The sequence below is a fragment of the Rhodococcus sp. 14-2470-1b genome, from assembly GCF_002259415.1.
Lineage (GTDB): Bacteria > Actinomycetota > Actinomycetes > Mycobacteriales > Mycobacteriaceae > Rhodococcoides.
Genome location: NZ_NPFY01000006.1, coordinates 169,680 through 282,666, shown reverse-complemented (window position 1 = coordinate 282,666; position 112,987 = coordinate 169,680). Strand labels below are relative to the sequence as shown.

Genomic DNA, 112,987 nt, shown 5'->3' with positions numbered 1-112,987 from the left:
TTGAACCGCGGTTACTCGGTCGATTACGCGGCGTCCGCGCCGTGGGGGTTGCTCGGTGCCAAGACGTTGTCCTACGCGACCAACATGGCAGCACTACGGCACGCGGCGCGTCTCGGAGCCGACGACGTCATCTTCACCAGCAGCGAAGGACGAGTACTGGAAGGTCCGCGTTCCACCGTGGTGCTCGCACGCGGTAAGACTCTCGTCACACCCCCGGTGGAGCAGGGGATCCTCGCGGGAACGACGGTCGACGCCCTGTTCCAGGTGGCGTCGAGCAAGGGGTACACCTGCGAGCGCGCGAACGTCTACCCTGCCGATCTGATTGCGGCAGATGGTGTTTGGTTGATTTCGAGCATCACCCTCGCGGCCCGCGTGACGACGCTCAACGACGTCGAACTTCCGGTACCGGCCATCGCCGAGGACGTGCGTTCCATGGTCGATCTGGCGGTCGAATCGATCGGAGACTCCGCCGCCGACGCTTGAGCTACTACTACGCGTAGTAGTACTCTCGAACTCGCTGGGGCACGCCCGTAAGCAGCGGTATCTTCCCCGCGGGCCGAGAGTTCGGAGTAGCCATGGACGCCTTGGACGTCTCGAGGTGGCAGTTCGGAATCACCACCGTCTACCACTTCATCCTGGTGCCGCTCACGATCGGTCTTGCACCGATCATCGCGGCGATGCAGACCATGTGGGTCATCACCGGGAAGGACTCCTGGTACCGCCTCACCAAGTTCTTCGGCAAGCTCTTCCTCATCAACTTCGCCCTCGGCGTCGCCACCGGAATCGTGCAGGAGTTCCAATTCGGAATGAACTGGAGCGAGTACTCGCGGTTCGTCGGCGACGTCTTCGGGGCACCCCTCGCGCTCGAAGGGCTGGTCGCATTCTTCCTGGAATCGACGTTCCTCGGCCTGTGGATCTTCGGCTGGAACCGACTGCCGAAACTCGTTCACCTGGCCACCATCTGGCTCGTCGCGATCGGCGTGAACGCATCGGCCTACTTCATCATCGCTGCCAACTCCTGGATGCAGCATCCCGTCGGCGCACGCTTCAACCCCGAGACCGGTCGTGCCGAACTGACGAGCATCTGGGAGTTGATGACCAACAGCACCGCACTCGCGGCATTCCCGCACGCTGTCGCAGGCGCGTTCCTGACGGCTGCGACCTTCGTGGCAGGCATCTCGGGCTGGTGGATGGTGCGCGAGGCGCGCGGTAAGTCGAAGGGCGAGGGACGAAGCGAGAACTCGCGCAGCATGTTCCGTCCTGCGGCTCGGCTGTCCTTCGTCGTCATGATCGTCGCGGGCGGCGCACTCGCGATCACCGGAGACATCCAGGGCAAGCTGATGTTCGAGCAGCAACCCATGAAGATGGCGTCGGCAGAATCGTTGTGCGATACGGAGACCGGTGCATCGTTCTCGCTGCTGACCGTCGGAACCCACAACAACTGCGAGTCGGTGAAACACCTGATCTCGATCCCCGGCCTGACGTCGTTCCTCGCCGAGAACGATTTCGGCGCAACGGTCCAGGGGGTCAACCAGCTGCAGGAACAGTACGAGCAGCAGTTCGGACCCGGTAACTACAAGCCCAACCTGTTCGTCACCTACTGGGCATTCCGAATGATGATCGGCCTCGCCGCCGGATCGGCACTGCTTGCCCTCGCCGGCCTGTGGGTCACTCGCGGCGGAAGGGTACCGGACCAGAAATGGTTCTCGTGGCTCAGCCTCGCCGCGATTCCGACGCCGTTCCTCGCCAACAGCGCCGGTTGGATCTTCACCGAGATGGGACGCCAACCGTGGGTGGTGGCACCGAATCTGAACGGAATCGACCAGATTCGGCTGACCGTGGACCAAGGCGTGTCCGACCACCCGGTGGGTCTGGTCGTCGCCTCGCTCGTGACCTTCACGCTGCTCTACGCCGCCCTCGGATGTGTCTGGTTCTTCCTGATCAGGCGCTACGTGATCGAAGGGCCGCTCGAACACGACGAACACCCCCACGAGGACGTCGATTCCGAACAACTCTCGTTCGCGTACTAGAGGAAGACGACCATGGGACTCCAAGAATTCTGGTTCATCGCGATAGCGGTCCTGTTCACCGGATACTTCGTCCTCGAAGGCTTCGACTTCGGCGTCGGAATGCTCATGCCTCTCCTTGGCCGTCACGCCGATGCAGAGGTGGGGGAGAAGAGGCGCAGGGCTGTCCTCAACACCATCGGGCCGGTCTGGGACGGTAACGAGGTATGGCTCATCACGGCAGGCGGGGCGTTGTTCGCGGCCTTCCCGGAGTGGTACGCCACGCTCTTCGCCGGCTTCTACCTCCCGTTGCTGCTGATTCTCGTCGCGTTGATCCTGCGGATCTGCGCCATCGAGTACCGCGGCAAGATCGACGATCCGGTGTGGCGTCGGCGGTGCGACCTGGGTATCGGTATCGGATCGTGGGTGCCCGCAGTGTTGTGGGGAGTGGCGTTCGCCAATATCGTCGGCGGGGTGGCGATCGACGAGAACAAGAAGGTCACAGCCGGGCTTCTCGACCTGCTCGGTCCGTACGCGCTGCTCGGCGGCGCGACGATGGCACTGGTCTTCGCGCTCCACGGAGCAGTCTTCATTGCGCTCAAGACCTCCGGCGACGTCCACGAGGATGCCGTGAAAATTGCTGTGCGGCTGTCGATCCCAGCTCTCATCGTCGGCGGCGGATTCGCCCTGTGGACCCAACTCGCCCACGGCACGACGTGGACGTGGATTTTCGTCGGCGTCGCCGCGGCATCGTTGATCGCGGTGGTCGTACTGACTGCCAAGGTCCGCGAAGGGTGGGCGTTCGTGTTCACCACGGTGGCCGTCATCGCCGTCGTCGTGCTGCTGTTCGGGTCACTGTTCCCCAACGTCATGCCGTCGACGACGGATCCCGCCTTCAGTCTCACCGTCGAGAACGCGTCGTCGAGTCCGTACACGCTGAAGGTGATGACCTGGGCAGCAGCGTTCATGGCGCCCGTCGTGATCGGCTACCAGGCCTGGACGTACTGGGTGTTCCGCAAGCGCATTTCCACCGCTCACATTCCTGATTCGATCGGATTGTCGCTCGGTCGTTCCAAGTGAGTACGACTGCCACGGCCGGCCGCGGACCGGTTGACCCACGGCTGTGGCGCTACTCGAGATCCGCACGTCGGTACCTCGTCCTCATCGTCGTACTCGCCCTGATCGACACCGCGGCCGTCGTCGTGTCCGCGGTGATGCTCGGCACCGTCCTCGCGGGCGTCATCACCTCCTACGCCCGCGAGATGTCCGACTGGGCAGCGCAGCTGTGGATTCTTCTGGGCGCCATCGTCGTTCGCACCCTCGCGGCGTGGTTGCAAGCGCGGTACGGCCACCGTGCCGCGTCACGAGTCGTGGAGGAGATCGAGAACGAAGTCCTCGATGCGGCGTCGCACATGGATCCCCGGGACCTGGACTCCGAGCGCGAGTCGATCGCGATCGTGGTGACGCGTGCACTCGGCGGCCTCGCGCCGTACCTGACCGGATACGTGCCGTCGCTCGTGCTGGCCGCGACACTCACTCCCATCACGCTCGTGGTCATCCTCACCGAGGATCTCACGTCGGCTCTGATCATCTTCTTCACTCTCCCGCTGATCCCGATCTTCATGATCCTGATCGGATTGCTGACCAAGGGGCGAGCGGAGAAGACGCTCGAATCGATGACGAGATTGTCCGCGCAACTGCTCGATCTCGTCGCCGGCCTTCCGACGCTGCGCGCACTGGGCCGCGAGCGTGGCCCGGCGGCGAGAGTCCAAGCGCTCGGCGACGCGCACCGCCGAGCGACGATGCGGGCGCTCAAGATCGCGTTCCTGTCCTCGATGGTGTTGGAATTGCTTGCGACGCTGTGTGTTGCCCTCGTCGCCGTCAGTATCGGACTGCGACTCGTGTTCGGCGACATGGCGTTGGAGGCAGGCATCATCGCACTCGTACTCGCACCGGAGGTGTACGTGCCGTTGCGTCGCGTCGGAGCCCAGTTCCATGCCGCGGAAGACGGAGTTGCCGCCGCCGACAAAGCATTCGCGATCCTGGACCGACGTGCTCCGACCGCGCCCGGAACGGCCGTCGTCGACGCCGCGGGAACCGGAATCAGATTCGAATCGGTGTCCGCGAGGAGCGGAGCGTCCCGAGAACGCGAATCCAGGGGAACCCGGGCACCATGCCAACTGTCGGCCGACATCGCACCCGGACTCGTCACCGTGCTCGCCGGACCCAACGGTGCGGGCAAATCGACGGCGCTGAACATCCTGCTCGGGCTCACCGAGCCGTGCGAGGGCCGAGTGCTCGTCGGCGACCTGGACGCCCGCAGCCTCGACCTCCGATCGTGGTGGGATCAGATCGCCTGGCTGCCGCAGCGGCCGGTACTGGTACCGGGAACCTTGCGGGAGAACCTCGAATTCACCGGCAGCACCACCGATGTGCTGGGCGACACCGCTGCCGCACTCGGATTCGACCGAGTCCTCGCCGAGCTACCCGACGGCTGGGAGACGAAAGTCGGCACGGGCGGCGTCGGCCTGTCGCTCGGCCAACTTCAGAGACTTGCCCTGACCCGGGTCTTGTCCTCCGACAAACCCGTCCTGCTGCTCGACGAACCGACCGCGCATCTCGACGACGCAGCCGAGGCGCTCGTACTCGCGGCCCTTCGCGAGATCGCCGATCGAGGGAAGACCGTGATAGTCGTCGGGCACCGACCGTCGGTTCTGGCGTGGGCCGACGTCGTGGTGAACGTGAGGGCCGAGTAGATGTACACCGATCTCCGACGAGCACTCGCACTGTTCGAACTCCGCCCCGCGAGAGTCGCGACGAGCGTGGCCGCGGGCGTCGCGACGCTGGGCAGCGCTCTGACGCTCGCCGCCGTCTCCGCCTGGCTGATCACGCGTGCATGGCAGATGCCGCCGGTGCTCGACCTGACCGTCGCCGTCGTCGCCGTGCGAGCCCTCGGCATCTCCCGTGGCGTCTTCCGCTACCTCGAGCGCCTCGCCACGCACGACACCGCTCTGCGCGGAATGACTTCGGCACGCACCGGGCTGTACGAGCGGCTCGCCGACGGCAATGCTCGCGCAACTCTGGACCTGCGCCGCGGTGACCTGATGGCACGGGTAGGCGCCGACATCGACGCCATCGGCGACGTCGTCGTTCGCGCCCTCGTTCCGATCTGCGTGTCCGCGATACTGATGATCAGCGCAACCGTGCTGATTGCACTGATCTCACCGAGCGCAGCGCTGATCCTGTTTCTCGCACTGCTGCTCGCCGGCGTCGTCGCACCGATTCTCGCCGCACGCGCAGCCCTGATCACCGAAACCGAAGGCGTCGCCGCACGAACCGAATTCATGGACATCGCGGTACGCGCTCTCGACCACGCACCGGAACTGAGAGTCGCCGGAAAACTGACACGAACCCTCGCCGACGCCTCCGCAGCCAACCGGTCCGCGGTGACCGCCCGCGACCGCGCATCGATGCCCACCGCCGTCGCCGACGCGGCTCTTCCACTGTCCATCGGCGCATCCGTGCTCGGATCGTTGCTCGTCGGAATCTCGCTGTACGGCAGCACCGAGAGCGCGCTGACGCCCATGGCACTGGCCATCATCGTGCTGGTTCCACTGGCGGCATTCGAAGCGACATCGGTCCTGCCGGCCGCTGCGGTGACTCTGACGCGCGCGCGTCTGTCCGCGTCGCGCATCACGGCGCTGTTGGACGACGCCGACGCGCCCGAGCCTCGACGGGTGGGCACAGGCGCGGCGCTTCCGGGGCCGCACGACGCCGCCAGAATCGCCGTCGTCGGGCCGAGCGGCGTGGGCAAGACGACGCTGCTCATGGAACTGGCAGGGCTCGTCCCGTCGGACAGTGAACTGGGGGATGCAGAACTGCCGGGCGCGCGGTTCTTCGCGGAGGACGCCCACGTGTTCGAGACGTCGGTACTCGAGAATCTTCGGGTCGTCCGAGGCGACGTCGACGCCGACCAGGCACGAGCGGTGCTGACGAAGGTCGGCTTGGGGGATTGGCTGGACCAGCTCCCGGACGGCGTCGACACCACTCTCGTTGCCGGTGCTGCCTCACTGTCCGGCGGTCAGCGCCGACGGCTCCTGCTGGCGCGCGCTCTGCTGTCCGACGCGCCCGTGTTGCTGCTCGACGAGCCGACCGAACATCTCGACGACGTGTCCGGGTCCGATCTGATCCGGCGGTTGCTCGATCGCGACGGCGGCCTCGTCGACGAGGACAAAACGGTTGTTCTCGTCACGCACCAGCTGCCGCCGGACACCCGTGCGGACCAGGTCGTGGACCTCGGGCGTTCGCTGTCGGCCGAACTCGAGAAAAACCCTTTGCGAGCCTCCAAATCCGGGCGTACGTTGTCGAGTACACGAGAGAGGAGGTGGTCTGAAGTTGAAGAACTCTAGGACGCGTGAGGTGCCTGCCAGCTAGCCGCTACCGCTGACGGATTCTTCTACCGCGCGAGCGGCGAGCGAATCCACGGCAGCTACCCGGCCCCCGAGCCCTCGGTCCGTCCGACCGAGACCTGCATCAGCGCAGGTATGGCTCGGGGGCCGTTCGCATGCTCACAGTTGGTGGGGCTGGATCAGCCGATGTACTGGATCAGCCGATGTAGCGAGAAAGCCGGGCGGAGAGCCGCGGAGCGAGTTCGCCGTCGGCTCCGATGCGTTCCTCGACGTAGGCGAGGTCCGCGCCTTCGACAATGCCGTACAGGCGCTTCGCGCCGCCGACGAGCGCCCCGGACGTCGACCGGATGACGACGTCGGTGGCGAGCTCCCACGACGACTGATTGAGTGCGTGGCCGTAGTACAGCTCGACGACGCCGGTGCTGTGAGTCAGAAGCAGTTCGATGACCTCTTCGTTCTCGGTGCCCTTCTCTCCGTCGCCGCCACTGACCCGCCAGAAGCCCGTCTCGCGGAGATCGGGGTGCGCGTAGTTGCCGTCGGAGTCCAGACGCCAGGAACGAGATTCCCAACCCAGATACGCGCCACCGTCGTGGGACACGACGATCTGCTGACCGAAGGCGTACTCCTCGCCCGATTCCGGGTCACGGCCCTCGCCCTCGCCGCGCCACACACCGACGAGCGGCAGCAGTGCGAGCAGCGCGGGATTCAGATCCGGCCCCAGCCGCAGATTCGCCGTGTCCTCGGGATGCGGCAGATCCGGCAGCGTGGGGATGTTGCGCGTCGACGAGGACGCGAATTTCTCGGCTGCCTCGGCAATGGCCTCGTTGGCAGACCGGGTTTCGTCCGATTCGTCGGCGGCGCGATCACTCACGATTCGTCGGTGACCAGGCGGTAGACGACATAGAGCGAGAACGCGATGATGGCGACTGCAGCGACGGCGAGCAGTACCTCGAAGAAGATGACCACGTCGCCGAGTTTAACCCCAGCCAGGTCCACGACCGAACCGCGCCCCGACATTCGCGTCAACGCAATAGTGGCTTCTCACTGACGATCGCCGTCGGAAATGGTCCGATTCACTTCCCGTCTCTACAGATCGCGTTCTGCACGGTACGTTTCTTCCGGCGTCGGGTCGGGGGAGTATCGAGACCCGGCGCTGACGGCTGTCGAAAACGTTTCGAAGTTTTGGGGAAGGACCCGTACATGCAGCGCCGATCACGTGCTGGCTCTTGGCTGTTCACGACCGCGACAATTGCAACGGTCCTGCTGTTGGTGGTTCCCACCGCAGCCTCGGCTGCACCGGACAGCGGCTCTGTGGACAGCGGCTCTGTGGAGGACAGTGGCTCTGCGGACAGTGGTTCGTCCTCCGGATCGTCGGACGAGCCGAACATCGACCCCAACAACTACGCCCAGGATTGCCCGGACGTACTGATGCTCGCAGTGTCCGGCGCGACGGACTCCGACGCAGACCGTGACCCCCTGAACGAGGAGCCGCGGTCCCCGGCGTCGAACTGGGTGGGAAATGTCACACTTCCCGTCGGGCAGGCGAGCGCGAACAGTCCCGGCTCCGTCGGTTGGCTCTACGTCCCGTACCCGTCGACCTACGGCGTCGGCGTGCTCTCGGACGTCGACACCTACCAACAGTCCGTCGCAGAAGGCGTCGCCTCCACCAACCGACTGCTCGACCAGTACAAGACCACATGCGGCGACGACACCAAGTTCGTTCTGCTCGGCTACAGCGTCGGCGGTGAAGTCATCGAACGTGTCTCCATGGAGCTCGGTCATCGTGATCCGGCCGCGCTGGTCACCGGAGACGACATCGCAGGGGTCGTCATGATCGGTGCGCCGTACCGACCGGCGGGTGTGCCGAACTTCGACGAGCCCGGCCCGACCGACGGTGGCTTCCAGTCGCAGACCGCCAAGGACTACGGAACGCTGAACGACAAGGTGACGTGGTCGTGCCGACCGTACGATCTGGCCTGCGACGCGCCGGACAACATCGTCGCGCTGCAGTTGGCCCTCGGCATTCTGGGACAGATGCGGCTGACGATTCTCAACCCGCTGCAGACCGTCGCCGATTTCGCGCGGGCCGTGAGCTCCATCGCCACCCGCGCCATCGTGGACATCGCCACCAACAAGGATTGGCTCGAGTCCGACGAGACGCTGCTCGAAGTTCTGCTCAAGGTGTCCGATCAGCTCTACGAGGTCGACGAACAGAAGGCGTGGGAGCAGTTGACTCCCGACCAGCTTCTCGCCGATCTCAACTGGGCTCTCGGCCCCGGTGCGGACAAGGTGCGCGAGAAGCTCCGCCAGGAGGGTGAGGGCCTCGTGGAGAACAACAAGGGCATCGTCGACGTCGTCGTCGGGCCGTACATCTTCATCGGATTCCTCCAGCACCTCCTGTACTGGAACAACAACCCGGGCGACGGCCGCGAATGGGAGAGCGAGAAGATCGTCGCCTGGGTGACCGATCTGGCGCAGACCGAACGCGAACGCAAGAACACCGACGACGCACCCCCAGCGCCGGATGCCGAGCCTCTCCCCGAGGCTGCGCGTGAGCCGAATCCGCAGACGTTGCCTACCCCGGGCACCGTCACGCGCGACAGCGATCTGGGCGCGTTCCTGGAGTCGCTGAACGTGGTTCCCCCCGGAGTCTTCTCGCCGCAGTACAGCGTCGTGCCGGATCCGACGACCGAGCCGAAGACCGAGATCGTCCCCGAGACGACGCAAGGCTGACACCGCACGGAAAAGAACCCCCGCACCGATCGGTGCGGGGGTTCTTTCGGCCTACGGGAGAGATCAGACTCCGACGGTCACGTTCGCCGAATGGATGCCTGCGCCCTCCGGCGCGATGTCGGCCTGGCCGTTGCCCGACGCCGACAGTGCGCGCAGCGTCCAGTTGCCGGGAGCTGCGAAGAAACGGAAGTCTCCGGTGCCCGACGCGACAACCTCGGCGGTGAACTCACCGGTGCCGTCGAGCAGGCGCACGAACGCACCGCCCACAGGCTCCCCGTCGCCTCCGAGGACACGACCGGTGATGACGGTTTCCTTCTCGACGTCGACGCCTGCCGGAATGGCCTGGCCCTGAACGGGTGCAGCACACATGATCAGTGAACCTCCAACTCGATGGGTGCTCCGACGAGGGAGCCGTACTCTACCCAGCTGCCGTCGTAGTTCTTGACGTCCGACTTGCCGAGAAGTTCCTTCAGCACGAACCAGGTGTGGCTCGAACGCTCGCCGATGCGGCAGTAGGCGATGGTGGCCTTGCCGTCGTCGTAGCCCTTTTCCTTGTAGAGCGCCTCGAGGGCGTCGTCGTCCTTGAAGGTGCCGTCCTCGTTGGCGGTGGTGCTCCACGGGATGTTGATGGCACCGGGGACGTGGCCCCGCTGCTGCGCCTGCTCCTGCGGGAGGTGTGCGGGGGCGAGGATCTTGCCGGAGAACTCGTCGGGCGAACGCACGTCGACGAGGTTCTTGTTGCCGATCGCGTCGATGACCTCGTCGCGGAACGCGCGGATCGACAGGTCGGGAGCCTCGGCGCGGTACTGCGTCGCCTCACGGGTGACGACGTCCTTCGACAGCGGGCGGCCGTCGAGTTCCCACTTCTTGCGGCCACCGTCGATGAGCTTGACGTCCTTGTGGCCGTACAGCTTGAAGTACCAGTAGGCGTAAGCAGCGAACCAGTTGTTGTTGCCGCCGTAGAGGACGACGGTGTCGTCGTTGGAGATGCCCTTCGACGAGAGCAGATCCGAGAACTGCTCCTGGTTCAGGAAGTCGCGACGAACCGCATCCTGGAGGTCCTTGCGCCAGTCGAGCTTCACTGCGCCTTCGATGTGACCGCCGTCGTAGGCGCTTGCGTCTTCGTCGACCTCGACGAAAACGGTCTTCGGGGCGTTCAGGTTCTGCTCGGCCCAGTCGGCAGAGACCAGGACGTCGGAGCGAGCCATGGGTTTCCTTTCGATCTTGTGCGTTACTTCGGTCGGTGGAGGGGTCGAGCGATCAAGCGCGTGCGGATTGTGTCCGCAGTCGCGCTACGAGGGGATAGATCTGGCAGCCCAGGCAGAATGCGAAGGCTGCGTTCAGGAAGGCCGCGAACAGCGCGAAGCCGGTCGCGATCGTCCCGACGAGGGGAGTGCTGAGTGCGAAGCCGAGCACACCGATTGCAGCGAACAGAAAGCCGACGAGCTGGGCGAACTTCAGCGGTGCGACGGGTTCACGTTCGGTGGTCGGTCCGAGTCGCGGCGCGATGAAGTGTGCGAAAAGCGACCCGTACGGGCTCTTCCTCGGCCCGCGTGCCGCGCCGATCGCGAACACGACGGCCTGAACCGCCAGGATCACCGCAGCAACGGTGCTCTGGAAGGTGGAGAGAATCAGAACGAGTACGAGAACTGCCGTGGTGATCCACGCTGCGAAGCGTGGCCCCCGGACGTCGACCTGGTCGACCACGGGCGAGGAAGCTGTGGACGGGGGAGATTCTGGGGACGGGGGAGATTCTGGGGACGATGGAGATTCTGTGGACAACGGTGCTCCTGCGTGCTGGGCTGATGACAGAAAACTGCATGGGCGCGGCGAACACGAAGGATTCGCCGACGATCTCGAACCGGATGGATGCGCGGCCACGAGGCCGGCGGTGAGATCAGTGGCAGCGACAGCAACAACCGCCCAGTCGGCACAGATCGACCGTGCGGCGACTGGTGAGCATCAGCTCGTGGGCGGTGAACACACCGAGCATCCTACCGGACGTCGCGGACCAGCAGAACTACAGGTTCTCGAGGGCCGAACGGAGGGCGTCGGCCTTCGGAACCCCGGAAATCCTGGCTCGTTCCACCAGGTCGGCGTCGAGCACGAACGTCGTCGGCAGAGACAGGACGCCCATTTCCTTCGCGAGGACCGGGTGAGCGTCGATGTCGACCTCGAGCTCCTGGGGTCCGTTCTGTGCCGTTGCTCCGTCGGTCGACCCGTCGATCACCTGGCCCACGACCCGGCGGACGGCAGCACACGGGCCGCACCACTCCGCCGAGAAGTGCAGAACCGTCGACGTACCCGGAACGGCTCCGGCGTCGAGAAGCAGGGTTCGGCGACCGGCCGAACCTTCCGAGTCGGTGACGCGCACCGTGCCGGACCGAGACCGGAGAACCAGTCCGACAATCGTGGCGACGACGAGTGTCACCACGAGAATTGTGATTCCGGTCATGGCTTCTCGATCTGCTCGAGATCGATGGTCACGTCCTTCGCATTGCCCTCGATCACGATCTGCGAACCCTCCGCGTAGACATCGGTCGGGAGAATCCCGAACGGCAGCGTCTGCCGGTCGATGGTCTTGGTGAAGAGCCCGAGCACCGCAGGCTTCGCGAAGTCCGGAATGCTGAAATCGGCGTTCCCCTCCGGGCCGAAGTAGAAGTCGCTCGCAACGATGTCGACACTGTCACCGTCGAGGATGAGGTCCGCTTGGACGGCGACCTTGGTCTCGACCGGGCCGACGGGGACCGTGCCGGTCAGGACGACGCCGCCGTTCGTGGTCATACCGGAGCCGCCGGACCCGCCCGTGCCGTCGGACTTGTCCGCGGGGGGAGCGGAAACCTGCAGGTCGACGATACCGAGGAACCGTCCGAGGTCGGTTGCCTCGATGCGCACTCGGCCGTCGAGTTCGTCGACGGGCACTGCTCCCACCGACCCGTCGACGAGGTCGGAGAGGGGTACCGCGACGCCGCGGAGGTTGGCCTCGATGGTCGTCGAGTCCACGTAGTCGGTCGGTACGTCCTGAGCGCGGATCTCCACGTTCTGATACTTGCCGTCGGCGGCCTGGGTCAGGAACGGGAATCCGTGGACGATCACCTGCGGGTCGGAGGTCAGATCTCCGCCGTCGCGAATTGCGCGTGAGACGCGGTACTCGGAGTACGCGGCCGCTCCGAAGTCCACGACGACGGCAAGTGCCAGCAGGCTCACGAGTCCGATGATCAGTTTGCGCATGACGCCCATTGTGACCGATGCCCGCCGGGGCTTTCGGGGACGGCGGCACGCGACAGGTGTCGGACGGGTTAGTCTTGTTGCCTGAACAAGGACTCGACCTCGGCGAAGGAGTCTTTGAGTGACAGCGGTAAGAATGGAGGCTGAATGGAGCTCTTGCTTCTGACCTCCGATCCGAACCCGGAGGCCGTACTGCCGTCTCTGGCATTGTTGGCCCACCACGTGCGGCCCGCTCCGACCGAGGTCTCCTCGCTGCTCGAGGCCGGTTCCGCGGACATCGCGCTGGTGGATGCCCGTACCGACCTGGCAGCGGCGCGCGGACTGTGCCGGTTGCTCGGCAGCACGGGCTCCGCGATTCCGGTCGTCGCAGTCCTCACCGAAGGCGGCCTCGTCGCGGTCAACTCCGAGTGGGGTCTCGACGACATCCTGCTTCCCGGCACCGGCCCCGCGGAGATCGACGCGCGGTTGCGGCTCCTCGTGGGTAGGTCGGGCGGCGTCGCGAGTCCCGAGGCATCGGGCAAGATCACACTGGGTGAGCTCGTCATCGACGAAGGCACCTACACGGCCCGGTTGCGCGGTCGGCCGCTGGACCTCACCTACAAGGAATTCGAGCTCCTCAAGTACCTGGCCCAGCATGCGGGACGCGTCTTCACCCGTGCCCAGCTGCTCCAGGAAGTGTGGGGGTACGACTTCTTCGGTGGCACCAGAACCGTCGACGTCCACGTCCGGCGCCTGCGGGCCAAGCTGGGAAGCGAGTACGAGTCGCTCATCGGCACCGTCCGCAACGTCGGGTACAAGGCCGTGCGACCCAGCCGTAGCTCCAAGGGAGGTCCGGCGACCCCCGACGGCGACGACGACAACGATTCGGACAGCGTCGAGTTCAGTTCCCTGGGCGGCGCGACAAACGGAAGTACGAACTGACCGACGATGACTCTCTCGATCGATATCGCTCGCATCGATTCCGCGGAGATGGCGCCAGACGTCGTCGACGAGATCCGGGCGATCGCCGCACGCGCAACCGAGGTCGACGGCACGGCGCCGCTGTCCGAGCAGGCACTGAAATCCGTCGGATCCGGTGACGACACGACTCATCTGATCGCGACGGGCGGTTCACGCGTCGTCGGGTACGCGGGCACCGCTGCCGGATCGCCCACGATGACCGAGATCGTCGTGGATCCGGAGTTCCGCACTCGCGGAATCGGAACACGTTTGATCGACCGATCCTTCGCCGACGGTGGGGCCGGGGCCCGGATCTGGGCGCACGGAAACATCGATGCCGCACGGGCACTGGCGTCGACGCTCGGGTTGTCGGTCGCTCGCGAGTTGCTTCAGCTCAGGCGTCCGCTCGCCGAGCCTGCGTTGCCGGATGTCATTGTGCCGGACAATGTTTCGCTTCGGACCTACCGAGGGCATCAGGACGACGCGGAACTGCTTCGCGTGAACAACGCGGCGTTCTCCTGGCACCCCGAGCAAGGTGGATGGACCGAGAAGGACATCGCCGAACGGCGTGACGAGGCGTGGTTCGATCCTGCCGGGGTGTTTCTCGCGTTCGAAGAAGGAACCGATACCCTCCTCGGATTTCATTGGACCAAGGTCCACCCGGCCGAGGCCGGGGAGAACGAGATCGGCGAGGTCTACGTCGTCGGTATCGACCCCGAGGCGCAAGGTCGGGGGCTCGGCCGAGTGTTGACGCTCGCTGGGTTGCACTACCTGCGCGGCAGGGACCTGCAGGACGTGCTTCTGTACGTCGAATCGGACAATGCAGCAGCCGTGCACACGTACGAACGACTGGGTTTCACGCGTTTTCATACCGACGTCGCCTACTCGCGTCCGTAGAACCGGACATACAGCCCACTCTGTTCATCTTCCGTTAACCAACCCGGGGGTAGCCGTCCACCGGCGGCCCTTACCTTTTCCAGCGGGCGGCGCCGACGCCGCCCGGTGCGAGGGTCGACAAACGGGCCGGCACCTTGATCCTCGTGACACGCACGATCCCGGTGCTGACACGAGACACGGCACAAGATTCCCCGGAGGAAACAGGTGAAGCTCAAGCGCAGCGCGTCTCTCGTAGGCGCAGTGGCGATCGGCGCCATGCTGCTGACCGCATGTGGCAGTGACGCGAACGTCGAATCTGCTGCGGGCACGGACTCGGCAGCAACGTGTGAGGGCAAGACCCCTCTGACCGGTGAAGGATCGTCCGCTCAGCAGAACGCGATGTCGAACTTCACGTCCATCTACTCCGGTGTCTGCGCCGGGCAGGCTGTCGAGTACACGACCAGTGGTTCCGGCAACGGCCGTACCCAGTTCGTCGCCGGCCTCGTCGACTTCGCCGGCTCCGACTCGACCATCAAGGACGAGCAGGCAGCCGCAGCGGCCGAGCGTTGCCAGGGCAACCCGGCATGGAACCTCCCGCTGGTCTTCGGCCCCATCGCCGTTGCCTACAACGTCGACGGCGTCGACAACCTCGTCGTCAGCCCCGACGTAGCCGCACGCATCTTCACCGGCCAGATCACCACCTGGAACGATCCGGCGATCGCTGCACTGAACGAGGGTGCAACCCTGCCGTCCACTCCGATCACCCCGATCTACCGCTCCGATTCCTCGGGCACCAGCGACAACTTCCAGCGCTTCCTCTCCGCAGCTGCACCCGAGGCATGGACCCTCGATCACAGCTCGGATTGGGCCGGTGGCGTCGGTGAAGGTGCCAACGGATCCTCGGGCGTCGCTCAGGCCGTCGCCGCTACCCCCGGTTCCATCACCTACGTCGAGAAGGGCTTCGCGGACCAGGAAAGCCTCGGCACCGCAGCTGTCGACTTCGGCAACGGACCCGTCGAGCTGTCCAGCGAGACCGCAGGCGCAGCAATCGACACCGCCGAGTTCTCCGGTGAAGGCAACGACCTCGCGATCGACATCGACGCCCTCTATGCGTCGAACGCAGCGGACAGCTACCCGCTGGTTCTCGCCACGTACGAAATCGTCTGCTCCGCCGGCTACGACGCCGACACCTCCGCAGCAGTCAAGTCGTTCCTGCTGAGCGCAGCGAACGAAGGCCAGCAGGGCCTCGAGGAAGCCGGCTACGTCCCGCTGCCCGAGTCCTTCAAGGAGCGCCTCGAGACCGCGATCAACGCGATCGCCTGATTCAATTGAGACGAGACCCCGCTTCGGGCGCCGCGAGCAACAGCCGCGGCGCCCGGGTGGGACTCCCGTCTCTCTAAGCCATCAAACGAGAGACGTGAGCGGTATGAGCGACACCCACTCGATCACCGGCGAACCATCTGCGGCGAGCATTTCCGCGGGCGGCGTGCCGCGGAACACGGAAGAACCCAAGCAATTGCCCGACAAAAAAGCCAAGGGCGGCACCGTCACGCGCCCAGGTGACCGGATCTTCTCCACCCTCGCCACGGGCTCGGGTGTCTTCGTCATCGTTCTCATCGCAGCCATCGGCGTGTTTCTGCTGTGGCGCGCGATCCCGTCGTTGCAGAACAACACGGTCAACTTCCTGACCTACAACGGTCAGTGGAACACCTCGGACACCTCTGCGATGGTCTTCGGTATTCGCGACCTGTTCCTGGTGACCGCGACTGTGTCGATCTTCGCGCTGATCCTGGCCATGCCCGTGGCTCTGGGGATCGCAATCTATCTCACCAACTACGCGCCGAAGAAGGTCGCCGGGCCGCTCGGCTACGTCATCGACCTGCTCGCCGCGGTTCCCTCGATCGTGTTCGGCCTCTGGGGCCTCTACGTGCTCGCTCCCGCCATCAGCCCGTTCGCGGAATGGCTGAACGAGAACCTGAGCTGGTTCCCACTGTTCTCCACCGGCTCGGTGTCCATCGCGGGCGGCGGCACCATCTTCACCGGCGGCATCGTGCTGGCAGTGATGATCCTGCCGATCATCGCCGCGGTGACCCGCGAGGTGTTCGTACAGACCCCGCGCGGACAGATCGAGGCTGCACTCGCCCTCGGCGCCACCCGCTGGGAAGTCGTTCGCACCACAGTCATCCCGTTCGGCAAGTCCGGCTTCGTGTCCGGCTCCATGCTCGGCCTCGGCCGCGCCCTCGGTGAGACCATCGCCCTGTACATCATCATCCGCAGCGTCCAGTCGAGCTTCGGATGGACGTTGTTCGACGGTGGCAGCACCTTCGCGACCAAGATTGCCCTTGCCGCAGGCGAGTTCAACAATCAGCTGCAGGCAGGCGCCTACATCGCCGCAGGCCTCGTGCTCTTCGTGCTCACCTTCGTGGTCAACGCAGGCGCTCGCGCCGCGATCGCAGGAAAGAAGGACTAGGCCATGACCGCAACCATGGATCGCCCGGTCAAGGAACCCACGTTCAAGGGCGTCAGTGCGCGTCGGAAGTTCTCCAACGGCGCTGCCACCGTCCTCGTCAGCCTGGCGGTCCTCGTCGCGCTCGTACCGCTGGTCTGGGTTTTGTACACGGTGATCTCGCGCGGGCTCTCCGCCGTTGTCGCGCCGGCGTGGTGGCAGAACTCCCAGGCGGGCATCACCCAGTTCATCGCAGGTGGCGGTGCGTATCACGCCATCGTCGGAACGCTGACGCAAGGCTTGTTCTGTGCCTTGATCTCCATCCCCATCGGTGTCTTCGTCGCGATCTACCTCGTCGAGTACGGCGTCGGAACTCGGTTGGCTCGCCTGACCACCTTCATGGTCGACATCCTCACCGGTGTCCCGTCCATCGTCGCCGCCCTGTTCATCTACGCACTGTGGATCGCCACGTTCGGCTTCGAACGGTCCGGCCTTGCTGTGTCGTTCGCCCTCGTCCTGCTGATGATTCCCGTCATCGTGCGGTCGTCCGAGGAGATGCTCCGCATCGTTCCGCAGGACCTGCGTGAGGCGTCCTACGCACTCGGTGTCCCCAAGTGGAAGACCATCGCCAAGATCGTCGTCCCGACGGCACTGTCCGGCATCGTCACCGGCATCATGCTCGCCCTGGCCCGCGTCATGGGAGAGACCGCACCGGTGCTGATCCTCGTGGGATCCGCCACGGCGATCAACTTCAACCTGTTCTCCGGGCCGCAGACGTCACTGCCGCTCATGATGGTCGACCTGCAGAAAGCAGGAACCGGCGCGCTCACCTCCGAGCGCATGTGGGGAGCAGCCTTGACGCTGATCCTGATCATTGCCCTGCTCAACATCGGCGCAAAGCTGGTCTCGAAGTTCTTCTCGCCGAAGAACGTCTGACCGTCGCACGCCCACCCCGAAACTTCAGGAGCCGACCATGGCAAAACGTCTCGACCTCAAAGACGTGAACATCTACTACGGCAAATTCCACGCCGTGCAGAACGTCACCCTCGCAGTCCCGCCGCGCGGCGTCACCGCCTTCATCGGTCCGTCCGGCTGCGGTAAGTCGACAGTCCTCCGCTCGCTCAACCGCATGCACGAGGTCACCCCCGGCGCACGCGTCGAGGGCTCCGTTCTGCTCGACGGCGAGGACATCTACGGCGCAGGCGTCGACCCCGTCGGTGTGCGACGCACCATCGGCATGGTCTTCCAGCGTCCCAACCCGTTCCCGACGATGTCCATCCGCGACAACGTCGTCGCCGGCCTCAAACTGCAGGGCGGCAAGAGCAAGAAGGAGCTCGACGAAATCGCCGAGCGTTCCCTCAAGGGAGCGAACCTCTGGAACGAGGTCAAGGATCGGCTCGACAAGCCGGGCGGCGGACTCTCCGGCGGCCAGCAGCAGCGACTGTGCATTGCCCGCGCCATCGCCGTCCAGCCCGACGTGCTGCTGATGGACGAGCCCTGCTCGGCCCTCGACCCGATCTCCACCCTCGCCATCGAGGACCTCATCGGTGAGCTCAAGAAAGACTTCACCATCGTCATCGTGACGCACAACATGCAGCAGGCCGCACGCGTCAGCGACCAGACCGGATTCTTCAACCTCGAAGCCACCGGTAAGCCCGGCCAGCTCATCGAAATCGACGACACCGAGAAGATCTTCTCCAACCCGACCCAGAAAGCCACCGAGGACTACATCTCCGGACGCTTCGGATAACCCGCACCACGACGAAACCCCCGACTGCCTTGGGTAGTCGGGGGTTTTCTCGTTGCGCGTGGACGTCGGAAGCGAGTTCGACCGGGGTGTGTGGAGCGAATGTGCCGTGCGGTCACTCAGACTGACCAGACAGCACATTCGCTCCTGAGGTAGACAGAAGAACGATCAGGAGTTGCTGAGCTTGGGAGCGTTCAGGTCGACAGGCAGTTCACCGGTCACCAGGAAGATCACGCGGCGCCCGACCTCGACGGCGTGGTCGGCGAAGCGCTCGTAGAACCGGCCGAGGAGCGTCACGTCGACGGCTGCGGCCACGCCGTGCTGCCATTCGCGGTCCATGAGGACGGTGAAGAGGTGGCGGTGGAGATCATCCATGGCCTCGTCTTCTTCACGCAGCTTGGCGGCGCGTTCCGGGTCGCGGGTTTCGAGCACCTCGCGGGCGGATGCGCCGAGCTGAACTGCGATACGTCCCATTTCGGCGAAGTAGCCGTTGACTTCTTCGGGAAGGGCGTGGGCGGGGTGGCGTCGACGCGTGATCTTGGCGACGTGCAGGGCGAGGGCGCCCATGCGGTCGATGTCGGCGACGATCTGGATTCCGGAGACCACCGAACGCAGATCACCGGCGACCGGTGCCTGCAGAGCGAGCAGGGAGAACGCTTTTTCCTCGCATACCGCGCTGAGGTCGGTGATCTTGTCGTGATCGGAGATGACTTGTTCGGCGAGAACGAGGTCGGCTTGGAGGAGGGATTGGGTGGCCTTGTCCATGGCGGAGCCGGCCAGGGTGGCCATCTCGCCGAGGGTATCGGCCAAATCGTTCATCTGTTCGTTGTAGGCGACGCGCATAAGGCGCAAGTTTAGTGCGTCACACAGATCCATTCATGGTCCACCGGGTGAACGGGGCATGAATGGATTCGCGCTATGCGCAGGTGTCGTCGGCAGCGTTGGTGAAAGCGAGGTTCTCGGGCAGCGCCGGAGCTTCGGTGCTGCCCTCGACCTGGGTGGCTTCGATCGGCTGTCCGAAGACGGTCGGCGCGGTGGTGTAGCCGGGGTAGTCGGCGCCGAGGACGACCTCGACTACACTGTCCAGCCCAGCGGACTGTTCGATGACGGCACCGGGAATGGCGGAGGCAACGGTAGCTGCCTCCGATTCCTGACCGGGCGAGAAACGTACGACGGTCTGCGCGGCGGATCCGACGAAGTTGCCGACGTCGAGGATCTGGAAGCCGTACGACGCGAGCTCGCTCGACGCAGTGGCTGCCATACCGGCGGTGTCCGATGCATTGGAGACCTGCACGGAGACGGTTGCCGGGTCGACAGCGAGTGTGGGGACCGTCGGCTCCGCGGGGGATTCGGGAGCGGGCGTCGGTTCGACGCGCTCCTCGCCGGGGAGGGGGAGGTCGTCGATGATCGCTCGGAAGAGGGCTGCGATGGCGCTGTCGACGGGGATTTCGTTGCCCCACTCGTTGGTGCCGTCCGTCGGGAGCGTGAGGAACGTGACGGCGCCTGCGTCGACGTTCTGCAGCGAACGGCCGAGTGTGATGAGGTCCTGGGTCTTGACGTTCTCGACGAAGGTGTCGCGGGTGAACGCGCTGACGAAGCCGTTGAGCTTGCCGGGATCGAGAAGCACCTGGTTGGAGAGCGCGGACCTCAGCAGTGACGACAGGAATCGCTGCTGGCGTTTGATACGCCCGTAGTCGCCGTTGCCCTCGGTGTCGACGTGCCGCGCACGGACGTAGTTCAGCGCAGTCCTGCCGTCGATCCTCTGTTCTCCGACATTGGGGAGGACGGTGCCCAGCTCGTAGTCGACGAGTGGTTGTGCCGTGCACACGTCGACTCCACCGATTTCGTCGACCATCGACTCGAAGCCGGCGAAGTCCATACCGACGAAGTGGCCGATTCTCAGGCCCGAGATCTTCTGAATTGTCTTCACGAGGCACTTCGGACCGCCGAGTGCATAGGTGGCGTTGAGCTTGTCTCCGTCGGCAGCCGGGTACATCTCACCGGTGTAGCTGTTGGTGTCGTTGTCGAACGCTTCGCATTCGGGGCGTTCGACGTCGAGGTCACGAGGAAAGGACACGGCGACGACGCGGCTTCGGTCGGCCGGGATGTTGACCAGCATCACGGTGTCCGATCGGGCGCCCTCGGCGTCGTCGACGGTTCCTGCACCGATCTCGCCGCTGGCACCGGCCCTGGTGTCGGTTCCCACGATCAGGTAGGTCTCGTCGCCGTACTGCCCGTCGGCGTCGACGACGTCGGTGGAGTTCGGGTCCAGCGCGGCAACTTGTGCGAATCCGCGGTCGGTGCTGCGGAGATAGCCCCAGACGACACCGGTCAGTGCCACGGACAGAATGGCGATGATCGAGACCACGCCTCGAGCCATGTTCTGCATGCGCTTGCGGCGGCGCACCTTGCTCATCGCGAGACGGGTCAGCGCGGGGCGAGACTCGGCGGGTACACCGACTGCTTCCGGGAGCGCGGTCACCGGGGGAGGCGTGCTGTCGGTGATCGGATCGATCTTCTCGGTAGGGGCCTCGACGTCGGGCTCTCGCCGAGCGCGTTCTCCGGTCGACGCCCTCGGTTCTCGCGGGGCCGGTCGCTCGTCCTCGGAACCGCGATCCATGAGTTCGGCAACGGACACGGCATCCGGCTTGGAAGGTGGCTTCTTACCGAATCTCTTCAGCAGACCGCCGTTCGATTCCTGCTCCTGCTCCTGCTCCGGCTCACGCTCGGGTTCCGGAGGCCTCGGCGCGGCGGAAGGCCGAACGGACTCGGAGTCGGGGTTGTGGATCCGCGAGATCGGTCGTTCCCACGGCGCGCGACCGTCGGACATGGAAGAGCCCGAATCTCGATCGTCACCCACGGATTCGAACCTGACCTTCCTCGAACACATCTTCTCGCCGTCGATCGGGCGATCCCAGCAATGATACTGAGGAATCCGATGTGGTCCACTTCAGTACGCCCGGATGGGCGTCGGCACAGGTCAGCCGCCGGAATGCATGAGGTCTGCGCCCGCCGGGACCGAGATGTCCTCCGGATCGTCGAGCCATCCTTCCGGCAGCGACACCGCACCGGGAGAGCCTTGGCGGCCACGAGGACCTTCGGCGTCCTTCGGGAAAGGAACCGACGGGTCCAGTTGTCCCAGTAGGTCGTCGAGCTCGGGAAGAGTCTTGACCAACGCCATGGACACCCGCAGGTCCGAGCCGGCGGGGAAGCCGCGTAGGTACCAGGCGACGTGCTTGCGGAGCTCGCGCAGGCCCCTGTCCTCGCCGTGGTGTTCCGCCAGGAGCTCGGCGTGCCGCCTGATGACGACGGCCACCTCGCCCAGCGTCGGGGCAGTGGGTTCCTCGAGCCCGGCGAACCGGGCGCTGAGCTCGGCGAAGAGCCACGGCCTGCCGAGGCACCCGCGACCGACGACCACACCGTCACAACCGGTTTCGGCCATCATTCGGACCGCGTCCGACGCCGAGAAGATGTCGCCGTTGCCGAGGACGGGCACGTCGGTGACGTGTTCCTTCAGACGTGCGATCTGCGTCCAGTCGGCGGTGCCGGAGTACCGCTGTGACGCCGTCCGCGCATGCAGTGCGACGGCGGCGGCGCCTTCGGCAGCTGCGATTCGTCCGGCGTCGAGGTGGGTGTGGTGCTCCTCGTCGATGCCGACGCGGAACTTGACCGTCACCGGAACGTCGGTTCCCTCCGTTGCTTTCACGGCTGCGGCGACGATCCGTCCGAACAGGTTGCGCTTGTACGGCAGTGCCGCGCCGCCACCTTTTCTGGTGACCTTGGGGACCGGGCAGCCGAAGTTCATGTCGATGTGGTCGGCGAGGTTCTCGTCGACGATCATTTTCGCGGCCGCGTACGTCGTGTCCGGGTCGACGGTGTAGAGCTGGAGTGACCTGGGCGTCTCGGTCGGTCCGAACGTGGTCATGTGCATCGTGGCGGGCTGGCGTTCGACGAGTGCGCGCGCCGTCACCATCTCGCAGACGTACAGACCCGAGGTGCTGCCTGCGCGCTCGAGTTCCTGCTCGCGGCACAGGGTGCGGAATGCCACGTTGGTCACACCGGCCATCGGTGCCAGTACCACCGGGCTCCGGAGTTCGAGTGAACCGATCCGCAATGTCATGGGTGAAGCCTCGTTCGTGTTCTTTCGGAGATGGTCTGTCGGCTGGGAGCAAAGCCTGCAGTGCTGCCCGTGGGATTCACGATCGAAGCCCTACACCGCGGTCGAGGTGTAGGGCTTCGATCGCTGGTCTGTAGATCAGGAAGCTCGAGATCAGGAAGCTTGCTTCTCTGCCTTCTTCGCCTCGCGGGCGAGCGAGCGGTCACGCATTTCCTCGAACTTGGTCGCCTGCTTCTCGAGGTCCTCGAGAAACGCGGCCAGTTCTTCGCGCTTGTTCTCGCCGCGTCCGGTGAAGTCGTCGCGCTCGAAGATGCGCCACTTACGGAGCACCGGCCACACGACGTCCTCGAGGTGCTGACGCAGGTCGTAGATGCCGTGCTTGGCCATCAACACACCGTTGCGACGGAAGTTGGGCATTCCCGCGCCGGGCATCTGGAAGTTCATGACGATGTCCGACAGTGCGTCGAGTGTCTGATCCGGTGCGATGTCGAGTGCCGCAGCGCTGATGTTGCGGTAGAAGATCATGTGCAGGTTCTCGTCGGCTGCGATGCGCTGGAGCATGCGGTCGGCAATGGGGTCGTCGCACACCTTGCCGGTGTTGCGGTGCGACACGCGGGTCGCGAGTTCCTGGAACGTCACGTACGAGACGGAATGAAGAAGACCCGTCTGCGAGCCCGCGGGTGAAGCGAACCCGTTGGTCATGTGAATCATGCGAGCCTCTTCGAGAGCCACGGGATCGACCCCGCGGGTGACGACCAGGTAGTCGCGCATGACGATGCCGTGGCGGTTCTCTTCTGCGGTCCACCGACCGACCCAGGTTCCCCAGGCGCCGTCCTGCGAGAAGTTCTCGGCGATCTCGCGGTGGTACGACGGCAGGTTGTCCTCCGTGAGGAGGTTCGTGATCATCGCGGCCTTGGCGACCTCGGACAGCTTGCTCTGTTCCGGGTCGTAGTCGATGCCGCCGAGTTCGGCGAAGTTGCGGCCTTCGTCCCACGGTACGTAGTCGTGGGGATGCCACTCCTTCGCCATGGACATGTGCCGGTTGACGTTGTCTTCCGCAACCGGAACGAGCTCCTGGAGCAGCTCCAGCTGTGTCAGATCCCTCGCCATTACATAGCCTCCATACATTGCGGACAACGGTCTCGAGCTTACGGCACCGTAACCACGCTGTGAACTCCGCTGAGTTCGTTGGGCGCAGCACGTCACCGGCTGATTTGTCGGAGAATCCCCCAAGGACTGAGTTCGTTCCCCGAAGTCGAACCGTTACCGAGTGTACGACCGTGCACCTCGGAAGTGTGCGTACTCGTAGCTGGGAGTGTGCTGCCGATCCCTCGGCGGCCCGACGTGAGGGGCCGCTCGGCCCAGTGGCGGGAGGGGCCGCTAGGCCCAGTGCCGGGGAGAGGTGGTGAAGTGCCCCCAGTAGGACTCGAACCTACGACCTGCGGATTAAAAGTCCGTAGCTCTACCAACTGAGCTATAGGGGCGCGGATCGAAAGTGTAGTGGGTCCACCCTGGCGCTCCGCCACGCCCCCTGGCGCGCCCCCGAAAAGAACACCGGGAGGGTTCGGTCACCGACCGAAACTGCTGCATCCCTCCGGGGCGGGTATTCCGGCGAGCCTGTCGTCGATCCACTGATGGGAGCCGGGGAGCCCGGAGACGGCGACGACGAGGTGTTCGCCGACGTACTCCTCCAGCCGAACCTGAGCGCCGCCCGCACACCACTCGTCGAACAGGGTTTCGGCGCCTTGTCTGGGGATCCAGAATTCGTGCTGGCCCTGATAGATGAAAACCGGAGCCGACGGTGTGAGGTCTCCACCCATGCGGGTCTGCCGGATGATGTCTTCTGCGATGGGCGTTCGGTCGACGTTCGGTACGTCGGAGAGAGCTTGAACAGGGATGGGTGCGACGAGCCCGCCGGGCGCGAGCAGGTACACACACATGTCCTTGGCGATCTGGGCGAGTCGTAGCCCGTTGGCGTTCATCAGTTGGAACATCTCGGGGTATTCACGTGCGACCCCCATCGCGGCCGACAGGAACAGCGTCGATGCGGCGTTGTTGCCGTTCATCGACCCGAGAAGGATGCGGTAGTCGATGGGAGCGCCTCCGAATGCCGTTCCGACGATGTTGACGTCGGGTGCGTACTCCGGTGCGAGTTGGGCCGCCCACCCGGACGCGATGGCTCCGCCGGAATAACCTGTGATGGCGATCGGCGATTCGGCAGGCAGCTCGAGTGATGGCAGATTCACCATGGCGCGGAGGGAATCGAGGACCGCGTGTCCCGCCATGCGTCCGGCGGCGTACGCCTGACGCGGACCCTGATGATCGGTGACGACGACCGCGTAGTTCTTGGCCAGGAAGAGTTGTACCGCAGCAATTTCCGGTGCGATGCCGCGAGGCAGTGTCCATGACGGTGCACATGTCTGGCCGAGCGAGTCGATTGCCATGTTGTAGGCGACGACGGGTCGGGTGCCCGGCCCTGCCCAGGGTGCTGTCGGCACGATGACGGTGGTCGCACCGGCTACCGGCCGGTCCTTGGAATCCGTGGTCCGGAAGAGGATCTGTGTCGATCGGACAGGGGTCAGCAACGGACCGACGGTGACTGCTCTGGTGTTGAGAACCGTTCCAGGGGAGTAACTTTCGAACCCGGCTGGCGGATCGAACCACGGCTCACCCAGTGGTGTCGCCTCGGCCAGTGCGGGGTCCTGGGCCGGATCTACGAAATCCGACACCGGATCGGCGTTCGCCGTCCAGGTGGCGGTGGTCAGCAGCGCGATGCTGAAGGCTGTTGCTGCCGAGCGGCGGAGAATGGTTCGAAGAGTCATGCGTGCACCCGAATTCGTTGTCGTCGTTGACCACGATGTGTTGTGGGTCACAGTAAAGGGGTGTTCGAGTGGGTGAGTGCTTCCGGCGCGGACAGAGGCGAAACCGTTATACGAACCCCTTCTGAGATTCGTACGGCCACAGCGGTATCGGCGTCGAGACATGTTGATGAATCGAACTGGCAACGAATTCCGGGCACTCCGATTGTTTCGACGCGGTCGGTGTGGTCGATCGGTCCAGAATGTCTGTGTCGCAGGGAGTTCGTGACGGCTCCGGCTCTGCCTCTCGCCGGTTGGGCGGGCGTGTTTCGGATGCACGGCCGACGGACGGCTGCGAATCGAGTTCCCCAGAGGAGGCACGTCACTCAGGGGAGGCACGTCACTCAATTGTGGCGGCGGTGTGGTGGAGGTCTCGATTCGGAATGTCCGAAACTGTCGGATTTACACCGTGGGCATATTTGTAAGGCCTTCGACGAAGGCCCGTCGGCACAGCCCGAATTGTGGGGCGCGCGACGAAGAAACGGCTCGAGTGCGCACCCCCTGCAGCGCACTCGAGCCTGCCTGATCGTACCACTCGGATTGTTTGAAGACAGCTCGGAGATTTGTCCGAATTATTGTTTCCACCGTATTTTCCGAGCGAGTGGTCGGTCCTGTGTGCGCTGGTTGACGTACTCTCGACTAGCGGTACTGCCTGCTGATAGATGCAGGTCGCTTGGGTTCGGAGGCACGGAAGCAATGGCACAACAAGAGCGCGCTCGGCGAACCCGAGCTGCGATAGTCGAAGCGGCGGCATCGGAGTTTGCACGCCGCGGGTACGCGGCTGCGTCGGTGAACACCATCCTGGAGGGCTCGAATGCCACCAAGGGTGCGATGTACTTCCACTTCCAGTCCAAGGAAGACCTGGCCCGTGCGGTTCTGACGTCTGCGTTGGACCGGTACGTCGCGATCACGGAGAAGTGGATCGATTCGCCGCTCCATCCCTTCGAGGTGATCCGAGGGATCATCGACGACCTGGCGCTCGGGTTCCAGAACGACGTGATCGTTCGTGCCGAGTTCCGGCTGATAGTCGAGCCCGAGTTCTACGCCGAGATTCAATCCGGTGGAGGGCGTGTATGGGGCCGTGCGGGTGTGCAGCTCGCGCGAAAGGCGCAGGAGATGGGTGACCTCGACCCAGAGTTCGGTCCGGAGAAATTCATCCGAGTTCTGTCTGCGTCACTTGCCGGCCAGCGGTACATGGCCGACCTCGTCTCCGACAGTCGCGATCTGCGCGTGATGTTCGAGGAATCGCTCGAAGTTGTTCTTCACGCGATGGCGTCGCCGGCTTGGCTGGACCGGTGGAAGGCTGAGGGATGGCGCGAAAATGCCGCAGAAACCGAGTCTGACCTGCCGGTTTGAGTTTTCCGCAAAAAGTGTCCTAAGCTATCCCAGCTCCCAACGGAACGCCGTTGAGGGTAGCGGCGGAGCAGTTCGGGACCGGAGAAATTCGGGTCCGGGTCATTCCGTCGGGCCCCCTTCGTCTAGCGGCCTAGGACGCCGCCCTTTCAAGGCGGTAGCGCGGGTTCGAATCCCGTAGGGGGTACGCAGGAAACGATCGGAATTGACAAACCGGTCGGCAGTACAGCAGTCTCTTGCAGGCCGCCGCGGTTCGAAGCAGGTCGAAAGCCTGCTAAGGTCTACGGCGGGAAGTTCCTCCGGGAATGATTCACAGCAAGGCCCTGTGGCGCAGTTGGTTAGCGCGCCGCCCTGTCACGGCGGAGGTCGCGGGTTCGAGTCCCGTCAGGGTCGCAAATCCGACACGAAAGTGTCGGCTTGCGTGTAGTACACGAGATGGCATTGTCACCGGTGCCGCCCGGCCAGGTAGCTCAGTTGGTACGAGCGTCCGCCTGAAAAGCGGAAGGTCGCCGGTTCGATCCCGGCCCTGGCCACCATGAAGTCCACAAGCCCTCTGCCGAGGAATTCGGTCGAGGGCTTGTTTCGTTTCCGGGTTGTGCTGCACGCTTCGCCTCACGGTCACCGCCCTGCCCGAGTCGCCGGACGGTTACGCTTCTCGCTGTGGACGTGATCGACAGCGCACAGCGGGCCTTGGCCGCGGGCGACCTCGACGGTGCTCGGGAACGCCTGTACGAGGCGCTGAGGACGGCACCGGCATCCCAGCCCGTTCTGGAACTGCTCGCGTACACGCACCTGTTGCGGGGTGATCGTGCCTCCGCCGGGGCTGCTTGGTTCCTGACGAACAAAGCCGATGACGACCCGACTGCATCGTCTGCGTTCGAGGCGTTGGCTGCGCGTCACCGTTCTGCTCTCGAGCTGGCGAAGTCGCTGCCTATCAACGCCCCGTCCCGGTACTACCCGGAGCGCGCTCGCGCGCGGCTGGACCGATTGGTCACCGGGATCGCAGCAAGCGGGCAGGAATGGGTGCCGCCCCGGGACACGGTGTACTTCGACGAGGTGGGCGTCGATGTGGACGATTTCGTCGACGACGAGTTCTCGGACGGAAGCGTGACTCGACGGGGCAGGCCTTTGAGGCAGCGTGTGTTGGCGACCCTGGTGATCGTCGCGATCGCGGCAACGTCGGCATCGGTGGTATTGGCCATCGTGTTTTCCTGACACACTGCGTGCGCGGTCGGAGATACTGCAGGCGTAAAGTTTGTTTTCCGACACCATCAGGGACAGAAGGCACGATCATCGATTCCACCCCGCAGGAGACGAATTACCGCGACGCCAACTACGCGGTGAATCTCGCGCAGGCTCGCGTCTTCGCGAGGAGTCTCGCCGAGCACATCGAGAAGTGTTCGGCGGCCATCGAGGTAGCACAGGCCAGATCTTTTCGTGCGCGAGCGGACAAGGCCATGACCCGGGCACGTGAACTAGACAGCGAAGCGGCCACGTTGCGGCGTGAGCTCTACGAGATGTATCGCCAGATCGACAACATGACCGCCCGCTTTCCCGAGCTACGCGGGGACCCCGCTCTGCGTAACTGAGCCCGGCGCCAACACGTGTCCCCAGCGCGTCAGCGCTATCCGGCGTGACTCCGAATCGAGGCTGTCGCGGCCCTCGGCGATCGTGATGACCGTCCGCGCCAACTCGAACAGGCTCACCCGGTTGTCACGTGCGGTGGCGAACAGGTCGTTCACCGCGGCGGTGACGGTCACGCCGCATCGGCCGACGAGCACACCCGTCGCGATATCCACATCCGAGCGCGATGCGGGTCCCCGAGACACCGTTGTTTCGGGATTTCTCTCAGTCATGAACGTTCCTCGTACCTCTCGTGTGCTTCGGTGGTTCCGGAGCCGACATCGTCGGCTCTCGGATCGCTCACTCTGCCATATGGATCCGACTGGAAAGTAGCGAAACAGCTACGAATCGGTGGGCTTGGCTCGAACGTGCATCCGTTCGCCCTGCGGACCGAAAAGACTGAGGATTTCCACCGGGCGATCGTCGACTGCACCGAACCAGTGCGGTACCCGTGTGTCGAACTCGGCGGCTTCGCCGGGCTTCATGACGATGTCGTGTTCACCGAGAACGAGGCGCAATCGACCGTCGAGAACGTACAACCATTCGTACCCCTCGTGGACACGGGGCGACGGCTCGCTGCGCACCGGATCCACGACCAGTTTGTACGCCTGCATCCCGCCCGGCCGACGGGTCAGCGGGTGAATGGTGACGTGCTCGCGGCGCACCGGTGTGCTCTTGATGCGAGGGTCTTCGACGGGTGGCGGGCTGATCAGCTCGTCGAGCGGAATCTGGTGGGCCCGTGCGATCGGTAGAAGCAGCTCGAGGCTCGGTTTACGTGAGCCGGATTCCAGCCGCGACAGCGTGCTGACGGAGATGCCCGTCGTGTCCGCCAGCGCGGACAGTGTGGTTCCGCGTTCGGTGCGCACCTTGCGCAGGCGCGGGCCGACGCCTGCGATGACCGAACCGACATCGTCCTCGGAAGTACTCATGAGGATATTGCAGTTTCGGCAAACGATTTTGTCAAGCGGGTGTCATGGGCAGGCGAGGGCGGCCTGGTCGTAGATCCGTTGTGCCTGCTCTGTCGTCGGAACGGCGTCGCCCTTGGCGGCCTCCACCTCCAACTGCGCAACGATGTCCGACTCGGGCGTACCCCCGGCGATCTCCGTGCACGTACTGGACAGAAGGTTCTCGATCGCAGTGTCGTCTCTGCCCTCGGCCAACCCGCCGAACTGGGCACGGAACGCGACCACGAACGCGTGCACCTTGGCCTCGTCGAACACGCTTCCAGCGCGATCCCGGACACTTGTCGCGATGCTGCTCGCCGAACCGGCGGCGTTCTCGAGCGACCGATCCGCATCGGATCGATCCTCCGTAGTGCACCCCGCGAGAAGCAGTGCACCGATCACGACGGACAGGGCCGCAGTACGTGTTCGCGAAACGATCGTCATGTCGGCGATGCTATCGCGCATCACCGACGTGGCCTTTTCGCCCTCATCGGCCCACGATCGCGCTCATACTCGATCGGTGCCCCCCGATGTCGCACCCAAGACCGTCCGAGTTCGACACTCGCGCGTGCATCGTGACGCGTACGGCAGCACCGCAGCCGAAGCATTCATGATCATCGCGATCGTGACGATTCTCGTCACCCGCCTCTACCTGGAACTGACCGACTACCCGCAGGTGGGCGGCAAGACCCTGCACATCGCACACGCGCTGTACGGTGGCGCGCTGATGATGGTGGCGTTGCTGGTCGGGTGGCTGTTCATCGGGTTCGGGGTCCGAGCGCTCGCCGTCGTACTCGGAGGCGTCGGATTCGGGCTGTTCCTCGACGAGGTGGGCAAGTTCGTCACCAAGGACAACGACTACTTCTACGGGCCGTCGTCGGAGATCATGTACGTCCTCGTCGTCGTCGTCCTCGTGCTGAACCGCATCGTGCGGGATTCCCGACGGCCTTCCCACGAGGAGACTCTGGCCAACGCGGCCTCGATCGCGGCAGAAGGCGTCGCACACGGGTTGCCGGATCATCGCCGCGAATGGGCGTTGCGCATGGTCGACCGCGCTGAGGCGGAGGGCGCCGAGGTCGATACCGTCGCCGGCCTTCGATTGTTGCTGGAAGGAGCACCGGCGACGCGTTCGCGGTTGTACGACGCTCGTATGTTCGCGCCGCGGTTGATCCCGAGATTCTTCAAGAGCCCGCGCCTGGTTCCGGTGGTGGCGTGGGCGATGACGGCTGCGTCGTTCGTGGGGGTGATCTTCGGGGTGGTCGAACTGACGCTCGGTGGACTGGATCTCGACACGCGCGACACGACCATCGATATCGACGAAATGGGAATTGCCGGGGGAATTCTGTTCGCGTCGTCGGCGATCACATTCCTGCTCGCGTTTCCGGCAGTACTCCGGCTTCGCAAGGGCAGATTGTGGCCACTCCGATCACTGCGTATCGCCGCATTGGTGTTCACTCTGCTGAATGCCTTGGTCGATTTTGCGCAAGAGGGATTCACGGCGCTGATCAATGTTGCGATCGGATTGTTCACATTGGCTGTTCTTTCCCACCGAATCTCGGTGCGGACGGCCGAGATCGCCGAGGAAAACGCGTCGCGGGGCGACGTCGTCTCGATGCCGAAGTAGGGCTGTCAGGACGGAAAATCGAGCGTTCGACGGGTTGCGAAGACACGCCGTTCGCCGGAGAAAGGATCGTCGAAGCTGAGCTCTCGCGCCAACAGTGCCAGGGGACAGGAATAGTCGTCGTGGGCGACCTCGTGGAACGTCGGGTAGAAGTTGTCCCCGACGATCGGCACTCCCAGTGAGCTCATGTGCAACCGAAGTTGATGTGTGCGGCCGGTTTTCGGTGTCAACGTGTATCTTGCCCAGCCGTCGCGGACGGCTGCGACCTCGACCCGTGTCTCGGCATTCGGTTCGCCCGGTACCTCCTCGGCGCGAAGAACACCGCGCTCCTTGACCATTCGACTTCTGATCACCAGTGGAACGGCCAGATTCGGGTCGTGGCGAGCGATGGCGTCGTAGATCTTGGTGACGGCACGAGCCGCGAACAGCTCCTGGTACGCGCGCCGCACCTCCGGCCTGGTCGTGAACACGAGAACACCTGCCGTGAGTCGATCCAGGCGATGCGCGGGTGACAGATCCGGCAGGTCGAGCTCCCGACGGAGAACCACCAGCGCGGACCGCGCTACGTAGGCACCGCGGGGTGTCGTCGCCAAGAAGTGCGGTTTGTCCACGACCAGAAGGTTCTCGTCGCGATGCAGAATCTCCATCGGGAACGGCACGACCGGCTCGACGGGTGGGTCTCGGTACAGATAGATATCGGCGCGAGGACGCACCACGGAATCCGGCGAGATGGGATTGCCGCCTGCATCGACGACCTCACCCAGTGCAACCTTCTCGCGGAGCCTCCTCTCGTCCTGCGGAAACCGCGAAATCAGATACTGCAACACGGTGACAGTGCTCGGTTCGTCGGGCATACGAATCCGAGTCGGACCGAGCCCGTCGCGCACGGGTAGGGGAGCACGCGCCATGCACCCACCCTAGTTGCCGGCCGTCAGCAGTCACTCGGCGCGGGCTCGCCACGCAACCGGGCGTCGAGCCAGAGGTAGGCCTCGGGGAGGCCGAGGACGGTCGCGGAGAAGTGCTCGGCCGCAGGATATCCGCGGAACACGACGTCGGCGCCCGATCGGCAGTATCGGTCGACCATGTCGGCGACAGGCTGGTACGGAGCGATGAAGTCGTTGACGCCCTGCCACACGAACAGCGGTGCCGTCGGGACTCCGTCGAAGAAGGTGACACTGTTCTCGCGGAGTACTTGTTGCGCGCTCGGTGTGTCCGCCAGTGATGCGGCGGTGCTCAGGTCACGAGCGCTGTTGAAGGCACCGTCGATCAGGATCGAGCGTCGGCACTCGTTGAACATCTTGTTGCGCAGTGCGATTCCCCGGTCGTTGAGGTTGGGGGTGATGGGGAATCGGCCCGGGTACTCGCGTTCGAGCCCGAGCGCCACCGCCATCGCCATGCCGAAGCCCGGGTGCGGTAGCGGGCTGTACGCCAGGTTCTGGGCGATCTGCGCCAGGTCGGAGGGGATTCCGCCTTCGGCGATTCCGGCGATGTCGAGATCCGGCGCGTACGTCGGCGCGAGCGCAGCAGCGAAGGATGTCGCGAGACCGCCGCCGGAATAGCCCAGTAGGCCGACCGGGGAGTCACGGAGCGGCAGTTGCTCGAACTGCTTCACCGCTCGTACGCCGTCGAGGGTGATCTGGCCGGCCATTCGCGCGGCGCCGTAGGCTGCCGTCGGGCCGAGATAATCCGGCACGGCAACTGCCCAGCCGCGGGCGACCATGCCCAGATACACGGCGGGCGCCTCGATCAATTCATCGGAGAACAATCCGTGCGACGGGGCGCATTTGGTGCCTAGGGCGTTGACGATCGCCTGGTACGACACGAGTGGGGTGCCCGCGCCGCGTCCCTGCGGCATCAGGACGGTCGTCACGGCCGCGATCGGATCGCCTGCGGAGTCGGTGGAGCGGAACTTGACCTGCCACACGTCGGTGCCCGGGTACGCAGACGTCGGGACGCGTCGGCTGTCGAGGACGTCGCCGTTGGCGGCGTCGGCCACGTCGGCGGGTGCGGCGTAGAACGGATCGGGGTCGGCGATCAGGTCGACCGGGTCCGCGGCAGCGGCGGCCGGAAATCCGACCAAGGCGCCGACGGCTGCCAGCACTACGAACAGAGCGGTGATGCGAGAACGCACGGATCTTTCCTTCTTCTCGGGCGGGGCGGCTGATCAGACAGGTACGGGAACGGGTGGAGGACCTGTGACCCGTTTGGGCAAGGCGAGGGCAAGCACCGCCGCACACGCGACGACGGCCGACAGTACGAAGAACACGTGACGCTGAGCGACGATGTACGGCTGTGCGGCAACCCACCCGGTGCTGTCCGGTGGTAGTGCGTCCGACAGCGCCGACAGTTGTTGAAAGAACAGCAGTCCCACGAGGGCGATTCCGACGGCTTGACCGACCTGTTGGACGGTCGGGATCAACCCCGACGCCGACCCGACGGTAGTGTCGTCGGTGCCCGAGACGATCGTCGTCTGCAACGGTGCGACGAAGACACCGATTCCTGCGCCGCCGACGAACAGTGGTGGTGCCAGCAGGGCGAGGCTGCGTGCTGTGTCCTCGTGGTAGGTGAGGGCGGCGAAGCACATCATGGATACACCGAAGAGTACGAAACCGAGCGGGAGCATCCGAGTTCCCAGCCGGGCGAACAAGGTCGGAGACAGAACCGAGAACACTGCGGCACCGACGGCGAACGGCAGTGTGATCACGCCGGTGCGCATCGGTGACAACTCCAGTCCGAACTGCAGACTCAGCGAGACGGTGAAGAAGAAACCGGTGAACGAGCCGAACATCAGAACGGACAGCGCGCAGCCGAGTGCGAACGTACGTTGCCGGAACAGATCCAGCCTCAGCATGGGGTTTCGTCCGGCTCGGCTCCATCGGCGTTCGTGGAGTACGAACAGCGCAAGGACCGCGAGCGAGGCGAGCACTGCCGAGGTGCCTGCGATACTCCATCCGTGCTCGTAGCTGTGGGCCAACGGATAGATCAGAAGGATCAGTCCGAGGGTGGACAGAACAACTCCGAGAACGTCGAGATGCTGAACCCCTGCGGGTTTCTCACGCGACAAGCTCGCGGCCGCGATCACCATCGCGCCCACGCCGAGCGGTGCGTTGACGAGGAACACCGACCGCCAGCCCCAACCGAACATGTCCAACGAGACGAGGATCCCTCCGATCGACGGACCTAGAATCGCCGCGCCGCCCGCGGTGGCACCGTACAGCGCGAACACGACGCTGTGGCGCTCGCGTGGGAACGACGTGGCGATGATCGCGACGGTCTGCGCGGACACCATTCCGCCCGCGATGCCCTGCAGGACTCGCGCGGCGATGAGCAGCGCAGGCGAATCGGCTGCCCCGCACAGAATCGACGCAGCGACGAACACCGACATGCCGGACACGAACACGGTTCTGCGGCCCACGATCCCGCCCAGCCACGCCCCGGTCAGCAGGGTGCACGCGAACGCCAACGTGTAGGAGGACACGATCAGCGATTGCGCGCTCGACCCGGCGGCGATGTCGGTGGCGATGGACGGAAGAGCCACGTTGACGATCGTGACGTCGATCATCAGCATGAACACGGCCAACAGGCACGCGGCGAGCCTGCGCCGTGCCGTGCGCCGTGGGGGTTGCACTGTCCTACGCGGTTTTTCCGGTCATCGCCTGCGCGAACGAGTAGTCGCCGGTGGTCGCGACGGACTGCAGAATCTCACTGATCTTGGCGTTGTACCGCGACACCGAGTCCCGTGCGACGTCGGTGCCCGGGTACATGAAGGTCGTCCCGGTCTCGTCCTCGAATCGGTTGATCCACAGGTACACCTCGTCGGAACTGCCCTGATTTCCGAAGAGGCCACCGTTGACGCTCGAGACGATGTCCGCGCCAGGCAACGTACGGACGTCGACGTAGGAGATCATCGGCGCCGACCAGCCGGGTTGGGTTCGAATCCCCATGTCGGGTGTCACGAGTTCGAGGACGCGGTGGTACGAGACGTCGGACAGCGCCTTTCCTGCGTCGAACGCGCGCTGCGCGACCCCGGCGAGATGGGAGAACGTCTGTGTCCCCGAGACAGGAAATTGAACGGGGATGAGACTGGAGAACCAGCCGATCGCGCCGAACTCGGCGGGCATGCTCCTGGTGCTCTTCGGGGTGAGGCCGAGGTAGGTGTGGTGGCCGGCGAGCTCGTACTCGGTGATCGCTGCCGCAGCGAAAATGCCTCCGATGAACTTCGCTCCGAACCTGGCACAGGCCTCGTCGAACGCCTCGCCCTCGGCCCGGTCGAAGAGGGGGTGCGTGGACACCTCGGATCGTGTGTATCTCTCGAGCGCACCGAGGGGAAGAGCGAAAGACGGTAGGTCTCCGCCATTGGCCTTCACCAGATCGACCCACTGACGCACGTCGGGCGAATCGAGCGACAACCCGGCGGATGCGGTGCGTTCGCGGGCGCAGTACTCGAGGTAACTGCCGAGGCAGGGCTGCACGTCCAGCGTCCCGGCGACCGCATCGGTGTAGAGCGAGCGCAGCTCGAAGAAGGTCAGAGCTTGGGATATGCCGTCGGTGTCGAGATGATCCACCGCTGCGTAGACGGTGAACTCCTCGCCGCGATCGATCACGCCGAACGAGAAGCAGTCCCACGACGTCGGTCCTGGTGTGGTGTTCTGTACGTGAACACGCAGGGCTTCCTCGTCGTCGAATCTGCCGTGTTCCGTCGGTGCGAGTTCGATGTCGTCCGCGGAGGCCTGATGGCGCACGACACCGGTGTCGTCGGTGACGAACCACGTCGAGAACGTGTCGTGTCGTCGGACGAAACCGTTGATCGCGCGATCCATGGACGCCGGGTCCAGTGGTTCGAAGATGTCGAAGGTCACCAGGCACAATCGAGAGAACCGAAAGCCCGAGTCGCGATTTCGGTACGCGGACTTCAGGTACTCCTCCTGGATGTGCGACGCGGGTGTCGAATGCGGCGGCGCCGCGTGCACTCGTGCCCTCGACTCGGGTGTCGCGGTCCATGTCGTCACCAGTCCTGGCTGTGGTTTCCAATCGCCGATGAGACCGAAACTGACCACGTGGACCCCTTTTCCCGACAACAAGGTGTATTCGGATGCGCAGCGCGAAGCGCGCCGACGCGGGATCCATCATGGTCGTGCAGGCAGTGCTTGGCGACGGTTTTCGGCTTGTGAGACGGCCCAAACATGGCCTGCTCCAGCACCTACTTCTCTTAATTCTCGACTGTCGACCCGATCGGTAATGCAGTCCGACATACCATTTCACGAATGCCCCACCGCCCTGCTCTGAAACTGCTTGCCGCCGTCGTGTCGGCGTGCCTGCTGTCCTGCGTTGCCGCTGGAGGTGCGGGAGCAGAACCCGGCGGCGGTGCCGCGATCGTCTCGAACCGGGTGATCGGTGATCGGACAAGCGTCGTGGACGTCTTCTCTCCCTCGATGGGCAGGCCGATTCCGGTCACGGTGTACCGGGCGGCGAACCCCGAAATTCCCGCTCCGACTTTGTATCTGCTCAACGGGGCAGCAGGTGGCGACGGTGGGAGCAGTTGGTTCGACCGCACGGACATCGCCGGGTTCTTCAGCGACGAGCAGGTCAATGTCGTCGCACCCACAGGAGGCGCGGCAAGTTACTACACCGACTGGTACCGCGACGATCCCGTTCTCGGGCGCAACCAGTGGGCGACCTTTCTCACTCGCGAACTGCCCGCGGTGGTCGACACGGAATTTCGCGGTAACGGGATCAACGCGATCGCAGGTATCTCCATGGCGGGAACCTCGGTGTTCCAACTGGCCCTTGCCCATCCGGGTTTCTACACGGCGGCTGCGTCGTACTCGGGATGCGCAATGACATCGGATCCGGTCGGGCGCGCGTATGTCAAGTCCGTGGTCGAAATGCGCGGTCGTGGAAACACTTTCAACATGTGGGGCCCGGACTCGGATCGGGCATGGGTGGACAACGATCCTTACGTGAACGCGGAGAAGCTGCGAGGCACCGAGCTCTACATCTCCAGTGGAAGCGGACTGCCGGGGCCACTCGACACCATCGACGGTCCGGATGTGGCAGGTAGTCCGGGAAAGCTCGTGGAACAGTTGGCCGTCGGAGCGTTGATCGAGTCGGCGACCGACCGGTGTTCGCGCATGATGCGGGCTCGCCTCGATGCTCTGGGGATCCCGGCGACCTACAACTTCCGAGACAACGGCACACATTCGTGGGGGTACTGGGAAGGCGACATGCACGACTCCTGGCCGCTGCTTGCCCGGTCGCTCGGGGTGGCGTAGATGAGCGACGTCGTGCGCAATTCGTGGCGCGAGGCGCTGTGGACCGTCGAAGAATTGACGGACGCGAAACAGGGCAGAACCGTGTCGGTCGTTCTGCCAGCGTTGAACGAGGAGGCGACGGTAGCGGCTGTGGTTCGGTCCATTCGGCCTCTGCTCGGCGGTCTCGTCGACGATCTCCTTGTCCTGGACTCGGGCTCCGTCGACGCGACGGCAACCGAGGCGCGTCGGGCGGGCGCCCGGGTTGTCACCCGTGAGCAGGCGGTACCGCATCTGCAACCCCGACCCGGCAAGGGCGAAGTTCTGTGGCGATCGCTGGCCGCGACCGACGGAGACATCGTGGTGTTCGTCGACTCCGACCTGCTCGACCCGAACCCTCGGTTCGTACCATCGCTTCTGGGACCGCTACTGCTGGACACCGGGGTGCAGTTGGTCAAGGGGTTCTATCGTCGGCCACTCCGAGTCGACGGGATGACCTCGCCGAGCGGCGGTGGGCGAGTGACCGAGATGGTGGCGCGTCCCCTGCTGGCCGCGTTGCTACCGGACCTCGCCGGAGTACTGCAACCGTTGGGTGGCGAGTACGGCGGGACACGCGAGCTCCTCACGTCGATACCGTTCGCCCCCGGATACGGCGTCGAGATCGGAATTCTCATCGACACGTACCGGCGTCTGGGCGTCGACTCGATCGGTCAGGTCGGCCTCGGTGTGCGCGAGCATCGCAACCGGCCGACGTCCGAGCTGGCGGTGATGAGCAGGCAGATAATGGCGACGATGTTCGGACGACTCGGTATTGCGGACTCCGCCGTCGGGTTGACGGCGTTCGGCTCCGAGGGCGACCCGTTCTTCGGCGTGACGAGTGATGTCCTCGGACTCGACCGGCCGCCGATGAACGAGGTGTCCGCGACAGCGGGCGAGAAGATAAGGGCGTCCTGACGCCGGTGCAGAGTTAGGCTCGGTCGGTGAGCGCGCAGCGAGGCTGGACCACGTCGGACATCCCGGATCAGACGGGCAGACGATTCATCGTCACAGGGGCCAACAGCGGGCTGGGGGAGGTGACGGCCCGGGCCCTCGGGGCAGCCGGTGCCGACGTGGTACTCGCCTGCCGCGACACCGGCAAAGGCGACGAAGTCGCACGCAGCATCGGGCCTCGTGCCCATGTGCGCCGGTTGGACCTGGCGGACCTGTCGTCCGTGAGGTCGTTCGCGAACACCGTCGACACAGTCGACGTGTTGATCAACAATGCGGGCGTGATGGCGCTGCCGGAGCGTCGGACGGCCGATGGGTTCGAAATGCAGTTCGGCACCAACCACCTGGGGCATTTCGCTCTGACGGGACTGTTGATCGAGAAGATCACGGACCGCATTGTCACCATGTCGAGTGGCCTGCACCGGATCGGTCGGATACATCTGGACGATCTGAACTACTCGCGCCGGCGGTATCGTCGGTGGCCGGCGTACGGGCAGTCGAAGCTGGCGAACTTGATGTTCGCGCTCGATTTGGACAGACGGTTGAACGCGGCGACGTCGCCGATCAAGTCCGTTGCCGCACATCCCGGGTACGCCACGACGAACCTGCAGGGCCACACGGAGTCCGTGCAGGATGCGTTGTTGTCGGTGGGGAACCGAATCGTGGCTCAGTCCGCAGGGATGGGTGCTCTGCCGGAGTTGTACGCGGCGACATCCCCAGAGGTCACCGGCGGCTTGTACATCGGACCTGGTGGCCGTCAAGAGCTGCGTGGGTATCCGACGATCGTCGCTCCCAGTCGGCCCGCGCGTGACCGGGCGGTGCAGGAGGCGCTGTGGGACAGATCGGAAAGGCTTACCGGCGTGAGCTTTCCATCGCTGGGCGGGCAATGACGCCGTGGGGGGTGACCGGTATCGGGTCGCCCCTCCACGGCGCCTGGACGTCAGATGCTGACGACCATCTTTCCCGTGTTCTCACCGCGGAGCAGCCCGATGAACGCGCGAGGCGCATTCTCGAGACCGTCGACGACGGTTTCGTCCCATTCGACGACGCCGTCGGCGAGCCATCCGGCCATCTTCTCGGAGAACTCTCCGGCGAGGTGGCTGTAGGAGCCGACGATGAATCCCTTCAGCGTCAACTCTTTTCCGATGGCGAGGGCGAGGTTGCGCGGAGCCGGGGTCGGCTCGGTGGCGTTGTACTGAGAGATCGCCCCGCACAGTGCGAATCGGCCGTACTTGTTGGCGGACGCAAGGGCTGCTTCGAGGTGATCGCCGCCGACGTTGTCGAAGTAGACGTCGATTCCGTCCGGTGCGGCCTCCGCGAGCTGCTTCTTCACCGGTCCGTCGTGGTAGTCGAACGCTGCGTCGAAACCGAGCTCCAGCAGCCGCTTCACTTTCGCCGGCGAGCCTGCACTGCCGATCACGCGCGCAGCGCCGAGAGCCTTGGCAATTTGTCCGACGAGTGAACCGACGGCGCCGGCCGCGCCGGAAACGAACACTGTGTCACCTGGCTTGAACTGGGCAACAGCAGTCAGTCCGGAGTATGCGGTCAGACCTGTCATGCCGAGCGCGCCGAGGTACGCCGACGCGTTCGCCCTCGTCAGGTCGACGACACGAGCCGAATCACCGTCGAGAACAGCGAGATCACGCCATCCTTTGCCGTGGGAGACGGCGTCGCCGACCGCGATGTTGTCGTTCTTGGATTCCACGACCTCCCCGACGGCTCCTCCGTCGAGGGGGGCGTCGATCTGAAATGGCGGAACGTAGGACTTGACGTCGTTCATTCGTCCGCGCATGTACGGATCCACCGACATGAAGAGGTTGCGTACCAGGATCTGACCGTCCTCGAGGGCGGGCAGATCGGTGGTCACCGTCCGGAAGTTCTCCGGCGCGGGCTCGCCGTGTGGCCTGGATGCGAGATGAATTTCCTTGGCTTGCATGCGGTATCGCCTCAGTCTTCCGTGACCGTCACGGTCACGTCGATGTTGCCCCGGGTGGCGTTCGAGTACGGGCAGACCTGGTGGGCCTTGTCCGCGAGAGCCTGAGCGTCGTCACGCGCCAGGTTGGGCAGCGTCACCTCGAGCGTCACAGCGAGCTGGAAGCCACCGGCGTCGTTGGGCCCGATGTCGACGCGGGCGCCGACTGCCGAGTCGGTGACGTCGGCCTTGTCCTGGCGAGCGACCATCTGCAGGGCAGAGTGAAAACAAGCGGCGTATCCGGCGGCGAACAACTGCTCGGGGTTGGTGCCGTTGCCGCTTCCTCCCATGGCCTCGGGGATCGCGAGGTCGAGGTCGAGACGGCCGTCGGATGTGCGGGCATGCCCGTTGCGTCCCTCGCCGGTGGCCAGTGCTTCTGCGGTGTAGATCGTCTTCATTCGGATACGCCTTTCGTGTTGTGCAGCGCGTCGGTCAGTGTGATCAACGAGTCGCGGAGGTGTTCGAGGTCCTGCACGGTCATGCCGGTCTTGCCCGCAAGCTCTCTCGGGATGTCGAGGGCATGACGGCGACGGTCCTTGCCTTCTTCGGTGAGATGAATCTCGACTCGACGCTCGTCCGACGCCAAGCGGCGACGTTCGATGAGGCCGAGTCCTTCCAGTCTCTTCAGAAGCGGAGACAGTGTGCCGGTGTCGAGATCCAGTTCTGCGCAGATCTCTCGAACACCGCGTCCGTCCTTTTCCCACAGCACCAGAAGGACGAGGTACTGGGGATATGTCACGCCGAGGCGCTCGAGCATCGGGCGGTACACCGCGGTGGTAGCCCGCGATGCGGAATACAGCGCGAAGCACACCTGACGGTCGAGTGCGAGGTCGTCTGACATGAGAACGAATGTAGTGCACAACTAAGTTGTGCGCAACCTATCGAGACGAACCAATGGGGAACGCGCACGTTCCCCATTCGACTGCTCTACCGGGTCAACGTCTCCGTGAGTCCGTCGAGAACGATCGTCGCCGCGGTCGGACCGGCGTTGAGGTACCATGGATCGTCGTCGACGGTCACGATGTGGCCTTCGGTGGACGCGCTCATCCCGGTCCACAGTGGGTTGGTGGTGTACGTCTGCTGCCGGGAACCCGGGCCGTTGTCCTGGCTGCCGACGAAAACCCAGTCCGCATCGGCCAATTGGATCTCTTCTTCACTGAAATCCTGTGACGTCTTGTCGAACTGCTGGCTTTCCGGGCGTGCAAGACCTGCATCCCAGGCGATATAGCCGGCGAACGACGGCACCCCGAACACTCGGGCGCGGTCGGCGGTGAACCGCACGAACGACACGGTGTCGTCACCGACCTGATCTCCGAGATCCTGTGCACGCGCCACGAAGTCGTCCACGAACGACTGCGCCTGCTCGGTTCGGCCGAGAGCATCTGCGAGCAGCAGGAAATCCTGCTTCCAGTTGACGCCCGTGCCTTCGGTCAACACCGTCGGCGCAATCGCCGACAATGTCTCGTAAATGTCCTCGGAACCAGCCTTGTTCGCGAGAACGAGATCAGGCTCCAGCGCTGCAATGGCCTCCAGGTCGGGGGCCTGCCTGTTCCCGACGTCGACGAGCTGCGCTATCTCCGTGCTGAACTGCGGGAATTCGCGGCCGATGTAGTCCGGAACCAGGGCTGCTCCCTCACCGTAGGCAACGCCGGTGGGAACGACGCCCAGTGTCAGTACCGCGTCGAGTTGGCCGGTGGCGATGACGACGATCCGCTTGGGCTCGGCCGGTATAGCCGTCGACCCGCCGAAATGAACGACGGTGCGGGGGAAGACGCCGTCGTCGACCCCGGGGGAGCCCATCCCGTCGGGAATGCCCGTCGGGCCAGGGGCCTCGGCGGCCGTAGGTGTCGCCAGGGTCGTCGCCGGTGTGGTGCTCGGATCGGCGGGGTTCTCGCTCGACCCGCATGCGGTGACGAGTACTGCGGTGGCGAGAAGGGGCAGGAAGATCGGTGCGCGTTTCACGAGGCCTCTGGGTACGGGATCGACAAGATGAGGTAACGCTATCCTGCATCAGCGCGGTAAACAATATCTGTGTCAGATATAGTTCTGTGGCATGAGCCACCCCGATGACGACGCCGCCCGCGGCCTTCTCGAGGTCGCATTCGGCCTACGCCGCGTTCTTCGGCTCCACCTGGACACCTCCGGTACCGACGAAACGCTGCCGCTCGCACAAGCCGAAGTCGTCCGAACGATCCTGGCGTTCCCGGACAGTCGGATCGGTGACGTCGCCGCCAGACTGCGACTTCGCCCCAACACCGTCAGCACGCTGGTGCGCACACTGGTCGACAAGGGCCTGGTCGACCGGCACCCCGATCCGGCCGACGGCCGAGCCGTCGTGCTCCGGGTGAACGGCGAACGGGCGGCCCGACGCGAACGCCGGGCCGACCGCAGGATCGAGGTACTGTCGGCCGAAATCGCAAAGCTCTCCGCTGCCGAGCGTCGGGCAGTGGAGGACGCCGTGCCGATTCTCGCGAAAGTGAACGATGCGCTTCGCCGCTCACCGGAGGATCGACGCCAGAGCTAGCGAACGGCGCGCGCGGCCTCGACGAGATTGCGCAGCGACGCCTCGACCTCGACGGTTCCGCGTGTCTTCAGCCCGCAATCCGGGTTGACCCACAACCTCTCGGCGGGAACCGAATTCAGTGCCTCTCGCAGGGAATCGGTGATCTCGTCGACGCTCGGGACTCGAGGTGAGTGAATGTCGTAGACCCCGGGCCCCACTCCGAGGTCGAAACCGACAGCGCCCAGATCATCCAAGACTTCCATGTGCGACCGCGCTGCCTCGATGGAGGTGACGTCGGCGTCGAGTGCCACGATGGCGTCGATGACCTCACCGAACTCCGAATAGCAGAGATGCGTGTGGATCTGAGTGGAATCCGCGACACCGGACGTGGAGAGCTTGAACGCCCGCACCGCCCACGCCAGGTAAGTCGCCTTGTCCTTCGCGCGTAGAGGGAGAAGCTCCCGCAGTGCGGGCTCGTCGACCTGCACGATGCGGATACCCGCGGATTGCAGATCCACCGTCTCGTCGCGAATTGCGAGCGCCACCTGATCGGCACTGTCGGCCAACGACTGATCGTCGCGGACGAACGACCAGGCCAGGATCGTGACCGGTCCAGTGAGCATTCCCTTCACCGGCTTATCGGTCAGAGACTGTGCGTACGTGATCCAGTCGACGGTCATCGCACCGTTTCGGCTGACGTCCCCGAACAGAATCGGCGGGCGGACGCACCGCGATCCGTAGGACTGCACCCACCCGTTCGCCGTCGCCGCGAAACCGTTCAGTTGTTCGGCGAAGTACTGCACCATGTCGTTGCGCTCCGGCTCTCCGTGCACCAGAACGTCGAGACCTATGTTCTCTTGCAGCGCAACCACGTCGGCGATCTCCGACTGCATACGACGTACGTACTCGGCGTCGTCGATCTCCCCCCTGCGTACGGCAGCGCGGGCGACGCGAATCCGGGTGGTCTGCGGGTAGGAGCCGATCGTCGTCGTCGGCAAGGACGGCAGGTTCAGCCGCGAGGCCTGGGCCGGGCGTCGCTCGTCGGCCGGGCTGCGATCGACGCAAACACCTGCGGCGAGCCGGGCGCGGATGGCGGCGTCGTGCAGGCGCGGGTCGGTGCGACGACTCGCGAGCGCGGCGCGCGACTCCTGCAATTCGGCTGCGACGGAATCGGTTCCGTCCCTCAACGCACGCGCCAGCACGGTCACCTCGGAGATCTTCTCGGAACCGAAGGCCAACCAGGAGCGAAGTGGGTCCACGATGTCGGTCTCACCGTCGAGCGTGTACGGAACGTGGAGCAGTGAGCAGGAACTCGACACCGCGAGGGCGCCCACGCTACCGAGCAGACTGGCGAGCGTGGCCAGAGCCTTGTCCAGATCGGTACGCCAGATGTTCCTGCCGTCGACGATGCCCGCGACGATGCGCTTGTTCACCAGAGCCGGTACCGAAGCGAGCTGCTCCACGGTGCCCGGTGCGGTCAGATCGATCGACAACCCCTCGATGCCGGTCGATGCGAGCAAGGGAAGCGCGTCGCCCAGATCACCGAAGTACGACGCCAACAGGATCGCCGGCCTGGTCTCCAGTGCACTGAGGAAGTCGTACGCGCGCTTCGCCGAGGAGATCTCGTCCTGCGTCCGGTCCGCGACCAACGCGGGTTCGTCGATCTGAACCCACTCGGCTCCTGCGCCGGCCAGCTGCGTCAACAGGTCTGCGTAGAGCGGCAGAATCTCCTCGAGGCGGTCCAGGAGCGGCGCAGTGCTGTCGACGGCTTTGGAGAGCAGGAGGAACGTCACCGGGCCGACCAGAACCGGTCGTGCCGGAATGCCCAGCGTCCGCGCTTCTTCCAACTCGCCGAGGATCTTCTCGGGGTGCAGGGTGAACGTGGTGTCGGATGAGATCTCGGGCACCAGATAGTGGTAATTGGTGTCGAACCACTTCGTCATTTCCAGAGGCACAACAGATTCGGTGCCGCGAGCGGCCGCGAAGTAGCGATCGAGTTCGCTCTCGATGCCCAGCACGCGCTCGGGAAGCGCCCCCAACATGTCCGCCGTGTCCAGAACCTGGTCGTAGTAACTGAACGTGCCCACCGGAATCGAGTCCAGACCGGCGTTCTTCGACGCCGTCCAGGTGTCCTCACGGAGGCTCTTGGCCACCGATTCCAGTGCGGGAGCGTCGATCGTGCCTGCCCAGTAGGACTCGACTGCGCGCTTGAGCTCGCGTCGCGGTCCGATCCGGGGTGAACCGAGAATCGTGGCGGTGAATTCGAATGTCACTGGCATTTCTCCATGTACGTCACACGTGGGTGGATCACCACCGAGCGCGCGAGACGACCGAGCCCATGTACGTACACCAGCTGCAGGTCGACTCGCCCATTCCACGGGGCGGTGAACCGCTGCGCACGGCGTGCGCAGCACAGTAGGCAGGTATTCGGACTCGCAAGCACGCGGTCCTCGGGTGGAGGCCGCACCTACTGGCCGTCGCTTCCCAGAGAGGCTTCTCCAGTGCATATGACGGCGGTCGTTCCTGCATACCGCTGCGGGACAGTCCCGGATTCTCACCGGGTTCCCTCTTGCGTCGCCGTCCGTGGTCTTCGGGGCTCCTCACGACCGCTGGGCGAACCAACTGCACGCATGAGCATAGTGCCGCGCATGCCCCCGGGGACAGGCGTGCTACCGTCTGTTCCATGCAGCGCACGTATTTCTGGTTTAGCAGGCCGGCCCCGGGTGGGTCAGCCAGCGACGCCATGCGCTGAGACCCCACCCCACGAGCCGGATGCAGACCGGCTCGAAGCGTGCGTGGAGCTCTCCGAGGGCCGGTCTGAGAATCGAAAAGGATTTCTCATGACTACAGCTGTCACCCCTACCGATACGTCGTTGGACGATCAGCGCACCATCAGCATCAGCCCGCTGGTGGCGCCGTCGTTACTACGACGTGAGCACGCCGCCGACGACGCGGTGTCGTCGACGGTTCGTCGCGGCCGCGCCGGTGTGGTCGACATTCTGAACGGCGCGGACGACCGTCTCATCGTGGTGGTCGGGCCGTGCTCGGTGCACGACACCGAGGCTGCGATGGAGTACGCGCGCAAGCTCGCCGAGAAAGCGTCCGAGCTGGGCGATCGGTTGCACATCGTCATGCGCGTCTACTTCGAGAAGCCGCGTACGACGCTGGGCTGGAAGGGTCTGATCAACGATCCGCACCTCGACGGCTCGTTCGACATCAATTCCGGACTGCGCGTGGGGCGTCAGCTGTTGGTCGACATTTCCGCGCTCGGACTGCCCGTCGGGTGTGAATTCCTCGACCCGATCACGCCGCAGTACATCGCGGACCTGGTCAGCTACGGCGCGATCGGAGCCCGGACGGCGGCCAGCCAGGTTCACCGGCAACTGTGCAGTGCGCTGTCGATGCCCGTCGGCATCAAGAACTCGACGGAGGGCGACATCCAGGTCGCGGTCGACGGCACCCGTGCGGCGGCGTCGAGTCACGTCTTCCCCGGCACCGATCTGGACGGCCAGGCCGCGTTGATTCGCACCACCGGCAACCCGGACTGCCACGTCATCCTGCGCGGCGGCACCGACGGACCGAACTACGACGCAGAATCCGTCGCCGATACGGTCGCGCGTCTGCGGAAGTCGTCGCTCCCCGAGCGCGTCGTCATCGACGCCAGCCACGGAAACAGCCGCAAGGACCACAACAAGCAGGTCGACGTGGTCACCGACGTTGCCCGACGCCTCGGCGAGGGTGAGCACGGCATCGTCGGTGTCATGCTCGAGAGCTTCCTCGTCGCGGGCCGTCAGGATCTGACTCTCGGACACAAGGAGGACCTGACCTACGGCCAGTCCATCACCGACGCGTGCCTCGACTGGGACACCACTGCGGCACAACTCGATGTGCTGGCTGCTGCCGTCGAGACTCGTCGCGGCTAGCGGACACCGCGCGGCCGGAACTGCACGCTGATGCGTGGTCCGGTCGCGCGGGTGCTCTTGGGAACGGCGTGCTCCCAGGTGCGCTGACACGAGCCGCCCATGACGATCAGATCGCCATGTCCCAGTGTGAATTTCAGCGATGTTCCGCCTCCACGGGGGCGCAGCATCAGTTGCCTGGTGGCGCCGAGCGAGACGATGGCGACCATCGTGTCCTCGGTGGCGCTGCGGCCGATGTTGTCGCCGTGCCACGCCACACTGTCGGATCCGTCTCTGTAATAACACAATCCGGCTGTCGTGAACGTCTCGCCCAGCTCCGGGCCGTAGTGTGCGTCGAGAGCGGTCTTGGCTTCGTTCAACGACGAGTCCGGCCACGGTTCGGAGTCGGAGTAGAACCGCACCAGGCGAGGTACGTCGACCACACGGTCGTACATCTGACGCCGCTCTGCCCGCCAGTCCACCCCGTCGACGAGACGGTCGAACAAGTCGATCGAACCGACCCACCCCGGCCGCACGTCCACCCATGCGCCGTTCGACAGTGCCCGCCTGCTCACGGTCGATCCGAGGGGGCCGAACTGCTCCTCGTCGTCGGTGAACAGCGAGCCCTGAAGTTCCACGCTCATCGGCACAGCGTAGCGGTATTCGAACGTATGTTCCACCTTATGTGAGTGGGGTGTGCGCTCCATCGGCCTATCGTGTGCACATGGGATACGAATTTCAGGTCACGGTGGACAGTGGGAAGCCTCATGAACAAGCGAAATGGTGGGCCAAGGCCCTGGGATGGATCGTCGAACCCACGGACAGTGCATTCATCGAGGGACTGATCGCGGCGGGTCACGCCAGGCAGGAGGACACCGTGGTGTTCGAGGGCAACCTGGTCTGGAAGATCGGCGCGGCGATCTTCGATCCGGACACTCCCGGAACCCCGCGTGTTCTCTTCCAACTCGTTCCCGAGCCGAAGACGGTCAAGAATCGTCTTCACTTCGACATCAGGGTCGGTGACGAACGCGAGGCCATCGCTCAGAAGCTGGTCGACGCCGGGGCCGCGATCTCGCACCGCGGTCAGGTCGGTCCGAGCACGTGGATCACCATGACCGATCCCGAGGGTAACGAGTTCTGCGTGTCCTGACAGGGGGGTCAGCGGTAGGCGCCGGGGGTTTGCCCTGTCCAGCGTTTGAAGGCACGGCGGAACGCGGAGGGTTCGGAGAAGCCCAGCCTGTTGGAGATGTCGTCCACCGAGTCGCCGCGGCTCAGTCCGGAGACGGCGGCGTCCCGTAGGACCTCCTCACGAATCTGGTTGACGGAGGTACCTTCCTGCCGCAGTAGGCGACGCAGATGGGCGGCGCTGACGGACAACATGTCCGCGATGTCGTCGGTGCCGGGTGCCTGGCCCTGCAGGCCGAGTTCGAGTGCCCGGCGGACTTGTGCGGACGCGGTGCTGTCGTAGTCGCGGGCGGTGAACAGGAGGTTGGGGGATTCGCGGAGGTACTCGGCGAGGGTGTCCTCGGTCTGCACGATGGGTGCCCGCATCGCTGAATTGTCGAATTCCAGAGCGGCTACCTCGGCTCCGAAAGTGACTCTCGTGCCGAACATTCGGTCGTAGAGCTTGCCGGTGGACGGATCGTCGAGGTCGTACGGTAGTTCGACTGAATGCAGTTTGACTCGTCCTCCGATGAGCCAAGCAGCGAAACGGTGTACCAGGACCATCCGAAAATCTGTGAGCAGTCGACCCGCAGCTGCCCGCGCCTGCTCGGGCAGGTGACTGTTGTCGGCAGGGGGGATGGTCAGACGCGTCGTCGAGTCATCGCCCGTGATCAGCATCGGGGGCATTCCGGACAGTACTCGGGTCGTTTCGGACATGCGGTTCAAGGCTGCGGAGAGGTCGGGACAGTGAATCAAGGTCAGGCAGATGACTCGAAAACTGCCGCGCCGCAGCGGCATCGACGCGAGTCCGAACAGTTCGTCACCGGTGACCTGCCATGCAGCCTGGGTGAACAGCGTGACCTGCTCGGCGGTCAGTCGCTTGCTCGGATCGTTCAGCGAGGACCGGTCGATCCCGGCGATCGTTATCGGGTAGGACAGGTCGACGCCGCCGCTCTCGGCGAGGACGACCGCCTTGGCGATGAACTCAGCAGGAATCGTACGGGCACTCATGCGATCACAGCGTGAGGAGCCTGGACGCGGCGTCGGCGAGCACGTCGTCCTTCTTGCAGAATGCGAATCGCACGAGCGTCGTCCAGTTGCTCGGCCCGGAGGCGGGCCTCGGATCGTCGACGAAGGCGCTGACCGGCACGGCCGCGACCCCGATCCTTTCCGGCAAGGTTCGGCAGAACTGCAGCGCGTCGACTCCGCCCACCGACGAGATGTCCGCACACACGAAATAGGTTCCGTCGCTTGCTTTGACGTCGAGCCCGGCGGCGGTGAGTGCGGAGGACAGAACATCTCGTTTTGCCTGCAAGGACGTGCGAAGATTCTCCACCCATGCGTCCTCGTGATTCAAGGCGTGTGCGACGGCCGGCTGGAACGGAGTTCCGCCGACGAAGGTCATGAACTGCTTGGCGGCGCGCACTGCATCGATGAGCTCACGTGGTCCCAGGGCCCAGCCGGTTTTCCAGCCGGTGGCGTTGAACGTCTTTGCGGCGCTGGACACGGTGACCGTGCGCTGGAACATTCCAGGAAGCGACGCGAGCGATGTATGGGTGGATCTCGTCGATCGCCCGGACGAGTCGGGGGAGTCGAAGGTCAGTCGTTCGTAGACCTCGTCGGTGAGGACCAGAAGATCGTGTTCGCAGGCGATTTCGGCGATCCGCGTCAGCTCGGCGTGCGTGAGTACGGTCCCGGTCGGATTGTGCGGTGTGTTGACCACGAGCAGTTTCGTGTTCGGGCCGATCGCGGCGGCCAAGGCGTCGGTGTCGAGAGCGAATCCGGTGCCGTCCGGTACCAACGAGACGGTCTTGCGACGCGCGCCGGCCAGCGCGATGGCAGCTGCATAGGAGTCGTAGTACGGCTCGATGAGCAGAACCTCTTCGCCGGGCTCGACCAGTCCGAGGATGGTGGCTGCGATGCCCTCGGTGGCGCCGACGGTGATCAGCGCTTCGGTTGCCGGGTCGTACTCGACACTCAGACGCCGCTGCCTGTCGGCGACGACGGCCTCGCGCAGAACGGGCAATCCGGGCCCGGGTGAGTACTGGTTGAAGCCGTCGGCGATGGCGCCTCTCGCGGCGTCGAGCATCGACGCGGGTCCGTCGGTGTCGGGGAAACCCTGGCCGAGGTTGACGGCTCCGGTGGACACGGCGAGCGCGGTCATCTCGGCGAAGATGGTGGATCCGAACGGGCGTAGGCGCTCGACGGTTCGGCTCTGATACTCCGCGGACATTCCTGCAGCGTAGCTGGTGTCACATTTCGGGCATCGCGGTCGCCCCGTCATCGGCGCTGTCGGTCGAGGGGTGTGATTCCTACTCGATCGGTAGGATTCCGGTCATGCGATTCGGACTCTTCATTCCTCAAGGCTGGCGACTCGACCTGGTCGGTATCGACCCCGCGGCGCAGTGGGACGTGATGCGGAATCTCGCGTCCGCCGCCGACGCCGGACCGTGGGAATCCTTGTGGGTGTACGACCATTTCCACACCGTTCCCGAGCCGACGGACGAGGCTACGCACGAGGCCTGGACTCTGATGTCCGCGTTCGCGGCGACGACGTCGCGCATCCGTCTGGGGCAGATGTGCACGTCGATGGCGTACCGCAACCCCGCGTATCTGGCGAAAGTTGCGGCGACGGTGGATCTGATCTCGGCCGGCCGCGTCGAGATGGGCATCGGTGCGGGCTGGTACGAGCACGAGTGGCGGGCATACGGATACGGCTTCCCTCCCGCCGGGCAGCGTCTGGGTGCACTCGACGAGGGTGTGCAGATCTTCAAGCAGGCCTGGGAAACCGGAGAAGCGACGCTGGACGGGAAGTACTTCCAGGTCGATGGTGCTCGGGTGTGGCCCAAGCCGGTACAGGACGGCGGTATCCCTCTGTGGATCGCAGGCGGCGGTGAGAAGGTCACGCTGAAGATCGCGGCGAAGTACGCCGACTACACCAACTTCGACGGCACCCCGGAAGGGTTCACGCGTAAGTCGGAATTGCTGAAGGGGCACTGCGACGCCGTCGGCCGCGATTTCGACTCGATCGTGCGCTCGTCCAACTACAACGTCGCGATCGGGACCACGGAAGCAGAAGTGAAGGACAGGCTGGATCAGCTACAGGCGCGTCTGACGCAGTACGTGGGGGCCGAGAAGGCGGATGCGGCGCTCGACGCGTTCCGTGGTCTTCCCGGTGTCGGCACGCCGGAGCAGATCGTCGAGAATTTGACGGCGCTGAAGGAGAAGGGGCTCGCGTACGGCATCTTCTATTTCCCGGAAGCCGCCTACGACCGTTCCGGCATCGAACTGTTCGAGCGCGAGGTAATTCCGGCCCTGTCCTGATCGGCGGTGCGCTACCGCAGTTCGTCGGGCAAGTCGTGCGGATCCACCAGGAGCTGCTGGTTGTCGGATTGACGAACCTTGGGGGACAGGCCGATGTTGGCGACCAGCAGAGCCCATTCCGCTTCGCTGATCGCCGCGGTAGCGCGCTCGATCACCGATGCGTCCGTGGTGCCCCAGGCGATGGGCATCGGGGCGACCATCTGCCAGGTGTCGCTGATCGCGTTCTTGCTGCGATCCGACAGGACCGAGATCGACGGAACCAGTTCCCCTTCGACCAGTTCGTGGCCGGGCAGCGATCGGATGCTGCGTGTGACGAGGGCGTAGTGCGACGCGCCCGCGTCGGGCTTGGCGATGTCGATCAGCGCCAGCAGGGTGACGCCGCGTGCACGCGTCTCCGCGATGACGGCGGGCACCAGCCCTCCTTCGGCGTAGAGGTCCTCGACGGTGCCGACCTTGCGCGGCGCCCAGACGGTCACCCACAAGGACGTCGCCGCCGTGATCAGGAACACCGCGCCCAGAATGTAGGACCACGGATGCGCCAACCAGAAGAACCACGCGGCGGCGGCAATCAACACGACCGCGGTGACGACGGCGGAGACACGGAGCCGCCGGACGTCGCCCATGGTCTCGTTCACCGAGTTGGCGTGGGCAACGTCTACGGGAAAATCGAATCGGCGCACCTGCCCATTATTAGCACGCCTGCAGCTCAGATCGCAGGCCCCAGCATGTCGTCGGCGTCGGTGATGCGATACGCGTATCCCTGCTCGGCGAGGAATCGTTGCCTGTGCGCAGCATATTCGGCGTCGAGGGTGTCTCGGGACACGACGGAGTAGAAATGCGCTTGTCCGCCATCGTGTTTCGGCCGAAGGAGGCGTCCGAGTCGCTGCGCTTCCTCCTGGCGTGATCCGAAGGTTCCCGAAACCTGCACTGCCACGGATGCTTCCGGGAGGTCGATGGAGAAGTTCGCGACCTTGCTGACCACGAGGGTCTGAATCTCGCCCTTGCGGAAGGCGTCGAACAGGATTTCCCGTTCCTTGTTCTTGGTCGACCCCTGAATGACCGGGGCGTTCAAGGCCTCGCCCAATTCGTCGAGCTGATCGAGGTAGGCCCCGATCACCAACGTCGGCGCGTCCTCGTGCTTCGCCAGAATGGATTTCACCACGGCGATCTTGGTGTGCGCCGTCGAGCACAGCTTGTATCGCTCCTCCGGTTCCGACACCGCGTACGCCATGCGCTCGGCGTCGGTCAGCGTGACGCGAACCTCGATGCACTCGGCGGGCGCGATCCACCCCTGCGCCTCGATGTCCTTCCACGGAGCGTCGTATCGCTTGGGGCCGATGAGCGAGAACACGTCGCCCTCGCGGCCGTCCTCACGGACCAGGGTCGCGGTCAGGCCGAGGCGACGACGGGACTGCAGATCGGCCGTCATGCGGAACACCGGCGCCGGAAGCAGGTGGACCTCGTCGTAGATGACCAGACCCCAGTCGCGCGAGTCGAACAGCTCGAGATGCTTGTACTCGCCCTTGGTGCGACGAGTGATGACCTGATAGGTGGCGATGGTCACAGGGCGAATTTCCTTGCGCTCGCCCGAGTACTCACCGATTTCCTCCTCGGTGAGCGAGGTGCGTGCGATCAGTTCGCGCTTCCACTGGCGGCCTGCGACGGTGTTGGTGACGAGGATCAGCGTCGTCGCCTTGGCCTTGGCCATCGCAGCGGCACCGACCATCGTCTTGCCGGCGCCACAGGGGAGAACGACGACGCCCGAGCCACCGGCCCAGAACGAATCCGCGGCCATCTCCTGGTAGTCGCGGAGCGACCAGTGGCCGCCCTCCTGATCCAGATCGATCGGGTGCGCTTCGCCGTCGACGTACCCGGCGAGGTCCTCGGCGGGCCAGCCGATCTTCAGCAGCATCTGCTTGAGATGCCCGCGCTCGCTCGGGTGGACGATGACCGTGTCCTCGTCGACCTTGGCGCCGAGCATCGGCGCGATCTTCTTGTGTCGCATGACCTCGGTGAGGACGGCGCGATCCAGGCTGACGAGCGAGAGTCCGTGGATCGGGCTCTTCACCAGCTGGAGGCGGCCGTACCGAGCCATCGTGTCGACGATGTCCACCAACAACGGCTGCGGCACGGCGTAGCGCGAGTAGTTGACGAGTGCGTCGACGACCTGCTCGGCGTCGTGGCCCGCTGCTCGCGCGTTCCACAGAGCGAGCGGGGTGATGCGATAGGTGTGTACGTGCTCGGGCGCTCGTTCGAGCTCCGCGAACGGAGCGATGGCGCCGCGCGCTTCACCGGCTTGCGGGTGGTCGATTTCCAGCAGCAGAGTCTTGTCGGACTGGACGATCAAAGGCCCATCGGTCACGTGTTCCTCCTACAGAACTCTTCGGCGCAGCGCGCCTGATGCGCATCGAAAATGCGCAACTGTTCCATTGTCCACATAACGTGCCGCCCGCGCATGTGAGCGGAACTGCATTGCCACTCACGTCAGTCGACGAGAGCCACCGAGGTGATGCGATGCAGCGTGAAGCGGCGTACTTCACCGGTGGCGGGGTCGAATGCCTCCAGCAGGCCTCCACCCATCGCCACCGGATCCACGACGCGCCTCGACGCGGTGCCCTGGGCATCGACGTAGCCGATCGTCACGCTTCGCCGCACCTGCAGCGCCGTCTGGAGCAGAGCGAGCGTCGCGGTCCCTGTCGCGCGGGTTCCGTCGGAACGCACGGTGTGACCGCCCGCCCGGGAGGCGCGTTCGCCCGCTCGCAGTTCGGTGACGAGCCGGGCGAGTTGCTCGTCGGTGGGTACGGCCGGGCTGCGGAACTGAGCCCGGGTTCTGCGGACCGGGACGCGCGCACCGCGGCTGCGGAGGTCGACGATGGCGCCGTTGGAATCCTCGCCTGCGGGTGCAAGACCCGCCGCGGTGAGAACGTTCATGACTTCGGCGAGGGGCGCCTGAGAGATGGCAACCGTCGGAGCGAGCGCGCGCAGCGCCAATTGTTCGCTCGCCGGGGAGGCCAGAACCTCGGCCAGCAGAGCCGGATCCTCGCACCTGACGAACGACGACGCGACACCCGCCCGGAGTCGTCCGTGGCGCCGGGCGACGTCGTCGATCAGGTAGCTCAGTCCCTGCGGAACCGGGGTACGGGAGTGCGTGGTGAACAGACTGTGCAGCTCGGCCGCGCTCATGCCCACGTCGAGAGCTCGGCGCAGACTGTCCTCGGTGATCCGGTACATCGTCGCCGCGCCTGCCGACTCGACGTCGGCCACGAGCTCGATCCGATCGTTCAGATCAGGTTCGAGAGGTCCCGGCGCCACCAGAGTGAGGTCGGCCTGGAGGAGGATGTAGTCGATCGGTTTCGGGAGAACCGATCGCATGGCGGCTTCGGCGTCGCCGCCGTGCAACAGCGCTTTGCCCGGTGACGACAGCGCGCCGCGGGCGACGATGCCGAGCGTCGTGGCTTCGTCGATCATCTTCTGCGTCGGGCGCATCGCGAACCTGGCCGCTGCCCGTGGACGTTTCCAGCCGAGTCCACGCGAGACGTCGGTGGGCGTCACCGATCGACCGGCGCCCAGATCGGCCAGGAACTCCAGGATCGTGCGACGGTCGCGCGGGGCTGCAGGCGAGCGAACTTCCTCGGACAGCGCGGCGACGGGTTTGTCGTTGGAATCGCGCATACCGATGAGCCACGGTGCACGCTGTAGATCGAGCCACGCCGACGCCAGGGCGTGCCAGCGCGCTGCAGGCGTTGCCGTCGTCCAGGCGTCGACAGCGGAGGTGGGCGCCCAGTAGTCGTCGCCGGAGTCGTTCGAGGGAAGGGGATCGGGGGTGCCGCTGGAGATCAGTGCTGCGGCCGCAAGGAGTTCGACGAGCAGTCCCACCTGGTTCTCGTCGAGACCCGTCGCTTTGGTGATGCGCTTGAGCTCTCGGATGCCGAGACCGCCGGCCTTCAGCGCCGGGGCGGGTGCGACCGCCAAGGATTCGATGATCGCAGCGCAGTGCCTGATCAGCTCGAGCGATTCGCCCGCCGCAGCAGCGTCGACGTCGGCCGCCGTGTACTTGGTCGTCGCCGGCTTGGGCGGTGTCAGTGAGGTGGGATCGGAGATCGGCTCGCCACGCAGCGCCTGACCCACCTGATGCGGAAGCTCGACCGTCTGTTCGTCCAGCCACGTCAGCAGCCCGGCGCGCAGCAGCTTCTGGACCGGGCGGTCCGGCGGCGTGCCCGGCGCGGCATCGCGGGTTCGACCGACGGGAGAAGACCTCGCGAGAGTTTCGAGGAGGCCACGTTCGCTCGACTCGATACCGGCGAGCGCTTCGGTGACGCGCTCGGGCGTGAGTGAGTCGTCGGCGTCCAGGATGCGGCCGATTCGCCACGGCACGGCGTCCGGTGCCGCGGGAGCCATCCGAAGTGTTCGTGTGCCCCAGACCAGAGCGCGTTCACCCAGCGCCGTCAGCGCCCGATCGACGGCTTTGGCGGTGGCGCGCTTGTCGATCACGTCGTCGAGACGCGCGCGGGACACGGGAAGATCACCCGCACCCTCGATCGAGAGAAGCTCGAGAATCGTCAGCGCGAGTGTGTCGAGAGAGTCGGCGCTGCGAAGAATCGACGCGCGCTGCTCGGCGCGGCCGGCGAGAACACCGATGGTCGACGGGGGTGGCACCGTCAGGTCCGGACGCAGCGTGAGAAAGCCGACGAGTTCGGAATCGGAGCGGGACTCCAGCCACGTGGCGAGGTCCGGTGGCGCTGCTTTATCGGTCATCACGTATCAGATTAGTGACCTGGACTGGTGTATGCCGCAGCGCAGGTGTCAAAATGGGCGCATGGTGAACAAGTCGAAGAAGCCCTATGTCGATCCAGGCTGGCCGGAAACCGCGCGCGGTGACCATGCGGTGACGGAATTGTCGTCCACGCGATCGGGAGGCTTGTCGCCCTACGGCGAGGAGACCGAGTTCCCGCTGCCCGTGGAGGACCTGCCCTACGCGCACCCTGTGACCGTCGTCAACCGCTGACACATCCGATACGAACAGACGAGAAAGGCCCCCGAGACCACGGTCTCGGGGGCCTTTCTCGTACCGGCAGTGTGCCTTACTGAGGCAGGAACGCCTTGTTGGCCTGGTAGAACTCGACCAGCTGTGGGTCGAGCTGAATGCCCTGCGTCGCGTCCTTGATGATCGAGGCGATCTGCGGGTCGTTGGTGAAGGTCTGCACGGCGCTCGTGATGCCGTCGATGACCTCGGCAGAGCCGTCGACCGTCGGGATGGACGTCAGGTCGGGGAGCTTGGGTGCTTCGGGAGCGGACTTCGGCGAGGCGGGAACGCTGCGCTCGGACGGTGCGCTGCTGAGGCCGAGGCTCGAGGAGCAGGAGGGCCATGCGTTCCAGCCCTGCGATGCGAGAACCTTCTCGGCGACTGCGATCTGCTCTTCGCGGCTGGCCTGGTTCGCGGTGGCTGCGTACTGCTGGCCGCCGTGCGAGTTCCAGGTGCTGGGGGAGAACTGCAGACCACCCTGGAAACCGTTGCCGGTGTTGATGCCCCAGTTGCCGCCTGCCTCGCACTGAGCGAGACGGTCCCAATCGGAGTCGGGAGCTGCGGTGGCGGTACCGGTGAAGGCGATGCCCGCGGTGCCCATGATGGCGCCGGTGACGGCGACCTTGGCGACGGTGCGGCCGGTGGTGGTCGGCTTGCGATGACGTCCGCTCATACTTTTCTTCGAATCCTCTCCACAGGCGCCTGCGAGGTCAGCTGTCGGGTTCGGGCTGAGAGGTAGCCCGGCCCGGCGTTCCCGGCAGCGAGACCGCTGCAGGATTGTCGGGCTTCACCCCAAGGAATGTTCCGCGGGAGCGGAGCGTTCCGGTTATCCGAGAGGACGTGTGGGTCCCCCGTCCTCGTCCCCTGGGTGTTCTTGGTGGGGGTCCGTTTCCGCGGGACGAGGTTTGGCGCTGCGGGAACGGATTCGGCCGAAGTTTCTCAGCCGCCACTGACCGTACTGAAGTTCCCGTGGAGTGTCACCATTTGGTAACTGTTGCTTTTTCGAGCCGTCGCGCGGCGTGCTCGTATCCGATTTTCGGTAACGAACGAATCTGCAGCTAGAGGCTTCGGCACCGCGACGACGTCCGTCCGTTGCCCTTCCGTTACCCCACTGTTATGTGATGGAAGTCACACCCATCCGGATTGGGGCGGGAGGGGCTGGAGTGATCAGGCGTCGACGATGTCCTTGCCGAGTGGCATCAGAGAGATCGGAATCATCTTCAGGTTCGCGATCGCGAGCGGAATCCCGATGATGGTGATGGCCATTGCGAAAGCGGTGGCGATGTGTCCGATGGCGAGCCACACACCGGCGACGATCAGCCAGATCACATTGCCGATCACCGATGCGACGCCGGACGTCGGACGTTCGACGACTGTCTTGCCGAACGGCCACAGTGCATAGACGCCGATTCGGAAGGACGCTATTCCGAACGGAATCGTGACGATGAGGATGCAGCAGATGATCCCCGCTGCGAAATAGCCGAGTGCGAGCCACAGCCCGCCGAAGATCAGCCAGATGATGTTCAGTATCGGACGCATGGTCGGTACTCCCGTCTATCGTGCTCGTCGGCCGGAAAACAGTGCGAACACCAGCGCCAGCACGAAGCCGAGCGGTGCGGCGATCATCGCGGTCAGGTACAGCCACAACGGCGGCTCGTTTCCGCCCACCGCCGGAACCAGAAAGATCGCCGCGATGGCAACCAGTCCGGCAACGAAAAGAACGAGTGCTACGCGCAGCAGAGCCGAGCCGGCTCGGGGTCGTCGATCGGTCACACTGCACGACGGTAGTCGCTCGACGGGGAAGAAACCCAGATGCTTGCACCGGCGTAGTCGCGGTAGACTGTCGTATTCGCGTCTCGCCGATCGTGCGGGGCGCGAAATTTTGTGCCAGCAACAACAATCGAGACAAATGGACGGGTGAGCGCAGTGCCTACCGGCAAGGTGAAGTGGTACGACGTCGACAAGGGATTCGGCTTTCTCTCTCAGGAGGAAGGTGAGGACGTCTACGTTCGCTCGTCTGCGCTCCCCGCAGGTGTCGACGGCCTCAAGGCAGGTCAGCGCGTGGAATTCGGCATGGCCGCAGGCCGCCGCGGACCTCAGGCGCTCAGTCTCAAGGTCCTCGAACCGGCTCCGACCGTGCGTCAGAACACACAGGGTCGGCGCGAGCATGTCGAGCGCAAGCACACCCCGGACCAGCTGCACGGAATGGTCGAGGACATGATCACGCTGCTCGAGGCCACCATTCAGCCGGAGCTGCGCAAAGGCAAGTACCCCGACCGCAAGACCGCCCAGAAGATCTCCGAGGTCGTCCGCGCCGTCGCACGTGAGCTCGACAGCTGATCAGTCGGTCTTGGTCGCGATCGACCAGATCGCGTGGCTGATGATCTCCTCCTGCTGAGTGTCGGAGTCGATGACGCCCGACGGGAGTCGAATTTCGACGCCCAGCAACTCCCTGCCCTCGTCGTCGAGGGGCTGGACCGTCATGCCCAGCTTCTCGTCGGGCAGGTAGAGGGTGTCCGACTCGACGGCTCCGTCGCCGTCCGCGTAGACCGCGGCGAGGATCCAGGGCGCCGAGGTGATCTCACCGGGCAACGACAGCTGCAACGGGTGGCCCTCGCGCACCGGAACGGTGGCGCTGGTGCCGTCGGTGTCGCACAGCGGTTCGTTCACTGGGCAGTAGAGGTACGGCTCGACGACGACGGTTCTACCGTCGGCGAATGCGGTGACTGTCGGCCGATGCGACGGTGCATCCTTGACGAGCAGCGCGAGAACCGCGACGAACGCAACTGCGACGACTACGAGGCCGACGGTGCCGATGGCCAGTATCTTCTTGGTCTTCGGTGCGAAATTCACTGTGCTCACGTTCTGTTCGTACTGGTCGCGGCGGACGGATGTCCGACGGCGTCGGGGATTACCTGTTCTGCGTGATCGGGTCGGTTGCCCCCGAATCCGGGGAGCAGCGACTTCCCACGGTAGGTGAGGAAGGTCTGGACCAGGCCGACCGTAAGCACCACCGACACGACGGTGAAACCGAGCCAGAACTCGGTGGGCAGCAGTACGCCCATGGTTCCGCCGAGTACCCAGCAGAGCTGGAGTACGGTCTCGGATCGACCGAATCCGGAGGCGATGGATTCCGGTGGCAGGTCCGACTGCAGTGACGCGTCCAACGAGACCTTGGCCAGTGCGCTCGCCGCGGAGGCGATCAGCGCGGCAAGTGCGGCGGTCAGCAGACTGCCGGTGATCGCCGCGACGATCGCGCCGATGGTGACCGCGGTGGTGCACCGGAGAACGACGATGGCAGGCCTGCCCAGTTTGATCCGTGCGCCTGCCGCGTTGCCGGCGAAGTTGCCGATCGCGGCTGCGGCGCCGACGAGGCCCAACATCGCTGCCTGCCTGATCGGCTCGTGTTCGGTCTGCGCTTTCGCGACGAAAGCCACGTAGAGCGTCAGAAAACCGGTAAGGATTCGAATGGTTCCGTTACCCCAGAGCCCGATGATCACTGCCTTGCCCAAAGGCTGACGCCGCGCTTTCGCAGGCGTAGCCGACGGTGTTTCCTCGGCTCGGCCGCGTCGGATCACTTCCGTCTGGGCGTCGTCGCCGTGGTAGCTCAGGGTTGCGGGGACTTCGCCTTCGGTGACTTCGACCCAGGATGGGATGCGCATGCTGAGGTATGCACCGAACACCGTGATGGCGGCGACGAACCAGAGCGCACCGGGGGAGCCTGCGACGAACGCGATTCCGGCGGCGATTCCGCCCGCGACGATGGTGCCGCCGATGAGGCCGAACACCGTGAGCCGGGAGTTGACCCTGACGAGGTCTATCTCGGGTGGAAGTACGCGCGGCGTCACCGCGGATTTGAGCACTGCGAAGGATTTGCTGAGTACCAACATTCCCAGTGCGGCCGGGTACAGCACCCAACTGTCGAAGTTGAACACCAGCACCACCGCCAGTACCGTCCGCAGACCGAACGAGGTGGCGAGCGCGATGCGACGACCGTGCTGCAACCTGTCCAGCATCGGTCCGATCAGCGGCGCGATGACGGCGAACGGTGCGATCGTGATGACGAGGTAGAGCGCGACCTTCAGCTTGTCCTCGCCGGTTGCGGCGGAGAAGAACAACGTGTTGGCCAGGGCGACGGCAATGGCAGCGTCGGACGCGAAGTTGGCCATGGTCGCGTAGGTCAGCGCCGTCAGGCCGGACTTGTCGGCTCCGTCGGCTTTCGCTGCGCGCTGGAACGTCGCGATGCCCTTGCCCGTCAGTTCTCGGCTGCGCATCGCGGCGACCCGGGTGACCGTCAGCTTTCGGGGGATCGGAGGCGGCTTCGGTCCCTGCGGTTTCTGCGCTTGCGGTTTCTGCGCCTGCGGCTGATCGGCATGAGGCTGGGTATTCGGTGGGTGCAGAGGAGGCAACGGGGTACGCCGGCTCGCGGCGCGGGGGGCCGGCCGGTAATTGTCGAACCCTGGGTGGTCCTCACCCGCGGGGGCGTCGGAATCACGGGGATCGGTCACAGATCAATTCTGCACTGAAAGTCGGATGGGCGAGTACACCGACTCACGTGAACTCCACCTCGTACATCGTCGGCCACAATTTTCCGGTCACGAGGAACCGGTCGGTGCCCGGTATCTGTGCGATGCCGTTGAGGACGTCGGCTCCGGCCCGCTCCTCGTCGGTCATCGCGTCCCACAGCGGCCGGGCGTCGATCGTCGCCGTGACTGCGCCGGTCTGCGGATCGATCCGCGCGATGTCGAACGTCTTCCACACGTTCGCGTACACGGAACCGTCCTCGGCGCACTCGAGCTCGTTGAGGTCGGACAGCGGGTCACCGTCCTGAGTGACGGTGACCTCGCCGGTGACGTCGAACGTCACCGGATCCCGGAACGTCAGCGTCGACGAGCCGTCACTCATGATCAGGCGCGACGAACCGTCCGTCGCTTCGCACAGGCCCCACCCTTCGCCGTCGTAGTCGACGCGGGTGCGTTCGGCGAGAGTCAGCGGGTCGCGGGCGAACGCGACACCGTCCTGCCAGGTGATCTGCCAGGCCGTGCTGTCGGTGACGGTGATGCCTTCACCGAAGTACGAGGAGGACAGGTCGACCTGCCGGAGAATCTCGCCTGTGTCGAGGTCGCTCACGCGAACGTAGGACGTTCCGTTGCGACCCGTGCTCTCGTACAGTTCTCCGTCGGAGATCTCGAGCCCCTGGGTGAACGACGTCCGGTCGTGGGGAAGCGTGCGAACAACGGTGACGGACAGTGCGTCGGCCGGTGTCGCCGACGATTCCGGTTCTGAAAGGGTGCATCCGGTCACCAGTCCCACTGCGGTGAGCAGACCCAGCGCGGCAGCCGCCGTGGTCTTCACCCTGGAACGAAACGGCGCAGGCATCGCCCCATCATGGCAGCCCGAACTGGGCGCATCCGAAGTGATGCGGCAAAATGAATGTGTGAGTTTCACATCGTCTCCTGAGCTCGACCAGATTCGCCCCGTTCTCGCCGACGCCGCGGAGTTGGCTCGTGCGGCGCTGATCGATTCGGCCGAAGGCGGCGTCGGAGAATATCTCGGCGTCACCGCCGAGGATCGCTCGGCGGCCACGCACCGCTTCCGTGCCGAATTGCAGGGCTACCGCGGATGGCAGTGGGCTGTGGTCGTCGCCGCGCCCGAGGACGCCGACGTCGCGACCATCAGCGAAATCGTGCTGCTCCCCGGCCCCGACGCTCTCGTCGCGCCCGCGTGGTTGCCGTGGGACGAGCGGATCCGTCCGGGCGACCTCGGACCGGGTGATCTTCTCCCGCCCCGGCAGCAGGATCCACGTCTGGTGCCCGGGTACGTGGCGACCGGTGACCCCGCTGTCGACGACGTCGCTCTCGAACTCGGGTTGGGCCGTACGCAGGTTCCGAGCCGGGAGGAGCGACTCGACGCGGCCGAACGGTGGCACGACGGTGACTTCGGGCCGGGTAGCGAGATGGCCAAGGCCGCCCCGTCGACCTGCGGTCTGTGCGGATTCTTCCTGCCGATCGCCGGGTCGTTGTCGGCAGCCTTCGGAGTGTGCGGCAACGAGTACTCCGCCGACGGGCGAGTGGTGCACGTCGAGTACGGCTGTGGCGCGCACTCCGACACCGAGCTGCCCACCGGCGCCGGGTCTCCGCAGTTCGACCCGTACGACGACGCGGCTCTCGAGGTCGTCGCCACACCACCCGCACCGGAGGCCGCCACGCCTGATGCCGAGCCGGGGGCCATCACGCCCGAGGCCGAGTCGGAGGCTCTCGTCGACGCCGCCGAGCAGGACGATCGATCGACCGATTGAGCGATCCATTCGACACCGAATCGCTGCGTGCGGCGGTTCTGTCCGCATGGACGTCGTCGCCGACGCGATTGCGGGAGGACTCTGCCACCGAGAGTGATCTGGTGCGCGGTGGTTATCGCGAACGGCTGCTGACCGAGCTGGCGCAGAACGCCGCCGACGCTGCCGCACGCGGCCGGGTGCCCGGTTCGCTCCGCGTGTGGTCGGAAGGGGAGTTCCTGCACGTCGCGAACACCGGCGCTCCGCTCGATCGAAGTGGGGTGCACGCTCTGACCGCGTTGCGGGTGTCCGCGAAAACCGAGGGTGTCGGGCGGTTCGGTGTCGGTTTCACCGCGGTGCGCGCAGTCAGTGACGAGATCGAATTTCGTTCCGCTGCAGGCGGAGTGGTCTTCAGCGCCGATCGGACGGTGCGGGCGCTGGCGGACGCCGGGGTGGTGCCGCCGGCGGCCGGTGTTCCGGTTCTGCGACTGGCGTGGCCGAGTTCGGTCCCGCCCGCCGACGGATTCGACTCCGAAGTCGTGTTGCGGGTGCGAGACGCAGACGAGATCCTCGCCTCGATGCGCGAGGAAGCGGCGTCGCTGTTGCTGGAACTGGAAGCGCTGACGGTCATCGACATAGCCGGCGACCGCCTCGAACGCACCGTCACCGGTGTCGGGAACGGGGTGGAAGTCGTCGACGTGGACGGGGGCCGGTGGTGGCAGTATCGCACCGAGCGTGTGCGGTGGCTGATTCCGACCGTCGACGATCGGCCGGTACCTGATTCCGCGAATGTTCTTCGCGCGCCGACGCGTTCGGACGAGGAGTTGTCGCTACCGGCGATGCCGATCGCCGACGTGGCCATGCAACCCGATCGCCGACGGGTACTCCCCGGTGCCGATGTGGCCGGGCTTGCCGCCGGATACGGCCGGATGCTGGCGGCCCTGCCTTCCTCGGTGCGACCGACGTTCGTCCCGGTGCCCGGGTTCGCGCGCAGTGCCGTCGACGAGGTCCTGCGGGAGTCGATTCTGCGTGAGGCATCCTCAGCTGCATGGCTTCTCGGAGTCGGAGGGGTGGATCTGGTTCCGTCCCGAGCCATGGTTCTGCCCGGGCTCACGGACGAGTTGGCGGAGGTACTGGCCGAGACGTTCCCGGAGTTGGTTGCGCCGTCGATGTCCGGTCCACGACACGCAGCGGCGTTGGCTGCGGTCGACGTTCGTCGCATCGGGTTGGCGCGTCTCGCCGAGATGCTCACCGGTGTGGACCGCGAACCGGCGTGGTGGGGTCGGTTGTACGACGGGCTCGCGGCTCTGGTCGTCGACGGCGTTGCATCGGAAGAGCTTGCTGCACTTCCTGTTCCGCTCGCTGACGGCCGTACGGTGACGGGGCCGCGCACGACGGTACTCGGCGACGGCATCAACAGTGCGATCGGAGTGCACTGGACTCGATTGGTTCACCCCGATGCCGCCCGACCTCTGTTGACGAGGCTGGGCGCGGCACAGTTGTCCGCCGCGGAGATGCTGTCCGATCCTGCGCTGGAAGCTCTTCTGGACGAACTGGACTGGGACGACGGTGATGCCGTCGACGAGCTGACCGACGCCGTACTCACTCTTGCCGTGAACGCCGACGGTCTGCCCGGGTGGCTCGGATCGATTCCGTTGTCCAGTTCCACCGGTGAACTGCGTGCGGCGGACGAATTGTTGCTGCCCGACGCACCGTTGGCGGCCGTCTTGTCCGAGGACTCGCCGTTCGGCACGGTCGATCCCGCCGTCGTACGTTCACACGGACCGGATGCGCTACGCGCAGTGGGCGTCGGCTGGGGATTCGGGGTCGTCACCGACGACCTGCCGACCGAGCCGGATCACGACCTCGACGACGAGGCTGCGTGGTGGGCGTCGCTGGCCGATGACCCGGAGACGCTCGTCGCGGTCCGCGACCTGGATCTCGTGGACTCCGATGCCTGGCCGGAAGCGCTGTCTCAGCTGTTGGCGGACCCGAGAACACGCGCCGCGCTGCAGGATCGGGACGGATACACCGCGTGGTGGTTGCGGCGGCACGCCGTCGTCGACGGCGCGTCTGTCGGAACGTACCGTGCGCCGTCGGACACGACGTTCGACGGACTGCTCGACGTGTTCGAGCATCCGAGTGCGGACGATCTCGCAGCTGCGCTGGCGCCGAACCACTGCGACAGCGCCTGGTTCACCCGGCTGCTGATCGAGCGTCTCGCCGATCCCTCGCGCGCACCGACTCCTGCGGTGATCGCGACAACTCATACAGCGATCGCCGACGCAGTGGCGTCGGGGCGCGTCGAGGAGGACGATCTGGACCTGCCGCCGCAGGTTCGATCGGTGTCGGGTGCACTCGTCGACCCGATCGATGCGATGGTGCTCGATCGACCGTGGCTCGCCGCCGTCGTCGACGCCGACGTCACCGTGTTGTCGACACTGGAGTCCGCGTCCGTGCTGGCTTCGGTGCTCGATGTGCGCCTCGCCTCGGACGTTGTCCACGGTGATGTGCGAGGCGTGGGACGGGTGAGTTCCTTCGATCGCGAGTCGTCGTCGGTGTTGGCCTGCGCGGCACTGGGACTCGACCTGCCCACGGGGCGGGTCGTCGTGCACCACGAGTTGATTGTTCGACTTCGCGGAGCTGTGGCGGGGGAGCGAACCCTCGCCTGGTGGGTGACCGAGGACGGCGTCACTCACATCGCCGACGGCAGGGAGGTCGAAGGTGGACGCTGACGTCCTTCAGTGGATGGTCGAGCATCGCGTGGCCTGGGTGACATCACTGTTCTGGGTGATCACGACACTCGGGAACACGGTGTGGATGTTCGTCTGGTCCATCGCGGGATGCGCAGCATTGCTGACGTCCGGCCGTCGGCCCGACGCGAGCATGGTCGGCGGCGCGATGTTGACGGGTTGGGGCGCAATGAGTCTGGCCAAGCTGCTGTGGGGGCGCGCCAGGCCACCGGTTCCGGAACGACTGGTCGAGATCTCCAGCTTTTCGTTCCCCTCCGGCCACGCGATGATGTCCGCCATCCTCGCGACGGTGACGATCGCCGTCCTGGTGACGTCACGGACGCCGTGGCTGCACAGGCGCAGCCTGCTGGCGCTGCCCGTCGCCGGCACCCTGGCGATCGGGTTCTCCCGGATCTACCTGGGTGCCCATTGGACGACGGACGTGCTGGCGGGCTGGGTGTTCGGAGCCCTGTGGGGATTGCTGTGGATCGTCGTGGTCCGCGCGATCAGCCGCGATCAGCGACCTTGAAAGTCGGACCGCTGCGCGATGACGAGGAGTTCGTCGCGCATCGAGGGGCTACTGACTGCGTGCGCGCGTGCGTAGAGAGCGCGGAGCGAGCGGGTGTGGTTACGGCGGGTACGGAACTGCGAAACGAACTTCATGGCCTTGCTTTCGTGGATCATCCGGTTGCTTGAAACTGACATAACCAATACTCCACGTTAAATCTGTGTAACTCAACCGATTCAGAGGTGAGTTTCCGCACGTCAGAGCGTGTGTAGGGTGACGACGATTACGTGCAGCGCACGACGTGACGTGGGTTATGGAGGTCGAACAGTCAGTTCAAGCCGCGCTGCGCGGTCTTGCTGCCGCGCCTCGATGCCGCGCGTTGGACCAGAAACACCACGTAACCGGTTGCTCCGACACCGATTCCGGCCCAACAGACGGGCAGCGCCGACGACCACCGCTCGCCGACGAGCAGAACGACGACGGTTGCCGCTATCCACAGGGCAAGTCCGGCCGCGAGCACCGGAGCCGGATCGGTCAGCCTGGGGCTGAGCTCGTTCGGTTCCGACTCGGGGTCCACGAAATGTAGGTTACCTCCATGGCCTTCCAGTCCCGGCTCCTGGACAACTACTTCAAGATCACCGAACGTGGATCCACCGTTGGATCCGAAGTGCGCGGCGGCGTCGTCACGTTCGTGGCGATGGCGTACATCGTCGTACTCAACCCGTTGATCCTCGGCAGCTTCTCGGCCGACGACGCAGCGGCCAAGACGGACGTGCTCGGCAACATCCTGCCGGTGTCGCAAGTCGCCGCCGTGACCGCGCTCGTCGCGGGATTCATGTCGATCCTGTTCGGCATCGTCGCCAACTATCCCTTCGGCATCGCAGCCGGACTCGGCATCAACACCCTCCTGGCGGTCACCATCGCACCCCAGGTCACCTGGCCCGAGGCAATGGGCCTGGTGGTGATCGACGGAATCATCATCGTGCTGTTGGCCGTCACCGGATTCCGCACCGCCGTGTTCAACGCGATCCCGTCCGAGCTGAAAGCTGCGATCGCAGCGGGTATCGGAGCATTCATCGCGTTCATCGGTCTGGTCGACTCCGGATTCGTCAGGAGAGTCCCCGACGCCGCCGGTACGACGGTTCCCGTCGGGCTCGGCATCGACGGCTCCATCGCGTCGTGGCCGACGGCCGTGTTCGTCTTCGGACTTCTCCTCATGGGCGTCCTCGTCGCACGCAAGGTGCGCGGTGGTCTGCTCATCGGAATCGTCGTCACCACCGTCGTCGCGGCCATCGTCGAGGCCGTCACCGACGTGGGTCCGTCGCAGGGCGTCGACCCCAAGGGCTGGAACCTCAGCGTTCCGATTCTCCCGGATCAGCTCTTCCAGATCCCCGACCTGTCGTTGGTCGGAGACGTGAACCTGTTCGGCGCCTTCACCCGCATCGGTGTGCTGGCGGCAAGCCTGCTGGTGTTCACCCTCGTGCTCGCTAACTTCTTCGACGCGATGGGGACGATGACCGGCCTGGGCAAGGAGGCCGAACTCGTCGACGAGAAGGGCACACTCCCCGGAATCGGTAAGGCACTCGTCATCGAGGGAACCGGCGCCATCGCAGGCGGCGGTGCGTCGGCGTCGTCGAACACGGTGTTCGTCGAGTCCGCCTCGGGAATCGCTGAGGGCGCACGCACCGGCCTGGCCAACGTGGTCACGGGTGTGCTGTTCCTCGCCGCGATGTTCTTGACGCCGTTGACCGCCATCGTCCCGATCGAAGCAGCGGCCCCCGCCCTTGTCGTGGTCGGCGCATTGATGATCGGACAGGTCAGGGACATCGATTTCACGAAGTTCGAGATCGCCCTTCCCGCGTTCCTGACCATCCTCGTGATGCCGTTCACCTACTCCATCGCGAACGGTATCGGCGTCGGCTTCATCGCCTGGGTGATACTCGCGGTCGGTCGAGGCAAGGCCAAGTCGGTACATCCCCTGCTCTGGGTCGTCGCTCTACTGTTCGTGGCGTATTTCGTGGTCGGACCCATCACGGACGCGGTTACCTGAGCTCATCCTCGCTGCTAGGCGTAGTCTCCTCGCTGTGACGTCGGGAAATAACGTTAAGGACAACCGTGAATTGGCGAGCGACCTGTCGCTTGCCGTCGTGCGATTGACTCGTCATCTGAGGGGGAGACGTGTCGATTCGCAAGTGTCGCTGACTCAGCTGTCGGCCTTGGCCACGCTGAGCCGTGAGGGTGACATGACACCGGGGGCTCTTGCGGCTCGGGAGCGCGTGCAGCCACCGTCGATGACCAGGGTCATCGCGTCACTGGCGGACCTGGGATTGGTGGTGCGCACCGCGCATCCGACCGACGGCCGTCAGGTGATCGTGTCGTTGTCGCCCGCCGGGCACACGCTCATCGCGGACGAGGCAAGTGCTCGTGAGGCGTGGATGACTGCGCAGTTAGCCGGGTTGAACGAGACCCAGCTCGCAACCCTGCGCGATGCCGTGGGGATCATCAGCGCCTTGGTGAGCGAGTCCGAATAGGCAGGGGCCTCGTGAGGGCCGGAGTGGAGCCTGCGGAACGACTCGTTAGGCCAGGAGTGGAGCCTGCGGAACGACTCGTTAGGCCAGGAGTGGAGCCTGCGGAACGACTCGTTAGATAGGTTTAATATCTATAGAGTGCCCGCAGCCTCGCCGATGTTCGCCGCGCTTCGAACGCGCAACTACCGACTGTGGGCGTCGGGGCAGATCGTGTCGCTCGTCGGGACCTGGATGCAACGTGTTGCTCAGGACTGGCTGGTTCTGACGCTGTCCGGTGGCAACGGTTTCGCCGTCGGGATCGTCATGGCGTTGCAGTTCGGTCCGACGTTGCTGCTGTCGGTGTGGGGCGGTGTGCTGGCGGACCGGTACGACAAGCGCAAGCTTCTGATGATCACGCAGGTTTTCGCTGCGGTGTGCGGACTGGTGCTCGGCCTGTTGGACGTGGGCAATGTCGTCGAACTGTGGCACGTCTACGTCATCGCGTTCGTGTTGGGGTGCTCGTCGGCCATCGACGCCCCGGTGCGTCAATCCTTCACCATCGAGATGGTCGGCAAGGAAACGCTGTCCAACGCAATTGCGTTGAACTCCATGACGTTCAACATGGCCCGAATCATCGGGCCTGCCATCTCCGGTGTCCTGATCACGCTTGTCGGAACGGGCTGGGTCTTTCTGATCAATGCAGCGTCCTTCACTGCCGTCTTCGGTGCATTGATCGCGATGCGCGCGAAGGACTTGTTCGCCGTGGAACGTGCCCCGCGCGCGAAAGGACAGGTGCGAGCCGGCTTTTCCTACGTGTGGGGCAGGCCTGATCTGCGAGTGTTGCTGGCGACGGTGTTCGTGGTGTCCACGTTCGGGTTGAATTTCCCGCTGAGTCTCGCGGTGTTGGCGCGTAACTCGTTCGGCAGCGGTGCTGACGCGTACGGGCTGCTGTCGACGACGCTGGCGGTGGGAACATTGCTGGGAGCGACGCTGGCAGCGCGACGATCGACGACGCCTCGGCTCCGGTTGTTCCTCGGGGCGATCATTGCGTTCGGTTTCTTCGAGTTGCTCGTCGGATTGATGCCGAATTACCTGCTCGTTGCGCTGCTGCTGATTCCGACGGGTGCACTGAACCTGACGTTCTCGACGTCGGCGATGAACATTCTGCAGATGTCCGTACCGTCGGACATGCGCGGACGGGTCATGGGTATCTACATGCTCTGTTTCCTCGGGGGTACTCCGATCGGAAGTCCGGTCCTCGGGTGGTTGGCGGACGTACTGGACCCCCGCGCCCCTCTCGTCGTCGGCGGCGTCGTCTCGCTCCTGACCGGCGTGATCGCGGCCGTGTACCTGATGAAGCACAACGGTTTACGGATCGGGGTCAGCTGGGCCGCGCCGGGTCGTCGGCTGCCGTCCCTGGAGGTGACGTCAAATCCAGCCGTGGCGTCGCGCAACGGCTGACGCCTCGTGCCGATTGGCTGCTCCCAGTTTCGCTGCGGCCGAGGACAGGTAGTTGCGTGTGGTTCCCTGGGACAGGTGCGCGCGCGAGGCGATCTCGGCGATGGTCGCGCCGTCGGCTGCGAATTCGAGAACGTCCGCCTCACGCGGGGTCAGTGGTGAATCTCCCGCGCCGATGGCTTCCGCGGCGAGCGATGGGTCGACGTATCGGCCGCCTCCGTGCACGGTCCGCACCACCTCGGCGAGCGTCGCGGCCGACGTCGTCTTCGGTAGGAAGCCGCGAACTCCGGCTTCCAATGCCTTCTTGAGATACCCCGGCCTGCCGTGGCTGGTGACGATGATGGCGGCACAGGTGGGGACGGCGTCGGCGATGAGTCCCGCGGCCTCGATACCGTCGATTCCCCCCATCTGCAGGTCGAGAACAGCGATGTCGGGTGAGTGTTCCTTCGCCGCGGTGACTGCTGCCTCCCCGGAATCGGACTGCGCGACGATGTCGATGTCGTCCTCGAGCGACAGCATCGTCGCGAGGGCGGAACGTATCAGATTCTCGTCGTCGGCCAGGAGTACGCGGATCATGAACCAACCTTAGGAGTGGAGCCTGCATGGGTGGAGGCGCTTGTCGCTGCCGAGGCGAAGGTCGCGGTCAGGGTGAACTCGTCCTCGGTGAGGGTGGTGTCGACGGTTCCGCCGACGGCGGCGAGTCGTTCCCGGAGTCCTGCGAGTCCGGTGCCGTCGGTTGTCCGTTGCTGGTGGGGGACGTTGTTGGTGATGCGGACGGAGTTCTCGGTGACGTCGATGCTGCTGTGGGTGGCGTCGGAGTGGCGGAGGATGTTGGTGGCACCTTCGCGCACGATCCAGGCGGCGGCTTCGCTGAAGTCGGGTGAGACGTCGTCGGGGCTGCCGGTGACGGTCGTGTCGATGCCCGCGGCCCGCAGAAGTGAGCACGCACCGTTCAGTTCGCTCGCGAGGTCGATCGAGCGGTATCCGCGGACCAGTTGTCTGGCCTCGGTCATGGAGTGCTGAGCCAGGTCTCGGACTTCTTCCATCTGCTCGGCGGCGCGCTCGTCGCCGCGCCGGGACAGTGTGGCGGCGAGTTCGCTCTTGACCGCGATTGCGGACAACGCGCGGCCGACGACGTCGTGCAGGTCGCGGGAGAAGCGGAGTCGCTCCTCGGCGACGGACAGCAAGGCTGCCGCTTCACGGGACGAGTCGAGTTCCGTGACGACGGCCAGGAGCCACATGGACAGCTTGACCGTGGCTGCCATACCCACCACGACGACGAACGCGACGACGCCGGCGAGAGGGCCGTAGGGGGAGACGCCGGTTGCGACGCCGACGACCACGCCGATGGCCGCCGACCACCGCAGCGGGATCAGGGCCGTCACCGGGATGGCCACGATCAGTAACGCCCACATCTTGAACGTGGCCGTTCCGGCGATCCCCGCCACCGCGGCGGACACCGCCGTGATGGCGAGGGGCCACCGAATCTCGCCGCTGCGCATTCCGCCGATGATCGGCATTCGGTGCACCGTGATCGCGGTCGCGCCTGCGGTGACGGCGAGAGCGACTCCGGAGACCCACAGTCGCTCGGTCACCGATTCTGCGAGCGCGACCACTCCGAGAAGCACGACGATGCTCACGAACGACTGACGGGTGTAGAGCCGTACTTTGTCGACGTCGGTGGTGTCCCGCCATGTCGTTCGCGGATCGAGGTAGCGCCGCAGTTTCATGTTCACCACCTTTCCAGAGCCTGACCGAGGTCTCTAGGCACGCGGTTCCCAACGGAAGTGTGTCTTGGCGATCACGATCGACCCGACGATCCACGCGGCGATGACCAGAATCGGCTTCAGGGCGGGGGAGAAGGTGTCGGCGAAGGCGAGCGCGGCCGAATCCGGATCGGTGGTTCCGAGCCAGCCCAGGTTGACGACGTCGAGGACGGCCGCCATCGGAGTCAGGTCGATGACCGTGTCCACCGACTCGGGAACGATTCCCCGCAGGAACGACGTTCCGGCCATGGCGACGAGGATGATCGGCAGGCTGGTGATCTGTGCTGCCTCGGCGTTGCGGGTGAACGTCGAGGTGATCAGGGCCAGTGCAGCGAACAGTGCTGCGCCACCGCCGAATCCGACCACGAGGAGAATCGGGTTGACGGGGAGTCCGCCTCCCAGGACCGCGATGACGGCGACGATCACGATGGTCAGGACAATCGTCAGAGCGAACGACGGTACCGCCGGGCCGAGCAGGATCTGGTTGTCCGTCGCTTCACCGGTGCGAAGTCGCTTGAGCACCAGCTCGTCCCGTCTCGTGGCGTACGCCGAGAGCAGGTTGTAGTACACCAGGAACACGAGCAGGAACAGGGAGAAGACCTCGAGTGCGGAGGACACGATCGTGTCGGTCAATCCCGCGTCACTGTTCCGCCCGATGATCAGGACCACCACGGGGAACAGCAGCGGCATGATCATGGCGTTGAACAGCAGTACTCGGTTGCGGACGAGGAGGGTGAACTCCGAGCGCGAGAGAGTGGCCAGGGTGCTCATGCTGCAACTTCCTTACGATCGTCGAATTCGTCTGCGATGGAGAGGAACACGGTCTCGAGCGATGCGGCGCGTGCATCGAGTCCTTCGAGGCGTACTCCGGACTGTCGTGCCCACAGCAGCAGGTCGGTCAACGTGTCCTGCACGGTCTGGGTGGCGATGACGAGACGACCGCCTTCGATGTCGAGCGTCGCACCCGGTAGTTCGGGGAGCGTCACGGGTGGTAGCTCCAGATGGATCTTCGCAGGATGCCCCGAGATGACGTCCGCGACGGTTCCGCTACGGACGACGCGGCCCTTGTGCATGATCGCGAGCCGGTCGCACAGCTGCTCGGCTTCGTCCAGGTAGTGCGTGGTCAGCATGATGGTCACTCCGGACTGCTTGAGTTCCTCGATCAACGTCCATGTGTTGCGGCGACTCTCGGGATCGAGACCCGTCGTCGGTTCGTCGAGGAACAGCACACGCGGCTGTCCGATGATCGCGCAGGCCAGGTCCAATCGTCGTTGCTCGCCACCGGAGAGGAACTTGACCCGGGTGTCCGCACGGTCCGCCAGATCCACTCGGGCGAGGACGTCGCGTGCCGGCAGCGGGTTGCTGCACGTGCCCGCCCACATCTCCAGGCTCTCGAGTGCGGTCAGGTCGGACGGAAGCCCACCCTTCTGGAGCATGATCCCCAGATTCGGGCGCACGTCGCGGCGGTCTCGGACCGGATCCATGTCCATGATGGACACGGTCCCTTCACTGGGGCGCGAAAGTCCCTGGATCACTTCGAGAGTGGACGTCTTACCGGCGCCGTTGGTGCCGAGGAGTCCGAACAGTTCGCCCTCCCGCACCGAGAGGTTCAGGTCGCTGACCGCCTCGAAGGAAGTCTTGCCGGTGCCGTACCGACGGGTCATGCCGTCGACTTCGATGATGCTCATCGCTTGCCCCACTCACGGAGACCGAACGCGAAGCGTGCCGCGAGGAACACGACCGCGACCGCGGCGACGATCCACACGAGCGTGCTGGTTCCCACGAGGGCGATGACAGCGGCCAGGAGGGCAAGGGAGATGACGATGACGACGACTTCGCGCGCCATCGTCGGCGCGGGGCCGAACTCCATCAGGTCGGTGAAGAGGTTTCCTTCGTCTGGTTGTTTCATGAGAACAACTCTCGCCCGATCGGGCCGCGACCAGTAGTGCTGTGCGTCATCGGCTGGCGTGACGATGTCACGGCCGAGCCATGACAAATGTCAGGGGGCGGAGACGAGCTCCACCTGATCTCCACCCGTGGGTCGATACGAATGCACTCGATCGTTCCTAGCGTTGTGGACATGAACATCACCTGGATCGTCCTCATCGCAGCCCTGGTTCTCTACCTACTGTTCCGCCGCATGACGGGTCAGATGATCGAAGCCCGCCGGACATTGGTGCTCCCCGGCATCGTTGCGGTCATCGGCGTCGCGAGTATCGGGTCCGTCGGCATCACCCCGATGGCCGTTGCCTTCGTAGCGTTCGGCGCCGCCGTCGCCGCGGCTCTGGGAGTGCTTCGCGGGTTCACCATCAAGATAGAACCCCGCGACGGCTTCGCCTTCATGCGCTACACGGTCGCGTCGGTGGCCCTGCTGATCGCGTCGGTTGCCGTACGTCTGGTCGCGTCACCGATCGAAGCCTCCATCGACGCGTCGGCAGCAACCGTCGCAGGACACGCGCTGATGCTGTCGCTGGGCGTCGGCTTCCTCGCCGAGGGCCTGGTGGTTCTCTACCGCGCCACGCGTACCGGGCACACCATTGCATGGCAGGCACGCAAGACCGGTGACCACGCGGTGTGGCGGCACGGAGCCGCCCGCGCGGCGTGAGTGACAGACTGAATCGGTGTTGACCCCGTACTTCGCGGCGGTGATCGTCGTCGCCTCGTTCCTCACCCTCCGCCCACTCGGGGTGGAGGGTGAGGGCCTTCTCGTGCTGTGCCTGCTCGTCGTCAACAGCGTCGTCATGTCGGTGCGGACGGCGCCGGAGAAATGGGTGCCGGCACGGGTGGGCAATGGCTTGATCGGTGTCGGAGTCGTCGCCTCCGCGGCCCTGCTTCCGTTCGCGACCGATTCCATCGCCTCGGTGTTCCCGTTCTTCGTCGCGGGCAGTATCGGGTACCGCTTCCGTCCGTCGGTGTCGTTGCCGCTCGCGGCATCGGTGAGCGTCGCGTGTGCGGTGTCGCTCGCGGTCGCCGACGCCTGCGGCATCGACACCTGGCCGCCCATTGCCGGATTGGTCGTCGGCATGCCGGCGCTTCTCGGTTATTCGCGACGTAACCGGGTGGCGGCACTGGAGGCACAGCTTCGTGAACAAGCGCTCGCCGAACGGGCCCGGATCGCTCGCGACATCCACGATGTTCTCGCGCATTCGTTGTCCGGGGTGACCATGCAGCTCGAGGTCGCCGACGCGTTGCTCGACGGCAATCGGATCGAGTCCGCCCGCGAATCGATCAGACGGGCGCAGTCGTTGTCGCGAGAAGGCCTCGTGGAGGCACGTCGCGCGGTACAGGCACTGCGCGACGACGCCCTCCCGCTGGTGCCGACGCTGCGTGATCTCGTCGGCGATCAGGCGAGGTTCGAGGTGCACGGATCACCGCGAGAACCGTCGGTCGAGGGCTCGCAGTTCCTGATTCGTTCCGTTCAAGAGGCGATGACCAACGCGCATCGGCACGCACCTCACGCACCCGTCGACGTCGCACTGACGTTCAACCCGAAGAGCATCGAACTGACCGTCGACAATCAGGCGTCCGAGTTGCCGAGCGCAGTCGTCGGCAGCGGGATGGGTCTGGTCGGGATGCGTGAACGAGCCGCCCTCGTCGGTGGCACGGCGACGGCAGGGCCGACCGATCAGGGGTGGCGCGTACACGTCACACTCGTCGCATGAGCGTGCGCGTGGTGATCGCCGACGACCAGACGTCGGTGCGAGAAGCCCTGGCGACGATGCTCGATCTCGTCGAGGACATTTCCGTCGTCGCGACAGCGTCCGACGGCGAGGGGGCGATCGCGGAGGTGGACCGCGTCGATCCCGACGTCGTCCTGATGGACCTTCGCATGCCGGGGATCGGTGGGGTGGAGGCGACCACGCAGCTGCATCGACGACACCCGGACCTGCCCGTCGTGGTGCTGACGACCTTTGCGGACGACGACTCCATCCTCGGCGCGCTCGGCGCAGGGGCCGTCGGATATCTGACCAAGGATGCCGGACGACACGAAATCGCTGCGGCGCTCCGCGCGGCGGTGGCAGGTCAGTCGGTACTCGACCGTGCGGTGCAGGCGCGCCTGCTGGCCGTCGCCCGACCTGCGGCGCCGACCACCCCTCCCGTGGAGCTGACCCCACGCGAAACCGAGGTGCTCCGTCACATCGCGGAAGGGCTCACCAACCGCGAGATCGCTTCGGCGTTGTTCGTCAGCGAAGCGACCGTCAAGACTCACATCAACAACCTGTTCGCCAAGGCCGGACTGCGGGACCGGGCGCAGGCTGTGCACTACGCCTTCACCAACGGTGTGGTCGGCCGGCCGTAGATTCCTAGAAGGCCCAGCCCATGACCGAGGCGCGGTCGGTGGAGAAGGCCAGGTCCACGGTGTGCAGCGCTTCCGGGTCACGTGCCCACAACCGCGATGCCGCCGCGAACCTGGTGGCGCTGTGGGTGCCGAAATACATCGCCGAGAGGACGTCGAGCTTCATCGTCGCGTCCGGTGCTGCTTCGGTACGCGTCACCGACGCACGTCCTTCGGAGATGGTCACGTCGAAGGTGCCGCCTGCGTTCAGGAACGGATCTTCGACGTCGAGGACGAACTGAGCGTCGACTCCGTAGGTGCGGGCCTCCAACGCAGCCTTGACGTCCATGACCCGGCACCACAATGCGTCGTGGTGGGCGGTGACCTTCGGTAGCCGATTGCTGGTGAGCAGGAACGGTAACGCTTCGTCGGGAGCCTGGTTGACTTCGATGGTGTCGACGAGGTCGACCCCGGCGAGTACCTGCCACAGCTCCGCGTACGCCTGATCGGTGACGGCGATGAATTCCTGGACGACGATCTTGGACTCGGTCGGGCTGCGCCGGTAGGCGACGTAACCGTCGGCGTGCGCGATGAAGAACAATTCGGTGAGTCCGTGCCTCCGGTTCTCGCGGTCCGCGAAGAAGCGCTCCCAGCGAATAGGCGGCTTGGGCTGGGCCCCGGCCGTCCTGCGCTGCCACCGGTGGTAGATGTCCGGGAGGAGGCTCGACGCCTCGGCCGATTCGATGAGGCGAACCCCGGTGACGGGAGGGACGTCCTTGTGGAACTGCGCGAACCGGCGATCGAGTACCACCGAGTGTTCTTCGGTGGCAGGTCCGTAGCCGAACCGGCCGTAGATGGTGGCTTCGCTCGCGGTGAGAAGCGACAGCGGCGCACCCGCCTTCTCGAGCTTCTCGTGTTGCCGGGTGAACATGCGCCGCAGGATTCCGCGCCTACGATGCGTCGGCGCGACCGACACCCACGACACACCCGACGCGTCCACCTGCGTGCCGCCGGGGACCGTCACCGACATCGGAAAGTGCATCGCGACGCCGACGGGCGCATCCCCGTCCCACGCCATCACGACGTGTTCTGAGCTGGTCAGTATCTGTGTTTCCGCCAGGTCCTCGGAATTCTGGTGCTCGCCGAACGCGTGCGCGTCGAGCAGCGCCACGGCATCCCAGTCGTCGTCGGTGGCGGTACGGATCGTGATCGTGTCGTCGGTAGTCATCGCTCCTCAGCTTGGCATAGACGGGGACGCTTTTCATGCGGGTGGGAAGATGGACACGTGGTACACGTAATCGACATCGAAAACTCGGCGGACCCGCGGCTCGACGACTTTCGCGATCTCAACTCGTCCGACCGTCGACCCGATCTGCCCGAGGGTAAAGGCCTGGTGATCGCGGAAGGTGTGCTCGTGGCCGAGCGTCTGCTCACCTCGAGGTTCGCTCCCATCAGCCTTCTCGGTGTCGACCGCCGCCTGAAAGAGCTGGGCGACCGACTCGACGGCGTCGACGTGCCCTTCTATCGGGCGACGGCGGAAGTGATGGCCGAGGCCGTCGGTTTCCACCTGAACCGTGGCGTTCTCGCCGCCGCGCACCGCCCGCCGGACCTGGAGCTCGCGGACGTACTCGACGGCGCCAGAACCGTCGTCGTGTTGGAGGGCGTCAACGATCACGAGAACCTCGGGTCGATGTTTCGCAACGCCGCCGGCCTCGGTGCCGACGCCGTGTTGTTCGGTGCCGCGTGTGCGGACCCGCTCTACCGTCGCGCGGTGCGAGTGTCGATGGGGCACGTTCTTCGGGTGCCGTTCGCCCGTGTTCCGGAGTGGCCCCGGGGTCTGAAGATGCTGAAGGACCGAGGGTTTCAGACGATTTCACTGACGCCCAATCCGTCGGCGATTCCACTGGCGGAGGCAATGACCGGGGAGAAGGTGGCTCTGCTGCTGGGCGCCGAAGGACCAGGACTGACCGAGCACGCGATGCGCGCCACCGACGTCAGGGCGCGGATCCCGATGGCGCCCGGCACCGATTCGCTCAATGTCGCCACGGCCGCCGCAATGGCGTTCTACGAACGTGTTCGGCTGCAGTCGTCGTGACCGACAGGGGCGTGGCACGCGACCGTGACGTGTTGTTCACCGGCATCCCGGTGGCAGTGTTCGTGGCCGTGCTCGTCGGCGCTGCCCTGACGGCGTTCGGACGGGAACTCGCCCACATCAACGTGTTTCTCGCGATCGGAATCAACCTGATAGTCGTCGGCGGTGCGGCTCCGACCGTACTGCGGTGGCGGTCGACGCGGGTCTGGCGTTGGCCGGTGTACGGCGTCTGCGTCGGCGGAGTGCTCAGCTTTGTGGCTCTGGGGATTTCCGTCGCAGCCAACGCATGAACTTGCGGTCGGTCGGTGCGGACACCGGTGCGGGAGCCTCGGCGGCCGGTTCTTCGCCGGGTGTGTAGAGCGCAAAACCGGACGCGGGAATGGGCGTCGGATCGAACTCGTCCCCGCGCGGCGCTCCCGTGTAGCGGAAGCCGAGCCATTCCGCGTTGGCTGCTTCCGCGAATTCCTGCGGATGGAACGGAAGCGATTGTGGGTCCGGCAACACCCCGGGTGGATAGATCAACGGGCGTTCGCCTGCCCAGAACGGTCGCTCCCACACGAGCGGCAGGCCGAGGTCCTCGTAGATGTAGATCGGCGTCGCGCTGAACGAGCGGCGAAGGGTTCCGCGTTCCCAGTAGGCGAACGCGCCCCACGCATTCTCCGGGTCGGTCGCTACGAAATACGTGCGCTCCGAGGCGAGAGGCCGTACCCAGGACTCCGGGATGAGCGACGGCTTGGCGATCGACAGGTTCGTCGAACACACGACGGTGGTGCCCGGGTAACAGCCGACGAAGATCGAGTCGGGTCCGACTCCGGCGGACCGAGGTAGAGGGCTCTGCGTCGTCGCCAGCGCCGTGAGGTCCGGGATCAATCGACCGACGAGAGCCGCGGCGGCAGCATGATCGGACGCCGTCGTCTCGCGTAACAAGGACGCCGGGTCAGGTGCGTCGGTGTACCAGATGGTCGATACTTTGACCCCCACTCCCGGCACCCTTCTCGACTGTCAGCGGTTCATGTCAGCTGTGCCCGCTGCTGCGGACACCCAGCAAAACATCTTCCCACGACGGCATCGCCGGTTTACCCCTCTTGTCCTTTTTCGGTGCCGGAAGTGCATCATGTTTGGGCTCGCTCACAACGACGTCGGCCGGTTCGTCGTCGACAGCGTCGTCGAGTTCACTGTCCGCGGTGGTGCCGTAGTACTCGTCGAACGTCTGCTGCGACTCTTCCTGCGGGGCGACCTCGAGGGCGCGGACCGGCGCGAGACCGCGGAGCTGACGGCCGAAGTCCGGATCGACCAGCTCGGCCGCCGCGTCGTCCAGGGCGGTGATGGTGCCGCCGTGGCCGTCGGGCAGGAACTGCCAGTGAGCTTTGTTGGTGGTGCGGCCTGCCTGCCATTTCAGCTGCGCGACCCACTTGTTGTCCTCGTCGCGCCAGGCGTCCCACGTGGCCTCGTCGAGGTGGTGTCCGCGTGCACGGAACGCCAGTGCGACGACCTCCGCGAGGGTCTGCACCGCGGGTCCGTCGTGACGAAGGGGGTGACCGGATTGCGCCATCGTCGCGGCCTGCGAGCGTTCGAGCAGAACGGGATGGGCGAAGACCTCGACACGGCTCAGTGCCATTCCGGAGTCGCTCGCCACCTGTTCGACGGTGGCACCCGCTCGAATTCGGGCCTGGATCTCCTTGGGGCGTAGCAAACTGTCCATTTCGATCTCAATCTGTCCTAGTCGAGCGATGTCGCCGCGAGAGGCCGCGCGGAGTTTGTCGTCGGCCGGAAGCCGGAATTTGTCGCCGGTTTTGGGATCTGCGCAGATCACGTACTGCCCATCGGGTTCGAGACCGACCACGCGTAGATCCCGCACCTTGACCTCCTCATCGCGCCGACTCGCGATATCGTCCTCGTCGACAGTAATCCACTCGTGACGTCGAGTGCGTCTGCGACACGCACCCGTCGCGTTCTTGTCAAAGACTAGTCATTGCGCTAGTCGGGTACACGGATTCCGTCGCATCGACGTCAATGCGCTTGTCGCGGAGTGTATTTGCGTCGTGGTGCAGGAAGTACGCGCCCAACGCCAATCCGATGCAGAGAGCCGTTGCGTGGCCGAATGCGGTGAACGACGGATCCGCGATCGCGGAGGCTCCGACGAGAGCAAGCCAGCCGCCCGCCCAGAGCACACGCCACGGCCCGCGAAGGTAGCCGATCAGCGATCCCGCAACGGCCGCCGCCGCATAGCTGACGCCGACGTCGACGGCTACTGCGAGTGAATCCTCCAGCCAGTCGGCGTGGATTCCGACGAAGAGGCCGGCTGCGACGAGTACCGTCGCACCGATGTGACCGGCGGCGAAGGCCAGCAGGAACCGCGTGGACCCCGAGATCCACTCGGCGACCGCGAAGAGAAACGCGACGGCACCGAGCCACACCCAGTTCGGTTCACCGTCGGTCAGGAATGCGCTCGCGACGAGCGTGCCGACGTGACCGTCGCCGAGATTGTGCAGGTTGGTGCTGGCGCGAAGAAGAACATGCCATTGTGCGTGCGGGCCGAGGTGCCCGACGAGTATCGCGGCAGTCGCGGCCAGGACCGAGTAGGTGATCGTGACTTTCAGTCGCAGAAGGATCGCCGGCCAACGCACAAGGCGCCCCCTTCGAGATAGTTGCAGATGCCAACTAGTTTAACTCTCGAAGGGAGCGCCCGAGCTGTGAGCTTGCTGCCGACCCGGTGCAGGTCAGCTGAGGGCGGACACGACCCAGTCGATGCTCTTCGTCAGTGCGGTGACGTCGTCCGGCTCGATTGCCGGGAACATGCCGACGCGCAGCTGGTTGCGTCCGAGCTTGCGGTACGGCTCGGTGTCCACGACACCGTTCGCGCGCAGAACCTTCGCGACCTGGGCGGCGTCGACCTTCTCGTCGAAGTCGATGGTGCCGACGACCTGGCTGCGGTGCGCGGGATCCGCCACGAATGGAGTGGCGAACTCGCTCTTCTCGGCCCAGTCGTACAGACGCGAGCTCGAATCCGCAGTGCGCTTGGTCGCCCAGTCGAGGCCACCCTTGTCGTTCAACCATTCGATCTGGTTGGCGAACAGCAGGAGCGTGGCGACCGCCGGGGTGTTGTAGGTCTGGTCCTTGCTGCTGTTGTCGATCGCGATCGGCAGCGACAGGAAGTCCGGAACCCAGCGGCCCGACGCCTGGATCTCGCTGACGCGCTCGAGCGCTGCGGGGCTGAACAGGCCGACCCACAGGCCACCGTCGGCGGCGAAGTTCTTCTGCGGCGCGAAATAGTAGACGTCGGAGTCCGCGACGTTCACGGGGAGCCCGCCTGCGCCACTCGTCGCGTCGATGGCGATGAGCGCGTTCTCGGAACCGGCCGGGCGGCTGACCGGAATGGCCACACCCGTCGACGTCTCGTTGTGCGCCCACCCGATCAGGTCGACGGACGGATCCGACGTCGGTTCCGGAGCACTGCCGGGCTCTGCCTTCACGACGATCGGGTCACCGATGAACGGGTTGTTCTTCGCGACCGAGGCGAACTTGGAGCTGAACTCACCGTTGGTCAGGTGCAGCGACTTCTCGCGGATCAGGCCGAAGGCCGCGGCGTCCCAGAATGCGGTGGTTCCACCGTTACCGAGCACCACCTCGTACCCCTCGGGGAGGTCGAAGAGGTCCTTCAGGCCACTGCGTACGCGTGCGACGACGTCCTTGACCGGCTTCTGGCGGTGGCTCGTACCGAACACGGACGCACCGACATCCACCAGAGACTGCAGCTGCTCGGGGCGAACCTTGGACGGTCCGCAGCCGAAACGTCCGTCGGCGGGCAGAAGATCAGCGGGAATGATCGGCAATTCGGCCATTGAGCAGCGCATCCTAAGCATCGAGGGAACAGGCACATACAGGCTAGTCCAAGTGGGTCGCTCGCAGGTCGCCGGTCTCCACGCGCACGTTGTCCTGGACGCGAGGGTTGCAACCTGCGCATGGGGCTGGAGTCTGCGCGTTCACGGTCCGGTGGAGACCGAATGTGCCGTTCGGTCTCGTGGGGTCCGGCTGCGCGGGTTGCAGTGGGCGCGTGCGCTGCAGTACGCGCAGGCGCTGTAAGGTGCGCGTTCACGGTCCGGTGGAGACCGAATGTGCCGTTCGGTCTGGTGGGGTCCGGCTGCGCGGGTTGCAGTGGGCGCGTGTGCTGCAGTACGCGCAGGCGCTGGAAGGTGCGCGTTCAGGGGTAGGTAATTGTGCGGGGTGCGGGTAGGCCGGCCGCCGTCTCGAATGCGCGTCGCAGCTTCGCCAAGAATTGTTCGGGATGAGCGAGTTCGGCCCATGTGCATCGCACGAACACCCAGCCCAACGATCGAAGTTCGTCTTCGCGCCGTTTCTCTTCGATGACCGCCTCCGCCGGCGTCTGACCTGGCCTGAGGTACTTCGAGTACTTGACATCGCCGTCGAATTCGAGGATGACGCCGATGAGGAAGAGGAAGTCGACCCGACCCAGGAACTTTCCGGTTTCGCTGTACAGCTTCACTTGCAGGTCCGGAAGTTCGATGTTCGACGCGCGGAGCAGAACACGGGTCCTCGATTCGCCGACGCTTTCACTTCGCGCATCGCACGCAGCGAGCGTCCGCCGTGCGCTGACGACGCCCCGGCCGGCAGACCTGGCGAGGGCAGCAGCGATGCCGGTGACGGTGACCGAACCACTGTGCAGTGCCGCATCCCCGACGCACACTCCTGCTTCGAAGGGCAAGGTGCGCAGCAGATCCGCGACGGTGCGGTCCGCGGACGTGACCGGGATGCCGTCGACCACCGTCACATCGTCTTCGGTGAGGGGAGCGGCGTGGACATGACTTTTGCTGGTTTTGCGTCCGCCCGATGTCCGGTTGGTGGTGACGTGAACCTTGGTCAGGTCCGGCGCCCACATCGCAAAACCGTGAACCGCCGCTGCCGATTGATGGCTCACGACCAGCTCGCTTCTGGCGGCGGACAAGTGCGCGCGGACAGCCAACACATGCTGTTCCTCGGGACGCATCGTGACGAGTGCAGCCGTCGGTGCGAAGGCTCCTCGTCTGAGTGACGTGATGGTCCCGGCGGACCTCGCGGACCGGATGTCGTTGTCCGTGGAGCCGGTTCGGATGAGAGCGCTTCGCAGCAGCAACGGGTCGCGTCGGTTGTCCATGCGACCATGCTGACCTGCGAAAGTAGTCAGCGCTAGATGTGGATGACGAACCTGTGGATAACCGAATTTCGTGTATAACCCGGTGTGAGCGAATGTGCCGTTCGGTCACCTGGGCGCGCCTGCGCGGGTTGCAGTGACTGCGCCTGTTGCAGCACGCGCTCCCACTGAAACCCGCGCGTCGAGCGATCGAGTGAGCGACCGACGCTGCGCCGGTGTCAGACGATCTGTCCCCAGCCGTCGACGGATTCGGGTGTGCGTGGTGCGGGGCCGGTGTAGATGGCGGCGGGGCGGACGAGTTTGCCGAGGCGTTTCTGTTCGAGGATGTGGGCGCACCATCCGGCGGTGCGGCCGCAGGTGAACATGGCGGGCATCATCTGCGCGGGTACTTCGGCGAAGTCGAGTATGACCGCGGCCCAGAATTCGACGTTGGTTTCGATGGGACGGTCGGGGCGGCGTTCGCGGAGTTCGGCCAGGGCTGCTTGTTCCAATGCGGCTGCGACTTCGTAGCGCGGGGCGTTCAGTCGCTTGGCGGTTGCGCGCAGGACGCGGGCGCGGGGGTCTTCGGCGCGGTAGACGCGGTGTCCGAAGCCCATGAGCTTTTCCTTGCGGTCGAGGATGCCTTTGACGAGGGCGCGGGCGTCGTCGTTCTTCTCGACTTCTTCGATCATCGGGAGGACGCGGGCGGGTGCGCCGCCGTGCAGTGGGCCGGACATGGCGCCGATGGCTCCGGAGAGTGCGGCGGCGACGTCGGCGCCGGTGGAGGCGATGACGCGGGCGGTGAAGGTGGAGGCGTTGAGGCCGTGTTCGGCGGCGGAGACCCAGTAGGCGTCGATGGCTTCGGTGTGCGCGGGGTCGGGGTCGCCTTTCCAGCGGGTCATGAAGCGTGCGGTGACGGTTTCGCACTGGTCGATCTTCTTCTGCGGTACGGCCGGCTGGTAGATGCCGCGTGCGGATTGTGCGACGTAGGACAGTGCCATGACCGAGGCGCGGGCGAGTTGGTCGCGGGCGGTGGCGTCGTCGATGTCGAGCAGGGGTTGGTAGCCCCAGATGGGGGCGAGCATGGCCAAGCCGGCTTGGACGTCGACGCGGACGTCGCCGGTGTGGATGGGGAGCGGGAACGGCTCGGCCGGTGGGAGTCCTGGTCCGAAGCGGCCGTCGACGAGCAGTGCCCAGACGTTGCCGAAGGTGACGTGTTTGGCGACGAGGTCTTCGATGTCGACGCCGCGGTAGCGCAGTGCGCCGCCGTCCTTGTCGGGCTCGGCGATGTCGGTGGTGAACGCGACGACGCCTTCGAGACCACTGACGAAATCTTCGGGAACCTGTTGTACAGCCATGACCGTAGGACTCTCCTTGTAGCCTCGCGACTCGCGTTCGAGCTTGCCTGGTCAGAACTGTAGCGCCTCGTACTCGGGAGTAACGTGGCGGTTCGTGCACCGAGACACGCAACCACGCGACACTTCACCTCTGGCCGATATGCGGGTCGACTACAAGCAGGACGCCGACGTGGATGCGGAGCGGCTGCTCGGCGGCTGGCTTCCGGTGGCGCAGCAGTGGCTCGCCGACGCTGTCGAGGCGAAGGTCGCCGAGCCCAACGCGATGGTTCTCGCGACCGTCGACACCGACGGTCGGCCGTCGACCAGGACGGTGTTGTGCAAGGGTCTGGACGCCGACGGCGTGGTGTTCTACACCAACTACGGATCCGACAAGGCGACCCAACTCGCTCACAACCCGTACGCCTCGGTGACGTTCCCGTGGATCGGTATCGAGCGGCAGCTCACCTTCCGAGGGGCCGTCCGGAAAGTGTCTGCGGAGGACACTGCGGCATATTTCGCGTCGCGGCCTCGCGGGTCCCAGCTCGGGGCGTGGGCGTCGCAGCAGTCGCGGCCGATCGATTCCCGTGTGGCGCTCGAAGCGGCTCTGGCGGAGGTCGCTCGCAGGTTCGACGGTGTGGACGTGCCGGTTCCGCCCGGTTGGGGTGGGTTTCGGCTGAGTCCGGAGACCGTGGAATTCTGGCAAGGCCGAACCAATCGGTTGCACAACAGAATTCGGTTGACGACGTCGACTCGGCTGGTGGAGCGCCTGCAGCCGTGAATGCTCTTCGCGGTGTCCTGGCCGACACCACTCCGCTGAAGACCCCTGCCTATCGACGCTTGTGGCTCGCCAACATCATCACCGTGATCGGTGCGCAGTTGTCGATCGTCGCTGTGCCGCAACAGGTATTCCAGATCACGCTCAGCTCGGCGTACGTGGGGTTGACGGGCGTGTTCGCGTTGGTTCCGCTGATCGTGTTCGGGCTGTGGGGCGGTGCGCTCGCGGACGTGATGGATCGTCGTACGTTGTTGATGTGCACCACGTTCGGTCTGATCGGTACGTCTGCGCTGTTCTGGCTGCAGGCGTTCCTGAATCTGAACAACGTATGGGTCGTTCTGGTTCTGTTGGCCGTTCAGCAGGCATTCTTCGCCGTCAATCAGCCGACGCGCAGTGCGTTGCTGCCGCGCATCCTTCCTCCCGGTCAACTTCCGGCCGCGAATTCGCTGAACATGACGGTGATGAACTTCGGCGCCATCGCTGGACCGTTGAGCGCCGGAATCCTGATCTACTACATCGGCTTGGAGACGCTGTATCTGATCGACACGGTGTTCCTGTTCGCGACGCTGTGGGCGGTGATCAAGCTCCCCGCGATCCCTCCTTCCACGGCTGGGCAGCGTGCCGGGTTGCGTTCGGTGTTCGACGGTTTCGCCTATCTGGCGACGCAGAAGGTGCTGCTCGCGTCGTTCGTGGTCGACATCATCGCGATGGTGTTCGGTATGCCGCGGGCACTGTTTCCTCAGATTGCGCACGAAAGCTTCGGTGATCCGGCGTCGGGCGGGCCGGTTCTCGGCATGCTGTTCGCGGCGATGTCAGCGGGTGCGGTGGTGGGAGGCGTGTTCTCCGGGTGGCTCCCGCGTGTGAAACGGCAAGGCATGGCTGTGATCGTCGCGATCACGGTGTGGGGTGCGGCGATGATCGGTTTCGGTGTCGCGGTCGGTCTCGCGTCCGACGGTGCGACGACGGTGGCGTTGTGGTTCGCGCTTGCGTTCCTCGCTCTGGGCGGCGGGGCCGACATGATTTCGGCCGCATTCCGATCGACGATGTTGCAGACCGTCGCGACGGACGAAATGCGAGGTCGGCTGCAGGGAGTGTTCATCGTCGTGGTCGCCGGCGGCCCCAGGATCGGTGATGTCCTGCACGGTGCTGCGGCGGCGTCGGTGGGTACCGCGGCCGCGGCGGCGGGAGGCGGAGTGCTCGTCGTGATCGGTGTATCGCTTGCCGCGCTGGCTCTTCCGGCATTCATTCGGTACCGGGTCGGGAGCGTAGCCCGCGGAATGACCGAATAAGCCTGCCAGGTAGTGGACAATGGCAGCCATGGCTGACGCATATTCGATCTCGAGCGGGAAGTACCGGGCGGAGATCGCCGCGGCAGGTGCCGGTCTGAGGCTGCTCGAGTTCGACGGATCGCCGTTGACCGAGACGTGGGAAGCTGGGACGAAACCGCCGCTGTCGGCGGGCCTGGTGCTCGCTCCGTGGCCCAACCGCGTCGCCGACGGTGCATTCACCTTCGGCGGTACGGAACACCAGTTGGAGATCACCGAACCGTCTCGAAACAATGCAAGCCACGGTTTCGTGCGCAGGGTCGACTGGACGCTCGTGGACAGAACGGAGTCACGGGTCGAGCAGTCGGTTGACGTCGGGCAGCACCCGGGGTGGCCGTACAGCGTGGAGGTGTCGGTCGTGCACGAACTGTCGGACAGCGGGCTCACCGTGACCGCATCGGCGACCAACACCGGTGAGTCCGACGCTCCTTACGGCATGGGTTTCCACACGTTCGTGCGCGTCGGCGACGTTCCGCTCGACGACTGCACGTTGGAGTTCTCCGCCGGGACCCGCCTGCAGCTCGACCCCGTACGCAACCTGCCCAACGGTCCGTCGGTGCCGACCGCGGGGTCGGAGTTCGATTTCTCGGCGCCGAGGCTCATGAAGGACGTCTGGCTCGACACCCCGTTCAGCGCCGAAGTGCCCGACGCCGACGGTAGGGCCTGGCACGTTCTCCGAGGGCCGGACGGCAGCGGCACCGGTCTGTGGACGGACCGGGAGTTCGATTGGGTGCAGGTGTTCACGGCCGATCCGGCGCATGATCAGGCGTATCCGGATCGTGGTCGTGCGGTGGCCGTGGAACCGATGACCTGCCCGCCCGACGCGTTCAATTCCGGCGTCGACGTGATCGTGCTGACGCCGGGAGAAACCTGGACCGGCTCTTGGGGAATGGAGTTTCTGACGCGATGACGATTCTGGTGTGCGGCGAGTCCCTCGTCGATCTGGTTCCGGTGCACGAAGGTCCGTTGCTCTCGCCGAAGCTCGGGGGTGGCCCGTTCAACGTCGCGGTGTCGCTCGGTCGTCTGGGCACGAATGTGTCGTTCCTGTCGAGGGTGTCCACGGACGCGTTCGGCGAGCAGATCCTCGGCAGTCTGCACGATGCAGGCGTCGACACCACGTGGGTGCAGCGTGGCGCCGAGCCGACCACGTTGGCGATGACCACCCTCGCCGACGACGGTAGCGCTCAGTACTCGTTCTACGCGGACGGTACGGCCGATCGTCTCGTCGGTGATCCGGGTGAGTTGCCGGACGAGATCACGACGCTGTCCTTCGGCACGCTGTCGCTTCTGTACGAGCCCGGCGCGTCGATGTACGCGGCCCTGCTGCACCGTGCGCACGCGGCGGGGAAGCTGACGATGCTGGACCCCAACATCCGTCCGGCTGCCATCGACAGCACCAGTGGAGACATCACGGCCGACGGTTTTCGTACCCGATTCAAGTCGTGGTTGCCGTCGGTGGACATCTTGAAGGTCAGCGAGGACGACGCGCACTGGTTGGGACTCGGACCCGAGGGGACGACGGTCGACGACTGGCTCGCGGCAGGCGTCGCGGCGGTCGTCATGACGCGGGGAGGCGACGGTATCTCGGTGTTCACCGCGTCGGGCGAATTCTCGGTTCCGGGGGTGCCCGTCGATGTGGTCGATACCATCGGTGCAGGTGACACCGTGCACGGAGCTTTACTCGCTTTTTTGACAAACGAGACCATTATCACAACGCGTGACCTGAAAGACATGGGCGCGGGAGACTGGAAGGCAGCACTGAGGTTCGCCGCGCGAGCAGCCGCCATCACGGTTTCTCGCCCGGGTGCCGACCCTCCGTGGGCGTCCGAGGCGCCGAGAGACTAGTTTCTCTATCGACTGCAGTAAGTGTCCGATTTAAGTACGTGTCCGTTACATGAGTTCGAGAGGGACCATTCGTGCCCGCTGAGAATGACGCAAAAGCCACCCTCGTTTACCCCGGTGGCGAACACAGCATGTCCATTGCCAAGGCCACCGAAGGCAATGACGGCATCGAGCTGGGTAAGTTGCTGGCCGAGACCGGCTACACGACGCTCGACGGCGGATTCGTCAACACCGCGTCGACGAAGTCTGCGATCACCTACATCGACGGTGCCGCAGGGATCCTGCGCTACCGCGGCTACCCGATCGAACAGCTGGCCGGCAAGTCGAGCTTCATCGAGGTCAGTTACCTGCTGATCTACGGTGAGCTCCCCACGGAGGACCAGCTCGAGAAGTTCACCGACAAGATCCGCAGGCACACACTGCTGCACGAGGACCTCAAGCGATTCTTCGACGGTTTCCCGCGCAACGCTCACCCGATGCCGGTGCTGTCCAGTGCGGTCAACGCGTTGTCCGCGTACTACCAGGATTCGTTGGATCCGAACAACCCCGAGCAGGTCGAGCTCTCGACCATCCGCTTGCTCGCGAAGCTGCCGACCATCGCGGCTTATGCGTACAAGAAGTCCGTCGGTCAGCCGTTCCTGTACCCGGACAACTCGAAGACCCTGGTCGAGAACTTCCTGACCATGACGTTCGGATTCCCGGCGGAGCCCTACGAGGTGGACCCGGAGATCGTGAAGGCTCTGGACATGCTCCTGATCCTGCACGCGGACCACGAGCAGAACTGTTCGACGTCGACGGTTCGTCTGGTCGGATCCTCGGACGCGAACCTCTTCACGTCCATCTCGGGTGGCATCAATGCTCTGTGGGGACCGCTGCACGGCGGCGCCAACCAGGCCGTTCTCGAGATGCTGGACAAGATCAAGGCGGAGGGCGGCGACGCCACCGACTTCCTGCGTCGGGTGAAGAACAAGGAAGACGGCGTGAAGCTCATGGGCTTCGGGCACCGCGTCTACAAGAACTTCGATCCGCGCGCCACGCTGGTCAAGGAGACCGCGCACAACATCCTCGGCAAGCTGGGCAACGGTGACGAGCTCCTCGACATCGCGCTCAAGCTCGAGGAGACGGCGCTCACCGACGACTACTTCGTCGAGCGCAAGTTGTACCCGAACGTGGACTTCTACACCGGGCTGATCTACCGCGCGATGGGCTTCCCGCCGCACATGTTCACGGTGCTGTTCGCCATGGGTCGTCTCCCGGGCTGGATCGCGCACTGGCGTGAGATGCACGAGGATTCGACCACGAAGATCGGTCGGCCGCGTCAGATCTACACCGGTTACACCGAGCGCGACTACAAGGACGTGTCCTCGCGCTAGTCGTCGTCGAACGAGAAGCCGCCTGCACCCGCTACGGGTTCAGGCGGCTTTCGTTTTTTCGGGTGGCTACAGTCGGTTCAGAACTGTCGGCGGTTTCAGAACTGTCGGCGGTTCTTCAGGACCGGTAGGTTCTTGCGCACCGAGTCCACCGATGCGGTGTCGATGTCCACGGTCAGCATGCCGGGGGTCGTGTCGAGCTGACCCAGAACTTCGCCGGTGGGGGAGCTGACGATGGAGTGGCCGACACCGAGCGGCGCGGTTCCCTTCGACTGCTCGGGTTGTGCTTGGTCGCAGGCGGCGATGAACGCGGTGGAGTCGAGTGCGCGTGCTCGGGCGAGCAGCGTCCACTGTTCGGCCTTGCCCGGTCCCGATCCCCAGGATGCGGCGACGACGACGACTTCGGCGCCGAGGTCTCCGAGCTTTTGGAACAACGCGGGGAAGCGGATGTCGTAGCACGTGGCGAAGCCGACGCGCACACCGTCGATGTCGAGGACAAGTGGTTCGGAACCTGGTGCGACCGTATCGGATTCGGCGAAGCCGAACGCATCGAACAGGTGGATCTTGTCGTAGCCGGCGTCGACGCCGTCGCCGGTCACGAGAAGAGTGTTGGCGACACGATCATTGTCGGCGGGAGTGAACATTCCCGCGACGATCGTGATGCCGACGCTGGACGCGATTGCACGGACGCCGTCGGCCCACGGGCCGTCGAGGGGTTCTGCGACGCCGCGAATCGGTCCGCCGAAGCACCGCATCATCGCTTCCGGGAAGACGACGACGGAGGATCCGGCTTCCTTGGCTGCGCGGGCGTGCGCGTCGATGATCCGCAGATTGTCCGATGGTTCAGTTCCACTGGTGACCTGGGCAAGGCTGATTCGGAGGCTGGTGCTCATCTGCTGATCTCCTGTTTTGTGGACGCTGTGCATGGTTTCGTAGAGCGTCGAGAGGTATACATATCGTATGCAATCGGTGTCGGGTAGGGACAAGGCGTACTCGTTCGTTCGTGACCAAGTGCTCACGTCACCTGCGGCCACCGGAACATTTCTGAACGAGCAGGACCTGGCGACTCGAATCGGAGTGTCTCGCACGCCGGTTCGTGAAGCCCTGTTGATGTTGCAGGCGGAGGGTCTTGTCGAGATGGTACCCAAGCGCGGCGCTCACGTGCCCGCGATGTCCGGCCGCCAGATCGGTGAGTTGATGGAGTTGCGAGGTGTGCTCGAGCGTCACGCCGGCTCGGTCGCTGTCGGAACCGGCACCCCGCCGGTGGCCCTGATGCGCGACGCTCTCGGTGCTCAGGAGGTGCTCGCCGAGGTTCGAACCGATGATGCCGCAAAGGAATTCATCGACCTGGACGGCAGGTTCCATCAAATTCTGATCGATTCCGCCGGCAGCGAGTTGCTGTCGCGGACGTATGCAGGCCTGCGGGCCCGTCAGCTGCGCGTCGGACTGACCGCGTTGTTCGCGGCGTCCGATCGTCAGCGGAACGTGTGCACCGAGCACGAGGCCATCGTCGCCGCTCTCGAGAGCGGCGACGAGGACCTCGTGCATCGGGCGATCGACGATCATCTGGAAGTCACACTGCAGATCCTGTTGAGGGCGTAGTCGCGCGAATGACCTCGTACTCTTCCTCTTCCGCACGGTCGGGGTTGCGACCGAGTGCGAGTCCGAGGACGGTCAGAGCGCCGACCACGGCGACGTAGGCGACGATCAGCGTCCAGGTGTCTGTCTTGTCGAGCAGGAAGACGAAGATCAGCGGTGCCATGGCGCCGCCGACGACTCCTGCGAGGGTGTAGGCGAGCGAACTGCCGGTCGATCGTAGGCGGACGGTGAACTGTTCGGTGACGAACGCTGCCTGCGGTCCGTACATGAACGAGTGGAACGCCAGCCCGACGACGACGCCGAGGATCAGCAGCGGCAGCGAGCTTCCGCCGATGATCAGGAAGAACACGGCGCTCCAGGCAACTCCGCCGACGGCGGCGATGCCGTACACCAGGCGGCGGTTGACGCGGTCGGACAGGGCGCCGGCGAGCGGGATCAGGCCGAGCTGGAACGCGGAACCGATGAGGATGGCGATCAGAACTTCGCTGCGTTCGAATCCGAGCTTCTGTGTGCCGTAGGTGATGGAGAAGACGGTGAACAGTGCGTAGATGACGTCGGGAGCGATGCGGGACAGGATCGCGGCGATCAAGGGGCGACGTTGGAACTTGAAGACTTCGCTGATCGGCGCTTCGGAGCGGTCACCGCTTTCCTGGAGTGCCTTGAACACCGGAGTGTCCTCGAGCTTGAGGCGAATCCACAGCCCGAAGCCGACGAGTACCGCGGAGAGCAGGAACGCGACGCGCCAGCCCCATGATTCGAACTGCTCCTCGGTCAGGGCGAGGGTGAGTGCGGCGAGAGCGCCGTTGGCGAGGAGGTTTCCGGCTGGGGGGCCGATCTGTGCGGCCGACGACCAGAAGCCGCGCTGACGGGGATTGCCGTACTCGCTCGACAGGAGTACCGCGCCGCCCCATTCGCCGCCGACGGCCACGCCCTGGGCGAAGCGCATCGTGACCAGGAGGATCGGGGCGACGATTCCGATGGTGTCGTAACCCGGGATCAATCCGATGAGGAATGTGGTGACGCCGATCAGCAGCAGTGTGATGACCAGCAGCTGCTTGCGGCCGATGACGTCGCCGAGGCGTCCGAAGACGAATCCGCCGACGGGGCGTGCCACGTATCCGACCGCGTACGTCGAGAAGGCCAGCAGGGTGCCGGTCAGTGGATCGCTGTCGGGAAAGAAGACGATCGGGAAGATCAGGGCGGCCGCCGCGGAGTAGACGGCAAAGTCGTACCACTCCAATGCGGTGCCCGTCAGGCTGGCCGCAAACGCCTTGACCAGGCCTTTCTTTTCGACTGTCTGCGCAGTCATGGCAACTCCTTCGTCTGTGCCTTGGATCACTGTATCCGTTGTACTGATTCCATACTTGCTGTATACACGACGTATGCGCAAGCTTTTCGGCGTATTCGAAACAATCAATTAACGAGAGAGGCATTCACGATGCTGACGTTCACGCTTCCGGACGGAACCACCGAGACCGTCGAACCGCTGAATCTGCTCAACGCCGGCTACGCGGGACGCAACCAAGAAGAAGTTGCTCATCACATCGCCGAGTTGGCCGAACTCGGTGTTCCGGCACCGACCGTCACGCCCGCGATGTACCCCATCTCGCCGTACCTCGCTCAGCAGACGAATGCCGTGCATGTGCAGCACGGGCGCACCTCCGGGGAAGCTGAGTGGGCGCTGGTGATTCTCGGCGACACCGACGACGACGTGCTGCTGACCGTCGCGTGTGATCACACCGACCGCGACCTCGAGGTCCACAGCGTCGCGTGGAGCAAGAACGCGTCACCCGACGTGCTCGGTTCCGGTGCGTGGCGTCTGTCCGACGTCGCCGACCGGATCGACGACATCACGTTGAAGGCGTGGGTCGGGGAGACCCCGATCCAGACCGGATCGCTCGCGGATCTTCTCGCGCCCAAGTACTGGCTCGACGTGCTCCGTGAGCGCGGTCTGTTCAAGCGTGGCACGATCCTGATCTCGGGCACGATCTCGATGCATCCCGGCGTCGACCAGTTCGCCGACGCGTGGAAGGTCGAAATGTCCGACGCCGCCACCGGCAACGTGCTGACCTGCGAATACGACGTTATTCGCATGGCTGACCCGATCGGCTGACCAGCGCGACGTAGGGTGGAGTGCGTGACGAAGCCAATTATCGAGTTCCAGGCAGACCCTCCACCCATCGATCTAGTGCTGGTGGACTTGGTCGAGGGTGACGGTGACGAAGCCTCACCCGGCGATACCGTCGAGGTTCATTACGTCGGCGTCGAGTTCGACTCGGGCGAGGAGTTCGACTCCTCGTGGAACCGCGGAGAGTCCATCAAGTTCCCGCTTCAGAACCTGATTCAGGGCTGGCAGGACGGCATCCCCGGGATGAAGGTGGGCGGACGCCGTCAGCTCACCATTCCGCCCGAGCTTGCCTACGGACCGGCCGGACACGGTCATCGTCTGTCCGGAAAGACTCTCGTGTTCGTGATCGACCTGCTCGGCGTCAACTGACGTAGACCGGTCGTCCACCAAGTGCCCACAGTTCGAAGTCTCGCAAAGTAGACTTTTCGGACATGTGGGCATTGGTCGTCGAAAACGACGATCGCGTGGCCCGTGCTCTGCGTCGGTCCTTGCATGCCGAGGGGTACGACGTCGAGCGGGTCGCAGCGGTCGCCGCAGCCCGTCGAGCGATTGCCAGGCAGGACTTCGTCATCGCACTCGTCGATCTCGGTCTCGACGACGGAGACGGAGTCGACGTGATCCGAGCGCTGCGCGATCACCCGTCCACCGGTGTCATCGCCGTTACCGCGCGTGGGGCCACAAGCGACCGCGTACGTGGTCTCCGCGCCGGGGCGGACGACTATCTGGTCAAGCCCTTCGGGATCGCTGAGCTCATGGCGCGTATCGACGCCGTGATGCGCAGACTCAGGATGTCGTCCGTACCTCTGGAATCGCAAGGTCGTATCGGGCACGGTCAGCTGTGCATCGATCGCGACCGCCACGAGGTACTGCTGGCCGGCTCGGTGCTTCCGTTGACCCGCAAGGAGTTCGACGTGCTCGTGCTTCTCGCACTCAACGTGGACGTCGTTGTCGAGCGCGACCGCATCCTGGATCACGTGTGGCAGTCCGCGCGCGAGGGAAACACCAGAACCCTCGACACTCACATGGCGTCGCTCCGCATGAAACTCGGTGCCGCAGCGTCGATCACGACGGTCCGAGGCGTCGGATACCGGCTCGAATCAGCAACCGAAAGCTGACGGGGACGGTCGTGCGCAGACGGATCGTTCTCAGCATGGTCCCGGTGATTGCGCTTCTCGTTCTCGGCGTCGGTATTCCGTACGCGATTCTGGTGTCCGAGCGCGCGACTCAGCGCGTGTTCGTCGACAGGACCGGCGACGCAGTGCGATTCGCCTCCGAGGTGGACGCGGCGATCGAATCCGGGGAATCGACCGGGCTGGGAGAGGAATTGGCGTCGTACTCGGCGTTGTACGACTCGGCTGTGTGGGTGCTCGCGCTCGACGGGGCGACCGTGCACGACCCCGGCGTTCCGCTTCCCGATGACGAGGAATTCGCAAGCGCCGTCAGGCGTGCGTTCGCGGGCGGCCGAGTCTCCGAGGCGCCGACTGTCTATCCGTGGACCGCCGCACCGTTGAGGGTGGTCGAACCGGTCGGCCGGGACTCCCAGGTGACCGCCGTCGTCGTCATCGAGGCTCCGACGGACAAGTTGCGCGCCGGGAGTCTGTCTCAGTGGGCCGTCGGTATCGGAGTGTTGGTGGTCGCCGTGGCTGGGTTGCTCGTCGGGTTGTGGCCGCTGACGTCCTGGATCCTTCGGCCCGTCCGCGATCTGGAGCGCAGCACTGCCGGTATCGGCGCGGGCGATTTCACGACTCGTGCGGACGTCGATCGGGGCCCGCAGGAACTGCGCGAACTGTCGGAGTCGTTCAACACGATGGCCGACACCGTCGAGCGGTCGATGGAGCGTCAGCGCGCCTTCGTCACCGACGCAGCCCACCAGCTCCGAAATCCGTTGGCCAGCTTGCGTCTGGCGGTCGAGAATCTACGGCCATGGCTGCGTGATGGCGACGCCCGCGAGGCCCACGAGGATGCCGTCGCGGAGACAGTGGAACTGGGTGCGACGTTCGAGGCAATGCTCGGCGCCGTCTCCGCGGAGCGGGAAAGCGGTGAACTCGGCGGTGACCTGTGTTCGGTCGTCGACGTGTTCGAGGCGGCGCGGCCGCAGTGGCAGGCATGCGCGGAGAGCGCCGGGGTTCGGTTGGTGATCGACGATCCAGGTCGGGAAGGTCGCACCGTCCGGCAACCCTCCGGCGGCCTCGTCGCGGTGCTCGACGAACTGGTGTCCAACGCTGCTCGGCTGTCCGGCGGGACGACGGTGACGGTGCGGATGCGCACCGAATGCGACGGGCGTTGGGCGGTGTTCGAGGTGGTGGACGACGGTCGCGGCTTGTCGGAGTCGGAGCTGACTGCGGCGACGGGCAGATTCTGGCGCGCGCCACGGCATCAGAACGTGGCCGGGACTGGATTGGGTCTGGCCATCGTGGGTGATGTGGTAGCCGATGTGGGAGGAACGTTCGAGCTGCGAGGGGTGCCGGGCGGGGGCACAGTCGCACGCCTTCGATTGGCTTGTGTGACGGAGTGACTCACGGCTTGTGTTCGCGAAACCAGTCCGCTGCACCGGGATGCAGTGGTATCGGTGTGGTGGCGGCTCCGGTTCGGGGGTTGATCTGATCTGCTTCCGGGCGGTTCACGGACAGCGCCCGGACGTTCTCGAACGTGCTCGCGGTCAGGAAACGGGCCAAGTCGCGTGGAAACTCGTTGCGCACCAGCACGAACGTGGGAACGGCGAGGGTTCGGCTCGACGCGATGTCCGGATACACCGTCCGTGAGATCACGACGCCGACGTACTCACCGGGGAACGCAGATCGTACGGCTTCGGTCTCGACTGCGAGATCGAGAAACTCGACCGCGCGACCGGACGCCGACGCGTTTTTCACCAACGAGTCGAGCGCAGGTGTCGGCATCGCGGTCAACGAGAAGACTGCATCCAGTTCGCCGGAGAGCAGTGCCCGGGCCGCGTCGTCCTGGCCGTAGGACAGTGGGGTGACGGCCAGCCCGGCCGAGTCGAGAAGTCGAAGCGCGGTGAAGCGCGTTCCCGATCCGGGAAGGCCGATCGCGACCCGCATGCCCGGAAGATCCTGCAGTGTTCGTACCGGCCCGTCGGCCATGACCGCGAGGTGCAACACCGAGTCGAACACCCGGAACAGTGCGGAGAAGTCCGAGGCGTACGGCTTCGCCACGTCGGCGTTCACGAAACCCAGGTCGACGGACCCGGCCGTGAGCAGTGCCGCGTTGTCGACGGCCGCGTCGGTTTCGACGATGTCGACGACGTCGCGTGCGAGGGCGTCGTTCCAGCGCTCGGCCAGCGCGGTCCCCGTCTCGCGGTAGGTCGCCCCCGCCGGTCCGGTGGCCAACAACATGCTGTCGACGGAGGGAACCGGCCGACTGGAACACGCAGGCAGCAGGGCTGCGAGACTCACGGCCGACACCCCGGCGAGCAGGGTCCGTCGATCGATCCTTCCGCTCACTCGTCTCCTATGTCCGAAATGTGAATGTCAGATCGACCTCAAATCTACGCAACTTTCTTGGTGTGACGGGCGCCACTGCGGAACATTGGCGGCATGGCTTCCACCACCGAGACGGGTGACACCGTCAAGCGCAAGCGTTTCTACCACCAGCTGTACTTCTGGGTTCTCGTCGGAATCAGCGTCGGGATCATCATCGGCCTCACCGCTCCCGGCGTGGCGTCGGAGATGAAGTGGATGGCCGATCTGTTCATCAAACTCGTCAAGGTGGTCATCGCGCCGACGATCTTCGCGACGATCGTCGTCGGGATCGCGGGCATGGGTAACCTGGCCAAAGCGGGTGGTCTCGCCTTCAAGACCGTCATGTACTTCAACGTCACCACCGTGTTCGCGCTGGCGATCGGCCTCGTCGTCGTCAACGTCCTCGGGCCGGGGCGTGGATTGAACTACGACGTCGCCTCCTTCGACTCGTCGGCGGCCGCGGGCACCATCGAGTCGGCCGGTGAAGCGAGCGGAACGGGACTGACCGGGTTCATCCTGAATCTGGTACCCGACTCGTTCGCGAGTGCCTTCGTCGACGGAATGTTGCTGCAGGTGCTGCTGCTGGCGATCCTCGTGGCCGTTGCGGTGACGATGCTCGGCACGCGGGCAGCGCCGGTTGTCAGTGCACTGGACACGTTCGCCAAGATCATGTTCGGCGTCATCAAGCTCGTGATGTGGGTTGCGCCGCTGGGTGCGATGGGCGGAATCGCGTTCACGATCGGTGAGCACGGGAGCGCGATCCTCGGTTCTCTCGCAACGTTCATGGGTTCGTTCTGGCTCACGTGCATCCTGTTCCTGCTGTTCGTCCTCGGCCCCATCTGCAGACTCGCCGGGTTCAGCATCTTCAAGTACCTGCGGTACATCAAGGACGAACTGCTGATCGTCCTCGGCACGTCGTCGTCGGAGACGGTTCTTCCGCGCATGATGGCGAAGATGGAAGCGGCAGGCACACCGAAGCACGTGGTGGGCATGACGATTCCCACCGGCTACTCGTTCAACCTCGACGGCACCGCCATCTACATGTCCATGGGCGCGATCTTCATCGCGCAGGCTTTCGCTATCGACGTCCCCATCTGGACTCAGATCGGTCTGCTCGTGTTCATGCTGATCTCGTCGAACGGCGCTGCAGGAGTGTCGGGCGCGGGCCTGGTCACCCTTGCCGCGTCGTTGACGGCATTCGACTCGGTGATCCCGGTTGCGGGTATCGCGTTGATCGTCGGAATCGACCGCTTCATGTCCGAGGGCCGTGCGCTGACCAACCTGTCCGGCAACGGACTCGGAACGCTCGTCATCGCGAGGTGGACCGGCGAGCTCGATCGGGAACGCCTCGCCTACGTGCTGGACAACCCGAAGACCGTCGACGTCGACGACCTGTTGGATCCCGACGAGCCGGCCGACAAGGAACTGGCGTCCTCGGGTGCGGCAAGACGCTAGTGTCCGCGTGCGAGGTCCAGTACCAGTCTGGCCCCACCGAGCGGACTGTCGGTGAAACGAGCTCGGCCACCGTGCAGTTCGGCCTGCTGCGCCACCAGGGCGAGGCCGAGGCCGGATCCACCCTTCGTCGCCGACGCCCCACGGTAGAAGCGCTCGAAGACGGAATCCCGCTCGGCGGGCGGGATTCCGGATCCGTTGTCGTCGAGGACGATCTGCACCGTGGAGTCGGTCTCGGTCACCGTGATCGCGACGTCGGTGGCCGACCCGTGGCGAACGGCGTTGATGATCGCGTTGTCCAGTGCGAGGCGGAGTCCGGCGGGCAGAGCGTCGACGACGAGCGATGGGGCCGAGTCGATGCGGACCGTCAGACCCGGGTTCTGCCGCATCGCGTCCTGAGCCGCCACGTCGCAGATCTCGACGATGTCGACCGGGACGCGATCCTTGTCACTGGACAGCTCACCCGACGCGAGCTTCTCGAGAGCCGTCAGAGTTGCTTCGACACGGCCCTGCGTCCGCTGCAGGTCCTCGAGGATCTCGAGTCGTTGCGGCGGTTCGAGGTCGAGGGTGCGCAGCACTTCGATGTCGGTCCGCATCGCCGTCAACGGCGTCCGAAGCTCGTGCGCGGACACCGCCGCGAAATCCCGAGCGGTGCCGAGGGCTTCGGTGGTGCGTGCTTGCGCGTCGCCGAGTCGTTCCAGCATGCCTGCGATGGCCACTGCCAACTCGTCGGACTCCTTCACCCCGGTCGAGGTGTCCGGCGACCTCGGGGGCTGCGCACTGACCTGCCGAGTCAGTGTCACGAGCGGTCTCACCGCGCGGCCGCCGAAGATCCAGCCCAGGCCCGTCGACGCGGCGATAGCGGCCAATCCGCCGAAGATGACCCACCGCTGTTGATCGTCGGTGATCTCCTGTGCCTCGGCAGCGGGCACACCGATGGAGATGATGATGTTGGTCGCCGACACCGCCTCCGAGGTGTAGACGCGGAAACGGTCACCTCCCACGTCGACGGTCTCCGAGCCCTCGTCCAATCGGGGCAGTTGCGTGGGAGTCGACGCGATGACGGTGTCACCGGTTCGGATCGTCACCGCGAACGCTCCTGAGCTGCCGAGCTGATCGAGAAACAATTCGAGGCTCGACGCACTCGGAATCAGGACCTGAGACGCCGTCGTCAACCGGTCGTCGAGATTGCTCACGTTGTTTCTCGAGATGACCACGGAGGCAACGGTCGCGAGCGTCGCGACGACGATCGTCGCACCGAGCGCGGTCGCGACCGCCACTCGGGCGCGAAGAGAGAATCTCACGAGCTCGGCCGCAGCACGAAGCCGACACCGCGCACGGTGTGCAGGACGCGGGATTGACCGTCGACCTCGATCTTGCGGCGGAGATAACCGACGAACACGTCGACGACGTTGGTGTCGGCCACGAAGTCGTACCCCCACACCAGCTCGAGCAGCCGCTCACGCGTCAGGACGACGCCTGCATTCCTGGCGAGGACTGCGAGCAGTTCGAATTCCCGTTTGGTCAGATCCAGTTCTCGCATCCCGACGTGGGCGCGATGGCCGGGGATGTCGACGCTCAGGCCGCCGACGGTGATGGCGGAGCTGGATTCGGGTGGAGCAGGTGCCGTCGCGCGCCTGCGGAGCATCGCGCGGATCCGAGCGACCAGCTCGGCCAGGACGAAAGGTTTGGTCAGGTAGTCGTCGGCGCCGGATTCCAGGCCGGAGATGCGATCGTCGACCGAGCTCCGAGCGCTCAACACACAGATGGGCACGTCGTTCCCCATCGCGCGGAGGGCTTTGACGACGCTGGCACCGTCGAGGACCGGCATGTTGATGTCCAGGACCACCACGTCGGGTGATCGCTGGGAGACCGCGGTGAGCGCTTCGGCGCCGTCGACCGCGGTGATGACGGTGAATCCGGACAGGCGGAGTCCGCGTTGAAGCGAGGCGAGCACGTCCGCGTCGTCGTCGACTACGAGTACGGTGGCTGATTCTGGCACAGCTCTATCGTGCTATGCCGCCCAGCTCTGGACGGTCATCTTGCGCTCCTCGGGCGATTTGGCGAAGAACTCCTCGAGCGCACTGCGGCGTTCGCGGTCGGCGTCGAGCGTCCACGCCAGTTCGGGTGCATTGGCGTAGAGCTTGGCGTAGTAGGCGTCGAACGTGCACGTCGTGTCGATCAGCGACGCCGCTCCCGGAAAAACTGGGGTTGCTGTGTTTCTCATGTTTCCCAAGGTAGAAGGCTACTTTGGGGACTCGGTGAGGCAAATGTGGGAGAACTGTGAGAATTGGATTGTCGAGCAGTCCCGCGGGTATGAATACACGCATGACTGTGGTGTGGTTTCGACGCGACCTGCGAACCGGTGATCTTCCGACGCTGACGGCTGCGGCCGATTCCGACGGGCCTGTGCTCGGATTGTTCGTCCTCGACGACGTGCTGCTGAAGGCGTCGGGCGGGCCGCGTCGGGACTTTCTCTTTCGTTCGCTGGAAGCGCTCGACGAGCAGTTGGACGGCCGGCTGCTGGTCGTGAAGGGTGATCCGGAAACCGTGGTGCCCAAGGTCGCGAAGGCCGTCGACGCCGACGAAGTCCACATCAGCGCAGATTACGGTCCGTACGGGCGGTCCAGAGACGAGCGCGTCGGTGAACACGTGTCGTTGGTGTCGACGGGATCGCCCTACGCCATCGCCCCCGGCCGGGTCACGAAGAACGACGGCGAGCCCTACCGGGTGTTCACGCCGTACTTCCGGCAATGGATGGAACACGGATGGCGGGGCCCGGCGGACACGTCGGCGAAAACCGTGTCGTGGCTCGATCCGTCGGATGTGAAGGGGCTTCCCCGACGGGTGAAGATTCCCACCGAAAAGGATGCGTCCGACGCGCCTGCGGGGGAGAAGGCTGCGTCGGGCGCCTGGGCCGAGTTTCTGGAGCGTGTCTCGGACTACGACGACGAGCGCAACCGGCCGGACCTGGACTCGACGTCTCGGATGTCGGTGCATCTGAAGTACGGCACCATCCATCCGCGGACGATGCTGGCGGACCTGGGGAAACTGCGCAGCGAGGGGTCCGCGTCGTACCGACGCCAGATCGCGTGGCGAGACTTCTACGCGGACATACTGTTTCAGCGCCCGGACAGTGCCCGGGAGAACTACGACAAGAAGTTCGACAAGATCGAGCTGGACACCAGCAAACATGCACACGAGTTGTTCGACGCGTGGAAGGACGGCAAGACCGGCTTCCCCATCGTCGACGCCGGTATGCGACAGCTGAATACCGAGAACTGGATGCACAACCGAGTCCGCATGATCGTGGCGTCGTTCCTCGTGAAGGATTTGCATCTGCCGTGGTGGTGGGGAGCGCGATACTTCTTGGACCGATTGGTCGACGGCGATCTGGCCAGCAATCAACACGGATGGCAGTGGACGGCAGGCACGGGAACCGATGCGTCCCCGTACTTCCGCGTGTTCAACCCGATCACCCAGGGCGAGAAGTTCGACCCCACCGGCGATTACGTACGCCGCTGGGTTCCCGAACTGCGCGGGGAAGAAGGGAAAGCCGTGCACACGTTGAAGTTCGGACGCCCCAAGGATTACCCCGACGCCATCGTCGACCACAAACACGAGCGAGAGGTCGCGATTGCCCGGTTCAAGGCACTGTGACGCTCACCGTCGGCGAGAGAGCCCGACGCCGACGAGGCAGACGACGCCGCCCAGCACTGCAAGGATGTGTGGCACTTCGTTCAGCAGGGCCCAACTCAGCGCGATGGTGATGGGCGGGACGGCGTACGTGGTGATGCCGAGCCTGCCTGCATTCATGCGGGTCAGCGCGTAGGCCCAGGTGGAGAACGCGAGTGCCGTCGGTACGAGGCCGAGGTAGACGAGGCCGCCTGTTGCCTGCACGGATGCGTCGGCGAGGTCGTCGAGCAGAGCCGGGGTGAACGGGAGGGTGCACACAGCGCCGATCGCGCAGGCCATCCACGTGACCTGAAGGCCGGGCACGCTACGCAGCACCGGTTTCTGGCACAGAACACCGACGGCGTACGTCACGGCGGAGACAAGGCACAGGGCGATGCCGAGGGCATCCGCGTCGGTTCTGACGGTGTCGGTGGTGGTCACGGCGGTGACGACACCCACGAGCACGGCGCCGGAGAACGCGATGGCCGCGCCGATCACGAGCCACCGCGGAAACCCCTCGCCGAGGAGGAGTCCGGCGAACAGAGCCACGAGAATCGGGCCGATCTGAATGATCATCGACGTGGTACCTGCGTCGACGCGCTGTTCGGCCGCGTTGAGGGCGACGTTGTAGATCGCGAACCAGAACACACCGACGCAGATGATCTGAATCCACTGAGTTCGGGTAGGTCTGACCCACGTCCGTTTCGCGAGAAGGATCACGCCGAGTGCGGCCGTGCCGATGAGAAGCCGGCCGAGCGCCAAGGAACCCGCCCCGAAGGACGTTCCGACTCCTCGAATCGCGACGAACGCCGACGCCCAGGACACAACGGTGACCGTCACCGCTCCGAGCGCAAGCCAGTCCGTCTTCTTCGTCACCGCGACATCGGTCATGGCATGAGATTACGACGAGCGGACTGCCCCCGGCGCGCGGGTTTCGGACAACCTTGCTCGTTTTCCTGCCCTATGTGAGTGGGAATGTAGGCCAGGGCCTACATTCCCACTCACCGACGGAGTAGCTTTTCCAGCGCATCCAGAACGGCTGGATCCTCGATGGTCGACGGCACCCCGTACTCCTCACCTGCGACGATCTGCCGCATGGTCTTGCGCAGAATCTTCCCGGACCTGGTCTTGGGAAGCGCACCGACGATCGTCACGTCCCGGAACGTCGCGAGTGCGCCGATCTGGTCACGCACCATCGCGACCAGTTCCGTGCGCAATCGGTCCTCCTCGATGGTTTCGCCCGCCTTGAGCACCACGTACCCACTGGGCCGCTGCCCTTTGAGGTCGTCGTGAATTCCGATCACCGCGCATTCGGCCACCGCGGGGTGGCTCGCGACGACAGCCTCCATCGATCCCGTCGACAGTCGATGACCTGCGACGTTGATGACGTCGTCACTGCGACCGAGGACGTACACGTACCCGTCGGCGTCGATGTATCCGGAATCGCCGGTCAGGTAGTAGCCCGGGAACGTGTCGAGGTACGAACGCTGGAAGCGGTTCTCGTCGTTCCACAATCCCACCAGGGTGCCGGGAGGCAGCGGGAGCTTGACGACGATATTGCCCTCGGTACCGGCGTCGACCTCGGTGCCTGCGGCGTCCACGATCATCACCTCGAAACCCGGAACCGCGACGGTCGGTGAACCGGACTTGATCGGAAGTGGCTCGAGCCCGCGGAGATTCGCGGCGATCGCCCAGCCGGTCTCCGTCTGCCACCAGTGGTCGACGACGGGTCGGTCCAGGGTTCGGCTGATCCACTCGTAGGTATCGGGATCCAGTCGCTCGCCCGCGACGAACAGTGTCTCCAGGCTGCTGACGTCGTACTTCTCCAGCTCCTCGGCGTGCGGATCCACCTTGCGGATGGCACGCAACGCCGTCGGGGCGGTGAACAACGCTCGCACACCGTGACTTTCGATGACCCGCCAGAAGGCCCCGGCGTCGGGAGTGCCGACGGGTTTGCCTTCGTAGAGAACCGTTGTCGCACCCGCCAGCAGTGGGCCGTAGACGATGTAGGAATGCCCGACCACCCAGCCGACGTCGGACGCCGTCCACATGACCTGACCCGGGCCGACATCGTAGATGTTGTGCATCGACCATCTCAGTGCGACGGCATGGCCACCGTTGTCGCGTACGACGCCTTTGGGTTTTCCGGTGGTTCCTGATGTGTAGAGGATGTAGAGCGGATCCGTAGCTTTCACCGGAACTGGTTGTGCCGGTGATGCTTCGGTCATCTCGGCATCCCAGTCCAACCATCCGTGATCGCTCGGAATCCCGTCGCGGCTCTTGACGATCACCGTCGGCGACGAGGACAGGGCCAACGCCTTCTCGACGATCGGGAGGTACTCCACGACCCGTCCCGGCTCGAAACCGCCACTCGCCGTCACCAACAGCACAGGTTCGGCGTCGTCGATCCGCGCCGCGAGCTCCTTCGCCGCGAATCCGCCGAACACCACCGAATGCACCGCACCGATCCGCGCACACGCCAGCATCGCCACGGCTGCCTCGGGAATCATGGGCAGATACAGAATGACGCGGTCACCCTTCCCCACACCGTTGCGTACCAGCACTCCCGCGAACTGCGCCACCTCGTTCAGCAGCTGGGCATAGGTGTACCGGCGCTGCGTACCGATCATCGCCGAGTCGTAGATCAGCGCCGTACGGTCCCCGTCGCCCGCATCCACATGCCGGTCGAGCGCATTGACACACGTGTTGAGCACGCCGTCCGGGAACCAGCGGCCATCGAACGCCGTCGTCGGAGCACTGACCCAATCGATCCCCTCGGCTGCTTCCAGCCAGAAACCCTCACGATCGGACCTGGCCCTGTCGAATGCTTCTCGATACTCGCCGCTCATGGCCCGAGCCTAGTGTGGTCCCGGTTGCAGAGGAGTTGCGTTCGTGGGGATTGCTACTGATCTGACTGCACAGTCTTGGGTTGTTTCGGCGGGATTCCGTGAAAAGTCGCGGAAACTGTGCACTGAAGTCAGTCGGTGGGCGGCTGACCTGGTTGCGTACTGCTGGGTGGTTTCGGCGGGATTCCGCGGATTGTCGAGGAGGCTTTACCCCATCGTCAACTGAGGGCTGTGGATAACGAAAGTTATCCACAGTTCGAGGCACCAGCACTACCGGCGGGGTGCTGGATCGGGAACGGTGTACCGCATGGGGGTACATACAGCGGCGGAGCTCATGGCTTCGGGGATCAGTCGTGGGGCGATAACATACCGGACGAAGTCGGGAGAGTTGCAGCGGCTATTGCCACGGGTGTACGCGACGTCACCGCCGGATTACTTCGAGCTCTGCAGGGCGGTAACTCTCTGGAAGCCGAGTGCGGTTGTCTCGCATTCGAGTGCTGCATGGCTGTGGGGGTTGACCGACCGGGAACCGAAAATTGTCGATGCCACTGTGGGACCGGCGGGACAAGCGCGGTGCCCAGAGTGGGTTCGCCTCCATCGACGGCAGCTCCCCGCGACCGTGACGTACCGAGGACTGCGCATGGTGACGATCGAGCAGGCATTCGTCGACATGGCTGCGACTCTGCAGAAGGCCGAGCTCGAGGCGTTCGTGGACGCGACTCTCGACGTTCACCTGCCGTGGCGAAGGGTCGCCGAGGTCTGTGAGGCTTCGAGCGGCATGCGCGGCATGACTGCGTTGCGAGAGCAGTTGCGTCGGTGTTGCCCCGGCACTCGTTCCGAACCGGAACGGATGGTGGCGCGCGCACTGACTGCGCGAAACTTCCGTATGGAGATCAATGCGAGAGTCGGACCGTTCTACGGTGACCTCGTCGACTTTCGTGCGCGCGTTATCGTCGAGATCGACGGGCGTGAGTTCCACATCGGGCCGGCCGAGTTCAGCAACGATCGCCGTCGCCAGAATGCTCTGGTTCTGGAGGGGTGGCTGGTGCTGAGGTACTCGGCCGCGACCGTGCGGGCAGACCTCGACCGGGTCGTCGACGAGATAATCAGCGTTGTACGCAAGCGGCGCAGGTCGATCGACTCCACGTCACGAGCGTTGCCACGCTCCTGAGTGCAAAGGCAACATCGAAGTTTCGGGGCCGCGCGTAGGAATTCCGTCAAGATCCTGGCGACGCGGCGGGGGCGGATGGAGACTCGCAGATGTGACTCTTTTCGAGATGCTGCCGTCTCTTCGTAATGCAGGCCGACCACGATTCGATTCGGGGTTGTGGCCGTCGGGCACGGGTTTTCGTGATGGGCGGTTGATGGTCGACGGTGTGTTCGTCGATGATTTCGCTGATTGCGAGGGCACGCCGACGCGGTTGGGTTGTGTAGTGGTGACGCGGGTGAGGTCGGTGATCGCCGGCATCGTGCGTGTCGATGCCGTGCTCGGGTGCGTGGAGGTCGCCGATATCGCGAACCGCCATTCGGTGGTGGGTCGGCAGTTCTTCGCGATGGGCGACGCCAAGGTGGAGCTTCCGTCGGATGTGCGGGCCGGTGACCTACTGGCCGTGATTCCCGAGGCCCAGGCGTCGGTACCGGGCGAGGCGTGAGGACACGCGGTCGTCGTCGGAGCTGATGTCGCGTAGTTCTCGTGCGATGGCTCCGGCCACTCGGGTCGAGAATTCGACGGGTTCCTCTGCCGCATCGGGGTGTTCGGGCACGATGGCGTCGACGATGCCGTCGCGGAGCAGGTCCACGGACCGAATGCCTTGCGCCTCGGCCATGTCCGACGCGTGTGCTGTGTCGCGGTGAACGATGGCGCTGGCGCCTTCCGGGGGAAGCGGCGCGAGCCAGGCGTTCTGTGCGCACAAGGTGCGGTCGGCGGGCAAGAGTGCGAGTGCGCCGCCGCCAGTTCCTTGGCCGAGGAGGACCGACACCGTCGGGGTATCGACGGTGACGAGATCGCTGATGCAACGCGCGATTTCGGGTGCGATACCGCCTTCTTCCGCTTCCTTGGACAGTGCTGCGCCGAACGTGTCGATGACGAGGACCAGGGGAATGCGGAGTTCCTCGGCCAGTTTCATTCCGCGCCGAGCCTGACGCAGCGCGCCTGGCCCCATCGTCGCGGTGATGCTGTGGCTGCTTCGGTCGTTGCCGAAGACCACACAGGAGATTCCTCGGAATTTGCACAACGACAACAGGATCGTTGTGTCCGACTCACCTTGGCCGGTGCCGCTGAGCGGAACCTGTTCGCTGGCTGCATGTTCGAGGAGTTCTCGCACGCCCGGCCGATCGGGGCGACGGGAGGATTCCACGGAATGCCACGCGGAACGATCAGGGATGTCGCCGACGGCGGGAGCCGGGTCGAGGTGGTGGGCTGTCTCGCCATCGTGGCTGACGACGCGGAGTGCGCGGACCATGAGGTGGCGGAGGCTGTCCACGGGAACCACACCGTCGATGACGCCGTGGTGGTACAGGTTCTCGGCGGTCTGTACGCCTTCGGGAAAAGGCTTGTCGTACAGGGCCTGATAGACGCGAGGGCCGAGGAATCCGATGAGTGCACCGGGTTCGGCGAACGTGACGTGAGCGAGTGATCCCCAGGATGCGAAGACGCCGCCGGTCGTGGGATTGCGGAGGTACACCAAGTACGGCAGGCCGGCTTGTTTGTGCAGGGTCACCGCGCCCGCGATCTTCACCATCTGTACGAACGCAAGAGTGCCTTCCTGCATGCGAGTTCCCCCGGACGTGGGAGACGCGATCAGCGGGAGCTTCTCCGCGGTGGCACGCTCGATGGCGGTGGCGATTCGTTCGGCTGCCGCCACTCCGATCGACCCGGCCAGGAAAGCGAACTCGCACGCAATGATGGCCACCGGCCTGCCGTCGACCAGCCCCTGTCCGGTGAGAACGGACTCGTCGACGCCGCTCTTGTCTCGGGCTTTCGCCAAGTCGGCGGCATACTTCGGGCCGGGGGAGACGTCGATCGGTTCCCGATCCCACGACACGAACGATCCGCCGTCGAGAACTGCATCGAGTATCTCGGCGGCGGACGTCCGTGTTGTCATGAGCGGGATCCTAACGGGCGAATGCTTCCTTCCACGTGACGGTCTTGCCGATGCGCAGGATGGAGCGCTGGTAGATCTTGGCAGCGACGACGGCGAGTGCTGCGGTGGTGGCCGCCATGATGAGGGCGGTTCCGATGATCTGGTAGACCGGCGCGACGCCTGCGGCGATGCGCAGCGGCATCATGACGGCGGAGAACGGCGGAATCCAGCTGAGAACGTTGCTGAGTGTGCTCTCCGGGTCGCCGACCGAGTAGAACGCCGCGAAGAACATTGCCATGATCAGCAACAGGAGCGGCATCGTCGTCGAATTGACGTCCTCTTGCCTGGAGACCATCGATCCACCGGCTGCGTACAGGACTGCGAAGAAGGCGAAGCCGAGCACGAACCAGCCGAGGGTGCCGGCGAAGACGCTGATCGCGGTACCGGTGATGGTGAGTGTGCCCGTTGCAAGTCCGGCGCCGACACCTGCAGCGCCGTAGAGGGCGAGCTGCAGGATGCCGACTGCTCCGATGCCGAGGATCTTGCCCCACAGCAACTGAAGCGGCCTGACGGTGGAGAGCAGCAGTTCGACGACACGCGACGACTTCTCCTCGACGACGCCCATGGCGACGTACATTCCGAATCCGATGATCTGGGCGTACAGGATGAACACCGCGGCGAGAGACAGTGCAACTCGTTGTCCTGCTTCGGGATCCGGAGGGTCGATGGCGTCGACGGTGACCGTTGCGTTCGCGACGGCGGCTGCAACCGCGCCCTGGTCGACGCCTTGCTGCGCCAGCGCGGCGTCGGTGGCCTGCGATTGGACACTGCCTTCGACGACGGCTCGCAGTGCTCCGGTGAGCTCGGAATCGGTGATCGCGGTGTAGGCCCCGGCTCCTGCCGGTACGAGAGCTACGGCGACGTCGCCGGATTCGACGTCGGATCTCGCTGTGTCGGCGTCGGCGATCTCGCGGATGTCGACGGGGCTGCCGACGGCGTCTCCGGTGGCGGTGATGACGGCCGCGATCTGTTGGTCACCGACGATGCCGACGATGTCGCGGTCTTCGTCGTCTCCGCCGGCGAAGATGGAGTACGCGATGATGCCGCCGACGATGACGGCGAGAATGATGACGTTGGAGATGACGAAGCTCTTCTTCATCACCTGAACGGTGAACTCGCGCTTGGCGATCAGGCCGATTGCCCGGCTCGAAGATACTTGGGTGCTCATGCCACTGCCTCTCGGAACAGGTCGCTCAACGACGGTTTGTGGAAGGAGAATTCGTGTACAGGTCCGGTGGCGAGGGCGGCACGAAGGATGGCCTGATCGTCGGTTCCCGGTGCGATGGAGAGGATCGTCCGGCCGGCGATGTGACTGACGGCCCGGGCGCCTGCGATGCCGTCGGCCCAGCCGGGCTGGGCGTTCGGTGCGTGTACTTCGAGTTGCGCATCGCCTGATCCGCGGAGTTCGTCGACGGTGCCGACGGCTTTCATGGATCCGGCGGCGATGATGCCTACTCGGTCGCACAGTCGTTGCACGAGATCCAACTGGTGGCTGGAGAAGATCACCGGGACGCCGGACGACGCTTTCTCGCGGAGCACGTCGCTCATGACGTCGACGGCAACCGGGTCGAGACCGGAGAACGGTTCGTCGAGAACGAGAACGGCGGGGTCGTGGACGAGTGCCGCGGCGAGTTGGACGCGCTGCTGGTTGCCCAGGCTCAGGGCGTCGACGGTGTCGTCGAGTCGTTCCGAGATACCGAGTCGTTCGGTCCACGTGCCTACGGCCGACTTGGCGTCCGACGGTGAAAGTCCGTGCAGCTCGGCAAGATACGCGAGCTGCGGGCCGACCTTCATCTTGGGATAGAGGCCGCGCTCCTCCGGCATGTAGCCGATGGTGCGGCGGACATCGAGGTCGACGGGTTTGCCGCCGAGCAGGACCTGCCCGGAGTCGGCGGACAGCACGCCGAGGGTGATGCGCATGGTGGTGGTCTTGCCTGCACCGTTGCTGCCGACGAAGCCGAAGAGCTCACCGGGGTGTACGTCGAACTTCAGGGAGTCGAGGGCGATCTTGTCGCCGTATCTCTTGGAGATGTTGTCGATCGTGAGGGTGCTCATGGTGCCCTTTCGGTCGTTGTTCAGAAATCTTCCGGGTCGGGGTCGGGAGTGATCCAGGCGAGAATCATTGCTGGGGAACAGATTCCGGCCATGAGGCTGACGAGTGTCCACAACGCGCCTGCGTACGCGAGTCGCTCGTTCTCGTATCCGGTCGCGAGGATGATCAGCGTGAACACCGAGACCATGCCGAGGCCCTGGGTGACGGTCAAGCCGATCGACCGAGCTTCGTTGCGCTGCTGTACTTCCCATTCGTCGAGGGCACCCACGGGTGCATCGCTGTGGCGACCGGAGGCTGTCTGCAGCATCGTCCACAGCACCAGGAAGGCGACGGTGCCGGCGACCCACAGGATGGGTGCCCACTTCCAGAACAGCGATGCGACAGCGATGGTGAGAAGCACGACGAGGGTGGACATCACTGCAGCCGCGAGGATTCGTCGGCGCTTCTGCGTTCGCCAAGTCGGCAGCATGTGCCGAGTCTTCGCGTCGTTCTCGAGAAACCTGCGTGTGCGGTAGTCCTGGTAGCGCGTCAGAATGTTCGAGTCGGGGGTGGTCACTTGTCGTTCTCCCTTCGAAACAGTTCGGCGGAGAGTGGACCGAGTTCCTTGCGTGAGAACACTGCTTCGACGGGGAGGTCGAAGACTTCGCAGATGCGCAGTGCCAGGTCGAGGCTCGGATAGTGGTCGCCCCGCTCGAGGGCGCCCACTGTCTGCGGGTTGACTTCGATGAGTTCGGCGAGTTGCGCGCGGCTCATCTTTCGTTCGGCCCGCAGAACACCCACCCGGTTGAAGATCGGGAGCGTGTTCCCACGCTTTACGGGGCTCATGGAACAAAGTGTTGTATAAACCCAACGATCTGTCAACTGTGGATAACGTCAAGCCTCGGTGAGTTGCCCCGACTTCATGGTCCACCGACGGGTCGCGCGAACGGTGCCCAGCATGCGGCGGTCGTGGGTGACCAGCAGGAGCGTGCCCTCGAAGTTCTCCATCGCCCGTTCCAACTGCTCGATGGCCGGGAGGTCCAAGTGGTTCGTCGGCTCGTCGAGCACCAGCAGGTTGACGCCGCGCGCCTGCAGCAGGGCCAAGGCAGCGCGTGTGCGTTCACCGGGAGACAGGGAGCCTGCAGGCCGGAGGGGATCGTCGCCGCGTAGGCCGAATTTCGCCAGTAGCGTCCGTACGTCGGCGTCGGGCCAGTCGGGGACCGCCGCGCTCAACGAGTCCGATACGGTCGCGGTCCCGGTGAACAGCCCGCGAGCCTGATCGATTTCGCCGATCGCGACGCCGGAACCCAGGGACGCCGTCCCGTCGTCGGGAACGAGTTTTCCGAGGAGGACGGACAGCAATGTGGTTTTGCCCGAACCGTTCTCGCCCGTGATCAACACCCTGTCACCGAATTCGATCTGTGTCGTGACCGGTCCGAAGGTAAAGCCCTCGCGACGGACGACAGCACCGCTCAGTACCGACACGGCGGTGCCGCTGCGGGGTGCGGCTGCGATCTCCATGCGCAGCTCCCACTCCTTACGGGGCTCTTCGACCACCTCGAGCCGTTCGATGCGCCGCTGCGTCTGACGGGCTTTCGCGGCCTGCTTCTCGGTGGACTCCGCCCGAGTCTTGCGGCTGATCTTGTCGTTGTCGGTTGCTTTGCGGCGTGCGTTGCGGACGCCGGATTCCATCCAGTTGCGCTGCATCTGCGCACGAGATTCGAGTGAGGCCTTGGTGTCCGCGAACTCGTCGTACTTCTCTCGCGCGTGCTGCCGGGCAATCTCTCGCTCGGCGAGGTAGGACTCGTAACCCCCGTCGTACACGTCGATGCGGTGTTGGGCGCGATCCAACTCGACGATGCCGGTGACCGTCCTGGCCAGGAACTCACGGTCGTGGCTGACGACGACGATCGCCGCTCGCGTTTCGACCACGAACCGTTCCAACTGCTCGAGGCCGGCCAGGTCGAGGTCGTTGGTCGGCTCGTCGAGCAGCAGAATGTCGTACCTGGCCAGCAGAATGGCGGCGAGCCCTGCCCGGGCAGCCTGGCCACCGGACAGCGACGTCATGAGTGCGCTTCCGTCGACATCGAGACCGAGGTCGGCGAGCACCTTCGCCGTTCGCTCGGCGAGATCGGCGCCGCCGAGGGCAAGCCATCGCTCCAACGCGGGAGTGTAACGATCCTCACCGTCGTCGTTACCGAGTGCTTCGGCTGCATCGTTCATCGTCTGCTCAGCGGCGGTGACTCCGGTCCGTCGGCCGACGAACTCCACGATGGTTTCGCCGGCGATACGTTCGGGTTCCTGCGCAAGATATCCGACGGTGGCGTCGGGCGGGCTCGTGTATATCTCCCCCTCGGAATCGGCGGTTCCGACACCGGCCAGAAGCGTGAGCAACGTCGATTTACCTGCACCGTTGGCTCCGACGAGACCGATGACATCGCCTTCGGTCACGGTGAGATCGAGGCCGGAGAACAGCGTGCGGTCACCGTGGAAAGCAGCGAGGTCGTCGATACGGAGCGTGGCAGTCACCCGATCAGTATTCCCCCTGCACAACCGGGTCATTCCGCAGGCTCCACTCCTGCAAATTCCAGGTCATTCCGCAGGCTCCACTCCTTCAACAACCCGGTCATTCCGCAGGCTCCACTCCTGCCCGGGAACACATGAAGCCAGCCGTGAGTTGGCACTTGTATGACGTTTTCACCGCAGACAAGCACTGTCCCGACGATCACGCTGAACGACGGACATGCGATTCCGCAGCTCGGCTTCGGCGTGTGGCAGGTTCCGGACGACGGCGCGCACGACGCGGTAGCCCAGGCCTTGAAGGTCGGTTACCGCAGCATCGACACCGCCAAGGTCTACGAGAACGAGACCGGTACCGGTAAGGCGATCGCGGAATCCGGCATCGCCCGCGACGAGCTGTTCGTCACCACCAAGCTGTGGAACGACGACCAGGGTTACGACTCCACGCTGAAGGCCTTCGACGCCAGCATGGAGCGCCTCGGCCTCGAGTACCTTGACCTGTACCTCATTCACTGGCAGCAGCTGGACCGAGACAAGTACATCGACACGTTCAAGGCGTTCCAGAAGCTGAAGGCCGACGGACGTGTCGGGTCCATCGGCGTCTCGAACTTCACGATCCCGACGCTGGAGAAGCTGGCCGACGCCGTGGGCGAGACTCCGTCGATCAACCAGATCGAACTTCACCCGCGCCTCATCCAGGAGG

At 64.9% G+C, this 112,987-nt stretch carries 114 protein-coding genes, 4 tRNA genes and 2 riboswitches (2 of these 120 only partly in view); of the genes, 54 read left to right on the top strand and 64 right to left on the bottom strand.

Features of this window, described 5'->3' with window-relative positions; translation table 11 throughout:
* The 5 genes from CH293_RS04630 to CH293_RS04610 form a co-directional block, all read left to right on the top strand.
* Positions 1–483, top strand: the 3' portion of a protein-coding gene (locus CH293_RS04630; RefSeq protein WP_037104896.1) for an aminodeoxychorismate lyase. 396 nt of this gene lie to the left of the window's left edge; the window shows 483 of its 879 coding nt (coding positions 397–879); its start codon lies beyond the left edge, outside the window; it ends in the stop codon at positions 481–483.
* 92 nt (positions 484–575) lie between these two features.
* A complete protein-coding gene (locus CH293_RS04625; protein ID WP_037104893.1) occupies positions 576–2,030 on the top strand; it encodes a cytochrome ubiquinol oxidase subunit I in 1,455 nt (484 codons plus the stop codon).
* Between the two features lie 12 nt (positions 2,031–2,042).
* Positions 2,043–3,086 (top strand): cytochrome d ubiquinol oxidase subunit II, encoded by a 1,044-nt coding sequence (cydB, locus tag CH293_RS04620; protein WP_094719499.1) that lies wholly within the window; start codon positions 2,043–2,045, stop codon positions 3,084–3,086.
* Entirely contained in the window at positions 3,083–4,762 is a 1,680-nt protein-coding gene (gene cydD / locus CH293_RS04615; protein WP_094719498.1) for a thiol reductant ABC exporter subunit CydD, read from the top strand. The genes cydB and cydD overlap by 4 nt, the downstream gene beginning before the upstream one ends.
* Positions 4,763–6,415 (top strand): ATP-binding cassette domain-containing protein, encoded by a 1,653-nt coding sequence (locus CH293_RS04610; RefSeq protein ID WP_094719497.1) that lies wholly within the window; start codon positions 4,763–4,765, stop codon positions 6,413–6,415.
* 196 nt (positions 6,416–6,611) lie between these two features.
* On the opposite strand, the gene CH293_RS04605 is transcribed toward CH293_RS04610, so the two are convergent.
* The gene (locus CH293_RS04605) at positions 6,612–7,286 is read right to left on the bottom strand and encodes an FABP family protein (protein ID WP_037104880.1); all 675 of its coding nucleotides are present in this window, start codon (positions 7,284–7,286) and stop codon (positions 6,612–6,614) included.
* A 329-nt stretch (positions 7,287–7,615) separates the two neighbouring features.
* Between CH293_RS04605 and CH293_RS04600 the strand changes: the two genes are divergently transcribed.
* Positions 7,616–9,148: a cutinase family protein gene (locus tag CH293_RS04600; protein ID WP_094719496.1), complete on the top strand. Its 1,533-nt coding sequence runs from the start codon at positions 7,616–7,618 to the stop codon at positions 9,146–9,148.
* A gap of 63 nt (positions 9,149–9,211) precedes the next feature.
* Here CH293_RS04600 and CH293_RS04595 read toward each other — a convergent pair whose 3' ends face one another.
* From CH293_RS04595 to CH293_RS04575, 5 genes are all read right to left on the bottom strand, one after another.
* The gene (locus tag CH293_RS04595; protein WP_037104872.1) at positions 9,212–9,517 is read right to left on the bottom strand and encodes a DUF1416 domain-containing protein; all 306 of its coding nucleotides are present in this window, start codon (positions 9,515–9,517) and stop codon (positions 9,212–9,214) included.
* A gap of 2 nt (positions 9,518–9,519) precedes the next feature.
* Positions 9,520–10,356, bottom strand: a complete 837-nt coding sequence (locus CH293_RS04590) for a sulfurtransferase (RefSeq protein ID WP_037104868.1) — start codon at positions 10,354–10,356, stop codon at positions 9,520–9,522.
* Between the two features lie 52 nt (positions 10,357–10,408).
* Positions 10,409–10,855, bottom strand: coding sequence for a DUF4395 domain-containing protein (locus CH293_RS04585; RefSeq protein ID WP_255122692.1), 447 nt, complete (start codon positions 10,853–10,855; stop codon positions 10,409–10,411).
* Positions 10,856–11,168: 313 nt separating this feature from the next.
* Positions 11,169–11,603 carry a thioredoxin family protein gene (locus CH293_RS04580; RefSeq protein WP_037104862.1) on the bottom strand — a complete coding sequence of 145 codons (435 nt, stop codon included), beginning with the start codon at positions 11,601–11,603 and terminating at the stop codon, positions 11,169–11,171.
* On the bottom strand, positions 11,600–12,379 hold the full coding sequence (locus tag CH293_RS04575) for an LmeA family phospholipid-binding protein (RefSeq protein ID WP_037104983.1): 780 nt from the start codon (positions 12,377–12,379) through the stop codon (positions 11,600–11,602). The genes CH293_RS04580 and CH293_RS04575 overlap by 4 nt, the downstream gene beginning before the upstream one ends.
* 144 nt (positions 12,380–12,523) lie before the next feature.
* On the opposite strand from CH293_RS04575, the gene CH293_RS04570 reads away from it, so the two are divergent.
* From CH293_RS04570 to pstB, 6 genes are all read left to right on the top strand, one after another.
* Positions 12,524–13,297: a response regulator transcription factor gene (locus tag CH293_RS04570; RefSeq protein WP_037104859.1), complete on the top strand. Its 774-nt coding sequence runs from the start codon at positions 12,524–12,526 to the stop codon at positions 13,295–13,297.
* A 48-nt stretch (positions 13,298–13,345) separates the two neighbouring features.
* Positions 13,346–14,212 carry a mycothiol synthase gene (gene mshD, locus CH293_RS04565; RefSeq protein ID WP_176458381.1) on the top strand — a complete coding sequence of 289 codons (867 nt, stop codon included), beginning with the start codon at positions 13,346–13,348 and terminating at the stop codon, positions 14,210–14,212.
* Positions 14,213–14,416: 204 nt separating this feature from the next.
* Positions 14,417–15,514 (top strand): phosphate ABC transporter substrate-binding protein PstS, encoded by a 1,098-nt coding sequence (pstS, locus tag CH293_RS04560; protein WP_037104853.1) that lies wholly within the window; start codon positions 14,417–14,419, stop codon positions 15,512–15,514.
* Between the two features lie 103 nt (positions 15,515–15,617).
* Positions 15,618–16,661 carry a phosphate ABC transporter permease subunit PstC gene (gene pstC / locus CH293_RS04555; RefSeq protein ID WP_094719495.1) on the top strand — a complete coding sequence of 348 codons (1,044 nt, stop codon included), beginning with the start codon at positions 15,618–15,620 and terminating at the stop codon, positions 16,659–16,661.
* Between the two features lie 3 nt (positions 16,662–16,664).
* Positions 16,665–17,573 carry a phosphate ABC transporter permease PstA gene (pstA, locus tag CH293_RS04550; RefSeq protein ID WP_037104847.1) on the top strand — a complete coding sequence of 303 codons (909 nt, stop codon included), beginning with the start codon at positions 16,665–16,667 and terminating at the stop codon, positions 17,571–17,573.
* Positions 17,574–17,610: 37 nt separating this feature from the next.
* Positions 17,611–18,387 carry a phosphate ABC transporter ATP-binding protein PstB gene (gene pstB / locus CH293_RS04545; RefSeq protein ID WP_037104844.1) on the top strand — a complete coding sequence of 259 codons (777 nt, stop codon included), beginning with the start codon at positions 17,611–17,613 and terminating at the stop codon, positions 18,385–18,387.
* 165 nt (positions 18,388–18,552) lie between these two features.
* Here pstB and phoU read toward each other — a convergent pair whose 3' ends face one another.
* The 6 genes from phoU to CH293_RS04515 form a co-directional block, all read right to left on the bottom strand.
* Positions 18,553–19,227: a phosphate signaling complex protein PhoU gene (phoU, locus tag CH293_RS04540; protein ID WP_019667345.1), complete on the bottom strand. Its 675-nt coding sequence runs from the start codon at positions 19,225–19,227 to the stop codon at positions 18,553–18,555.
* A gap of 73 nt (positions 19,228–19,300) precedes the next feature.
* Entirely contained in the window at positions 19,301–21,214 is a 1,914-nt protein-coding gene (locus CH293_RS04535; protein ID WP_176459911.1) for an LCP family protein, read from the bottom strand.
* Between the two features lie 150 nt (positions 21,215–21,364).
* Positions 21,365–22,504: a tRNA dihydrouridine synthase DusB gene (gene dusB, locus CH293_RS04530; RefSeq protein ID WP_094719494.1), complete on the bottom strand. Its 1,140-nt coding sequence runs from the start codon at positions 22,502–22,504 to the stop codon at positions 21,365–21,367.
* Positions 22,505–22,654: 150 nt separating this feature from the next.
* Positions 22,655–23,611, bottom strand: a complete 957-nt coding sequence (locus CH293_RS04525) for an acyl-ACP desaturase (RefSeq protein ID WP_037104842.1) — start codon at positions 23,609–23,611, stop codon at positions 22,655–22,657.
* A gap of 301 nt (positions 23,612–23,912) precedes the next feature.
* Positions 23,913–23,985, bottom strand: a tRNA-Lys gene (locus CH293_RS04520).
* 84 nt (positions 23,986–24,069) lie between these two features.
* Positions 24,070–25,323 (bottom strand): lipase family protein, encoded by a 1,254-nt coding sequence (locus CH293_RS04515; protein WP_094719493.1) that lies wholly within the window; start codon positions 25,321–25,323, stop codon positions 24,070–24,072.
* Positions 25,324–26,055: 732 nt separating this feature from the next.
* Here CH293_RS04515 and CH293_RS04510 point away from each other — a divergent pair.
* The 6 genes from CH293_RS04510 to CH293_RS04485 all read left to right on the top strand — a co-directional run bounded on the left by CH293_RS04510 (position 26,056) and on the right by CH293_RS04485 (position 28,301).
* Entirely contained in the window at positions 26,056–26,715 is a 660-nt protein-coding gene (locus tag CH293_RS04510; protein ID WP_037103509.1) for a TetR/AcrR family transcriptional regulator, read from the top strand.
* Positions 26,716–26,826: 111 nt separating this feature from the next.
* Positions 26,827–26,899 (top strand) — tRNA-Glu (locus CH293_RS04505).
* Positions 26,900–27,031: 132 nt separating this feature from the next.
* Positions 27,032–27,105, top strand: a tRNA-Asp gene (locus CH293_RS04500).
* Between the two features lie 66 nt (positions 27,106–27,171).
* Positions 27,172–27,248: transfer RNA gene (locus tag CH293_RS04495), tRNA-Phe, on the top strand.
* Between the two features lie 124 nt (positions 27,249–27,372).
* Complete coding sequence (locus tag CH293_RS04490; protein ID WP_094719492.1) at positions 27,373–27,927, top strand: DUF6584 family protein; 555 nt, start codon at positions 27,373–27,375, stop codon at positions 27,925–27,927.
* Positions 27,928–27,935: 8 nt separating this feature from the next.
* Positions 27,936–28,301, top strand: coding sequence for a hypothetical protein (locus tag CH293_RS04485; RefSeq protein ID WP_141216786.1), 366 nt, complete (start codon positions 27,936–27,938; stop codon positions 28,299–28,301).
* Here CH293_RS04485 and CH293_RS04480 read toward each other — a convergent pair.
* The 3 genes from CH293_RS04480 to CH293_RS04470 form a co-directional block, all read right to left on the bottom strand.
* On the bottom strand, positions 28,272–28,568 hold the full coding sequence (locus tag CH293_RS04480; protein WP_241483560.1) for an ANTAR domain-containing protein: 297 nt from the start codon (positions 28,566–28,568) through the stop codon (positions 28,272–28,274). The two genes, CH293_RS04485 and CH293_RS04480, sit on opposite strands and share 30 nt — an antisense overlap.
* Positions 28,569–28,676: 108 nt before the next feature.
* Positions 28,677–29,264 (bottom strand): helix-turn-helix domain-containing protein, encoded by a 588-nt coding sequence (locus CH293_RS04475; RefSeq protein WP_094719491.1) that lies wholly within the window; start codon positions 29,262–29,264, stop codon positions 28,677–28,679.
* 42 nt (positions 29,265–29,306) lie between these two features.
* Positions 29,307–29,723, bottom strand: a complete 417-nt coding sequence (locus CH293_RS04470; RefSeq protein ID WP_241483561.1) for a hypothetical protein — start codon at positions 29,721–29,723, stop codon at positions 29,307–29,309.
* 76 nt (positions 29,724–29,799) lie between these two features.
* Here CH293_RS04470 and CH293_RS04465 point away from each other — a divergent pair, with 76 nt between their 5' ends.
* Positions 29,800–30,903, top strand: a complete 1,104-nt coding sequence (locus CH293_RS04465; RefSeq protein WP_094719490.1) for a hypothetical protein — start codon at positions 29,800–29,802, stop codon at positions 30,901–30,903.
* Between the two features lie 5 nt (positions 30,904–30,908).
* Here CH293_RS04465 and CH293_RS04460 read toward each other — a convergent pair whose 3' ends face one another.
* From CH293_RS04460 to CH293_RS04445, 4 genes are read right to left on the bottom strand one after another with little or no spacing between them, the layout of a single operon-like run.
* Complete coding sequence (locus CH293_RS04460) at positions 30,909–31,808, bottom strand: pseudouridine synthase (RefSeq protein ID WP_094719489.1); 900 nt, start codon at positions 31,806–31,808, stop codon at positions 30,909–30,911.
* Positions 31,809–31,831: 23 nt separating this feature from the next.
* On the bottom strand, positions 31,832–33,031 hold the full coding sequence (locus tag CH293_RS04455; protein WP_037103533.1) for a lipase family protein: 1,200 nt from the start codon (positions 33,029–33,031) through the stop codon (positions 31,832–31,834).
* 33 nt (positions 33,032–33,064) lie between these two features.
* Entirely contained in the window at positions 33,065–34,528 is a 1,464-nt protein-coding gene (locus CH293_RS04450) for an MFS transporter (protein WP_255122691.1), read from the bottom strand.
* A 4-nt stretch (positions 34,529–34,532) separates the two neighbouring features.
* A complete protein-coding gene (locus CH293_RS04445; protein ID WP_094719487.1) occupies positions 34,533–35,957 on the bottom strand; it encodes a condensation domain-containing protein in 1,425 nt (474 codons plus the stop codon).
* 207 nt (positions 35,958–36,164) lie between these two features.
* Here CH293_RS04445 and CH293_RS04440 point away from each other — a divergent pair, with 207 nt between their 5' ends.
* From CH293_RS04440 to CH293_RS04430, 3 genes are read left to right on the top strand one after another with little or no spacing between them, the layout of a single operon-like run.
* Positions 36,165–37,172, top strand: a complete 1,008-nt coding sequence (locus CH293_RS04440; RefSeq protein ID WP_094719486.1) for an alpha/beta hydrolase family protein — start codon at positions 36,165–36,167, stop codon at positions 37,170–37,172.
* On the top strand, positions 37,173–38,102 hold the full coding sequence (locus tag CH293_RS04435; RefSeq protein ID WP_037103539.1) for a glucosyl-3-phosphoglycerate synthase: 930 nt from the start codon (positions 37,173–37,175) through the stop codon (positions 38,100–38,102).
* 26 nt (positions 38,103–38,128) lie between these two features.
* On the top strand, positions 38,129–39,025 hold the full coding sequence (locus CH293_RS04430; RefSeq protein WP_037103541.1) for an oxidoreductase: 897 nt from the start codon (positions 38,129–38,131) through the stop codon (positions 39,023–39,025).
* Positions 39,026–39,075: 50 nt separating this feature from the next.
* On the opposite strand, the gene CH293_RS04425 is transcribed toward CH293_RS04430, so the two are convergent.
* The 4 genes from CH293_RS04425 to CH293_RS04410 form a co-directional block, all read right to left on the bottom strand.
* Positions 39,076–40,071 (bottom strand): NADP-dependent oxidoreductase, encoded by a 996-nt coding sequence (locus CH293_RS04425; protein WP_094719485.1) that lies wholly within the window; start codon positions 40,069–40,071, stop codon positions 39,076–39,078.
* A gap of 11 nt (positions 40,072–40,082) precedes the next feature.
* Entirely contained in the window at positions 40,083–40,505 is a 423-nt protein-coding gene (locus tag CH293_RS04420) for an organic hydroperoxide resistance protein (protein WP_037103546.1), read from the bottom strand.
* Complete coding sequence (locus CH293_RS04415; protein ID WP_037103548.1) at positions 40,502–40,948, bottom strand: MarR family winged helix-turn-helix transcriptional regulator; 447 nt, start codon at positions 40,946–40,948, stop codon at positions 40,502–40,504. The genes CH293_RS04420 and CH293_RS04415 overlap by 4 nt, the downstream gene beginning before the upstream one ends.
* An 86-nt stretch (positions 40,949–41,034) precedes the next feature.
* On the bottom strand, positions 41,035–42,069 hold the full coding sequence (locus tag CH293_RS04410; protein ID WP_094719484.1) for an ABC transporter substrate-binding protein: 1,035 nt from the start codon (positions 42,067–42,069) through the stop codon (positions 41,035–41,037).
* 91 nt (positions 42,070–42,160) lie between these two features.
* Here CH293_RS04410 and CH293_RS04405 point away from each other — a divergent pair, with 91 nt between their 5' ends.
* A complete protein-coding gene (locus tag CH293_RS04405; RefSeq protein WP_094719483.1) occupies positions 42,161–42,631 on the top strand; it encodes a MarR family winged helix-turn-helix transcriptional regulator in 471 nt (156 codons plus the stop codon).
* Here CH293_RS04405 and metE read toward each other — a convergent pair.
* Positions 42,628–44,883, bottom strand: coding sequence for a 5-methyltetrahydropteroyltriglutamate--homocysteine S-methyltransferase (metE, locus tag CH293_RS04400; protein ID WP_176459906.1), 2,256 nt, complete (start codon positions 44,881–44,883; stop codon positions 42,628–42,630). The two genes, CH293_RS04405 and metE, sit on opposite strands and share 4 nt — an antisense overlap.
* Positions 44,884–45,010: 127 nt before the next feature.
* A riboswitch (cobalamin riboswitch) is annotated at positions 45,011–45,248 on the bottom strand.
* Positions 45,249–45,450: 202 nt separating this feature from the next.
* Here metE and CH293_RS04395 point away from each other — a divergent pair.
* Positions 45,451–46,533, top strand: a complete 1,083-nt coding sequence (locus CH293_RS04395) for a 3-deoxy-7-phosphoheptulonate synthase (protein ID WP_037103555.1) — start codon at positions 45,451–45,453, stop codon at positions 46,531–46,533.
* On the opposite strand, the gene CH293_RS04390 is transcribed toward CH293_RS04395, so the two are convergent.
* Positions 46,530–47,153 carry an alpha-ketoglutarate-dependent dioxygenase AlkB gene (locus CH293_RS04390; protein WP_037103558.1) on the bottom strand — a complete coding sequence of 208 codons (624 nt, stop codon included), beginning with the start codon at positions 47,151–47,153 and terminating at the stop codon, positions 46,530–46,532. The two genes, CH293_RS04395 and CH293_RS04390, sit on opposite strands and share 4 nt — an antisense overlap.
* Before the next feature lie 80 nt (positions 47,154–47,233).
* On the opposite strand from CH293_RS04390, the gene CH293_RS04385 reads away from it, so the two are divergent.
* Positions 47,234–47,659 carry a VOC family protein gene (locus CH293_RS04385; protein WP_037103559.1) on the top strand — a complete coding sequence of 142 codons (426 nt, stop codon included), beginning with the start codon at positions 47,234–47,236 and terminating at the stop codon, positions 47,657–47,659.
* An 8-nt stretch (positions 47,660–47,667) separates the two neighbouring features.
* On the opposite strand, the gene CH293_RS04380 is transcribed toward CH293_RS04385, so the two are convergent.
* Complete coding sequence (locus tag CH293_RS04380; RefSeq protein ID WP_094719481.1) at positions 47,668–48,684, bottom strand: AraC family transcriptional regulator; 1,017 nt, start codon at positions 48,682–48,684, stop codon at positions 47,668–47,670.
* A gap of 4 nt (positions 48,685–48,688) precedes the next feature.
* The gene (locus CH293_RS04375; protein WP_094719480.1) at positions 48,689–49,906 is read right to left on the bottom strand and encodes a pyridoxal phosphate-dependent aminotransferase; all 1,218 of its coding nucleotides are present in this window, start codon (positions 49,904–49,906) and stop codon (positions 48,689–48,691) included.
* 104 nt (positions 49,907–50,010) lie between these two features.
* On the opposite strand from CH293_RS04375, the gene CH293_RS04370 reads away from it, so the two are divergent.
* Positions 50,011–50,997, top strand: a complete 987-nt coding sequence (locus tag CH293_RS04370; protein WP_037103563.1) for an LLM class F420-dependent oxidoreductase — start codon at positions 50,011–50,013, stop codon at positions 50,995–50,997.
* A gap of 11 nt (positions 50,998–51,008) precedes the next feature.
* Here the strand turns inward: CH293_RS04370 and CH293_RS04365 are convergent, their stop codons facing one another.
* The 3 genes from CH293_RS04365 to CH293_RS04355 all read right to left on the bottom strand — a co-directional run bounded on the left by CH293_RS04365 (position 51,009) and on the right by CH293_RS04355 (position 55,752).
* Complete coding sequence (locus tag CH293_RS04365) at positions 51,009–51,677, bottom strand: DUF3239 domain-containing protein (protein WP_037103565.1); 669 nt, start codon at positions 51,675–51,677, stop codon at positions 51,009–51,011.
* Between the two features lie 26 nt (positions 51,678–51,703).
* Positions 51,704–53,359 (bottom strand): DNA repair helicase XPB, encoded by a 1,656-nt coding sequence (locus CH293_RS04360; RefSeq protein WP_037103566.1) that lies wholly within the window; start codon positions 53,357–53,359, stop codon positions 51,704–51,706.
* 122 nt (positions 53,360–53,481) lie between these two features.
* Positions 53,482–55,752 (bottom strand): helicase-associated domain-containing protein, encoded by a 2,271-nt coding sequence (locus tag CH293_RS04355; protein ID WP_094719479.1) that lies wholly within the window; start codon positions 55,750–55,752, stop codon positions 53,482–53,484.
* Positions 55,753–55,813: 61 nt separating this feature from the next.
* Between CH293_RS04355 and CH293_RS04350 the strand changes: the two genes are divergently transcribed.
* Positions 55,814–56,002, top strand: a complete 189-nt coding sequence (locus CH293_RS04350; RefSeq protein ID WP_037103571.1) for a hypothetical protein — start codon at positions 55,814–55,816, stop codon at positions 56,000–56,002.
* Between the two features lie 76 nt (positions 56,003–56,078).
* Here CH293_RS04350 and CH293_RS04345 read toward each other — a convergent pair whose 3' ends face one another.
* From CH293_RS04345 to CH293_RS04330, 3 genes are all read right to left on the bottom strand, one after another.
* Positions 56,079–56,693: a transglycosylase family protein gene (locus CH293_RS04345; RefSeq protein ID WP_037103573.1), complete on the bottom strand. Its 615-nt coding sequence runs from the start codon at positions 56,691–56,693 to the stop codon at positions 56,079–56,081.
* Positions 56,694–56,703: 10 nt separating this feature from the next.
* Positions 56,704–56,941: riboswitch (cyclic di-AMP (ydaO/yuaA leader) on the bottom strand.
* 246 nt (positions 56,942–57,187) lie between these two features.
* Positions 57,188–57,559 carry a YccF domain-containing protein gene (locus CH293_RS04335; RefSeq protein ID WP_037145213.1) on the bottom strand — a complete coding sequence of 124 codons (372 nt, stop codon included), beginning with the start codon at positions 57,557–57,559 and terminating at the stop codon, positions 57,188–57,190.
* A gap of 15 nt (positions 57,560–57,574) precedes the next feature.
* Positions 57,575–57,793 (bottom strand): hypothetical protein, encoded by a 219-nt coding sequence (locus CH293_RS04330; protein WP_037103577.1) that lies wholly within the window; start codon positions 57,791–57,793, stop codon positions 57,575–57,577.
* Positions 57,794–57,946: 153 nt separating this feature from the next.
* On the opposite strand from CH293_RS04330, the gene CH293_RS04325 reads away from it, so the two are divergent.
* On the top strand, positions 57,947–58,360 hold the full coding sequence (locus CH293_RS04325) for a cold-shock protein (RefSeq protein WP_019667303.1): 414 nt from the start codon (positions 57,947–57,949) through the stop codon (positions 58,358–58,360).
* Here CH293_RS04325 and CH293_RS04320 read toward each other — a convergent pair whose 3' ends face one another.
* The 3 genes from CH293_RS04320 to CH293_RS04310 are packed head-to-tail and all read right to left on the bottom strand — an operon-like array spanning position 58,361 to position 61,399.
* Positions 58,361–58,882 carry a DUF2771 family protein gene (locus CH293_RS04320; RefSeq protein WP_020111521.1) on the bottom strand — a complete coding sequence of 174 codons (522 nt, stop codon included), beginning with the start codon at positions 58,880–58,882 and terminating at the stop codon, positions 58,361–58,363.
* Complete coding sequence (locus CH293_RS04315; RefSeq protein WP_176459905.1) at positions 58,879–60,528, bottom strand: MFS transporter; 1,650 nt, start codon at positions 60,526–60,528, stop codon at positions 58,879–58,881. Before CH293_RS04315 ends, CH293_RS04320 begins: the two co-directional genes overlap by 4 nt.
* 43 nt (positions 60,529–60,571) lie before the next feature.
* The gene (locus tag CH293_RS04310) at positions 60,572–61,399 is read right to left on the bottom strand and encodes a glutaminyl-peptide cyclotransferase (RefSeq protein ID WP_094719477.1); all 828 of its coding nucleotides are present in this window, start codon (positions 61,397–61,399) and stop codon (positions 60,572–60,574) included.
* A gap of 40 nt (positions 61,400–61,439) precedes the next feature.
* Between CH293_RS04310 and CH293_RS04305 the strand changes: the two genes are divergently transcribed.
* Genes CH293_RS04305 through CH293_RS04295 form a run of 3 tightly spaced genes read left to right on the top strand, consistent with a single transcriptional unit; the run spans position 61,440 to position 65,555 of the window.
* Positions 61,440–62,318: a DUF3027 domain-containing protein gene (locus tag CH293_RS04305; RefSeq protein WP_094719476.1), complete on the top strand. Its 879-nt coding sequence runs from the start codon at positions 61,440–61,442 to the stop codon at positions 62,316–62,318.
* A complete protein-coding gene (locus tag CH293_RS04300; RefSeq protein WP_094719475.1) occupies positions 62,315–65,029 on the top strand; it encodes a sacsin N-terminal ATP-binding-like domain-containing protein in 2,715 nt (904 codons plus the stop codon). Before CH293_RS04305 ends, CH293_RS04300 begins: the two co-directional genes overlap by 4 nt.
* Positions 65,019–65,555, top strand: a complete 537-nt coding sequence (locus tag CH293_RS04295) for a phosphatase PAP2 family protein (RefSeq protein WP_094719474.1) — start codon at positions 65,019–65,021, stop codon at positions 65,553–65,555. The genes CH293_RS04300 and CH293_RS04295 overlap by 11 nt, the downstream gene beginning before the upstream one ends.
* Here CH293_RS04295 and CH293_RS27820 read toward each other — a convergent pair.
* Both CH293_RS27820 and CH293_RS04290 read right to left on the bottom strand, forming a co-directional pair.
* A complete protein-coding gene (locus CH293_RS27820) occupies positions 65,543–65,731 on the bottom strand; it encodes a hypothetical protein (protein WP_141216785.1) in 189 nt (62 codons plus the stop codon). The two genes, CH293_RS04295 and CH293_RS27820, sit on opposite strands and share 13 nt — an antisense overlap.
* 131 nt (positions 65,732–65,862) lie before the next feature.
* Complete coding sequence (locus CH293_RS04290) at positions 65,863–66,111, bottom strand: DUF2530 domain-containing protein (RefSeq protein WP_037103586.1); 249 nt, start codon at positions 66,109–66,111, stop codon at positions 65,863–65,865.
* Between the two features lie 18 nt (positions 66,112–66,129).
* Between CH293_RS04290 and CH293_RS04285 the strand changes: the two genes are divergently transcribed.
* The 3 genes from CH293_RS04285 to CH293_RS04275 all read left to right on the top strand — a co-directional run bounded on the left by CH293_RS04285 (position 66,130) and on the right by CH293_RS04275 (position 69,502).
* Positions 66,130–67,584: an NCS2 family permease gene (locus tag CH293_RS04285; protein ID WP_094719473.1), complete on the top strand. Its 1,455-nt coding sequence runs from the start codon at positions 66,130–66,132 to the stop codon at positions 67,582–67,584.
* Between the two features lie 34 nt (positions 67,585–67,618).
* Positions 67,619–68,065 (top strand): MarR family winged helix-turn-helix transcriptional regulator, encoded by a 447-nt coding sequence (locus tag CH293_RS04280; protein WP_037103593.1) that lies wholly within the window; start codon positions 67,619–67,621, stop codon positions 68,063–68,065.
* Positions 68,066–68,218: 153 nt separating this feature from the next.
* Entirely contained in the window at positions 68,219–69,502 is a 1,284-nt protein-coding gene (locus CH293_RS04275; protein ID WP_176459910.1) for an MFS transporter, read from the top strand.
* Here the strand turns inward: CH293_RS04275 and CH293_RS04270 are convergent.
* The 5 genes from CH293_RS04270 to CH293_RS04250 are packed head-to-tail and all read right to left on the bottom strand — an operon-like array spanning position 69,470 to position 73,174.
* Positions 69,470–70,075, bottom strand: a complete 606-nt coding sequence (locus CH293_RS04270; protein WP_094719471.1) for a response regulator transcription factor — start codon at positions 70,073–70,075, stop codon at positions 69,470–69,472. The two genes, CH293_RS04275 and CH293_RS04270, sit on opposite strands and share 33 nt — an antisense overlap.
* Positions 70,072–71,229 (bottom strand): sensor histidine kinase, encoded by a 1,158-nt coding sequence (locus CH293_RS04265; protein WP_094719528.1) that lies wholly within the window; start codon positions 71,227–71,229, stop codon positions 70,072–70,074. The genes CH293_RS04270 and CH293_RS04265 overlap by 4 nt, the downstream gene beginning before the upstream one ends.
* A 33-nt stretch (positions 71,230–71,262) precedes the next feature.
* Positions 71,263–72,036, bottom strand: coding sequence for an ABC transporter permease (locus CH293_RS04260; protein ID WP_037103602.1), 774 nt, complete (start codon positions 72,034–72,036; stop codon positions 71,263–71,265).
* A complete protein-coding gene (locus tag CH293_RS04255; RefSeq protein WP_037103605.1) occupies positions 72,033–72,953 on the bottom strand; it encodes an ABC transporter ATP-binding protein in 921 nt (306 codons plus the stop codon). The genes CH293_RS04260 and CH293_RS04255 overlap by 4 nt, the downstream gene beginning before the upstream one ends.
* Positions 72,950–73,174: a hypothetical protein gene (locus tag CH293_RS04250; protein WP_019664355.1), complete on the bottom strand. Its 225-nt coding sequence runs from the start codon at positions 73,172–73,174 to the stop codon at positions 72,950–72,952. The genes CH293_RS04255 and CH293_RS04250 overlap by 4 nt, the downstream gene beginning before the upstream one ends.
* 171 nt (positions 73,175–73,345) lie before the next feature.
* On the opposite strand from CH293_RS04250, the gene CH293_RS04245 reads away from it, so the two are divergent.
* From CH293_RS04245 to CH293_RS04235, 3 genes are read left to right on the top strand one after another with little or no spacing between them, the layout of a single operon-like run.
* Positions 73,346–73,870: a hypothetical protein gene (locus tag CH293_RS04245; protein ID WP_255122690.1), complete on the top strand. Its 525-nt coding sequence runs from the start codon at positions 73,346–73,348 to the stop codon at positions 73,868–73,870.
* A 16-nt stretch (positions 73,871–73,886) separates the two neighbouring features.
* Positions 73,887–74,927: a sensor histidine kinase gene (locus CH293_RS04240; RefSeq protein ID WP_094719469.1), complete on the top strand. Its 1,041-nt coding sequence runs from the start codon at positions 73,887–73,889 to the stop codon at positions 74,925–74,927.
* Positions 74,924–75,565 carry a response regulator transcription factor gene (locus tag CH293_RS04235; protein WP_037103615.1) on the top strand — a complete coding sequence of 214 codons (642 nt, stop codon included), beginning with the start codon at positions 74,924–74,926 and terminating at the stop codon, positions 75,563–75,565. Before CH293_RS04240 ends, CH293_RS04235 begins: the two co-directional genes overlap by 4 nt.
* 4 nt (positions 75,566–75,569) lie before the next feature.
* Here the strand turns inward: CH293_RS04235 and CH293_RS04230 are convergent, their stop codons facing one another.
* Positions 75,570–76,769 (bottom strand): GNAT family N-acetyltransferase, encoded by a 1,200-nt coding sequence (locus tag CH293_RS04230; RefSeq protein ID WP_037103618.1) that lies wholly within the window; start codon positions 76,767–76,769, stop codon positions 75,570–75,572.
* A 57-nt stretch (positions 76,770–76,826) separates the two neighbouring features.
* On the opposite strand from CH293_RS04230, the gene CH293_RS04225 reads away from it, so the two are divergent.
* Both CH293_RS04225 and CH293_RS04220 read left to right on the top strand, forming a co-directional pair.
* Positions 76,827–77,636 (top strand): RNA methyltransferase, encoded by an 810-nt coding sequence (locus tag CH293_RS04225; protein ID WP_037103621.1) that lies wholly within the window; start codon positions 76,827–76,829, stop codon positions 77,634–77,636.
* On the top strand, positions 77,633–77,923 hold the full coding sequence (locus tag CH293_RS04220) for a DUF2537 domain-containing protein (protein ID WP_094719468.1): 291 nt from the start codon (positions 77,633–77,635) through the stop codon (positions 77,921–77,923). Before CH293_RS04225 ends, CH293_RS04220 begins: the two co-directional genes overlap by 4 nt.
* Here CH293_RS04220 and CH293_RS04215 read toward each other — a convergent pair.
* From CH293_RS04215 to CH293_RS04185, 6 genes are all read right to left on the bottom strand, one after another.
* Positions 77,880–78,614, bottom strand: coding sequence for a hypothetical protein (locus tag CH293_RS04215; RefSeq protein ID WP_094719467.1), 735 nt, complete (start codon positions 78,612–78,614; stop codon positions 77,880–77,882). The two genes, CH293_RS04220 and CH293_RS04215, sit on opposite strands and share 44 nt — an antisense overlap.
* A 34-nt stretch (positions 78,615–78,648) precedes the next feature.
* Complete coding sequence (gene sepH / locus CH293_RS04210) at positions 78,649–79,491, bottom strand: septation protein SepH (RefSeq protein WP_094719466.1); 843 nt, start codon at positions 79,489–79,491, stop codon at positions 78,649–78,651.
* 100 nt (positions 79,492–79,591) lie between these two features.
* The gene (locus CH293_RS04205; RefSeq protein ID WP_094719465.1) at positions 79,592–80,260 is read right to left on the bottom strand and encodes a rhomboid-like protein; all 669 of its coding nucleotides are present in this window, start codon (positions 80,258–80,260) and stop codon (positions 79,592–79,594) included.
* 93 nt (positions 80,261–80,353) lie between these two features.
* Positions 80,354–81,475: a phosphoserine transaminase gene (gene serC / locus CH293_RS04200; protein WP_037103639.1), complete on the bottom strand. Its 1,122-nt coding sequence runs from the start codon at positions 81,473–81,475 to the stop codon at positions 80,354–80,356.
* Positions 81,476–81,834: 359 nt separating this feature from the next.
* Complete coding sequence (locus CH293_RS04190; protein ID WP_094719463.1) at positions 81,835–82,785, bottom strand: hypothetical protein; 951 nt, start codon at positions 82,783–82,785, stop codon at positions 81,835–81,837.
* 215 nt (positions 82,786–83,000) lie between these two features.
* Positions 83,001–84,119 (bottom strand): citrate synthase 2, encoded by a 1,119-nt coding sequence (locus CH293_RS04185; protein ID WP_019664367.1) that lies wholly within the window; start codon positions 84,117–84,119, stop codon positions 83,001–83,003.
* A gap of 139 nt (positions 84,120–84,258) precedes the next feature.
* Between CH293_RS04185 and pdxH the strand changes: the two genes are divergently transcribed.
* The 5 genes from pdxH (at position 84,259) to CH293_RS04160 (ending at position 89,413) form a co-directional block, all read left to right on the top strand.
* On the top strand, positions 84,259–84,876 hold the full coding sequence (gene pdxH / locus CH293_RS04180) for a pyridoxamine 5'-phosphate oxidase (RefSeq protein ID WP_094719462.1): 618 nt from the start codon (positions 84,259–84,261) through the stop codon (positions 84,874–84,876).
* A complete protein-coding gene (locus tag CH293_RS04175) occupies positions 84,873–86,162 on the top strand; it encodes an MFS transporter (RefSeq protein ID WP_094719461.1) in 1,290 nt (429 codons plus the stop codon). The genes pdxH and CH293_RS04175 overlap by 4 nt, the downstream gene beginning before the upstream one ends.
* Before the next feature lie 19 nt (positions 86,163–86,181).
* Positions 86,182–87,108: an aldose 1-epimerase family protein gene (locus CH293_RS04170; protein WP_094719460.1), complete on the top strand. Its 927-nt coding sequence runs from the start codon at positions 86,182–86,184 to the stop codon at positions 87,106–87,108.
* Complete coding sequence (locus CH293_RS04165) at positions 87,105–88,043, top strand: carbohydrate kinase (RefSeq protein WP_094719459.1); 939 nt, start codon at positions 87,105–87,107, stop codon at positions 88,041–88,043. Before CH293_RS04170 ends, CH293_RS04165 begins: the two co-directional genes overlap by 4 nt.
* A gap of 71 nt (positions 88,044–88,114) precedes the next feature.
* A complete protein-coding gene (locus CH293_RS04160) occupies positions 88,115–89,413 on the top strand; it encodes a citrate synthase (protein ID WP_094719458.1) in 1,299 nt (432 codons plus the stop codon).
* Between the two features lie 95 nt (positions 89,414–89,508).
* On the opposite strand, the gene CH293_RS04155 is transcribed toward CH293_RS04160, so the two are convergent.
* Complete coding sequence (locus CH293_RS04155; protein ID WP_217900737.1) at positions 89,509–90,303, bottom strand: carbon-nitrogen hydrolase family protein; 795 nt, start codon at positions 90,301–90,303, stop codon at positions 89,509–89,511.
* A 67-nt stretch (positions 90,304–90,370) separates the two neighbouring features.
* Between CH293_RS04155 and CH293_RS04150 the strand changes: the two genes are divergently transcribed.
* Positions 90,371–91,012 carry a GntR family transcriptional regulator gene (locus tag CH293_RS04150; protein ID WP_094719456.1) on the top strand — a complete coding sequence of 214 codons (642 nt, stop codon included), beginning with the start codon at positions 90,371–90,373 and terminating at the stop codon, positions 91,010–91,012.
* On the opposite strand, the gene CH293_RS04145 is transcribed toward CH293_RS04150, so the two are convergent.
* The gene (locus tag CH293_RS04145; RefSeq protein ID WP_037103662.1) at positions 90,984–92,318 is read right to left on the bottom strand and encodes an MFS transporter; all 1,335 of its coding nucleotides are present in this window, start codon (positions 92,316–92,318) and stop codon (positions 90,984–90,986) included. The two genes, CH293_RS04150 and CH293_RS04145, sit on opposite strands and share 29 nt — an antisense overlap.
* 129 nt (positions 92,319–92,447) lie before the next feature.
* Between CH293_RS04145 and CH293_RS04140 the strand changes: the two genes are divergently transcribed.
* The 4 genes from CH293_RS04140 to CH293_RS04125 all read left to right on the top strand — a co-directional run bounded on the left by CH293_RS04140 (position 92,448) and on the right by CH293_RS04125 (position 95,652).
* On the top strand, positions 92,448–93,122 hold the full coding sequence (locus tag CH293_RS04140; RefSeq protein ID WP_037103664.1) for a DUF2848 domain-containing protein: 675 nt from the start codon (positions 92,448–92,450) through the stop codon (positions 93,120–93,122).
* Positions 93,123–93,146: 24 nt separating this feature from the next.
* Positions 93,147–93,506 (top strand): FKBP-type peptidyl-prolyl cis-trans isomerase, encoded by a 360-nt coding sequence (locus CH293_RS04135; protein ID WP_094719527.1) that lies wholly within the window; start codon positions 93,147–93,149, stop codon positions 93,504–93,506.
* Positions 93,507–93,568: 62 nt separating this feature from the next.
* Positions 93,569–94,252, top strand: coding sequence for a response regulator transcription factor (locus CH293_RS04130; RefSeq protein WP_037103671.1), 684 nt, complete (start codon positions 93,569–93,571; stop codon positions 94,250–94,252).
* An 11-nt stretch (positions 94,253–94,263) separates the two neighbouring features.
* The gene (locus CH293_RS04125; RefSeq protein ID WP_037103673.1) at positions 94,264–95,652 is read left to right on the top strand and encodes a HAMP domain-containing sensor histidine kinase; all 1,389 of its coding nucleotides are present in this window, start codon (positions 94,264–94,266) and stop codon (positions 95,650–95,652) included.
* Between the two features lies 1 nt (position 95,653).
* On the opposite strand, the gene CH293_RS04120 is transcribed toward CH293_RS04125, so the two are convergent.
* Positions 95,654–96,598: a TAXI family TRAP transporter solute-binding subunit gene (locus CH293_RS04120; protein ID WP_037103675.1), complete on the bottom strand. Its 945-nt coding sequence runs from the start codon at positions 96,596–96,598 to the stop codon at positions 95,654–95,656.
* Between the two features lie 93 nt (positions 96,599–96,691).
* Between CH293_RS04120 and dctA the strand changes: the two genes are divergently transcribed.
* Positions 96,692–98,071: a C4-dicarboxylate transporter DctA gene (dctA, locus tag CH293_RS04115; RefSeq protein ID WP_094719455.1), complete on the top strand. Its 1,380-nt coding sequence runs from the start codon at positions 96,692–96,694 to the stop codon at positions 98,069–98,071.
* On the opposite strand, the gene CH293_RS04110 is transcribed toward dctA, so the two are convergent.
* The 3 genes from CH293_RS04110 to CH293_RS04100 are packed head-to-tail and all read right to left on the bottom strand — an operon-like array spanning position 98,068 to position 100,295.
* Positions 98,068–99,348: a sensor histidine kinase KdpD gene (locus tag CH293_RS04110; protein WP_094719454.1), complete on the bottom strand. Its 1,281-nt coding sequence runs from the start codon at positions 99,346–99,348 to the stop codon at positions 98,068–98,070. The two genes, dctA and CH293_RS04110, sit on opposite strands and share 4 nt — an antisense overlap.
* Positions 99,349–99,368: 20 nt before the next feature.
* Positions 99,369–100,070: a response regulator transcription factor gene (locus CH293_RS04105; RefSeq protein ID WP_019664385.1), complete on the bottom strand. Its 702-nt coding sequence runs from the start codon at positions 100,068–100,070 to the stop codon at positions 99,369–99,371.
* A gap of 12 nt (positions 100,071–100,082) precedes the next feature.
* Positions 100,083–100,295, bottom strand: a complete 213-nt coding sequence (locus CH293_RS04100) for a hypothetical protein (protein ID WP_037103685.1) — start codon at positions 100,293–100,295, stop codon at positions 100,083–100,085.
* 89 nt (positions 100,296–100,384) lie between these two features.
* Between CH293_RS04100 and CH293_RS04095 the strand changes: the two genes are divergently transcribed.
* Entirely contained in the window at positions 100,385–101,728 is a 1,344-nt protein-coding gene (locus CH293_RS04095) for a deoxyribodipyrimidine photo-lyase (protein WP_176459904.1), read from the top strand.
* Positions 101,729–101,731: 3 nt separating this feature from the next.
* On the opposite strand, the gene CH293_RS04090 is transcribed toward CH293_RS04095, so the two are convergent.
* Together CH293_RS04090 and CH293_RS04085 are read right to left on the bottom strand one after the other, a co-directional pair.
* A complete protein-coding gene (locus tag CH293_RS04090; RefSeq protein WP_037103691.1) occupies positions 101,732–102,634 on the bottom strand; it encodes a DMT family transporter in 903 nt (300 codons plus the stop codon).
* 110 nt (positions 102,635–102,744) lie between these two features.
* Complete coding sequence (locus CH293_RS04085) at positions 102,745–104,592, bottom strand: propionyl-CoA synthetase (RefSeq protein ID WP_094719452.1); 1,848 nt, start codon at positions 104,590–104,592, stop codon at positions 102,745–102,747.
* 637 nt (positions 104,593–105,229) lie between these two features.
* Between CH293_RS04085 and CH293_RS28755 the strand changes: the two genes are divergently transcribed.
* Both CH293_RS28755 and CH293_RS04075 read left to right on the top strand, forming a co-directional pair.
* Positions 105,230–105,760 (top strand): DUF559 domain-containing protein, encoded by a 531-nt coding sequence (locus CH293_RS28755; protein ID WP_342585468.1) that lies wholly within the window; start codon positions 105,230–105,232, stop codon positions 105,758–105,760.
* 91 nt (positions 105,761–105,851) lie between these two features.
* Positions 105,852–106,241, top strand: coding sequence for a hypothetical protein (locus CH293_RS04075; RefSeq protein WP_141217136.1), 390 nt, complete (start codon positions 105,852–105,854; stop codon positions 106,239–106,241).
* Here CH293_RS04075 and CH293_RS04070 read toward each other — a convergent pair.
* The 6 genes from CH293_RS04070 to CH293_RS04045 are packed head-to-tail and all read right to left on the bottom strand — an operon-like array spanning position 106,191 to position 112,293.
* Positions 106,191–107,693, bottom strand: a complete 1,503-nt coding sequence (locus CH293_RS04070) for a carboxyl transferase domain-containing protein (RefSeq protein ID WP_037103700.1) — start codon at positions 107,691–107,693, stop codon at positions 106,191–106,193. The two genes, CH293_RS04075 and CH293_RS04070, sit on opposite strands and share 51 nt — an antisense overlap.
* 10 nt (positions 107,694–107,703) lie before the next feature.
* Positions 107,704–108,900: an ABC transporter permease gene (locus tag CH293_RS04065; protein WP_094719450.1), complete on the bottom strand. Its 1,197-nt coding sequence runs from the start codon at positions 108,898–108,900 to the stop codon at positions 107,704–107,706.
* Positions 108,897–109,787 (bottom strand): ABC transporter ATP-binding protein, encoded by an 891-nt coding sequence (locus tag CH293_RS04060; protein ID WP_094719449.1) that lies wholly within the window; start codon positions 109,785–109,787, stop codon positions 108,897–108,899. Before CH293_RS04060 ends, CH293_RS04065 begins: the two co-directional genes overlap by 4 nt.
* Positions 109,788–109,807: 20 nt before the next feature.
* A complete protein-coding gene (locus tag CH293_RS04055) occupies positions 109,808–110,341 on the bottom strand; it encodes a hypothetical protein (RefSeq protein WP_094719448.1) in 534 nt (177 codons plus the stop codon).
* Positions 110,338–110,610, bottom strand: coding sequence for a helix-turn-helix transcriptional regulator (locus tag CH293_RS04050; RefSeq protein WP_019664396.1), 273 nt, complete (start codon positions 110,608–110,610; stop codon positions 110,338–110,340). The genes CH293_RS04055 and CH293_RS04050 overlap by 4 nt, the downstream gene beginning before the upstream one ends.
* Before the next feature lie 48 nt (positions 110,611–110,658).
* Positions 110,659–112,293: an ABC-F family ATP-binding cassette domain-containing protein gene (locus tag CH293_RS04045; RefSeq protein WP_094719447.1), complete on the bottom strand. Its 1,635-nt coding sequence runs from the start codon at positions 112,291–112,293 to the stop codon at positions 110,659–110,661.
* Positions 112,294–112,452: 159 nt separating this feature from the next.
* On the opposite strand from CH293_RS04045, the gene CH293_RS04040 reads away from it, so the two are divergent.
* Positions 112,453–112,987: the 5' portion of an aldo/keto reductase gene (locus CH293_RS04040; protein ID WP_094719446.1), read on the top strand. Its footprint extends 314 nt past the window's final position; the window shows 535 of its 849 coding nt (coding positions 1–535); its start codon is at positions 112,453–112,455; its stop codon lies beyond the right edge, outside the window.

What these genes read in the sequence shown, in the direction of transcription:
- CH293_RS04625 (WP_037104893.1), top strand. Translation starts at nt 576, where the DNA reads ATGGACGCCTTGGACGTCTCGAGGTGGCAGTTCGGAATCACCACCGTC.
- cydB (WP_094719499.1), top strand. Translation starts at nt 2,043, where the DNA reads ATGGGACTCCAAGAATTCTGGTTCATCGCGATAGCGGTCCTGTTCACC.
- CH293_RS04610 (WP_094719497.1), top strand. Translation starts at nt 4,763, where the DNA reads ATGTACACCGATCTCCGACGAGCACTCGCACTGTTCGAACTCCGCCCC.
- CH293_RS04600 (WP_094719496.1), top strand. Translation starts at nt 7,616, where the DNA reads ATGCAGCGCCGATCACGTGCTGGCTCTTGGCTGTTCACGACCGCGACA.
- CH293_RS04595 (WP_037104872.1), bottom strand. Translation starts at nt 9,517, where the DNA reads ATGTGTGCTGCACCCGTTCAGGGCCAGGCCATTCCGGCAGGCGTCGAC.
- CH293_RS04590 (WP_037104868.1), bottom strand. Translation starts at nt 10,356, where the DNA reads ATGGCTCGCTCCGACGTCCTGGTCTCTGCCGACTGGGCCGAGCAGAAC.
- CH293_RS04580 (WP_037104862.1), bottom strand. Translation starts at nt 11,603, where the DNA reads ATGACCGGAATCACAATTCTCGTGGTGACACTCGTCGTCGCCACGATT.
- CH293_RS04575 (WP_037104983.1), bottom strand. Translation starts at nt 12,379, where the DNA reads ATGCGCAAACTGATCATCGGACTCGTGAGCCTGCTGGCACTTGCCGTC.
- CH293_RS04570 (WP_037104859.1), top strand. Translation starts at nt 12,524, where the DNA reads ATGGAGCTCTTGCTTCTGACCTCCGATCCGAACCCGGAGGCCGTACTG.
- mshD (WP_176458381.1), top strand. Translation starts at nt 13,346, where the DNA reads ATGGCGCCAGACGTCGTCGACGAGATCCGGGCGATCGCCGCACGCGCA.
- pstC (WP_094719495.1), top strand. Translation starts at nt 15,618, where the DNA reads ATGAGCGACACCCACTCGATCACCGGCGAACCATCTGCGGCGAGCATT.
- pstA (WP_037104847.1), top strand. Translation starts at nt 16,665, where the DNA reads ATGACCGCAACCATGGATCGCCCGGTCAAGGAACCCACGTTCAAGGGC.
- pstB (WP_037104844.1), top strand. Translation starts at nt 17,611, where the DNA reads ATGGCAAAACGTCTCGACCTCAAAGACGTGAACATCTACTACGGCAAA.
- phoU (WP_019667345.1), bottom strand. Translation starts at nt 19,227, where the DNA reads ATGCGCGTCGCCTACAACGAACAGATGAACGATTTGGCCGATACCCTC.
- CH293_RS04535 (WP_176459911.1), bottom strand. Translation starts at nt 21,214, where the DNA reads ATGTCCGACGGTCGCGCGCCGTGGGAACGACCGATCTCGCGGATCCAC.
- dusB (WP_094719494.1), bottom strand. Translation starts at nt 22,504, where the DNA reads ATGACATTGCGGATCGGTTCACTCGAACTCCGGAGCCCGGTGGTACTG.
- CH293_RS04525 (WP_037104842.1), bottom strand. Translation starts at nt 23,611, where the DNA reads ATGGCGAGGGATCTGACACAGCTGGAGCTGCTCCAGGAGCTCGTTCCG.
- CH293_RS04515 (WP_094719493.1), bottom strand. Translation starts at nt 25,323, where the DNA reads ATGACTCTTCGAACCATTCTCCGCCGCTCGGCAGCAACAGCCTTCAGC.
- CH293_RS04510 (WP_037103509.1), top strand. Translation starts at nt 26,056, where the DNA reads ATGGCACAACAAGAGCGCGCTCGGCGAACCCGAGCTGCGATAGTCGAA.
- CH293_RS04480 (WP_241483560.1), bottom strand. Translation starts at nt 28,568, where the DNA reads ATGACTGAGAGAAATCCCGAAACAACGGTGTCTCGGGGACCCGCATCG.
- CH293_RS04475 (WP_094719491.1), bottom strand. Translation starts at nt 29,264, where the DNA reads ATGAGTACTTCCGAGGACGATGTCGGTTCGGTCATCGCAGGCGTCGGC.
- CH293_RS04470 (WP_241483561.1), bottom strand. Translation starts at nt 29,723, where the DNA reads ATGACGATCGTTTCGCGAACACGTACTGCGGCCCTGTCCGTCGTGATC.
- CH293_RS04460 (WP_094719489.1), bottom strand. Translation starts at nt 31,808, where the DNA reads ATGGCGCGTGCTCCCCTACCCGTGCGCGACGGGCTCGGTCCGACTCGG.
- CH293_RS04440 (WP_094719486.1), top strand. Translation starts at nt 36,165, where the DNA reads ATGCCCCACCGCCCTGCTCTGAAACTGCTTGCCGCCGTCGTGTCGGCG.
- CH293_RS04435 (WP_037103539.1), top strand. Translation starts at nt 37,173, where the DNA reads ATGAGCGACGTCGTGCGCAATTCGTGGCGCGAGGCGCTGTGGACCGTC.
- CH293_RS04425 (WP_094719485.1), bottom strand. Translation starts at nt 40,071, where the DNA reads ATGCAAGCCAAGGAAATTCATCTCGCATCCAGGCCACACGGCGAGCCC.
- CH293_RS04420 (WP_037103546.1), bottom strand. Translation starts at nt 40,505, where the DNA reads ATGAAGACGATCTACACCGCAGAAGCACTGGCCACCGGCGAGGGACGC.
- CH293_RS04415 (WP_037103548.1), bottom strand. Translation starts at nt 40,948, where the DNA reads ATGTCAGACGACCTCGCACTCGACCGTCAGGTGTGCTTCGCGCTGTAT.
- CH293_RS04405 (WP_094719483.1), top strand. Translation starts at nt 42,161, where the DNA reads ATGAGCCACCCCGATGACGACGCCGCCCGCGGCCTTCTCGAGGTCGCA.
- CH293_RS04395 (WP_037103555.1), top strand. Translation starts at nt 45,451, where the DNA reads ATGACTACAGCTGTCACCCCTACCGATACGTCGTTGGACGATCAGCGC.
- CH293_RS04390 (WP_037103558.1), bottom strand. Translation starts at nt 47,153, where the DNA reads ATGAGCGTGGAACTTCAGGGCTCGCTGTTCACCGACGACGAGGAGCAG.
- CH293_RS04385 (WP_037103559.1), top strand. Translation starts at nt 47,234, where the DNA reads ATGGGATACGAATTTCAGGTCACGGTGGACAGTGGGAAGCCTCATGAA.
- CH293_RS04380 (WP_094719481.1), bottom strand. Translation starts at nt 48,684, where the DNA reads ATGAGTGCCCGTACGATTCCTGCTGAGTTCATCGCCAAGGCGGTCGTC.
- CH293_RS04375 (WP_094719480.1), bottom strand. Translation starts at nt 49,906, where the DNA reads ATGTCCGCGGAGTATCAGAGCCGAACCGTCGAGCGCCTACGCCCGTTC.
- CH293_RS04370 (WP_037103563.1), top strand. Translation starts at nt 50,011, where the DNA reads ATGCGATTCGGACTCTTCATTCCTCAAGGCTGGCGACTCGACCTGGTC.
- CH293_RS04355 (WP_094719479.1), bottom strand. Translation starts at nt 55,752, where the DNA reads ATGACCGATAAAGCAGCGCCACCGGACCTCGCCACGTGGCTGGAGTCC.
- CH293_RS04350 (WP_037103571.1), top strand. Translation starts at nt 55,814, where the DNA reads ATGGTGAACAAGTCGAAGAAGCCCTATGTCGATCCAGGCTGGCCGGAA.
- CH293_RS04345 (WP_037103573.1), bottom strand. Translation starts at nt 56,693, where the DNA reads ATGAGCGGACGTCATCGCAAGCCGACCACCACCGGCCGCACCGTCGCC.
- CH293_RS04335 (WP_037145213.1), bottom strand. Translation starts at nt 57,559, where the DNA reads ATGCGTCCGATACTGAACATCATCTGGCTGATCTTCGGCGGGCTGTGG.
- CH293_RS04310 (WP_094719477.1), bottom strand. Translation starts at nt 61,399, where the DNA reads ATGCCTGCGCCGTTTCGTTCCAGGGTGAAGACCACGGCGGCTGCCGCG.
- CH293_RS04305 (WP_094719476.1), top strand. Translation starts at nt 61,440, where the DNA reads ATGCGGCAAAATGAATGTGTGAGTTTCACATCGTCTCCTGAGCTCGAC.
- CH293_RS27820 (WP_141216785.1), bottom strand. Translation starts at nt 65,731, where the DNA reads ATGTCAGTTTCAAGCAACCGGATGATCCACGAAAGCAAGGCCATGAAG.
- CH293_RS04285 (WP_094719473.1), top strand. Translation starts at nt 66,130, where the DNA reads ATGGCCTTCCAGTCCCGGCTCCTGGACAACTACTTCAAGATCACCGAA.
- CH293_RS04275 (WP_176459910.1), top strand. Translation starts at nt 68,219, where the DNA reads ATGTTCGCCGCGCTTCGAACGCGCAACTACCGACTGTGGGCGTCGGGG.
- CH293_RS04270 (WP_094719471.1), bottom strand. Translation starts at nt 70,075, where the DNA reads ATGATCCGCGTACTCCTGGCCGACGACGAGAATCTGATACGTTCCGCC.
- CH293_RS04265 (WP_094719528.1), bottom strand. Translation starts at nt 71,229, where the DNA reads ATGAAACTGCGGCGCTACCTCGATCCGCGAACGACATGGCGGGACACC.
- CH293_RS04260 (WP_037103602.1), bottom strand. Translation starts at nt 72,036, where the DNA reads ATGAGCACCCTGGCCACTCTCTCGCGCTCGGAGTTCACCCTCCTCGTC.
- CH293_RS04255 (WP_037103605.1), bottom strand. Translation starts at nt 72,953, where the DNA reads ATGAGCATCATCGAAGTCGACGGCATGACCCGTCGGTACGGCACCGGC.
- CH293_RS04250 (WP_019664355.1), bottom strand. Translation starts at nt 73,174, where the DNA reads ATGAAACAACCAGACGAAGGAAACCTCTTCACCGACCTGATGGAGTTC.
- CH293_RS04245 (WP_255122690.1), top strand. Translation starts at nt 73,346, where the DNA reads ATGAACATCACCTGGATCGTCCTCATCGCAGCCCTGGTTCTCTACCTA.
- CH293_RS04235 (WP_037103615.1), top strand. Translation starts at nt 74,924, where the DNA reads ATGAGCGTGCGCGTGGTGATCGCCGACGACCAGACGTCGGTGCGAGAA.
- CH293_RS04230 (WP_037103618.1), bottom strand. Translation starts at nt 76,769, where the DNA reads ATGACTACCGACGACACGATCACGATCCGTACCGCCACCGACGACGAC.
- serC (WP_037103639.1), bottom strand. Translation starts at nt 81,475, where the DNA reads ATGGCCGAATTGCCGATCATTCCCGCTGATCTTCTGCCCGCCGACGGA.
- CH293_RS04190 (WP_094719463.1), bottom strand. Translation starts at nt 82,785, where the DNA reads ATGGACAACCGACGCGACCCGTTGCTGCTGCGAAGCGCTCTCATCCGA.
- CH293_RS04185 (WP_019664367.1), bottom strand. Translation starts at nt 84,119, where the DNA reads ATGGCTGTACAACAGGTTCCCGAAGATTTCGTCAGTGGTCTCGAAGGC.
- pdxH (WP_094719462.1), top strand. Translation starts at nt 84,259, where the DNA reads ATGCGGGTCGACTACAAGCAGGACGCCGACGTGGATGCGGAGCGGCTG.
- CH293_RS04170 (WP_094719460.1), top strand. Translation starts at nt 86,182, where the DNA reads ATGGCAGCCATGGCTGACGCATATTCGATCTCGAGCGGGAAGTACCGG.
- CH293_RS04165 (WP_094719459.1), top strand. Translation starts at nt 87,105, where the DNA reads ATGACGATTCTGGTGTGCGGCGAGTCCCTCGTCGATCTGGTTCCGGTG.
- CH293_RS04155 (WP_217900737.1), bottom strand. Translation starts at nt 90,303, where the DNA reads ATGAGCACCAGCCTCCGAATCAGCCTTGCCCAGGTCACCAGTGGAACT.
- CH293_RS04150 (WP_094719456.1), top strand. Translation starts at nt 90,371, where the DNA reads ATGCAATCGGTGTCGGGTAGGGACAAGGCGTACTCGTTCGTTCGTGAC.
- CH293_RS04145 (WP_037103662.1), bottom strand. Translation starts at nt 92,318, where the DNA reads ATGACTGCGCAGACAGTCGAAAAGAAAGGCCTGGTCAAGGCGTTTGCG.
- CH293_RS04140 (WP_037103664.1), top strand. Translation starts at nt 92,448, where the DNA reads ATGCTGACGTTCACGCTTCCGGACGGAACCACCGAGACCGTCGAACCG.
- CH293_RS04130 (WP_037103671.1), top strand. Translation starts at nt 93,569, where the DNA reads ATGTGGGCATTGGTCGTCGAAAACGACGATCGCGTGGCCCGTGCTCTG.
- dctA (WP_094719455.1), top strand. Translation starts at nt 96,692, where the DNA reads ATGGCTTCCACCACCGAGACGGGTGACACCGTCAAGCGCAAGCGTTTC.
- CH293_RS04100 (WP_037103685.1), bottom strand. Translation starts at nt 100,295, where the DNA reads ATGAGAAACACAGCAACCCCAGTTTTTCCGGGAGCGGCGTCGCTGATC.
- CH293_RS04095 (WP_176459904.1), top strand. Translation starts at nt 100,385, where the DNA reads ATGAATACACGCATGACTGTGGTGTGGTTTCGACGCGACCTGCGAACC.
- CH293_RS04090 (WP_037103691.1), bottom strand. Translation starts at nt 102,634, where the DNA reads ATGACCGATGTCGCGGTGACGAAGAAGACGGACTGGCTTGCGCTCGGA.
- CH293_RS04085 (WP_094719452.1), bottom strand. Translation starts at nt 104,592, where the DNA reads ATGAGCGGCGAGTATCGAGAAGCATTCGACAGGGCCAGGTCCGATCGT.
- CH293_RS28755 (WP_342585468.1), top strand. Translation starts at nt 105,230, where the DNA reads ATGGTGACGATCGAGCAGGCATTCGTCGACATGGCTGCGACTCTGCAG.
- CH293_RS04070 (WP_037103700.1), bottom strand. Translation starts at nt 107,693, where the DNA reads ATGACAACACGGACGTCCGCCGCCGAGATACTCGATGCAGTTCTCGAC.
- CH293_RS04065 (WP_094719450.1), bottom strand. Translation starts at nt 108,900, where the DNA reads ATGAGCACCCAAGTATCTTCGAGCCGGGCAATCGGCCTGATCGCCAAG.
- CH293_RS04060 (WP_094719449.1), bottom strand. Translation starts at nt 109,787, where the DNA reads ATGAGCACCCTCACGATCGACAACATCTCCAAGAGATACGGCGACAAG.
- CH293_RS04050 (WP_019664396.1), bottom strand. Translation starts at nt 110,610, where the DNA reads ATGAGCCCCGTAAAGCGTGGGAACACGCTCCCGATCTTCAACCGGGTG.